Source organism: Paraburkholderia mimosarum LMG 23256 = NBRC 106338 (assembly GCF_000739815.1).
GTDB lineage: Bacteria > Pseudomonadota > Gammaproteobacteria > Burkholderiales > Burkholderiaceae > Paraburkholderia > Paraburkholderia mimosarum.
On sequence record NZ_BBJJ01000001.1, the window covers coordinates 340,720 to 453,492 of the forward strand.

A 112,773-nucleotide genomic window follows, 5' to 3' on the forward strand; every position below is an offset into this window, starting at 1 on the left:
CCTGATTCGGGTCGTGCATGTGGTGGACGGCAATGCGCTCGTCGGCGGCCAGCAGCGCTTCGACCACGCGCCGGCTCGCCGCGAAGCCGCGTTGCGCATCGTCGGGATCGCTGAACGGTGCACGCACGGGGCACAGAAACGTCTGCGGCAGCCAGGGCGCGCGCAGCGCGGCCGCGAGGTGGATCATCGCGCCGTTCGACGAGCCGACGAATGCACAGCGGTAGGGCACCTGCGGATAGAGACCCGCGAGCCATTGCGCGATACGTTCGATGTCGAGGTTGCGGGCGCGATGCGGATCGATGCCTTCGCTCATGCCGCCCAGGATATAGGCCCATTCGCGCTGGCGCTTCGGCATGGCGTTGATCGCGGGCATGAGGCGATCGAGCAGCGGCGACTGGCTCGGGCTCGAAAACCGTCTGCCGTGCAGCATGCTTGCGAGCGCCTGCGCCATGGCGGCGGCGGAATCGAATCGGGCGATGCCCGGAGGCGGCTTGCTCATCGATGCGGGCTCCTGAATAAATCGCTGCCTGCGGCCTTCAGGAACGGCGTGATCGCGAAGGCGAACGCATGCGGGGCGGCATAGTTGAGCGTGTGCGTGCCGCCTTCGATCGTCATCAGCGCACCGTGCGGCAGGCGTCGGGCTGCCTCGGCGGCCCATGCGAGCGGAACGACGGGATCGCGCGTGCCGGCGACGACGAGCGCCGGGGCCGCGACGCGCTTCAGGCGTTCGTCGATGGGATCGCGCACGAGCATGCGCATGGTGGCAATCGCGCGCCAGAGGCCCGCTTTGGCATAGTCGATGCGCCCGGGCGCGGCCGGCGTGCGCGGGCGTTCACGCCGGCCGTTGAGCCAGTCGCGCCAGGCCTGGCGGGGCAGCGAGCGAGCGGCCGGGTCCGGCGTGGGCGCCTGGAGAACGAGGCGATCGACGGCGTGCGGATAGCGGACCGCGAAATCGGTGAGCACCTGACAGCCAAACGAATTGCCGACGAACATCGCGCGTTCGAAACCGCATGCGTTGAGCCAGAGGCGCAGCGCATCGGCAAGCCGCGTGATGCTCAACACCTCGCGCGCACTGGCGAGCGGGCTTTCGCCGAAGCCTGGGAGGTCGGGCGCGAATACGTCGAAGTCGCGCGCCAGCGAGTGGGCGAGCGGCTCCATGTACCGGCTCGATATGACGAGGCCGTGCACGAGCACGACGGGCAGACGCGCGGGCGCAGGCGCGCGGCGCCGCGCGAAGCGAAAGAACATGCGGTAAGGCCCCGCCTGCACCGAGGCGCCTTCGATGCCGAGCCGGCGGCTGCCTTCGTCGAGCGCGCTGGCTTGCTTGAGCCTGCGCCATGTCAGCGATAGCCAGCCGAGCGCGATCGCAGCGATCGCGAGGCATAAAAGGGCAGGCACGAGGGACACGGACACGCTCCGGAGCGCAGAGGCTGTTGCTGCGATGACAGCAACGCGCGTGCCATCCGTTCCGATTGCCCCGGCAATCGCGGCTAGTTGCCGAGGACGTCAGCCAGGAAGCGCAGCACGTGGGCGTGGCCGCCGCGTTCCCATGCGTCGACGTGCGTGGCCCCGCCGACGATGGCAAGCCGCCGGGGCGCGCGAATTGCAGAAAAAAGCCGCGAAAATTGCGCGGGCGGGATCACGGAATCGGCGTCGCCGCCGTAGATGAGCGTCGGAGCGCGCACGGCGCCGATCTTGACGAGGTTGTCATAGCGGTCGCGCACGAGCCGCCGCAAAGGGAGCCCGCGCAGACGCACGGCGGCCACGTCAGCGATGCTCGTAAACGGCGCTTCGAGCAGCAACGCGGCTAGCGCGTGCTCGGTGGCCATTTGCACGGCAATGCCGGAGCCGAGCGAATAGCCATGGACGATGACATCGCGTGCATGTCGTGCTGCGAACGCGACCGCTGCGCGGCCATCGGCGTAGAGTCCCGCTTCGCTCGGCCGCCCCGGCGCGCCGCCGTATCCGCGATAACCCGCGAGCACGACGCCATAGCCCGCGTCGAGCAGCGCGTGCGCGATATGATAGCGCTGGCTCAGGTCTTCACCGTTGCCGTGGAAGAGAACGACCATCGCATGAGCCGGGTTCTCGGGCGCCGCGTATCCGCAGATCAATTCGTTGCCATCGGCGGAGCGCATGCGCACGTGATGGATGCGCCGTTGCGCGTCGTGGCGTAATGGGCCACGTCGCAGGCGTTCGCCGGGGTAGATGAGGCGGCCCTGCAACCAGTACAGCAACGCGAGAGCGGTGCCGTATGACAGCAGGAGCGCGGCCGCGACGGCCAGCGCGAGGCTGGAGAGCAGGGCGTGCATGATCTCGCTCGTGGGCGTCGCGCGCAGTGGTGCCACCGCGCGCCTGCTCGCAGTGTGAAAGCGATGCGGGCCGTACCCGCTACGCACGTACGCGATGGCTGTGCCGCAACGCCAGCGCGGCCAATGTACTTCGAATCGGGCAGTCGGTCGCGTAGCGCGCGCACGAGCCGCCATCGAAGCGCACCTCGCCCGCGATCTTTGCACGCAATGCGGAGGCGAGTTCGCGCGCGGCTTCGTCGTTCCTGCGCGAGCCGCTGGAAGCTGGCGCGCTGCGCGCGGCCAGGCGCTCACGCATATCGACGGTGGTCATCGTCTCACTCGTCGTGGTTCGGATGACGGCGCGCATCGCCTATGCCCGAAGACCGGGCGCAGCCGGTGCGCATGAGGGCTGGGCGCCGGTCGCGGCGCTTCTTGCGGCAGGACTGCAACGATGAGCGAAGCTGGGCGCACGAGGTCTGCCTTCACCGACGGGTATTGCTGGCTCTCCGGCGTGGCGAGGTTCGTCGACGGGCAGCCAGGCTGAACACAGCGACGACGCTCCATGAAATATCTTCCCCGGATTGCCGCGTTTGCGGGCCTGGCCGTCGCGGTCTGGCTCGTCTGGCACGCCGACGCGCGAGCGGTGCTCGGCTTGATGCGCGTGGCCGGCGCCGGGCTCGTCCTCGCGGGAATGGTCCATGTTCTGCCGATGCTCGCCAATGCAAGGAACTGGCAGATGCTGATGCGCGACCCGATCCGCCCGAACCTTTTTGGCGTGCTGCGCCTCGTCTGGATCCGCGAGTCCGTGAACGGCATGTTGCCCGTTGCGCGGATCGGCGGCGAAGTCGTGACGTTTCGCATGATGTGCAAGTGGGGCATGCAGCCGGCTCCCGCGATGGCCAGCCTCGTCGTCGACATTCAACTGACCCTCATCAGCCAGATGCTCTTTGCCATTGCGGCGATCGGCTATCTGATCGCTCTCGCGGGCTCGCGTGCGTGGCACCTCGCAGCAAGACTGGGCGGCGGCATTGCCATTTTCGTGGTCCTGCTCGCGGCGTTTTCACTCTTGCAGCGCGCGAGTCCGTTCGCTCGACTGACGAAACTGTTCAATCGCATGACGAGCGGCAAGTTCCGCTCACTCGTTGGGGAATCGGTGCAGATCGACGAGGCGATCAGCGGACTCTGGCAGCAACGCCGCATGATCCTTCGTTACCTGCTCATCTGGCAATCGCTCCAATGCATCGCGACGGCGCTCGAACTCTGGCTCGCGCTGCGTTTTCTCGGGGCGAAAAGCAATTTTTTGCAGGCACTCGCGCTCGAGTCGCTGACCCAGGCGCTCACCAGTATCGCGTTCTTTGTGCCCGGCGCGCTCGGCGTTCAGGAAGGCGGATTTTTGCTGATCGGCACGGCGCTAGGGCTCAATCCTCAGCTATGCCTCGCGCTCGCGGGCGCGCGCCGGATTCGCGACATCGTCGTCTTTCTGCCCGGACTCGTTGCATGGCAAGTCGTGGAATGGCGCGACAAGCGCCGGGCTCCGGCCCCCGGTAAAAGCGCTGCAGACGGTGAAGCGCGGTAGACACGCGCACCTGGTGTCAAGGGAAACGCAGAGACCGCCGCGTGCCCGAGCGATTTTCTCAACTCTCGTATTTGAACGACACCGACACCCGGGCCCGATATTCAACCACCTTGTCGTTCTCGATCTTGATGTCAAGCTTGCAGACCTCGGCGATACGCAGGTCACGCAGTGAACCCGCTGCCGTTTCCACCGCATTTCTTGCGGCTTCCTCCCATGAGGTCGGGCTCGTTCCGATGATTTCCGTAACCTTGTAGACACTGGATTCCGTGGTCATGTCTTTCTCCGCGTTGAAGTGGGCGAAGCCTACGTGGCGCATTTGGCGTGCCTTGCGCAGACGATGGCGGGAGCGAGGGCCTCGTGTACGTGACCGGAAGGTGGTCACGTTGGGGGGGTATCGTCAGCTTCGGTTCTTCGAAATAGTTTGCAAAACGAAATAAAAGTGTAATTTTATGGAAAGCACGGGTGCCAAGGAGGTTCTCCGAGCAACGGTTCCTACTTCGCAAATTTCGGAGACCAAATCGATGAGAGAACTGCGTATTGATGAATGGATGAATGGATGAATGGATGAATTGGAACGGGTTGCGGGGGCCACCATATCTGGCGATATCGTCGGAGCAGGTGTTCATCCTGGAATGGGTCCTTCGTTAACGGCATGGAGCAACGCCGTATCTGAGTTTCTACAGCCATGACAATCCCATTAATGCTTGTACTGACGACGCTCATCCCGGAAGTCAGGGGGCTTTCAAAAAACGAACTCGAATCCCTCGTGGAATCAGCGAGGCAATCGTCCATTCCGAGAATAAAGAAATATTCGGGGTACTCATTTGTCGTGTCATTCTTTCTTCCGCCCATCTTATTCGCGTCTGCATACATCAAATGGGGGGTGATTTCACATGAGATGCCATTCCTTTTTTGCGGAATGATAGGAATGTTAGGGTTGCTCTCACTTCTTTCAAACTCGCTTTTGACATCGATATTCAACACCATGATTCTCAAGCCAGCGATTCATGAGCAGCTGAACAAGAAACCGCGGCCCCTCAAGCCATCGGCTTGACGAACCCATCACTGCGATGTCTGTCTCGCGAATTCCCTCATCTGCGCGTATCGCTCAAAAATCCCTTGAGCATCTCTAGCGTATCCGCGTCCTCGACTGACTTGTCGGTGCGCCATCGCAGCATCCGTGGAAATCGGACCGCCACGCCCGACTTGTGCCGGGGGCTCGCCTGAATCCCTTCGAAGCCGATTTCGAACACCAGCGTCGGCGTGACGCTGCGCACGGGCCCGAACTTCTCGATAGTCGTCTTGCGCACGATTGCATCGACCCTGCGGATTTCTTCGTCGGTGAGTCCGGAGTAGGCCTTCGCGAACGGCACCAGCGTGCGCACGCCGTCGGCTTCGTCCCAGACCGCGAACGTGTAGTCGGTGAAGAGACTGGCGCGCCGGCCATGACCGGGTTGGGCGTATAGCAGCACGGCGTCGACCGAATACGGGTCGATCTTCCATTTCCACCAGGTGCCCGATGCCTTGGTGCGTCCGACACCGTACATCGAGATTCGCTGCTTCAACATCAGCCCTTCGACGCCGCGTGCGCGGCTTTCCTCGCGCAGCCGCGTGATTGCGGACCAGTCCGCGGCGACAACAACCGGCGATACGCGCAAGTCGACCGCAACCGTCCGCGGCAACGACTCGGCGAGCGTATCGAGCCGGGCACGCCGTATCGCGAGCGGTTCCATGCGCAGGTCGCGCGCGTCGGCTTCGAGCAGGTCGTATGCGACCATCGCAGCCGGCGATTCGCTGAGCACCTTTCTGGTCAGCGACTTGCGCGCGATGCGCGGCTGCAGACGCGCGAACGGTAGCGGCGCGCCGGCGCCGCGTTCCCACGCGAGAATTTCTCCGTCTATGACCGTGCCGTCCGGCAATGCAGCGCCGATTTCCGCGAGTTCCGGAAAACGCTCGGTCACGAGGTCTTCGCCGCGCGACCAGATCCAGACGCGTCCCGCGCGCTTGACGAGTTGCGCGCGAATGCCATCCCATTTCCATTCGATGATCCAGTCTGCGATCGGGCCCAGCGTCGCGGGATCGCTCTGCAAGGGATGGGCGAGAAAGAACGGATAGGGCAGGCCCACGTCGCTTGCTTGCGGTGTGTCGAGATCGTCGCCATCGGCTGCCGGGGCGATCAGCCGAAGATAGCCGGCCGCGCTCGGCGCCTTGTGAGAATGCGTCCAGCCGACGATGCGCTGCGCAATGCGCTTGTGGTCGATGCCGGCCACTTGCGCGAGCGCGCGCACGACGAGTTGACGCGACACGCCGACACGAAAACCCCCGCCGATGAGCTTGGTGAGCAAGAACCGCTCGCTCCAGTTCAATTCGTCCCAATAGGCAATGAGACGTTCGCGCACGTGGTCGGGCTCGCTGCCTCGCAAGATGAGCAGCCGCTGCTCGACCCATTGCGCGAGACCTAGCTCCGATTCGCGCGAAGCCGGCGGCAGCACATGAGCGATCGTCTCGGCCAGATCGCCGACGGCCTGATACGACTCGTCGAAGAGCCACTGCGGCAGGCCGGCGCGCTCGCGCGCGCATTCGGTCAGCACGCGAGTCGGCACCGACTGGCGAGGCTTGCCGCCCGCGAGGAAGTACGATGCCCAGGCCGCGTCTTCGGGTTCGGCGCCGGAAAAATAGGCGATCAAGGCGTCGAGCTTGTCGTTGGTGGAGGTCGTCGCGTCGAGCGCCGAGTAGAGCGCAGCGAACCGTCTCATGGCTGCGCGTTCTCCGTGGGGGCGGGCACGGCATCCGCCTCGATCGCGTCGCCGCCATATTCGGTCGTGAAGGTGCCGGCATCGAGTCCGCGTTCGGAAAGCCACCGCACCATGGGCTCGATATAGCCATGCGTGACGATCACGCGTTCCGCACCGGTTGCGTCGATGGCCTGCTGAAGGCCGGGCCAGTCCGCATGATCCGATAGCACGAATCCCCGGTCGACGCCGCGCCGGCGTCTCGCGCCGCGCAAGCGCATCCAGCCGGACGCCAATGCGTCGCGATAGTCGCCGAAGCGCCGCATCCAGGTGCTGCCTTGCGCCGAAGGCGGCGCGATGATCAGCGCATGGCTGAATGCGGCCTTCTCGCGCGCCGGGATTTCGGCCACGAGGCGCGTGACGGGCAAGTCGACGGCTGCCTCGCGGTAGATGCGATTCAGCGGCTCGACGGCGCCGTGGCAGAAGATCGGGCCGATGCCCCGGTCCACCCCGGCCAGCACGCGCTGCGCCTTGCCCAAGGAGTAGCAGAACAGCACCGAGGCCAGTCCCGCCGCCGCGTTGCGTCGCCACCATGCGTCGATGGCGTCGAATACGGCCTGCGAGGGCTCCCATCGGTAAACGGGCAAGCCGAATGTCGATTCCGTGATGAATGTATGGCACCGCACCGGTTCGAACGGTGCGCAGGTCGGGTCCGGTTCGATCTTGTAGTCGCCCGATGCGACCCATACGCGCCCGCCGTGCTCGACCCGCACCTGCGATGAACCGAGCACGTGCCCGGCCGGATGCAGCGACACGCGCACGCCGTTGATGTCGATCGGTTCGCCATACGCGAGCCCTTGCACCGGGATGCCGGGCAATCGTGCCAGCAACGCGCCCACTCCCGCCTGCGCGCAAAGGTAGTGGCGATGGCCGGGCCGCGCATGGTCGGCGTGCGCATGCGTCACGATCGCCCGCTCGACAGGCCGCCAGGGATCGATATGGAACGCCCCTGCCGGGCAGTACAGCCCCTCGGGATGCGCAACGATCAAATCGGAGGACGTCTCCATGTGTCTGCAGTCGCCGCTTTGACGACGGCCGGGGGCCGGGCGGGGATTGTGAAAGAGAACTGAGGGTTGACGAAGATTCGCGCAGACAGCAATGGGCGTGCCTGATCAAGGCAATCGCGGAAGCCACGTCGGCGGCACGGCGGTTGCGGGAGTGTGCGCTACGTGCAGCCCATTCTTTCCAACGTGATCCATCGTACGAGGAGCGACGCCATGCCGTCATCTCATCACTCGAATGCCAGGAACCCGCAAATCCGCAAGTTCATCGATGTCCAAAAGGCGCTCAAAGGCGCGGACTATCCCGCGCAGAAGCAAGACCTGCTGAAGACCGCGAAACAGAACCACGCGGACGAAGACGTCATGCAGGCGCTCGCCGGGCTTGGCGACGAGACCTTCGAAAGTCCCGCGGCCGTTTCGAAGGCGGTCGGTAACGAGCAATAGGCTGTTGCCCATTCGTGCAGGCATCGGCGTCGACGCGGCGAAACGCGTCGGCGGGTCTGTGCGCGTGCTAAAGGCTGGCCACCTTTACCCAAAGGCGCGAAACCATGTCCAGACATCCGATCGATCCTCACCTGCACCAACACGCGCATTGCCTGTCCTTCGGCGCGCAAATCGTCGAGGCGCAGCAAGGCAGTCCGCGTACGCGGTTTCGCTTGTGGGCCCCGTCACGCGAGCGGGTGCAACTCGAGATCGAGTGTTCGGGCAGCACGGCGCCGAAATCGATCGACATGGAGGCGACCGGCGACGGCTGGTTCGAAGCGCAAGCCGAAGCAGGCGCCGGTACGCTGTATCGCTATCGTCTCGACGAGCACCTCGCCGTGCCCGATCCTGCTTCGCGTTTTCAGCCCCGCGATGTGCACGGTCCCAGCGAAGTCGTCGATCCGTGCGCGTATCGCTGGATTCACACCGGCTGGCGTGGCAGGCCGTGGGAAGAGACGGTGCTCTACGAACTGCACGTAGGCGCGATGGGCGGTTACGCGGGCGTCGTGGCGCGCCTGCCCGAACTCGCGCAGCTGGGCATCACGGCAATCGAGCTCATGCCGATCAACGACTTCTCCGGCACGCGCAATTGGGGATATGACGGCGTGCTGCCCTACGCGCCCGATTCCGCGTATGGTCGTCCCGAAGCGTTGAAGCAGCTCATCGACACCGCCCACGGCCTTGGCTTGATGGTGTTTCTCGATGTCGTATACAACCACTTCGGCCCGGACGGAAATTATCTGCATACCTACGCAAAGCCGTTTTTCCGCGAAGCCGTGCACACGCCGTGGGGACCGGCGATCGATTTCGAACGCCCGCAGGTGCGCGACTTCTTCATTGAGAACGCGCTGTACTGGCTCAACGAATATCGTTTCGACGGCCTGCGTCTCGACGCAGTGCACGCGATCAACGACGACGAATGGCTGCGCGAGCTTGCCGATCGGGTGGGCAATGCGGTCGAAGCCGAACGCCATGTCCATCTCGTGCTGGAGAACGAGCACAACACGGCGAGCTTGCTCGACCACCACTTCGACGCGCAATGGAACGATGATGCGCACAACGCACTGCACGTCCTGCTAACCGGCGAAAGCGAGGGCTATTACGGCGCGTATTCCCAAGGGCCGATCGAAAAGCTCGCGCGCGTGCTTGCCGAAGGCTTCGCCTGGCAGGGCGATCCCTCGCCGATTCACGACGGTGCCCCGCGCGGCGAGCCAAGCGCGCATCTGCCGCCGACGGCGTTCGTGATGTTCCTGCAAAACCACGATCAGGTCGGCAATCGCGCAATGGGCGAGCGTCTGCGCTCGCTCACCGACGACCGCTCGCTTCGCGCCGCGACGGGCCTGCTACTGCTCTCGCCGCAGATTCCGCTGCTGTTCATGGAAGAGCAATACGGCTCGAAGCACCCGTTCCTGTTCTTCACCGATTATCACGACGAACTCGCCGATGCCGTCTGCGCGGGCCGTCGCCGCGAATTCGCGAAGTTTTCGGCCTTCGCCGATGAAAAGCGCCGTGCGCAAATTCCGGATCCCAACGACAAGCGAACGTTCGAGAGGTCATCGCCGAATATGGCCGACAAGGAAGATGAACTCGATCGCCTCGACTGGCTGCACTTCTATCGGTCGGCGCTGACCGTGCGAGCGAAGTTCGTCACGCCGCGGCTGAAGGGCGCGAAAGCGCTCGGTGCCGACATCCTCGCTGAGAAGGCCCTGTTCGCCCGCTGGAAACTGGGCGACGGCGAAACGCTCGCGATCGCGCTCAATCTCGCGGACACGCCAGTCGCGCTTGCCGACGCACCGCAAGGCAAGGTCATCTTCGAAACACCGGCGCGTGCACGGGACGCCACGAGCCACGGTGAGCTGGGCGCGCGAACGTTCGTGGCATGGCTCACCGGCGAGGTGAACGAATACGCCAGTGCGCACGACGCGCGGCATGTGCGCTGAGCGGTCCCGCTGCGCATTCGCTTTGCCATGCGCCTTGTTGCGCGCTTTGTTGCGCGCGATCGCCGCGCGGCATGCAATCTGCGCACCAGGAAGCAAGACGCGTGATGAATCGCTTTGTCAGCAGTCTCTTCTTTCGCGGAAGGCGTCTTTGAGCGCGCCGTCACACCTGGTGAAGCACATGCCGGTCGTCGGTGAACCGGAATCCTCCGGCCTCTCGCCGGCGGCCAGGCGAAAAAGGAGCTTTGCATGACCGGGACGTTCCCTGAGGATCCGGTTTCGGGATGGGAGAAGGCGCTGGTCGCGCGCGTGACCGGCTATGGGATCTTTCGTCTGAGCGAGTCCGGCGTGGTTTCGAGCTGGAATTCCGGGGCCGCGCTCATCAAGGGGTACAGCGCACCGGAGATCATCGGAAAGCATTTTTCGACGTTCTACCTCCCTGAGGACCGCGAGGCAGGCGTGCCCGACGCGGTATTGCAAACCGCCCGCGACTACGGCAGCTGCGAAACCGAAGGCTGGCGGTTGCGCAAGGACGGTTCGCGCTTCTGGGCGAGCGTGTCGATCACGCCGCTATGGGCCGCCGATGGCACGCTCAGCGGATTCGCGAAGATCGTCCGCGACATGACCGACAAGCGACTCGTCCACGAGGCCGTGCGCGACAGCGAGCGCCGGTTCAGATTGCTCGTGGAGGGCGTGATCGACTATTCGCTTTTCATGCTCTCGCCCGAAGGCATCGTGACGAACTGGAACATGGGCGCGGCCCGTATCAAGGGTTACGAGGCCAGTGAAATCGTCGGCATGCACTTCCGCAAGTTCTACACCCCCGAAGACGCCGCGCTCGGCCTGCCCGAGCGAGGGCTCGAAACCGCCGCGCGCGAGGGACGCTTCGAAACGGAGGGATGGCGCGTGAGAAAGGACGGAAGCCGTTTCTGGGCCAACGTCGTCATCGACGCGATTCGCGACGAAGACGGCAAGCTCATTGGCTTCGCAAAGATCACCCGCGACGTGACGGAGCGCAAGGTGGCGCAGGAGCAACTCGAGAGCGCACGGGCGGCGCTTTTGCAGGCGCAGAAGATGGAAGCCATCGGCAAGCTGACGGGCGGCGTGGCTCACGATTTCAACAACGTGCTGCAGGTGATGCGCGGCAATCTCGAACTGCTGGCGCGCCGGCACGGCCGCGATAAGTGGTCGCGCGAACGGCTCGACCGCGCGATCGAAGCGGTCGAGCAAGGCGCCAACCTCGCTTCGCAGCTTCTCGCGTTCGGCCGGCGGCAAGCGTTGCAGCCCGCCGTGATCAATCTGGCTTCGATGCTGCGCAATATGGAGGATCTGCTTCGGCGCGCGCTGGGCGAGCTGATCTCCGTGGAAATGGTGATCGACGGCGGGCTCTGGAATACGCTCGTCGACGTCAACCACCTCGAAAACGTCGTGTTGAATCTCGCGATCAATGCGCGCGACGCGATGCCTGGGGGCGGCAAGCTGACCATCGAACTCGCCAACGCGACGCTCGACAGCCACTACCACGCGCTGCCCGACGACGTCTCCGAGGGGCAGTACGTGATGCTCGCGATCACCGACACGGGAACGGGCATGCCGCCCGAAGTTCGCGATCGCGCGTTCGAGCCGTATTTCACGACCAAGCCCGAAGGCGAGGGAACGGGGCTCGGTTTGAGCATGGCGTACGGCTTCATCAAGCAAAGTGGCGGGCACATGCGCCTCTATAGCGAAGTCGGGCACGGCACCACCGTGAAAGCGTATTTGCCGAGATCGACGGAACCGGTGGCCGAAGTGGCGCCATCGACGCCGCAAGCGGTCATCGGCGGATCGGAAACGATACTCGTGGTCGAAGACGACAAGCGCGTCCAGTCCACGGTCGTCGAAATGCTCACCGAACTCGGATACGCCGTGCTCAGGGCGGACGATGCCGATAGCGCACTGGCGATCCTGCGCAGCGGCGTCAAGATCGATTTGCTGTTCTCCGACGTCGTGATGCCGGGAACGACGCGAAGCGTGGATATGGCGAGAATGGCCGCCCGTATCGTTCCGGGGCTCAAGGTGCTCTTTACCTCGGGCTATACGCACAACGCGATGGTCCATGGCGGCCGGCTGGACCCGGGCGTGCATTTGCTCAGCAAGCCCTATAGCCGCGAGCAGCTGGCGACCAAGGTTCGCCGCATGCTGCTCAAGCCGCACGCGGCGCAATCGCGGCGCGAGGCGTCGGCGGACCAGGCCAGCACAGCCGCGAGCCCGTTGTCGCTTCTCCTCGTCGACGACGAAACGCAAACGCGCGAAGCGGTGAGCGAACTGCTTGCTCAAACGGGCCACGAGGTTCTGCAGGCCGCCGACGCCAACGAGGCGCTCGACGTGCTGAACGCGAGGCCCGTGGCGATCCTGATTACGGATGTCCAACTGCCCGGGGACTCCGGCATCGAACTCGCGCGCGAGGCGCGGCGACGCAATCCCGATCTGCGTGTGGTGCTGGCTTCGGGCGGCGACCGGCCCGAGGCGCAAAGCGTGGGGTTCGACTTCGAGTATCTGCGCAAACCCTTCTCCGAGGAGCAATTGCGCGACGCCATTGAAGCCATCGTGCCCCGCCGTGCAACGAGCGATGACCCGGATCGGGTGTAGCAGATCGCGCTTCATGCCCGTCACGTTTCATCCCCCGCGTTTCATTTCCGGCGCGATGGACGCGTGATTGAGCAGTCCGACCAATGCCATTCCGCCAACGGTATTCCCGAGTAACGTCGGCGCGAAGAAACGGAGAAGGTAGTCGGAAAACGCTGCGCTGCCGCCGATGACGAGATACGCAGCCTCGACGGAGCCGGCAATGACATGCGCAAGCTGGCAGGCGCCCACGACATAGGTGATGATGCCGACGATCAGGACGGAGGCCGACCTCGAATTGGGCAAGAGCCACACCGTCAGTGCAATCAGCCAGCCGGCGAACACCGCCTTGAGCGTCGTCGCGGCGAAGGTGGCCTCGATCGTTGCGCCCGCGAGTTTCTGGAGACTGGCAGTCAGTTCGGCGGAGACCGGAAACGAGAGCAGTCCGGCAAAAATCCACGTGCCGGCGATGTTCGCCACGAGGACGATCAGCCAAAGCCGGAGCGCGGCCATCAGGGTCTTGAGATTGCGATGCGTCAGCACTGGGAGAACGACGGTCAAGGTGCTTTCCGTGAAGAGTTGCTGCCGGCCGAGCATGACAATGATGAAGCCAACACAGTAGCCCAGCGCGGCCAGCAGAGAGCCGGTGTCTTCGGGCAATGCGGAAAGCTTGCTCTTCAGCGTCGCTTGCGTATAGAACGAAAAGCCCATCGAGAGACCCGCGGCCAGCGCCGACCACAGCAGCGCAAGCGGACGGCGGGCCAGCGCCGCTTCTCCTTCCTCGCGAATGATCTCGTGAATGACGAGCGCGCGCGGGGAACTGTGCGCGGATGCCTGATCGCGCTCGCTGTCGTCCAGGTGCGGCGAAGCGGGGCCCGCAGCGTGCTCTTTCGTTTCGGCGCTTTGCGACATTGACGCTCCTGGCGGGTGAAAAGGGGCTTTCGGGTCGCCAGGATGTCCGTTCTCGCGCCCGCTTATGCAGCGTTCGTCGCGAGAGGCACGCGACGCCATACGCGCTGGAGCACGCGACGTGCCGGAGGCACGGCCCATGCGAAGTACGCGCACATGCGAGGGCACCGTGGAGAACGGCTGATGGTCGACGGTTGGCGATGTTCAGGCCCGCGCCATGCGCTGTCCAGCAATGGCATACGCCGAAGGCCAAGCCGGTTTGCATCAGGATTGGCGTCGATTAACTCAGGAGAACCGATGATGAAACCCAAAACGACGCAGAAGGACAATCACGAGGAAGCCAGGTATGACGAAGCAGTCAAGGAGTCCTTTCCCGCCAGCGACGCGCCGGCGGGCGGCGGCGCGACGAGGATCGAGGACGACGGCAAGGAAAAAGGCACACGACGCCATGACCCGAACGCGAGCTCCGATGACATGGACGAACCGACCGGCCGCGACGATTCCGATAAGTGACAAGGCGGGTGACGGGTATAGCAGATGCGCATCGTAATGGCATCGCGCAACGATGCCGCGAATGCATCTTCACGATGGCACATCACCCAGGGAAACCGACATGCGAAACGAGAACGGCATCTGCGCTGCAGGACATGGGCTCGAACACGACGACAGGACAGCGACGCCTCCGGCGGGTGCGGAGCCAGGCGAAAAGGACGAACGCGAAAAGCGCAAGCATCCTGCTTCGGAAAACGAACTGCCTTCGACGCAGGAGAAGAACCCGATACCGCCCGGCACGACACAGCGCTCCAGTCGCAGGGAGTCGTAGCCAGCGCTCGAAACGCCCGAAGTGCGCAAAGTCGCCTGACAATCAAACGGAGGATACTTCCATGAAACTCGCTCTCGCCATGCTGATTTGCGCAGGATTCGTCGCTGCGCCGCTGCCGTCCGTCGCGCAGCAAACGCAGGCCGCTGCCACCACGGCGGCCAATCCGCTGCCGGGCCCCGACCGTGATTTCGTGCAGGCGGCCTCGATGTCGTCGTCCACGGAAATCGACGCGGCCAAGCTCGCCATGCACAACACGAACAACAAGGACGTGCACAAGTTCGCCGAGCACATGATGGCCGATCACATGAAGCTCACCGCGCAGCTGAAAATGGCCGCGCCCCACGGCGTGACCGTGCCCAAGGACAACTCGGACACGTCCGTGCTCGATTCGCTGCGCTCGCTGAAGGGCGAGGCATTCGACAAGGCCTACGCGCAAAAGGTGGGACTCGAAGGTCATAAGGAAGCCGTGGCGGCGTTTCAGAAGGAAATCAGCGATGGCCAGAACGACGCGTTGAAGCGTGCCGCACAAAAGGCGCTGCCCACCATCGAAGAGCACTACCGCATGGCGCAGTCGCTTGCGCAGAATGTCGGCGCCCAGCAGTGAGTACCGCAAATTCCGCGTAGTTCGACGCGCCCGAATCTTGCGCGGCCGTGGCGGCAATCGTGCCCGGTCGCGCTTCATTCTCCTGCGTATCACGCTCCTCATTTCGCCTTGCATCGGGCGATCTGTTCTTTTGCCGCCTCGACGACGCGTTCCGGCATGAAGCCGAATTTCGTCATCAACGCCTTGAGCGGCGCCGAGGCGCCGAACGTATGCATCACGATTTGTGCGCCGAGCCCCCCGGCATAGCGGTCCCAGCCGAGTGTCGCGGCCTGCTCGACAGCCACGCGCGCATCGATGTCGGGCGGCAGCACCGCGTCCTTGTATGCCTGATCCTGAAGCTCGAATAAATCCCATGAAGGCATCGACACCACGCGCGCGTGGATGCCCTCGCGCTCGAGTGTTTCGTAGGCGTCGATGCATAGCGACACCTCGCTGCCCGTCGCCAGCAGCAGCACCTCGGGCCGCGTGCCGGCGGGCGCGTCGGCCAGCACGTAGGCCCCGCGCCGCACGCCTTCCGCGCTCGCGTAGCGCGTGCGATCGAGGGTCGGCAGCGGCTGGCGCGTAAGCACGAGGCAGACCGGCTTATGCGACTGCGGAGATTGCGCGAGCGCCACGCGCCACGCTTGCGCCACTTCGTTCGCGTCGGCGGGACGCAGCGTCATGAGGCCAGGCACACCGCGCAGCGAGGCGAGCTGCTCGATCGGCTGATGCGTGGGGCCGTCTTCGCCCACGCCGATCGAATCGTGCGTGAACACATAGACGACGTTCAGCTCCATGATCGCCGCGAGGCGTATCGGCGGCTTCATGTAGTCGCTGAAGATGAGGAAGGTCGATGCGAAGGGTCTCAGGCCCGAAAGCGCAAGGCCGTTCGAGACGGCGCCCATCGCGTGCTCGCGCACGCCGTAGTGCAGGTTGCGCCCCGCGTGGCTGTCGTGCTCGAAGCTGCGGGCGCCCTCGAATTTCAGCGCGGTCTTCGTCGAAGGCGAGAGATCGGCCGCGCCGCCCACGATCCACGGCACGCGAGCCGCGATGGCGTTGAGCACCTTGCCCGACGACTCGCGCGTCGCTATGCCTTTTTCGTCGGCCTCGAAAGCGGGGATGTCCGCGTCCCAGTCGTCGGGCAGGTGGCCCGCGAGCATGAGATCCAGTTCCTTCGCGAGGTCGGGGTAGTCCCTTGCATAGGCTTCGCGGCGTTCGCGCCACGCTTCGTGCAGGGCTTTGCCGCGCGCGCCCATGATCTGGGCGAAATGCTCGCGCACGCCGTCGGGCACGAGGAACTGCGCGTCCTCGGGCCAACCGTAGGCGCGCTTCGCGAGGCGGACTTCTTCCTCGCCGAGCGCTTCGCCGTGCGCCGCCGCCGTATCCTGCCGGTGCGGCGCGCCCCAGCCGATGATGCTCTTCACGACGATGAGCGTCGGCTTGTCGGTGACGCGCTTCGCTGCTTCGATCGCGCTTTCGAGCGCGTTCGCGTCGTTGACGTCGTCGACGCGCAGCGTATGCCAGTGGTAGCCGCGAAAGCGCGCTTCGACGTCGTCGCTGTACGCGAGATCGGTGTGCCCTTCGATCGTGACGCGATTGCTGTCGTAAATCCAGATCAGGTTGGAAAGCCGCAGATGCCCGGCCAGCGACGCCGCTTCGTGCGACACGCCTTCCATGAGATCGCCATCGCCGCAAAGCGCGTACACACGGTAGTCGAACAGTGCCGCGCCGGGGCGGTTGAAGCGGGTTTCGAGCCAGCGCTCGGCAATCGCCATGCCCACGCTGTTGCCGAGTCCCTGGCCCAGTGGCCCGGTGGTCGTCTCGACGCCGCTCGTCACGCGATATTCGGGGTGGCCCGGCGTCACGCTGCCGAGCTGGCGGAACTGTTTGATTGCGTCGAGCGGGACAGCGGGTTTGCCGGTCGGCTTGCCGTGCTCGTCTTCGGCTTTGACGTCCGCGAGATGCAGCAGCGAGTACAGCAGCATCGAGGCATGGCCGACCGAGAGCACGAAGCGATCACGGTTGGGCCACGACGGCGCGGCCGGATCGTAGCGCAGGTGGTATTGCCAGAGCCGGTAGCCAAGCGGCGCCAGCGCCATCGGTGTGCCGGGATGTCCCGAGTTGGCTTTTTGCACGGCGTCCATCGACAAGGTGCGAATCGTGTCGATGGCGAGGTGGTCGAGGTCGTGGGAGGATGGGGACGCGGCTTGGGCTTGTGACATTAGCGTGACTCCTGGCAGGGGCGCAACGCGTGCCCGGAAAGGCATGGCGGCGGAGCAACGGTTGATTGAGCAAACCCGGTGCCATGGCACGCCGATGCGGGCACTCACGGTGCCAGGCGAAATTCGGGAATCACTTCGGCGAATGAATTTACAAACGCCACGCACGAAATTGCAACCGTTCTGGCGCGGTGCCAAAGCGGATCATGCCCGCGCCGCCGTATCCCGCCGCTGATGTATTGAGCCCCTGCGCTTTGTCCTCCCTTGCGCAAAGATGCTCACTTCCGGCTAGCGGCCCACCACGCGCCAACCAGAACGCCGATTCCCGCAGCCACGCCCAGCATCGACAGTGGATTTTCCGAGACCGTATCGCGCGCGGCATCCGCCGCGTTGGCCGCGAGGCGCTGCGATTTTCCGCACAGCGCTTTTGCCTTGCCATAGAGGCGCATTTCCGGATCGTCAAGGACGTCGCCCGCCAGATCCTTCGCTTCGCCCGCGACTTCGCGCGCCATGCTCGTTGCCTTCGATTCCATGGTTGTCCTCCATATCGTTGCGTTTGCAGAAGAGCAGCCTTCGTGCCTGCGCGGCTACGTTCACTGCGAACGGTCATCGCGCGTGGCACGTGTTCTGCGCGCAAGCAAGGGCACCCGCGCGCCGCGGCGCGTAATGCACGCGGGCACGCGGCAGACGCGGTGCCTGAACCAAGGAGGCCTTTCATGAGCACGCTCGACCCCGACAACGAACCGGTTCAACCCGAGAATGCCCCAGGGCATGACAACGAGGCGCTGGGCCCCGGCGATTCGTCGGATACCGGCAGCGACACTGTAGGCGCGAAGCGCCACGATTTCGACCGCGACACGGAACTCGACGAACACGCACTGGAAGCTGGCGAAGAAGAAGCGCACAGCGACAGCGACCGCTCTGGCACGGGCGAGCGCGCCGCTGCGGATGGGGACGAAAACCTCCGTCCCGACGACGACATCTTGCCGGACTCGATCGACGATCCGGACAGCATGCAAGACACGGGCATCGGCCCGAAGGGGGATTGACGATGGGGAATTCCGATCGCAGCGCAGTCCATGCAGACCCGGCGACGGCCGACGGCGAATATCGCGTGCTGCGGCTGCCGCCCAACGCTTGGGTGCCGAACAATCAGGCCCTTGCCGTGATCCTGTACCGGCACGTGCTTCCGGCCGACGACCCGGACAGACTCTGCGACGCATTCGACCGGCGTTTCGAGCGCAATGGCTGGCCCATGCAGTGGCGAGACAGCGTGTTCGACTACCACCACTTTCATTCGACCGCGCACGAAGTGATGGGCGTCGTCGCGGGCACGGCGGAACTGATGCTCGGCGGGCCCGGAGGCCACACCGTGCGCGTGGCGGCCGGCGACGCACTGCTGTTGCCGGCGGGAACGGGCCACTGCCTGCTGGAAGGACGCGGCGGCTTCCAGGTGGTGGGCGGCTATCCGCGAGGCCAGCAATGGGACATCCGCCGCGACGCGCTGACACCGAAGGAACAGCGCGACATGCAGGCGCTGCCGTTCCCGCCGCGCGACCCGATCTATGGCGAGCACGGCCCGATGACCCAGTACTGGCACGCGCAGAGATGAGAGGTTACGCCGCGCCGACAGGCGCGCCGTTTGCGGCGTGACTCAACGTTGCGTTAAGGGGGCAAGTCATGGCGACTACAGTGAGCGATTTCATCGTCGAGCGTCTTTATCAGTGGGGCGTGCGCCGCATGTTCGGCTATCCGGGAGACGGCATCAACGGCATGTTCGGCGCCCTGCGGCGCAGCGGCGAAAAGATCGCGTTCGTGCAGGCGCGCCACGAGGAAATGGCGGCCTTCATGGCCAGCGCCCACGCGAAGTTCACGGGCGAACTGGGTGTGTGCATCGCCACGTCGGGGCCGGGGGCCGCCCATCTGCTCACGGGTCTCTACGACGCGCGGCTCGACCACATGCCGGTGCTCGCCATCGCCGGGCAGCAGGCGCGCGCGGCGCTGGGCGCGCACTACCAGCAGGAGGTCGATCTCGCCGCGATGTTCAAGGACGTGGCGGGCGCCTTCGTGCAGCAGGCGAGCGTGCCGGCGCAGGTGCGGCACATGGTGGACCGCGCGGTGCGCATCGCATTGTCGCGGCGTACCGTTACCGCGCTGATCCTGCCGAACGACCTGCAGGAGCTCGAGTACGAGCCGCCTCCGCGCAAGCATGGCACGGCGCATTCGGGCGTGGGGTATGTGGCTCCCGAGGTCGTGCCGCGCCACGAGGATCTCGCGCGCGCGGCGGAGGTGCTCAACGCGGGCCGCCGCGTGGCGATGCTCGTGGGCGCCGGCGCCATGAATGCGACCGATGAAGTCATCGCCGTGGCCGACCGGCTGGGCGCGGGTGTCGCGAAAGCGCTGCTCGGCAAGGCCGCGGTGCCCGACGATCTGCCATGGGTCACGGGCTCGATAGGTTTGCTCGGCACGAAGCCGACGGACGAGATGATGTCCGCATGCGACACGCTGCTCATGGTCGGCTCCGGCTTTCCGTACTCGGAATTTCTTCCGAAGGAGGGCGACGCGCGCGGCGTGCAGATCGACATCGACGCCGGAATGCTCAGCGTGCGCTACCCGATGGAGGTGAGCCTCGTGGGCGACAGCGCGGCCACGTTGCGCGCACTGCTGCCGCTGCTCGACCAGAAGGATGCGGCCAGCTGGCGCGACCGCATCGTCCACGCGAACGGCCGCTGGCAGCGCGTGCTCGATGAGCGCGCGCGCGCCGGCACGGGCGGCCGCGTGAATCCGCAGCGCGTGTTCACGGAGCTTTCGCCGCGCCTGCCCGACGACGTGATTCTCACGAGCGATTCGGGTTCCTGTGCAAACTGGTACGCGCGCGACCTGAAGATCCGGCGCGGCATGAAGTGCTCGCTCTCGGGCGGTCTCGCCTCGATGGGCGCGGCCGTGCCGTATGCGATCGGCGCGAAGTTCGCGTATCCGCACCGTCCCGTGATCGCGCTGGTGGGCGACGGCGCGATGCAGATGAACAACATGGCCGAGTTGATCACGGTCGCGAAGTACTGGAAAACGTGGAGCGATCACCGCTGGATCTGCATGGTGCTCAACAACGAGGATCTGAACCAGGTCACCTGGGAGCAGCGCGTGATGGAAGGCGATCCGAAGTTCGAGGCGTCGCAGCGCATTCCCGACGTGCCGTATCACCGTTTCGCCGAACTGCTCGGGCTCGCGGGCATCTACGTGGACGACGGCGAACGGCTCGGCGATGCGTGGGAGGACGCGCTCGCGGCGTCTCGCCCCGTGGTGCTGGAGGTGAAGACCGATCCGGAGGTGCCGCCGCTGCCGCCACACGTGACGCTCGATCAGGCGCGCCATTTCGCGCGCACGCTGATGGAGGGGGATCCGGAAGAGGGCGGCGTGATCGCGAATACGGCGCGCCAGGTGATGGCGACCGTATTGCCGGGGAAGAAGACGTAATCGCTTATGCAACGACAACTGCGGCGCGCTCACAACTCCCCGCGCGCCGCGAGCGCCTTGATCCGGTCGGCGGCGCGGCAGGCGATCGCCTGGATCGTCAGCGAAGGGTTGACGCCGCCCACGGTCGGAAACACGGACCCGTCACAGATCCACAGATTCGGAATGTCCCAGCTACGGCAGTCGGCGTTCACGACGCTCGTTTGCGCGTCGAATCCCATGCGCGCGGTGCCGTTCAGATGGCAGGTGTCGTCGTCCTGGGTCCAGATAGCGGTGGCGCCTGCCGCCTCCAGCGCCCGGCTCATATAGTCGAGCGAGTGGCGCACGAGCCGCTTGTCGTTCTCGCACATCGACCAGGTCACGCGCGCGATGGGCAGGCCGAGGGCGTCCTTCTCTTCGGCGAGCGTGACGCGGTTGCGCTCCTGCGGCAGCGTCTCGCCAACGATCTTCAGTCCTGCCTGGTGATTGTATTTCGCCATCTCGCGCGCGAGCGCCTCTCCCCAGAGCCCGCGGCCTGCCTGGATGCCCGCCCACACGACCGGAAGCGGCCCCTGGCTCATGTAGCAATAGCCGCCGAAGAAGTCTTTGCCGCGATCGGTGTAGTTCCAGTGCTCGGTCAGCGCGAGCGAGGGTGGTCCCTTGTACCAGCGGATCTCCTCTTTCATCGTGCCCCACGCGGCCTGGTTGGCCTGCACCATCAGATACTTGCCGACGAGGCCCGAGCGGTTGGCGAGCCCATCGGGAAAGCGGCCATTGGCCGACATCAGCAAGAGACGCGGCGTTTCGATCGCGTAGCCGGCCACGACCACGTTGCGAGCACGCTGAAAATGCCAGTGGCCTTCGCGATGGAAATGCACGCCGGCCGCACGGCCGCACGCGTTGGTTTCGATGCGTCCCACCATGGCGAGATCGCGAATCTCGGCGCCGGCGCGAACCGCGCGCGGGATCCACGTGACGAGCGCGCTCTGTTTCGCATTGGTCGCGCAGCCGACGACGCAGAAGCCGCGATAGACGCACTGGTGCGCGTCGCCGCGCGGAGCGGAGAGCGTGGCGAGCGGCGTGGGCGACCACGCGATGCCCAGCGCCTCGGCGCCGCGCGCGAGCACGAGCCCGGCCGCGTTGACTTCGTGTGCGCGGTACGGATAGCGGGGCCGCTTCGGTCCCCAGGGGTAGCGCACCGGTCCGGCGATGCCGAGCACGCGCTCGACCTCGGTGTAGTAGCGCCACATCTCGCGCCAGTCGAGCGGCCAATCCGCGCCATAGCCCAGCAGCGTGCGCGATTTGAACCACTCGGGCCGAAAGCGCAGCGACACCATGGCGAAGTGCACCATGCTGCCGCCCACCGCCTTGCCGCTGTTGTTGCTGCCGAGCTGCAAGGGGTTGTCGCCGTCGCAGATGCGCTCGTCGGTCCAGTAGAGCTTGGCCTGATGCGTCTCGTCGGAGGCGAATTCCTCCAGCGGACGCCACCACGCGCCCGCGTCGAACGCGACGACGCGAAAGCCGGCCTCGGCAAGGCGGCAGGCGAGCGTCGCGCCGCCCGCGCCGGTGCCCACGATCGCGAAGTCGACCGGGTCGTCTAGCGCGTATTCGCGCATCGGGACCCAGCCACCGGGCCGGAAGACGTCCGGCGCGCGGCCATGCTTGCCGCGCGGCGAGGCAAAGGCCGATTCCAACGAGGACGCATTAGCGGACATGGTCGTTCCCGCGCCGCGCCGCTGCTTGCGCGGCGTCGCTCTCGTCGATCGCTTCGATGCCTTCCCATGGATCGCGCCGGTCGGCGACGAGACGCACGTAGCCGCGCGGATTCGCCGGCCCGCCGAAGCCTATCGCGCTCCAGGCGGCGGGATGCGAGTAAAAGGCCGCGCAGATGTCGTGGAGCGCGCGCTTGGCGAAGAACACATCGCAGGGCATACCTTGCCATGCGCGCGAATGCAGTTCGCCGCGCTGCATCCGTTCGATGAGCGCATGCCGGCGGGCGGCGTCGAGGTCCGCGAACGGTGCGTGCGCTTCGCGCTGGCTTTCGACGTCGAGCGCAGCAAGGCCGATCGACCACGCTTCGCGCAGCGGGGGCAGGCGGCTGTCGCGATAGCCGTCGCCGCGATTGTCGAAGAGCTTGCCGTCGACGAGCGCGGCAACGCTCACCCGTGCGGGGCCGTGCGCGTCCTGCGCGGCGGGCGTGCCGTGCTGCGGCTGCGCGATCACGCACTCACAGAGCGCCACGAGCGTGCGCCATTGCGCGGGGCCGAGAAAGCGCGCGGCGTTGGGTGTCGACATGCGCGCATCGATGACACGGCGCGTGGCGTCGTCCCACGACGGCGTATCGCGTTTGGCGAGCACATCGTAGCCGGGGTACGGGGGGTAGTCGTGCGCGTTCACACTTCGGTCTCCCTCATGCGCAGCGCGGCGAGCCCCGCGATCGACAGCGCGCTGAATGCGGGCGGCGCGGGCAGCGGGGGACCGGCGAGCAGATTCTGCGACCAGTTGCGCCATCCGCCTTGCGAGCGCGCGATGCCGTTCGCGTGAAAGCCTGCGCCTGCAAAGCCGAGCAGCGTGGTGAGACGCAGCCACAGCCGCGCGAACGGGCTCACGCGCCGTGCCTGCCCGCGCGCGGCGAGCGCGGTGTGCATCAGCAGGGCCGCGCCGATGGGCGCCACCGTGACCGGCGCATACATCGCCGGATGCTGATACGCGCCGCGAAAATGCAGCAGCGCGGCTTCGGCAGCAGTGCCGATCAGTCCCGCGCCGGCCACGAGGGCGAGCGCCTTGCCGGCGGGCATGCCGAAGAGTCGCGGATCGTTCGCGGGCTCGTCGCGCAGATTTTCGGCGATAGCGCCTAGCACGCCGGAAAGCAGCAGCGCGAAGGGCGCCCCGACGGGCGCGCCATAAAAGAGGTTGTGCCAGCTCAGCCCGCCCGGCCGCTTGGTGACGTTGTAGACGTGAAACGCCGTGCCGGCCACGCCCGTTGCGGCCGCGCCCCACTGGATGCCATGGCGCAGCACCTGCGATGCGCCGCTGCGGTCCGCGCCGCCGTGCAGGCTTGCGCCGAGCGCCGCGAGCGCGCTCGCGAGCGGCAGGTACATCACCCGGTTCTCGAACGAGCCGCGATAGTGCTCCATCGCGCTGTCGGTGAGCGAGGAGAGCGCGAGGAGCGCCGCGCCGTGGTTGAACGTGCGCGCGGCGGCAATGTGCTTGTCCGTATCCGGCGCCTGCTTTGCCTCACGCAAGTTGCGTGTCGCGAATGCCGCGAGCGCGGCGCCCGCGGCCACGCTGGCAAGACCGGCCGCGATCCGGGTGGCCTGCGTCATAGCCAGACTGCTCCGGCGTGCTGATTGACAGTCATCGTTCAGGAAACCTCGTAACGTTTCGCATCCGCGTGGCGCAGTGCAAGCCCGCAACCGGGCCGCGAGAGATCGGGAGCGATCGCGCCGTCCTTGACTTGCGGCGCGCCATCGAACAGCATGGCCTCGATGCGTGCGTGGTCGTGGAACCACTCGATGTGCAGCAGCCGCCGTGCCGCGCACGCGGCATGCAGATGCAGCGCCGGTGCGCAGTGCGCCGAGAGCGGCGTATGCCAGGCGTCGCACAGCGCGTCGGCCGCGAGGAAACCGCTGATGCCGCCGCAACGCGTGGCGTCTGCCTGAAGCACATCGACGGCGTGCGCTTCGAGCAGCGCGCGGTTGTCGTCGGCGGTCCACGCGTATTCGCCGGCGGCGAGCGCCATGCCGTCGGGCAAGCGTGCGCGCAGCGCGGCGAGTCCGCGCCGGTCGTCGGAGGAGAGCGGCTCTTCGAACCACTCCACTCCCTGGCGCGCGAAGGAAGCGGCGAGACGCCCGGCCTGCGTCGCGTCGTAGGCGCCGTTGGCATCGACGAACAGGCCCGCCTCGCCGATGGCTTGCCGCGCGGCTTCCACGCGCGCGGGATCGTCGCGCGGCGAGGTACCGACCTTCATCTTGACCCAGGCGCAGCCGTCTTCCTCGACCCAGCCGCCCAGTTGCTGGGTGAGCCTCGCGAGGTCGTAGTTCGTGAACCCGCCGCTGCCGTAGACGTGCACGCGATCGCGCTGCTTGCCCAGCAGCGTGGCGAGCGGCAGGTCGAGCGCCTTCGCCTTGAGATCCCACAGCGCGCCATCGACTGCGGATATCGCGCATGCCGCGATGCCCGGCCGCCCGATATTGCGCACGGCGCGCTGCATGGCGAGCCCGATGCGGCCGATGTCGAAGATGTCGTGACGGCGCACTTCGTCGGCGAGCACGGACGCGATCAGCGAGCGCGCGCTCGCATGCGCGTAGGTGTAGCCCATGCCCGTTTTGCCGAGCGCGTCGATTTCGACGACGACGAGCGTGGTGGCGTCCCAGGCAATGGTCCCATCGGACTCGGGGCCATCGGTCGGAATCTTGAAGGCGCGTGCTTCGAGGCGCGTGACGGGAGACGGTTTCATGTTGACGTGCTCCCTCGAATCACAGCAGCTTTTCGAGCGTGACCGGCAGGTCGCGCACGCGTTTGCCCGTTGCGTGGTAGATCGCGTTCCCGATCGCCGCGGCCACGCCCACCACGCCGATCTCGCCCACGCCCTTCGCGCCGAGCGGGTTGACCACGTCGTCGTGCTCGTCGACGAACAGCACGTCGATCGCATCGACATCGCGGTTCACGGGCATGTAGTAGTCGGCCAGGTTGTGGTTCATCACGCGCCCGAGCGAGTGATCGAATTGCGCCTGCTCGTGCAGCGCCATGCCGATGCCCCAGACCACGCCGCCCGCGATCTGGTTGGCGGCCGTTTTCGGATTGATGATGCGGCCCGCCGCAATCGCGCTCACCACGCGCGCCACACGGATCTGGCCGAGCGATTCGTCAACCCGCACCTCGGCGAACACCGCCGAATGCGTGGCCGACGTGTAGTCCTTTTGCCGCTCATCTGGCTCGAGCGTGAGCTGTTCTTCGAGCGACTTCATGCCCGCGTGCGCGAGCAGGTCGGCGAGGGCCACGCGCGGCGCGCCCTCGTGCGCGCCGAGGCGCACCTCGCCGTCCCGGATGTCGAGCTGCTCGCCGAGCGCGGCGGGGTCGAGATTGGCGAAGGCCACGCCGCCGTGCGTGAGCAACAGTTGCGCGAGCCGCGAGCGCAGCCGCATGCACGCGACCCATGCGGCGCTGCCGACCGACGAAACGGTCCACGACCCGCCCTCGATGGGCGCGCGCGGCAAGGACGTATCGCCGAGCGTGAACTCGACGTCCTCGATCGGCAGATGCAGCGCATCGGCGGCGATCTGCGAGATCGCGGTGTAGGTGCCCGTGCCGATGTCGGCCGTGGCGCTCGCGAGCGCGAGGCGGCCATCGGCCCCGAGCACGGCGCGCACACTGGCTTCGGTCTGCATGGCGTCCCAGACGCCGGTTGCCATGCCGTAGCCCACGAGCTCGTGGCCCTCGCGCATGCTTCGCGGCAGTGGGGCGCGCCCGCCCCAGCCGAAGCGCTCCGCGCCCTGCGCGTAACATTCCAGCAGCGCCTTGCTCGACCAGGGGCGGCGCTTGTTGGCGTCTTCGTCCGAGAAGTTGCGCAGGCGCAGTTCGAGCGGGTCCATCTCCAGCGCGACGGCCAGCTCGTCCATCGCGCATTCGAGCGCGAAGATGCCTTGCGTCGCACCGGGTGCGCGCATGTCCGAGGGCGTGGGGACGTCGAGCCGCCCGAGCATGTAGCCAAGCTGAACGTGATTCGCCTGATAGAGCTGGCCGGCCCAGTTCACGACCACGTCGGTATAGTCCTCGAAGCGCGAAGTTTCGCTTACGGCTTCGTGGACGATCGCATCGAGACGGCCGTCACGCTGCGCACCGAGCGCCACGCGCTGGATCGTCCCGGGCCGGTGATAGTGCGTGAACATCTGCGCGCGCGTGAGCGCCACGCGAACGGGACGGCGCAGCGCGCGCGCCGCCATCATCGCGAGCGGTAAATCGTATACCGGGCGAAGCCCCGAGCCGAACGCGCCGCCGACGAACGGCGAGACCACCCGCACGCGTTCGCTGGGCAAGCCGAAGACCTGCGTCAGATAGCGCTGCGTATTCAGGACACCCTGGGTTTTTTCGTAGACGGTAAAGCGGCCATCCGCGGAAGGCACGATCGTGCAGCCGTGCATCTCCATCGGCTGATGAAACTCCACCGGCGTCATGTAGAAAGCGTCCGTGCGCACGGGGGCGCGCGCATGGGCCTTCCATGCCTCGCCGCGCGGCGCTGGCGGCGGCTCGAAGCCGCCTTTCTCGTTCGACGGCGTGACGGCGTCTTCGAGCGCGTGCGTGAGTTCGGTCCGGTGCGCGTCGCGGCGATAGTGCACGTGCACGAGCGTCGCCGCGTGGTGCGCCAGTTCGAGCGACTCCGCGAGCACGAGCGCGACCGGTTGGCCCGCGAAGAGAATGTGCGCGTCGGCGAGCGGGCGAAACGGCGCGCCGCCCGGCGCGATTTGATCCTTCCAGGCCTTGGGATCCTCGGCGCAAGCGGGGCGGTTCTCGTGCGTCAGCACGTGCACCACACCGGGCAGCGCGAGCGCGGCGCTCGCGTCGATGGCGACGATTTCGCCGCGTGCAATCGTCGCGTTGACGATGGCCCCGTAGACGAGGCCCGGTGCCGCGAATTCGGCGGCATAGCGCGCGGCGCCGGTCACCTTGCTGCGGCCATCCACGCGCGACAGCGGTGCGCCGATCCGCGCGCCGTGCGATCGAACTGGCGTGTTCATTCGCGATCCTCCTCATCCGGCGCGCCGGCGGCGTCGGCTTGCGGCGCCAGCGCCAGTTCGAACGCACGCATGATGGCGCGCCGCGCGAGGTCCACCTTGAACGCATTGCCGGGGCGCGCATCCGCGCGCGCGACGAGCGCATCGGCGAATCGTTCGACGGCGAGCGCGTCGTCCACGGAAGCTCCCGTGACCAGCGCTTCCGCTTGCCGGTCGCGCCACGGCTTGTGCGCGACCCCGCCCAGCGCGCAGCCGAATGCGCGCACCACCCCGTCCTCGATCCTGAGGCCGAGCCCGACCGAGACCACTGCGAACGCGTACGACTGGCGATCGCGCACCTTGAGGTAGACGCCATGGCGCGGGTAGCCCTCGCGCGGCAATTCGACGGCCGTGATGAGCTCGTCGGCGCCGAGCGTGGTTTCGCGATGCGGCGTGTGGCCCGGCAGGCGCAAGAGCTCGCCGAACGGCAGCGTGCGTGCGCCCGCCGGGCCGGCGACGTGCACGGTGGCGTCGAGCGCTTCGAGCGCCACGCACATATCGGAAGGGTGGGTGGCGATGCAATGCTCGCTCGCCCCGAAGATCGCGTGCATGCGGTTGACGCCGTCGAGCGCCGCGCAGCCGCTGCCGGGCGCGCGCTTGTTGCAACAGGTGGCCGGGTCGTAAAAGTAGACGCAGCGGGTGCGCTGAAGCAGATTGCCGCCCACCGTGGCCGCATTGCGGATCTGCGCGGACGCACCCGCGAGCACCGCCTGCGAAAGCAGCGGATAGCGCTCGCGCACGCGCGCATCCCATGCGAGCTGGCTGTTGGTGACGAGCGCGCCGATACGCAAGCCGCCTTGCTGCGTCGGCTCGATGTCGTGCAGCGGCAGCCGGTTGATGTCGATGACGGCGGCGGGACGCAAGACGTTTTCGCGCATCAGATCGACGAGATTCGTGCCGCCCGCGAGAAACTGCGCGGTGGGTGTGGCGCCATGCAGGCGGATGGCATCGGCGACGCTCGTCGCGCGGGCGTACGAGAAGCGGTTCATCGCGTGTGCTCCCGCGCGGCGTTAGTTGGCTGCCCGTTCGCCGCGCTGTCCGGTTGGCTGCAGGCCTGCTCGCGTCGGACGGCGTCGACGGCATTGGCGATGTTCACGTACGCGCCGCAGCGGCATAGATTGCCGCTCATCTGCTCGCGCACATCGTCGCGGCAGTGCGCGTGGCCCTCGGCGAGCAGGCCGAGCGCCGAGCAGATCTGGCCGGGCGTGCAATAGCCGCACTGGAGCGCGTCGTGATCGACGAAAGCCTGCTGCATGGGGTGAAGCTCGCCGTCCCGGGCGAGGCCCTCCACCGTGGTGATCTCCGCGCCGTCGAGCGCGACGGCCAGCGCGAGACAGGCGTTGATGCGCGTGCCGTTCACGAGCACCGTGCACGCGCCGCACTGGCCATGGTCGCAGCCCTTTTTCGTGCCCGTGAGCTGCAAGTGTTCGCGCAGCAGATCGAGCAGGCTGGTCCAGGGCTCGAGGCGCAGCGCGTGGCGCGCGCCGTTGATCGTCAGTTCGAGGGGCACGATCCCGGCGAGCGCGGCGGCCGTATCGGGGGGTTCCGTTCGTGTGACGGTATGCATGACGGCCTCTATCGGGAAGATAACGCTGACGGCTGCGCTGCCCCGGACGAGCGGACCGGGGCTTCACGGGCGGGTGCGCAACTGCCTTGCCCGCGGCGCGCGGACGCGCGGATCGGCAAGCGGCGCCGGCGCAATGCAAGGCTGCGACCAGGCCGCCGCCGGGCGAGGACGCACCTGCGGGATGGCGCACCTGCGTGCCCATGGCGACGGCGCGCATACGTGCGTTTGCTCGTGCTATTTCAACGCTTACCTGCACGCTTTTACAACGCTCCCCGCTGGGGATTGCGTTGCGAGCAAACGGCGGCGCGCCGCATAGAGCCCCTGTGCGTTGCTCACGATGACGCGCCCTGGGAGCGAGCGTCGATCATGCGCGATTCAAGCGGCTGTGCACGCGACGGCCCACTCAGTGATGTCCCTGGCGAGCCCGCGCCGCGCGCGTTTGCGCCGCCTTTTTGGCTGCCGCCGAGCGTCCCGCCGCCCCCTTCGTTTGCGCGGCTTTCTTCGCCGCCGCCGAACGGCTCGCGGCTGGCCTGCGCGCAGCCGCTTCCTTCGATTGCGCCGACATCGCCTCGCTCGATGCGCCTTGCCGGCTCTCGCGCTTCAGTACGGCAGTGGTGGTGCGCGAGCGCTTGCTCCTGGATTCCGTGCTGGCGCTCGCCTTTTGCTTGCCTTGTCCCTTCGCCGTGTCCTGCTGGGCCTTCTTGCGCGTGGCTTCGCTGGTCTTGCCCTTTGCCGGGGGCTTGAGGTCGACGCCGGCGCGCCGTGCTTTCGATAAACCGATGGCGATTGCCTGCTTCGCGGAGCGCACGCCATGTTTGCCGGCGCGTACACGATCGATTTCATCCTTGACGAATTCGCCTGCCTGCGTGCTCGGCGATTTTCCTGCGCGCTTGTCGGCGCGAGCGCGTTCGATGACTTTGCGTTCGGGCATGATGGCTCTCCTCGACCGCACCGGTTGCGGTCCCATGCTTCGCGTACTTTTTAGCAAGCAACGGCCGTGCCGCAGCAGCAGGGCCACGGCTCACGCGGGGCGCCAGGTATGGACCCTGCGTGAGTTCGTTACTGGAGCGGCGATGCCTTCGCCGCATCGCCCCGCGAAGCCTTCAGCGCGTTGCCGCTGCTGCGCTGGCAGGCGCGGAGCCCTCGCTATTGAGCGGATTCACCATCCGTGTCGGGTCGAAATCGGCCCATCGCCCGTCCTGCCACTTTCCGTCAGCTATTTCGATATCCTGAGCATTAGATTCGCGTAGCACGCGGATTGCGCGCGGCTGCATCGCGGAATTCACGTGCACGGCCAGCATCACGCCGGATTCGCGCTCGTGCGGCACGCTGTTGGGGACGGCTTCGGGTTCGTCGGCGCGTCTGCCGCCGCGCGCCAGCACCAGGGCGCCGATCAGGGTTCCGATGTACAGGCCGAGGAGCGTTGCGACCGCCGCTACCAGAACGGAGTGAAATACCAGGAAGGTGAGCACGGCTGCGACCGCCGCACCGACGACCGCGCCGAGCGCGCCTCCGCTGGTCGCCCCGATTCCCGCGGGCCGTGCCTGAGGGTCGGCGTACGCGTCTCCGCCGATCGGATAGCGCGCGTGTTGGCCACTCGGATTCACGAAGAACTCGGCCACGTCCTCCTCGACGAACTGGTTCGCCAGCAATCGCTTTCTGGCCGTATCGGCGGCATCGAACGTCGTAAACCGCGCTGCGATGATTTGTGACATGGATTCCTCCGCCTTGTGGTGGATACCTCCCGTTCGCACGGCGGCGACCCGCACGATATGACGCGCGATCCGAGCCTGCAAACGCTCTGCATGGAGGCTCGCAAGCCCCGTTCCGCGGCCGTTGCGAGGGCGGGTCGGCACAGGGTTTGCGCTTTCCATGTGCGAGCGCGACGTGCCGAAGGAGACGGCGCGCCGTACCTTGAACCTCAACCATTACGTAGGAGAACAGATCATGAAGAGATCGATGATGAGAACCGTGGCATACGCCCTTTCGCTGATGCTGTGCTCCGCCGCTTATGCGGCCGGCGGGGGAGGCGGGGGTGCGGGCGGCGGCGCAGGCGGAGGGGCCGGCGGGGCAGGTGCGGGCGCAGCGGGGGCGGGCGGTGGCACGGGCGGTGGCGGCGGCGATGGTGGCGGCGCGGCGGGTGTTTCGCCGGGCGGCAGCGGCGGTGCCGCGGGCACCGGTGGATATGGCGGCATGGGCAACAGCGGCGCCGCTGGCGCGACGGGCAACGGCACGGACATGGGAACCGGCAACGCCACGACCAGTCCCGCACCATCGACTTACCGCAACCAGGGCAACAGCAACGGCATGGGGACAACGACGCAGCCGCGCACCTCGCCGTAACGTATCGCCGGAGGCTTGCTGAAACAGGGACGCTGCGGTGGCGGGACAGACAGGGAATCGTTCTGCCTCGCGCGCCGCTGCGTCCCGCACCACCGATGAGGAGCAGATGCAATGACCAGCGAGATGAAGAAGTGCCGCGTCGCTATCCTGGCGGTCGACGGTTTCGAAGAGGCGGAGTTGACCGAGCCTCAGCGCGCGTTGAAAGAAGCAGGCATGGAAGTCGACGTGATTTCCGGGCAGACCGGTCAAATCCAGGGCTTCCGGCACGTCGACATCGGCGACAAAGTCAACGTCGACCGCACGTTCGCCGATGCGAGAGCCGACGAATACGACGCTGTCGTGCTTCCGGGCGGCGTGGTGAACTCCGACGCGATTCGCCTCATTCCCGAGGCGCAGTCTTTCGTGAAGCAGGCCAACGCGTCGAACAAGCTCATCGCGATCATTTGCCACGGTAGCTGGCTGCCCATTTCGGCGGGCATCGTTCGCGGACACACGATGACGAGTTGGCCGACGCTGCAGGACGATCTCCGCAACGCGGGCGCGACCTGGGTCGATCAGCGGGTCGTGCGCGACGGCAATTTCATTACCAGCCGGAAACCCGACGACCTGGCCGCTTTCAACGCCGAGCTGATCTCGGGACTGCGCGAAGAAGCGCGTCCGGCCGTGTAGCGGTCGTCGAAGGGCACTGATCCATTGATTGGGCGCGCGGGCGCTGTACGGGGATCGGCGCCCAGGCCTTCTTGTCTGACGTATTCGACGTCCTCCGTCTAGTTCCCGGGTGCGGGACTTGCGCAGCGCTATCCCTGCGGTCAGGGTTTCTTGCCGATTTCGGTGCACGGAGGCGACAGTGGGAGAAGGGCCATCGCGGGTCGGCTCCCTCGTTGCCGATCATCTTGCGCGACACCGTTCTGCAATCTTGCGCCGCTGGCTGCGCAAGGTCAGCCGGCATCTGCGTCTCAGGCAGCGCAACCGCAATGCGGCGGTGGGACTCATCAACCAGCTCCCGTTGCTATTCGACGAGCTGCGCGCGGTCCTGACCGGCAGCCCGGCAGCCGACTGCATCACCGGCGAAGCCTTGCACGACGCGCGCCTGCACGCTCGCGAACGCTGGCGTCAGGGTTTTGCACTCGATGAGCTCTATCTCGAACTCGATCTGTTGCAGCGTTGCATTCAGGCCAGCCTGCGCGCTTACTTTGCCAGTGGGCTTTCGCGTGAAGGGCAGACCGAGATCCACGAGTGCGTCGAGGAGTTCTTCAGCGCCGCGATCCGGGACGCCATCGCGCAGTTCCAGACCCAGCAGGACCGGCGGGTCAACGACGCCTTGCGCGATCGCGATCGCGCGCTCGCGGCGCAGCAAAGAAGCGAGGAACGCTTGCGCATGGCCGCCGATGCCGCGGGCCTGGGCATTTTCGAGTGGGATCCGACGACGGACACGGCCGTCTGGGAGAACGACCGGATGTACGAGATCACCGGTCAGCCGCGCGAGCACGGTCCCTTGTCCGCCGATGCATTTCTGTCCGCCGTCGAATCGCCGGAGGAGGCGGAGCACCTGAGAACGCTGCTGGCGGATCGGCCGTCGGCCGAGGTCCACGCTGCCGCCGGCTTCAAGAAGATACAGTCCGGCGAGCATTGCGTCGTCGAGATTTCAGGGCGGTTCATGCCGGATTCGAGCGGGCAGCGGCAAGTGCTCGTCGGCATCCTCTCGGACATCACGCGGCGCGCCGAGGCCGAGAATGCGCTGCGCGAAGCGGACCGGCGCAAGGACGCCTTTCTCGCGACGCTTGCGCACGAACTCCGAAATCCGCTCGCACCCATTCTGAACGCCGCCTACCTGATGCGCCACTCCGTGGGCTCGCCGAGCCAGCGCAGCTGGCTGCAGGGCTTGATCGAGCGCCATGCGAAACATCTGGCTCATCTGCTCGACGACCTGCTCGATCTCGCGCGCGTGGCGGCGGGCAAGGTCCGCCTGAAGAAGGAGGTGTTCGACGTGCGCCGTGCCGTCGAGAGCGCGATCGAAATGACGGCCCCCGCCGCGCTCGAGCGTGGACATCGGCTCGAGGTCCATGGCATGACGGGCGCGCCGCTGCTCGTGAGCGGCGACGCCACGCGCATCGCCCAGGTGGTCTCGAATCTCCTCGACAATGCCGTCAAATACACGCGCGAAGGCGGACATATTCAAGTGAGCGTGGAGCGCACGCCGCGACACGTTTCCATTGCGGTGCAGGACGACGGCATGGGTATGGATCCGGCCATCATTCCTTCGATGTTCGAAATGTTCGAGCAGGCGCCCGAGGCGAGCCAGGGCGAAAAGAAGGGGCTGGGTATCGGACTGTCCGTCGCACGCTCCCTGATTGCCATGCATGGCGGTACCATCACGGCGAGCAGCGAGGGTCCGGGGCGAGGCAGCCGCTTCACGATCGAATTGCCCCTTTGCAACGGCGCGAGCGACTTGCCACAGGAAGACGCGCTCCGCGAGGTGACGGCCCCGATATCGCGGCGGGTGCTCGTCGTGGACGACAATCATGATGCAGCGGCATCTCTTGCACTGATACTTCGCGGGAACGAAGTGCGGGTCGCCGGGACCGGCGCACAGGCCTTGCAGATTGCGGCGGAATTTCGTCCGGAGATCGTCTTCATGGACCTCGGCTTGCCCGACATGTCCGGCCTCGATGTCGCCGCCCAGATGGCCAATCAGGCGGGCGCGAACGCTCCGATTCTCGTTGCCTTGACCGGCTATGGTCAACCCGAGGACAGGGCGCGCACGCGCGCGGCGGGCTTCGACCATCACTTCGTCAAGCCGGCGCCCATCGAGGAACTGTTGCGCATCGTCGAGAATCCGCACGGCGAGTAGCGTGCGGTGCTCGCGCGTCGTCCAGGCGTCATCGAAGCGTGATCGCTCGCAGCCTTGGGCATGCACCGTGCTCGCGCGTGCCCAGGGAATCTCGTGAAGTGGCATCCGATGGCGGGCAGACTCGAATGCAAACGCAAACCCGGATTGTCGTGGTGACGGGCGCCGGTGCCGGTGTGGGCCGCGCTGTAGCCGAAGAATTCGCGCGTGCGGGTTATGACGTGGCGATGCTCTCGCGCGAGCCCGGTCGCCTCGCGCGCGCGGCCGCACAATTGAGCGGTTACGGCGTGCGCGTGCTCGCGATCCCGACCGACGTCGCCGACGCGCAGGCCGTCGAGGCCGCGGCGGCGCGCGTGGAAAGCGAACTCGGTGCGATCGGCGTCTGGGTGAATGTTGCGATGGCAACGGTATTCGCGCCCGTTTCCGCGCTCGACGCGCGCGACGTGGAGCGGGCCACGCAAGTCACGTATCTCGGCCAGGTCTATGGGACGATGGCGGCGCTACGACGCATGCGCGCACGCAACTGCGGCACGATCGTCAATGTGGGGTCCGCGCTGGCCTCCCGTGCGGTGCCGCTGCAATCGGCGTACTGCGGCGCGAAATTCGCCGTGCGAGGGTTCACCGATGCACTGCGCTCGGAGATCCTGCACGACGGTCTCGACATTCATCTTTCGCTCATCGATCTGCCTGCCATGAACACGCCGCAGTTCCAGTGGGCGGCCAACCGCACGGGAAAACGCGCGCGTCCCATCGCACCCGTTTTCCAGCCCGAAGTGGCCGCGCGCGCGATCCGCTTTGCCGCCGAGCATCGCCGGCGCACGCTGTGGCTCGGCTGGCCCACGGCGCGCGCGATTGTGGCGGACCTGCTCGCGCCGGGCCTGGTCGACCGCTATCTGGCGAAGGCCGGCTACCGCGGGCAGTTGAGCGACGAGCCGCGCGCCGACGATGCACCCGATAACCTCTACGCGCCGGTGCCGGGCGACTTCGGCGCGCACGGGCGCTTCGACGACGAAGCCCGTACCACGGGCGCGCCGCTTTTCACGGAGCGCCACGTGCAGGCGCTCAAGGGCGGAATGGCACTCGCCTTGATCGGTGCGGCCCTGATGTACGCGCGCCTCGTCAGACGGCTTGGTTCGTGAGAACGCGAGCCCTGCCGGGTTTGTAGCGATTACGCGTAATGCCTGGAACGCCTTTTTCGCGGCGCGGTTCACCTGAGTACGCGCCGCGCGTGGCCTGCGTGGGCGCGCGGGCCGCGCCGCAGGGCACGCTCTTTGCGTGACCCTGGTCATGCAAAGCGTGAGTCCACGCGATCTGGCGAGGAAGGTTTGCAGCCAGCCGTACTGTTCCACGAACTTTCGGGAGCCGATGATGCTTTATTATGCGATCGTCTTTTTCGTCATTGCCGTGATCGCGGCTATTTTCGGTTTTGGCGGTATTGCTGCTGGAGCCGCGAGCATAGCCAAGATTCTGTTCATTGTGTTCGTCATCCTCTTCATTGGTAGTTTGCTGTTCGGCGCGTTGCGGCGCTAAGCCAGTTTCCTCTGGCATGCATAGAAGAAAATGGCGCCGATGACGTTCGCAGACGGCGCCCAGGAAGCAGCGGTTGCGGAGGGTTCGCGCGCACCGGAGAACGGGCGCGCGAACGCCGCTGCGCCGCTGGGCTTCGTCAGCTGGAACATCCATGGTGCGGTGGGCACCGACCGCATGTGCGCGCCTGAGCGCATCGCCCGTGTGCTTCAGGAGATCGACGCCGACGTGGTCGCGCTCCAGGAGGTGCCGCTCGGCGGCACGTCGTCGGCCGCCTCGTCCAACGTGCTCGCCGCCCTGAGCGACGCCACCGGTTTGCAGGCCGTGGCTGGCCCGACGCTCGACACGCCCATGCGCCGTTTCGGCAACGCCGTGCTCACCCGCTGGCCGATCGCGGAGACGCGTACGCTCGATCTTTCGTTCGGCCGCCGCGAACCGCGCGGCGCGCTCGACGTGGACATCCTCCTGCCGGGCGAGACGCTGCGGGTGGTCGCAACGCATCTCGGGCTCGGCATGTCGGAGAGGCGCGCGCAGATCGCGCAACTCGTGGCGGCCTTCGACCGGCCCGGGCTGCCGGTGATACTCGCCGGCGACATCAACGAATGGCTGCTCTGGCGTCGCGCGCTGCGCATGCTCACGGCGCATTTTCGGGCCGCGCCCGCGCCCGCCACGTTCCCTTCCCGCTTGCCCCTCTTCGCGCTCGACCGCGTCTGGATGCACCCGGCGAGCAGACTCACGAGCGTGCGTGCCTGGCGCTATGGCGAAGCGCGCATCGCCTCCGATCATCTCCCGCTCGTGGCGCGCATCGAGCCTCGCGAGGCCGAGGGATAGCGGGAGTCGCACGCTATCGCGATCGGCGCCCCGCAGCGGCGCGAATGCCGCCCACGCGGTGGGCGATGGCGCTCAGTGGGAGGGCTTGCCGACCTGCAGCAGGTTCGTGACCGACGTCACGCCGTCGAGATGCTGAACGACGCTGCCCGCGCGATCGCGCTGTGCCGCGTCCGCCACCGTGCCGGTGAGCGTGACCGTTGCGCGATCCGTCGTGACGTGCACGTCATTCGATTCCAGACCGTCCGTGCTGGCCAGTGCGGCTTTCGCGCGTGCGGTGATGATGGTGTCGCTCGTATTGGTGCCGGCCGACGGGGCGGCGGAAGTGAGCCCGTGAGGAGGCGGCACGCCCGGACGGTTGGCGCCGGACGGGGCGCCGGTGCCGGATTGGGCCAGCGCGGCGCCGCAGGTTAGCGCGAGGGCGACGCCCAGTCCCGTGCTGCCCAGATTGCGTGAAGACCGCTTGCGCATCTGCGCCTCCTCGTCGAGTTGTCGAATGCCGGCCAGGCGAGCGTCAGTGGCCGATCACGCGTTCCCAGCCGTGACGCACGGCAGCCTTGAAGCGCTCCCACCCGCTTGCCGGATAGCGCGACTCCCAGTCCTCGCGCGCGCTCGGCTCGACCTGTTGCCAGTCGTAGCCGCGATAGCGTTCGTCCTGGCCGAGTTCCGCCCCGTGCGTGTAGGCCCGCCGATACTCGTCGTAGGACGCGCCCGTGTTCGCGTAGTGAGCGTTATAGTCCCTGCGGAACTCGCTTTCGTAAGGGTCGTCGTCCAACGGAGTCCCCATGAGGGGATCGCCCACGCGCTCCCTGCTCATGCTCTGATTCGGGCCGTTGTCCGGGCTGCGATTGAGGCTGCTGTTCAGGCCGCTATCCGAACTCGAGCCGCCATTTGGGCCGCTGCCTGGCGCGCTGCTTTGGCCGGCATTTCTGCCGGTATTCAGGCCGCTATTCGGGCCGGAATTCGAGCCGGAATTCGAGCCGGCCTTCGGCCCGCGATCTGTGCCGCGATTCGTGCCGTAATCCGGGCCCCTGCCGAGGCGGCTTTCGGCACCTTCCGCAGATCCGCGCTCTTGGGTTTGCTTCGTCGTGACCTGTTGCATTCCGCCGACCGTTCTTGGGCCGCCGGAGGCAAAGCGGGTACTGTGCATACCGCTTTCGCCGGTGGCGGAAGCGCCGCCCATAGATGCCCTGGACGCCGTGGACGGGGCTGACGGCGCTTCGTACTGGCTTGCGTCGTCGCGCTCTCCCGGGTGGCTGCGCTGCTGGCCGTGCTCAGGCATGCCGGTTCTCGTCGACGCATGCCGCCATGCGTTCGCGCGCTCATCGATGTCGGCTGCGCCTGCACGGCGCATCACCTCGACGGCCATATCGACTTCCGTCTCGGACACGTCCGCGCAGACCAGCGTTCCCCCGCGGCGAACGAATTCGCGGTAGTCCTCCGTCTCGGGCGGATACTCGCCGGTCGGGAAGAGCCGCCCGAACAACTGCTCCAACTGGTCGAATACCGGCTTGTGATGACGCGTGTCGCCACCGCCTGGCGTGTAGACACGCGGTCCCTTTCCGTTCGGGGTCTCAACCGACGCCGAATACACGGCAATATTTGCCTGCGCCATGCCAGCATCGCCCAATGCCCGTTGCGCCGAACGCGCATCCGCGTAGCTGTCGAATACGCCCAACACGCTCTGTCTCATGAGTGTCTCCTTCCGCAATTGCCGCGCCGCAGCGCCGCGGCGCCGTACCTGGCCGATGGCGCAACGAGCATGCCCAATCACGCCGTTCACGCGGGCACGCGCGTTGCGTAGCGATGCACGTGCTAACAAACTCTACGGAGGCATCATGCTCGGCACAGTGCTTCTCGTCGTCCTGATCTTGCTGCTGGTGGGGGCGTTCCCCGCATGGCCGCATAGCCGCTCATGGGGCTATGCGCCGTCCGGTGCGCTGGGTGTCGTTCTCATCATCGTGATCGTGCTGCTGGTGATGGGAACGATCTAGGTGCGCCTCGACCCTGACCGGCTGTCGTTGCGCAAGCAACGATATGGCGTTGCCGATGCGCGATAAAAATGAGTAACGCACATCACCAGGGGCCTGTCGACGCGAGGTCGCGGATTGAAAAACGGAGATCGCCCGGCGCATGCGTGGGCCGCGAATATCGGTCCGGGACTTGCGACAATGGGGGCCGACACCGACCCGAGCGGCATCGTCACTTATTCGCTGGCCGGTGCGATGTACGGGCTCGACCTGCTGTGGGTATGCTTCCTCTCTTATCCGTCGATGGTCGCGCTTCAGCTGATCGCGACCCGCGTGGCCGCCGTCACCGGAAACGGCCTCACGGAGAACATGCGGGAGCATTATTCACCGTGGCTGTTCGCGCTTGCCGTCGGACGATTTCTCATTGCGAACACGCTCAACATGGCCGCCGATCTGTTGGCGATGGGCGCAGCCGGGCAGCTGATCTTTCATGGGCCGATCGCGCTTTTCACCGTGGTGTTTGCCGGTGCGTCGCTTGCGCTCCAGTGGTGGATCCCGTACGCGCGGTATGCTCGCGTCGTGAAGTGGCTGTGCATCGCCTTGTTCTGCTACGGCGGCGCGCTGCTGCTCGGGGACTTTCAATGGCGCATGGCCGGTTGGCGCGCGTGGGTGCCGGACATTACGTGGTCCGAAAGTTTCTTTGCGATGTTGCTGGCGGTGCTCGGCACGACTACCAGTCCGTATCTGCTGTTCTCGCAGGCAGAGCAGGAGGTCGAGGAACGCAAGGGCGACGGCTCCGCGTCGCAGGCGGATGCGTCGCAAGCCGCCGACGACACGCGCCATCTGCGAAGATTGCGCCATGAGACGCTGATCCGCACGCTGCTGTCCAACGCAACGGGCGCACTGATCCTTTGCGCATCGGCCGCGACGCTGCATGCACAGCACGCGCCGCTCGATTCGCTGCAGGACGCCGCGAAGGCCATGGCGCCGCTGGCGCGAGGGCATGCCGCGCAGGTTCTCGGCATCGCCATTCTCGGCACCGCGTTTCTTGCGCTTCCGCCGCTGGCCGGCTCGGCGGCACATGCCGCGGCGAGTTCGTTCCATTGGACCCGGGGTGAGCAGCGAGACCGGCGGATCGCGGTCGTGCTCGTCGTGCTCACGGCGGTGAGCGCGGCCATTGCATTGTGCTTTGACGGGTTCGGGGTGACTGCGGTGAGAGCGTGCTACTGGAGCGCGCTCGTCAACGGCATGACGCTGGCGCCGGTATTAGTGCTGCTCGTGCTGCTGAGCCATCACCGCAAGGCCGTCGGCCAGTTGAAGACGCACTGGTTCGTGCGTGCGTTGAGCTGGCTCGCGGCCATTGCCACGGGAGCCGCATTGGCGGCCCACGGCGTCATGGAGTTCGTCTAGGTGTGCCTCGTTCGACGACGAAATTCCGAGGGTGGCGCCTGGCACGCACGACGCGTCGCATTGCGCAGCGCATGAGGCGAGGCGCCACGCCGCCCTGTTTTACTCCCGCGTTTCGTCGAGGTCGTCGTCGCTGGCCTTTCGTGCCGCATCCTTCACGTCACCCATTTTTTTTCGGGCCTCGCCAGCGCCCTGTTGAAGATCGCCCTTGAGTTCCTGGGACTTGTTCCCAGTCACCTTGCCGGCCACTTCGTTGGCTTTGCCTTTGACTTTCTCTGCTGTGCCCTTCACATGGTCCTTGTTCATGGTCCTTCTCCTTTTCGAGTGGGCGCAAATAGCGCCAGCGTCCATGCGCAACGACCGTTCCCGAAGTGCAGTTCGCGCTGAGTCAGCCCACCGGCGGCTCGCCTTCGCCCGGCTTCTTGCCGGGCCGGTCGGACGGCGCTTGCCTGCGGCCCTTGTCATCGCGCTCGGGCAGCGCGCTGCGGCTGTCATCGCTATGCGTCGGTGGCTTTTCAGAAGGTGTGCTGCCTTTGGAAGGCTTTTCAGTCGAGTTCATCGCGTCCTCCACGCTCCAGGTTTCGATTCGTCCATCAAGACCGCGGCTCGCCTGTCGCTCCGAGAAATCCCGGCAGACCCAGCGCCGCCCTGGTTCGTGCGAGCTTCGTGGCCGCTTCGACAACCTCGCGATAGGCATCGTCGGTGCGAGGCGCCGTGAAACTACGGCGAAAGAAATCGGCCCACAGAAATTCCTGCAACGGCTCCGATGACTTCGAGTAGCCGCCGGCGCCTCGCACCGCGGCCGCCACGCTGCGAAATTCGTCGTCGGAGGCTTCCCATACATGAACGGGCATGTCGAGAAACGAGATTCGCGCGCCGCTCGCATCGTACGGCCAGGTCCAGCGCTGGTTCTCCAGCGTGAGCCAGAAAACATGGAGCGACAGCGCCGAGAGATCGCGCACGAGCACGATGGGAACGCGGTGTATGTCGGCGCGCCACAGCGCGCTCGCCACGTGATGATGGTCGATCAGAAATGCCGCGCCTTCCGGGCCGAGCACGATCGGCACGGGCTTTTCCGCAATGGCCTTCTGCAACGCGGGGCCATCGAGCGAACGGTAGGTTCGCGTCTTCTCGTTCACCTCGCGTTCGCCGTGTGTCGCTTGAGTGGGGCGTAATGCCTCGATATGCACTGTTTCCATCGACCGCTCCCGGTTCGGCGGACTAACCGCCCCCAATGCCGCGCATGACCTTGCCCGTGCCGCCGCAAACGGCGCAGCGCTGCCCTTCGACGAGTCCGGTCCCGCGGCAGGCACCGCAAACATCTTCGCCGACGCCGGGCGCATCGGCGGGGCCTTCATCGCCGGGATTCAACGGGGCGTTTTGCTCATTCGATGCGTTGGCAGGTTGCATGACGATTCCTCCTTGCGCGGGCATTGGACGTTGAAGCCGTTCCACGGTCGGAGAGTTCCGCGCAGGTTGCATGCCCGTATGAAACGGTATGAAACGGGCATGCAACCTGCGGGCAAACAGAATGGTCAGCGAATCGAGGCGACGATGGACACCACGAACAGGCAATTCGAGACACGGCGCGAAGACGCGCGAACGCTTTTTCCCCGGCTTGCGAAGCCACTGGTCGACGAAGTGCTCGGTCATCGACTGCACGACGACGCTTCTGCCGAGGAATTCCACAAGCTGCGCGTGGCGCTGCGACGCATACGCACGCTTCTTTGGGCGTGGCGGCCGCTGCTCGATCGCGATGCCATCGAGCGTGAGCGCGCTTTTCTCAGGCGCGTGGCCGCGGCCGCGGGCGAAGCGCGCGACTGGGATATCGCGATGACACTGCTCGACGCCAACGCCGAGCTGGCAGACGGACGAATCGACGCTGCGCGCCGGAAAGCCCGCGAGAGCGCCAAAAACACGTTGTCCGCCGCAGATCTCAAGCACACGTTGCCGGAAATGCTTCACAACGTGAAGACTGGCCTGAACACCGGGCAAGCCTCCGTGCCGGCACGCCGCTTCGCGCGCAAGCGGGTGCTCGCCGCGCGCCAGGCACTGGGCAAGCGGATTCGCCGCGCACGCAAGGCAGGAAAGGGCGAGTACACCGCCTGGCACGACGTACGAAAGGGCGCGAAGAAGGTGCGCTATCTGCTGGAATTTTTCGCCCCAATGGCGCCGCACGGCTACAAGGGAAAGCTCAAGGGGTTGAAGAAGCTGCAGAAGAAGTTTGGAGACCTGAATGATGCCGTGGCGACAGAGCATCTGCTTTCTGAGCATCGCGAACTCTTCAAGGACGAAGCCACATCGCAGGCTGTGCTGTCGAGGTTGCACAAGGAAAGCAGGCGCCGCCTGCGTGCGGCTGCGAAGCTCGTCGGTTGAGCTGCCGGCGTCGGCAGCGGCCCCTGGAGGAACGCGACGTGCGGCACGGTTGGCGGGCGTCGAACGGGCGCAGTCTCCCGTTCGCCTTTCTGTTTACCCACACCATGAGGAAAACGAATCATGAAGCCACGTCTTTTGATCACTTCGGCTATTCTTGGCGCGGCGCTGGCCGCGCCGGGCTTCGTGCTCGCGCAGGGTACCGGCGGCGGCGGTAGCAGCGGCACGGGGCCCGACCAGGGCGCCGGCGCCAACAGCACCTATCCGGCCCCTACCCAGGGCGTCGAGCAGAATCCATCCGTCACGGGCTCCCCTAACGCGACTACCCATCGAACGCACGTGAAGAAACATACGAAGTACAACACGAAGAAGCCGATGAACGATACGACCAATATGCCCGGTGCCGACGCTAGCAGCGACACCAAGGGCCAATGATGCGGCGCTCCCACTGCCGCCCATGATCGGGCCCGCGCGGCGACTCGTCAGCGATGGATCGCCGCGCGCAGGCGCGTCACTTCGGCGGGTGCCACGGGCGCGGCATTGTTGCCCCACGCGCCGCGCACGAAGCTCACCACCTGGGCAATTTCGCTATCCGTGAACTGCCCGCGAAAGCCCGGCATTTTGCGCGGCGCACCGCCGCCTGCCGTCTGCGGGCTCGCGCTGCCCTCGATGACGAGGCGCAGCGCACTCGTCGGATCCTCTGAGAGCGCCAGCGCGCTGCCCGCGAGCGGGGGCGCCTTGCCTGGCGTGCCGCCGCCATCCGCGCCGTGACACTTCGCACAGAACGCAAGATAGACGCCCGCGCCCGGCCGCTCCGGCGTGCCGAGCTGCAAGGCGGCACGGGTGCTCGCGCGCGCGGCCGGTGAATCGTCGTAGCTGCCGCTCGGCGCATGGGCGGGCAGCGACTTCAGATAAACGGCGATGGACCGCAAATCGTCGTCGCTCAGATGCTGCGTGCTTTCGCCCACCACGGGCGCCATCGCGCCGAACGCATACGCGCGCGTATTGTGGCCGTCGCGCAGGAACGTGGCGATGTCGTCCACGCTCCAGCGCCCGAGGCCGCTGCCCGGATCGCCGGTGAGGTTCGGCGCGTACCAGTGGTCGATCACGCCGCCCGTGAGGTAGAGCGGGCTGTGCTGGTCGTAGCCCATCTCGTTGTAAGCGGGGCCGCGCGGGGTATGGCACGCCCCGCAGTGCCCGAGTCCCTGCACCAGCCATGCGCCGCGATTCCATTGCGCGGAGCGTGCGGGGTCCGGCTCGAAGCGCGCGTGGCGGGCGAACACCATCGTCCAGAAGCGCAGGACCCAGCGCTGATTGAACGGGAACGGCAGCCGCGTCTGCGGGACGACATTCGGCACGGGCGCCACGCCGTACATGAAGTACTGGTAGAGCGCATCCACGTCCTGTGGGCCGAGCGACGCGAACGACGGGTAGGGCATGGCCGGATAAAGCCGTTTCCCGCCCGGTGCCACCCCGCGTTGCAAGGCCGCCGCGAATTGTGCGGGGGTATAGCGCCCGATGCCGTGCACGGGGTCCGGCGTGAGATTGCTCGCATAGATCGAGCCGAACGGCGAATTGACGGGCTGGCCGCCGGCAAACGGCTGATGCTGGGCGGAATCGTGGCAGGAGGCGCAGTCGCCGGCTTTGGCGAGCTGCTCGCCGCGCGCGATCTGCGCGGCGTCGGGCGGGGGCCTCGGCGCGTCGGATGTCGCGCCGGTGCCGCCGTCGTCGCAGGCGGCGCACAGCACGCTGATGCACACGGCCGCCGCGAGCGTTGAGCGTCTGGAGCGCGCAATCTTCATCGCAAGGCCTCGCACACGCGCTGCAGCGGCAACGTCACGAGTACCGAAATCGTGAACGCGAGCCCAAGCGTGAAGGCCACCGAAACAGCCGCGCCGCACCAGGCGACGAAGCGGAATGTCTCGCGCCGTCCGCCTGCCAGCGCGCCGGACTCGCGCCATGCGCGCAGCGTCGCGAGCACGCCGGCGAGCGCGAGCGCGAGCGCGGCGGCGGAGGTGACCGCGAGCAGGATCTGCACCACGCTCCAGGGTAGCGCGTTGCGCTGCGTGACGCCGCCCGGGCAGGCAATCGCCACGAGGCTCATGCACAGGAGCACGTGTGCGATCCAGACGAGCGGCACGCCGACGAGGCCGTACCAGGCGGCGATGTGCTGGCCGCGCGTGGGCGAGGCGTGCGGCGCGGACCGTGGTGCGTGCGCGGGTTCCATCAGTGTCCTCGTATCCAGTAGGGCGACAGATACAGCACGCTGAAGATGAATAGCCATACGACATCGACGAAGTGCCAGTACAGGCCGCCGATGTTCAGGGCGGCGTCGCGGCGGCCATCGAAATAGCCGCGCGCGATCCAGATCGCGAGCCACACGAGCATGACGACGCCCACGATCACGTGGGCCATGTGAAAGCCCGTAATCGTGAAGTAGAGCGAACCATAGAGATTGGACGCGAGCCCATAGGGCCGTTCGTGCCACTCCGAGAACTGAATGCTCACGAACGCGATGCCAAGCACGACGGCCACGAACATCGACCAGAACGCGGGCCATGAGCGCGCGCGCCGCACGAACGCGCCGCTCGCCCAGACAAACACGCTGCTCGCGAGCAGAATGCCCGTGTTCAGGCCGCTCATGCCGAGCTTGGGCAGTCCCTCGGGCGGCCACGGCTGGGCGCTTTGCGAAGCCAGATAGAGGTACGAGAACAGCAGATAGCCGAACAGCGCCGCCTCCGTGGCGATGAGCGTGAGCACGCCCCACCAGCCGCCCGCATGCTCGCCTGCGCTGCCCACGGGCAGCGCGAGGCTTTCATCGTCGCTGCCGGGGGCATCGGCGTCTTCACCGGGGACCGCGGGCTGGAGTTCGAACGGCTCGCGTTGCAACAGTTCACGGCGCGGCCATAGCCAGGCGAGCAGTGCCGTGCCGCACGTGAGCGCGGCGAGCGCCGTGAGCCACACCGAATGCATCAGGAGTCCGACGAACACGAACGTCGCTGCGATCCCCAGCACGAAAGGCGCATAGGAATCCTCCGGCATCTTGAGGATGACGTCGGGTTCGCCGGTGAGCGGTGTGATCCCCAGCGCCTCGCGCCCGCGATGCAGGAGATAGCCGGGGCGCGCGAGGTGCGCATCCGGCGCCCAGAGCGGATCGCGGGAGCGCACGACAGGTAGGACTGCGAAGTTGTACGGCGGAGGAGGAGACGAAGTCGACCATTCGAGGCCTGCCGCGTGCCACGGATTCGCGCCGGCGTGCTGGCCGCGCCGCAGGCTCACGAGCGCGTTGCCGACGAACATCGCGATGCCGATCGCGAAGACGAACGAGCCGATGGTCGTGACGAGGTTGGCGGTGTCCCAGCCCATTCCCTCGGGATAGGTGTACACGCGGCGCGGCATGCCGAGCAGCCCCGAGATGTGCATCGGAAAGAAACCCAGGTTGAATCCCACGAACAGCACCCAGAAGGTCCATTTGCCGAAACGCTCGTTCATCAGCCGTCCCGTGAATTTCGGGAACCAGTAGACGAGCCCGCCCAGCACGGGAAATACGTTGATGCCCAGCAGCACGTAGTGCAGGTGCGCAACCACGAAGTAGGTGTCGGTGAGTTGCCAGTCGAGCGGCACGGCCGCGGTCATCACGCCGGACACGCCCCCCACCGTGAACATCAGCACGAAGCCCGCGAAGTAAAAAAACGGCGTCCTGAACACGGGCTTGCCGGTCCATATCGTCGCGATCCAGGCGAATACCGCGATCGCGCTCGGCACCGAAATGAGCATGCTCGCCGCGCCAAAGAACGCGAGCGCCAGCGGCGGCAGGCCTGTCGCGAACATGTGGTGCAGCCAGACTTCGAAGCCGAGGAGCATGGTCGCCACCGTCGAGAGCGCGACGGCGGAGTAGGCGGCGATCGGCCGCCGGCAGAACGTGGGCAGCGCTTCGGAAACGATGCCCATGGCCGGCAGCACCACCACATACACCCACGGGTGCGCGAAGATCCAGAACAGGTGCTGCCAGAGCAGCGGGCGGCCGTCGGCGCTCGTATCGAAGAAGTGCGTGCCCGCGTTGCGGTCGAGCCAGAGCATGAAGAACGCGAGGCTGACCGATGGCACCGCGAACAGGTTGGCGCACGAAGCCGTGAGCGTGCCCCAGATGAGAATCGGCAGCCGCGCGACCGACATGCCGCTCGCGCGCATGCGCAGGAACGTGATGACGAAATTGGCCGCACCCACCGTCGTGGAGATGCCGAGCAGCACCATGCCCAGCGCGTAGACGTCGATGTTCGGCCCCGGATCGTAGGCCGCCGTGGAAAGCGGCACGTAGTTGAACCACCCCGCGTCGGCGGCCTGACCGAACGGAAAGCTCGCATAGAGCAGGATGGCCGCGCCGAGAAAGATCCAGTACGAAAGCGCGTTCAGGCGCGGAAACGCCATGTCGCGCGAGCCGAGCACGAGCGGCCACAGATAGTTCGAGAAGCCGCTCAGCACGGGCAGCGCGTAGAGGAAGATCATCGTCACGCCGTGCATCGTGAAGAGCTGGTCGTACTGCTGCGGCGTGAGTAGCGTTTCATTGGGCCGCGTCAACTGTGCGCGCATGACGAGGGCCTCGACGCCGCCGAGGAGCAGGAACACGAACGCCGTGACGAGGTAGCGCATGCCGATGGTCTTGTGATCGACCGTGGACAACCAGCCCCGCCAGCCCGGGCGCGTCTCCCAGGTGGCCTCGAGACGGCGCTCGGTCTCTTCGTCGAGCGGCGCGATCCCGGTTTCCGGCACGCGCGACAGACGCGCCGAGCGAGGCCGCGCGGGAATGGCGGTGCGCGCCGCACGGGCAGATGGTGAGGATGTCGGACTATCGTTCATGTCACTGGAGCGTGTCGAGCCAGGCGCCGAGATCGCCGGCCTCGGCGGGCGTGAGGACGATGCCGGGCATCAGCGAGCCGGGCTTGATGCGTTGGGCGTGGGCGATCCAGTCGAGCCGGTTGGCGGACGTGTTGGCGAGCGCGCCAGCGGCGATCAGCCGGCGCGACGCGAGGTGCGTGAGGTCCGGCCCCTGCGCGCCGGTGGCGTCGGTGCCGCGCACGGTGTGACAGGCGGCGCAACGCGCCATGAAGACCTGCGCGCCGTGCTGCGCGGCGGCGTTGCCCGGTGCCGCGGCGGGCCGCGCCTCATTCCCGGTCCAGCGTGCGAACGCATCGGGCGGCTCGGCCACCACTTCGAGCGCCATGTGCGCGTGCTGCGGCCCGCAGAACTGCGTGCATTGGCCGCGCCAGACGCCGGGGTGGTCGGCTTCGATCCACTGACGGTTGACTTGCCCCGGAATCGCCTGGGTCTTGCCGGCGAGCGCGGGCACCCAGAACGCGTGTATCACATCGGCGCTTTCGAGTTCGATCTGGACCGGCTCGCCAGTGGGGATGTGGATTTCATTGGCCGTCGCGAAGCTTGCGCCGGAAGGCGTCGAGTAGCTGGCTTTCCACCACCAGTCATAGGCCGTGACATGCACGGTGAGCGTGCTCGCGCGCGGCGGGTCCGCCACGGCGGCGAGCACGCGCAGCATGGAGAGGAGGGCGCCGAACAGCAGCACAGTCGAAATCGCGGTGCCGATGCCGACGATCCGGTTCGCTCTGCGGTCGGTTGGGCTGGTGGCGCCGCTGTCGTTCCCTCTGTTGGCCCATCCTTCGGCCGCGGCGCCGCGTGCTTCGGCTTCCTTATCTTCTGGCGTTGCGTCGCTCTGCAGGGACGGGTCCGCCGCGTCGCGCGTGCCGCGAAAGGCCAGCGCGAGAAGCGTGGCGATGGCCACGCATACGCCCACGCACAATGCCGCGAGGCCCCAGCCGAGCAATCGCACCGGCGCCGACGCGGGGCCGGCGCTGTGCAGGAAGTACGCGAGTGGCGTCGGTGCCGTTGCCGCGTGGCATTCGCTGGCCGCAACGCAGCCGATCACCCATCCCTGGGCTACCAGCAGTCTGCGCGCCGCGCGGGTGTGAACCGGCCGTGGTCGGCTCATGGCCGTCCCTTTCGCGGGCGCGGGGGGGCCGCCCGTTGAGGCCGGGCGTGCCGCGGTACATGCAGCATAGGGGTTCTCCCACGCGGCATCGCGCCGCCCCGCGAGGGCAGCAGACAGCGTGCCCGTCCAGGCGGGCGAACGCGCGTCACTTCGAGTGCTTTTTAGGGATCTTCGCCCCGGATTTGCGGGCCTGGTTCAAGGCAATCGCGACCGACTGCTTTTGCGATTTTCCGTGCTTCATTTCGGTCTTGACGTTCTTCGATATGGCTTCGCGAGTTTTTCCCTTGCTAAGTGGCATGATCGTTCTCCTTGAGCTAAGTCGGTTTACTGCACGCCGCTTGGCCCCTGCGCCTCGGTGCCCGATGTCGGGAAGGATGTGTGAATCCCGGCGATCGCGGGCGCTGCGCTGCGCGGGAGCGTCGGACGATGCATCGATCTTTCAGCAACTCACGCGCCCGGCACGCCGGTTGAGAGGGCGTGCGCTCCGCGCGCTGCGGCACGTTGGTTGCTCGTTGGCCTGATGGGGCCGAGCATCGCGACGAATGGCCTCGCGCAAGATGCGAAGGAGCGCCAATGAAACGCAATCTGGAGACTTACGAGTCCAGGCGTCGCTTCGAGAAGACGCCGGAGCCCCCTGGCCGTGCGCCGCAAAACAGGCGCAGCAAGAACGATGGAGGCATGGCTTCATTCGTGATCCAGCGCCACGATGCGAGCCAGTTGCACTACGACTTTCGCCTCGAACTCGACGGCACGCTGAAGTCATGGGCCGTGCCGAAGGAGCCGAGCAACGATCCTTCGGTCAAGCGGCTCGCGGTGCACGTCGAGGATCATCCGCTCGAATACGGCAAATTCGAGGGAACGATTCCCGAGGGCAACTACGGCGCCGGCACCGTCGAAATCTGGGACCACGGTGTCTGGCGGCCCGAAGGCGGGCTGCGCGCGGCGCGCGAGGGGTACGAGCACGGCAAGCTGGTCTTCACCCTCGAAGGCGAGCGTATGCATGGCGGCTGGGCGCTCGTGCGCAGCCCCATGAAGGGGACGAAGCAGGATCGCTGGCTGCTCATCAAGCAGCGCGACGGGGCGGCCAGCGACAAAGACAGACGCACGAGGCCGGCCGACGGCAGCCGTAAGGGCGACGGCAGGCCTAAGGGCGACGCAAAGCGAGCCACGCAGCCCGCCGCAGACTTGCTGCAAGCGATACCTGACGTTGCTCGCGCTTCCTCTCCGCCACGCGCCGGTGATGCGCTGGAAGGCGCGGTGCGGGGCGCGTTGCCGGCGGAGCTGGCGCCGCAGCTGGCCACGCCCGCCAAAGCACCGCCGAGCGGCGAGGACTGGCTCTACGAGCTGAAATTCGACGGCTATCGCGTGCTCGCACGCATCGACAAGGGCGCCAGGGGCAAATCGCGTGTGCGCGTTTTCACGCGAGCGGGCCTTGACTGGAGCGCGAAATTCCCGAAGCAGATCGAGGCGCTCGGTGCCCTCGATGTCGAATCGGCGTGGCTCGACGGCGAGGCGGTGGTGCTCGACGAGCGGGGCGTGCCCGACTTTCAGGCGCTGCAGAACGCATTCGATGCGGGTCGCGCGGACGCCATCGCGTTCTGGCTGTTCGACCTTCCCTGGCTCAACGGAATGGATCTGCGCAAGGTGCCGCTCGAACAGCGCCGCGCACGGCTGGAAGCCCTGCTGCGCGACACGCCGCAAACGGCGTTGCGCTTCTCGGAGGCTGTCGAGGGCGACCCCGAGGCGCTCATGCGGGCCGCGTGCGGCGCGAACCTCGAAGGGCTCGTTGCGAAGCGGCGCGACAGTCATTACACCTCGACGCGCACCGCCGCGTGGCTCAAGCTGCGCTGCGCGCAGCGCCAGGAATTCGTGATCGGCGGCTATACGGAGCCAACGGGTAGCCGGGTGGGCTTTGGCGCGCTGCTCCTTGGCGTGTACGAAAATGGCGCGCTGCGTTACGCGGGGCGTGTGGGGACCGGCTTCGACGCGAAACTGCTCGAATCGATCACGCACGAATTGCAGGCGCGCACGACCGAAACGTCGCCGTTTGCCGCGCTTCCCGCCGCACAGCGGCGCGCGGCGGTGCACTGGGTTCGTCCGGAACTGGTCGCCGAAGTGCGCTTCAAGACGTGGACGAGCGCAGGGGTGGTGCGTCAGGCGTCGTTTGTCGGTCTGCGTCGCGACAAGCCGGCCGAAACCATCGTGCGCGAGCCGCAATCGCCGCCCGTCGAGGCGGCGCAGGGCGCACGCTCGCGCAACGCCAGGGCGGAAGAAACCGGGCGCCCAGCCGCTGCGCCCGCTCATCGCCATGCGCGTGCCGGGCGCGAAGAGACCGAAGTCGCGGGCGTGCGCATCACGCACCCGGAGCGCGTGATCGACGAGCAAAGCGGCTTGCGCAAAATCGATCTCGTTCACTACTTCGAGGCGATTGCGCCGCAGCTCTTGCCGCACCTGCGCAAACGACCGGTGTCGATCGTCCGTGCGCCGCGCGGGGTCTCCGGAGAACGGTTTTTCCAGCGGCACGCAAAGGTGCCGCAGATTCCGCAGGCCACGCGGCACCCCGATCTCGATCCCGGCCACGCGCCGCTGCTGACGCTGGAGACCGCGCAGGCGCTCGTCGGCGCGGCGCAGATGGATGCGATCGAACTGCACACCTGGAACGCGCTCGCCACGAGCATCGAGAAGCCCGATCGCATCGTGTTCGATCTCGACCCCGATCCTTCGCTCGACTGGAGCCGCATGATCGAGGCCGCGCGGTTGACCCATGAGCTACTCGACGCACTCGGCTTGCAGGCATGGTGCAAGACGAGCGGCGGCAAGGGGTTGCATGTGGTCGTGCCGCTTGGGCGACATGCGGGTTGGGACGAGGTCCGCGAGTTCGCACGCGCCGTTGCCGAGCACATGGCGGCGATGCTGCCCGAACGCTTCAGCGCGAAGATGGGGCCGCAGAACCGCAAGGGACGCATTTTCGTGGACTATCTGCGCAATTCACGCGGAGCCAGCACGATTGCGGCTTATGCGCCGCGTGCGCGGCCAGGGCTTGGCGTTTCGGTGCCGCTGCGCTGGGACGAAGTCGAAAACACGACCGCCGGCGACCAATGGACCGTCGCGAATGTGCACGAGCGGCTGGAAGCGCTCGAAGGCGACCCTTGGGAGGGGTATGGCCGCACGCGTCAGCGTATCGGCGCGGCCATGCTGCGGCGCTTGCGGGGCGGTTGAAGGCGGGAAACGGAAAGAAGCGCGCAGGGCGGCTACACGAGCCGCCTCGTGAAGGTTTGCGCTCAGCGCTTCGCTGTTTCCGCTGTGAGATCGACGGCGCGCTTTGCCGACTTCGACGCCGCCGCCGTCGCCATCTCGAGGCTGCTACGAGCGGCCTCGACAGCCTGTTGCCCGGTCTCCTGAAGCGACCCGTAAAGTGCGTGGGCGGCGCTGATCGCCGAGTCGAGTGCGGCCACGATCGGCTCGGAGCCGCGCGGTGCGCGCTGTGCGAAGTCGTTCAGCATGGCTCGCGTTCGCGTGCCGTATTCCGCCACCTGTGCCTGGGTACACCGTACGCAGGCCGCCTGGGCCGCGGCCGCAAGCTCGAGCACCCGGCGGTTGTAGTCCTGCACTTGCTGCGAGGCCGGCGCCATGAATTCGCTCTGCACCGCGAGCCACTCGGAAGGCCCCTGGGCGGACAGCGCCCGCTGCGAGAAGTTGCGTGTGGCGTCGAGAAAGTTTCGCGCGGCCTCGAGGTTGAGGTGCGCGAGTCTGTCCATGCTGTCGGTGAATGTGCTGCTTAGTTCAACGAATATTGCGACGCCGGATTTTTGCGAGGCGGAAACCAGCTCCTGGACTTGCATGATGCAACTCCTGTGGGAAGGCATGCTATCGAGTTGCTTAAAAGACCGGTGGTACGTGCGTGCGAAATCACGTACCCACGGCGCAATAAAGCTCAATATGCGGTGAGGAGGGGGAAAAGACGGCTAAAAGCGGGATGAAGGCGACAGCCTGTGCGCAAGAAACGCTCAGGGCGCGCGCTTGATGTTCCGAAGCAGCGCGTTTCCGTCGTTTGTCAGGCAGGGGCTGTGGGTGCCGGGCACTGATTGTTCCATGGTGATCAGATGGCGTTTGATCAGGACGTCCAGCTCTTCGCGTGTGAGATCGATTTGTTCGGGAGAGTCCTTGACGAGCATCAGGGTGGCGTATTCGTGAGGGCTGAGCATGTCTGTCTCCAACATTGATTTAATTATTCGGCATGGAATGCCGCAGACCGGGTATAGCGTTACATGCTTGCGTACAGCAGCGGACGACAGTTGGCGGAAAGTAATTAGCAAGAAACCTGAAATCTGCGCAATCACAATCACAGCGGAGAACGTTGAATCACAGCCAGGCAGGGCGGCGCATTTGCATGACCAACGGAGCGGAGCTTGGCGCTACGGTGTCGCGACGAACGGGCGATTCGACTTCGTTTCCTGAAGCAAGCTGCTTGGAAAAATCTGCGAACTCAGGTTACCAGATCATTATGCAACAAGGGAAACGACCATCGGCTGTTCGTAAGTCGACCTATATGGACAGCAACGGTTTGACCCGATGTGATACTTCGCGTTTCCTGGTAAAGCAAGCGGTTCATTCAATCCTGCAACGACGGATGGAAGCGCTTTCCATGCCCTGAGTGCTCCGGGGGCGCGCTTTTTTGTTCACTCGCTCGGGCGGGGACTGCGGCGGAGGGTCGCCCTCGGGCAGCGGGGGCGGAACGTCGTCGGGCAACGGAGACGGCGGCGGGGGCTTTGAGGGATCGTGTCCGCCGTCCGGATCTTCGACTGGAAGATGGGCGCGCACGTCGGTGCGCAAGGGCGAATGGGTCGGGCTGATCTGCATGGTGGTGGACTCTCTCTCGGTAGAGGAACGGGAAACGCCGGAAAGTCGACGATTTCCGCGCCGGGGCGGCCTCATTTCATCGCTGTTGGTCGGTCTTCGCGGCGTGTCTGCCGTATGCCGATGGCCATTGCGACTAACGCAAGCGTGACGCAGACCGCCGCGAAAGCCACGTTCGCCCGCAAATGGCCCACGTGGCGCGACAGCAGGGCGACGCCGACGGCCGGCAACGAGTTACCGCTGTAACAGCACAGCAAATAAGCGGAAAGCAGTTCGGCGCGTTGCTGCGGCGGCGCAATCCGGTTGACCTCCTGAAGGCTGCCACGGAACCCGAATGCGGATGCTATGCCGCACAGCGCGCTCGCCAGTATCAGCAACCCGATCGATCCCGCGGCTTGAGCCCACAGCAGCAGACCGAGACTGGGAGCAAGCAGCACGAGGCCGGTGAACATCGTGACGCGGGACGGCAGCAACGGTGTCAGCGCGACGGTGACAGCGCCCGCAGCGAAGAGTTCGGCGACTATCGCTCCGCTCGTGGCAGGGCTATGCATATGCATGCTGTTGGCAAGCAGATTAGGCAGGAGTGCGGCATAAAATCCGAGGAGGGCGAAAGTGGCGAATGCGGTGACGGCGGGGGCGACGAACGCGGCGCGCGACCCCGAAGGAACGCCGATGCGCGGCCTGAACGACAACTGCGCGTGCGCGCGTACCGAAAGGTCGACGGTCTCGCGGGTCCGGGCGGTGAACGCCGCCGTGACGACGAGCATCAACAGATAGACGAGGAACACCGTGCGAAGCGGCCATGGCACGAACTGCGCGAGCAGGCCGGCCACGAGAACGCCGCCGGCAAGGCCGGCAAGATTGACTGCCGCGGCGAGACGACTCGCGCGCGTCTTGTCCGCGCTGGCATACAGGTCGGCAATCCATGCCGTGGCTGTTGCCGCGCCGACGCCGATCGCAAGGCCGCTCGCCGCACGCGCCAGAAACAGCATCGCGGGGTGCACGGCGAGCAGAAACAGCAGCGCGCTCGCGCCTCCCACAGCGAGCATGAGCAGGCTGATATGCCGGCGCCCTGCCTGGTCCGACACGTGGCCGAATGCGGATAGTGCGCCGAGATTGCCGATCACGTAAGTGGCGTACACGAGCGTGATAGTGAGATCGGAAAGGCCGAAGCGGTGCTGGTAGAGCGCATAAAGCGGCGTGACGAGCGTGCTCCCGGCATAGAGCGCGCCGAGCAGCACGGCCGCCGCGAGCAGCGACGCCCGGCCGGGGAGCGGGGTCTTGCTCCATTGCAGTTCTTGCATCGGTATTCTCCGCATCAGGGATAGAACCATGCATCGAGCACCCAGGGCAGCGCGGCGAGACGCGTCACCATGTCGACCAGTGCGCTCTCCGGAATCCACATGAAAGTCACGGTGAATTCCTCGTAGGTTGCACCGGGGCTCGTCGCGGCGCGGAAGCGCTTCACGCGTGACGCATAGCGGCCGATCACCTGCCACAGGGTAATGACCTGTAGGTGTCCAGAACGACAGCGCACGGATAGCGACCACGCGAGACCGGGAACCAGGATCGGTTCTCCTCGCGAGAGCACGCATGTCTGCGCGGCCGATGACCGCGAATTCGACGATTGCCGCATTTTCGGTGAGACAACTGGGTGGCGACACCATGGATGAAAGATGGGTATCCCGCAGACGACATTCGCTGCGAGGCTACCCATGCGGCGCGCAACTCGCATACCGCATCGTCGTGGACGCCTCGGCGCACGCACGCTAAGCCGGATGTTCGCCATGCTCGCTCAGCTCGGGCTCGAAAAAGACCCAGCGCGCGGCCGGGAACGCCTTCTGCAGGCCAATTTCCAACCGCCCGATGGTGCGCACCAGGTCGTCGGGGCTTTGCTGTGCGGCGAGCCGCGCCTGCACGGCAACGACGAAGCTGTCGGACCAGCGCAGCACCACGAGGCTCACGATCTGCTCGATCTCGGGACGCGCCTCGAGCCACGCGCGTATCGCGCCGCGGTCCCGCGGGCGCGCCGCCTCGCCGACGATGAGCGACTTGATTTCACGCAGCGTCAGCACGGCCGTCGCCATCATCACGATGCCCACGCCGATGCTTCCCAGGGCATCGAACAGCGCCTTGCCGGTGATCGCGGCGAGGCCGAGGCCGGCGAGCGAGACGAGCACGCCGGCGAGCGCGGCGGCGTCCTCGCCGATCGAGAGCATGACTTCGAGCTGGCCCGTCTCGTGAAACCAGCGCCACAGGCCGCCTGCGCGCCGATTCTTATCGACCGAGCGGATCGATGCGCGCAAGGCGCAGCCCTCGACGATGGCCGATACCGCTAGCACGCCAATCGCCACTCCCGCATGTTCGAGGCCGGCATGCCGCCATAGGTGCCAGAGACCGATGCCCATGGAGCCGAGTCCGCCGACGATGAAGAACTGGAGCGCGACGAGCATCGCATAGAAGTGCGTTTCGCGGCCGAAGCCGAGCGGATGGAGCTCGTCCGCCTCGCTCGCGGCGGCGCGTCTGCCGCGGATGAGCAGGATCTGGTTTGCGCAATCCGCGCTGGAGTGCACGGCCTCGGCTAGCGTTGCGCCGGAGTTCGTCCAGGCCGCCGCCGCGAACTTGCTCAGCGCGACGATGACATTCGACGCTAGCGCATAGTAGACGGCGCGGGGAACGCTTCCGTGCGCACGGCGCGGGGTCGCCGCACGGCGTTCGCCGTTTTCCTCTCGCCCGGTCATCGCGTCTGTTCCTCGTTGGCTCCCGCTGAATCTCGATCACGCAAGCGCTGAACCCGCCAGGCGCGCTTCTGCGCGCACAGCGGCGCGAGCGCACAACGGGGCGGCTGCTCTCCAGGCACGCGCGATGCTTGCAACTGAACGCGAGGCCGGCGCGCGGCCAGCGGCCGCATGGATGCCCAGTTCGAACGAGCGAAGGAGGGCAGCGATGGATATTCACTTTCTTGACGACACTGTGACGTTCGACGGCTCCAGCCTGCGTATGCACTTCATGGTCGAGCGCGACGGCGAGCCGGTCAAATGCGCGATCACCGTCGAGGCGCTCGAAGATCACTTCGGGGCAGAATCCGCGCTCGAGGACTCACTGCGAAAAGCATTCGAACGTGGACGCTCGCGCATACTCGCCGCATGTGCCGATGCGATGAACGAAACAGAAGGTGGTGTGGTGTTGCATAGCGGCGCGTTTCGCGCCACCGGCGAATGACATCCGCTACCACTGCGAAATGACACGGGCAATCGGAAATCATGTGAAGCAGGCCACCATAGGTACGAGCCGTGCTCAACCTCGGGTGTTTGAGGGAGGGCACAATCATGAAACCCACGACGAACGCACTGCGCACCATTCTGGCGACACTCGTCGCTGGCACGGCACTGGCGGCGGGCGGCACGGTGCTCGCGGACAGCGATGTCACGCCGCGGCCAAGGTACGACGAGCCAGCCCGCGCTCCGGCACCCGGTCGCGAAACCACGCTCGGCTGGCACGGCGACCGCTATTGGGATGGCCACCGCTATTGGGAGCATGACGAATGGATGCACCGTCACCCCCATGATCGCGACACGCGGCGCGACCGTGATCACGAAGAACACTACGATTGACAGCACGCCTTGAGCGATGCGGGGCGCGCATCGACGTGAAGGACGATGGGTGAGGACCCGGGGATCCGATTCGCGCTCCGCGGAATATGACGAGAAAATGCGTGCTCCACGAACAATCAGACCGGGCGGCGGCAAGCGCCTGTCCCTGAGGAATGACCCGATGCAGAGCCTCAAGGCAGGCCTCATACGTTTCGCCATGCTTGCCATTCTGGCGGCATGCAGCCTGGTATGCCCGGGGCTGCAGGCGCAGACATCTGACGATGCCGCCCGCTTGCTCGCCACCTACCATGACCTGAAACCACGGCTCGAACAGAACGCGTTTCACCGGCGCTTGTATCTCGATTCACAGGAATCGCCATCGACGGTCACAGGCCAGATCTACGCCGTGATGGACTACCCGTTTGCGACGGTCCACCGCGCGCTCAGTGATGCGAACGGACTCAATAACTGGTGCGACGTACTGCTCCTGCATCCCAACATCAAGTACTGCCGTTCGTCGGGCAGTAGCGGCGGCAATATGCTGACCATCAACGTGAGCCAGGAAGAAGTGGCCGAAGAACTCCGGTCCACCTACCGCCTGCGTTTCAATTACGACGCCGCGGTCACCCGCCCGGGATACTTCCGCGTGAGGCTCCACGCCGACAGCGGACCTTTGAATACCCGCGATTATCAAATCGTCCTCGAAGCCGTGTCGCTCGGCAGTAGCCGCACGTTCCTGCATCTGACCTATGCGTACAGCTACGGCACGCTGGGGCGTCTCGCCATGAAAGGCTATCTGGCGACGTTCGGCCGCGGCAAGGTCGGCTTTACCGACATCGCCGATGGGTCCGCGGCGCAGCCGGAATACGTCAGCGGCGTGCGCGGTCTCGTCGAGCGCAACACCATGCGTTACTACCTGGCCATCGATGCCTGGCTGCGCGAACCGCCGGGGCAGCCCGATACGCGGCTGCAGCAGCGCCTGAGCAACTGGTTCAGCGCCAGCGAGCAATATTCGCGGCAATTGCACGAAATCGACCGGCAGCAGTACATGCAGATGAAGCAAGACGAATACAGGCGCCAGCAGGCGATGAACAGGAGCGGGTGAAATGACAGCGCAAGACGAAATACCTCATGGAGCCGGCCAGCCGCCGCGCGAAGATGGTCAGCACGAACAGGACGGGAATTTACGGGCCGGTCTTTCCGGGCCTTCCGACGAAGGCGCGACCGTTCCCGAGACGCAGGTGCGGGTAGACGACCTCTCGGAGATCGCGCACAAGCCGGATGATTGAAGCACCCGCGCGGAGAAGGACAAGAACAGCGGGATATCCAGGGTGTACGAAACGCTACCGGCATTCACGGACCGGCTTCCGTCTTTTGTCGTAGCGCGATTGCCGGCTGGGCATCACTGGCGGCCATGAGTCGCCGCATCGAAGACTCGCAGGCATCGACCGCCATGAAGTCGGTCAGACGCGCGTGGCCGCCATCGCATTCGAAATCGGTTCGCACTACTAGCGTATCGGTTTCGTAGCAACGGCTGACACTGCACGTCGGTCGAGCGGGTCCCACTTGCCAGTGGCCGTTTTCAGGCGGGACTAGCGGGACCAGCGGAACTAGCGGCACCGCCTAACCGATGCCCGGAAAGTAGTCGCCATCGGCGCGGGCGGCGAAGGTCGCATCGTCGAGCGTGATGTCGAACGCGCAAGCCTCGTTTCGGGGTGACGCACGGCGGCCGGCATCGTAACCCGATCGCACCCGGCGCCCTATGCGCTGCTGGATCGTGCGCCGCTGCGCGGTGTCGAGGCCCGCATAGCGTTCGATTTGTGCGCGTGTCGCGTGGATGGTGGCCGCGCAGCGTGAGTCGAGCGTGGTATCACGATGCGATTCCACCACCCAGCTCAGATGCAGGATGACCGCGTTGCCTTCGTAGAGCCTGCTGACAGCAGGGCTCTTCGGCGATGCGAAGAGCCGGGAGAGGGCAATCTGGATCTCTTCCAGCCGTTGCTCGAAATCGTATGTCTTCATGGTCGTTCCGGATTTGCGCTCACCGGTTCGCGCTTCGAACGCCCAGGGCGCACTCAGCAGCCTTCCATCAATCGGTGATGCGCACGCGTTTTGGCCGCAAACGGCGTGCCGCGCCAGGGAAATCTCGAATGCGTCAAGGCATTGTCCATGCGCACCTGGGAAGTAACAGGTTGCGGAGGAGGTGACACATGAGAGAGTCGTCCGTGATCGTCGTGGTTCGCCGGGAAGACCCTTGCACACTCGATGCGCGCATGCTGCTCGACGAACTGAGCGCCCTCGCTGCGCTCTATGGCGCATCCACTGCGTCATCCCGGTTTCATGACGGGGACGTGCAGACCGCACGCAGCGCGTTCGTCGTCGCGCGCACGACCGATGGCGAAGCGATCGGTTGCGGCGCCCTGAGCCGATACTCTTTCGAGGTCGCCGAATTCACGCGCATCTATCGGCGCCCGGAGTGGCCGGGAGCCGGTTCGGGAATTCTCCGGTTCCTCGAAAGCCAGGCAGCGGGCATGGGCTACCGGCGAATCGTACTGGAGACGCACGAAGAGAACCGGCGAGCCCTCGCCTTCTATCTTCGTCACGGGTATGAGTTGGTCCAGCGGAGAGGCGACGGCGGCACGAGCGATGTTCGCGGCCTTCGCAAGTCGCTGGAAAAGATCGTTTAGGACGGGGCGGGCGCCAGACGGTCTCCGTCGCCGCACGGTGAACGTGTGCCCTGATGACCCGAAGTGCGCGAGCGCGCGTTGCGGCCCGGTCGATCACCTGGACCCACGTCACAGCGTCGTCACAGCCGCGTCCATCTGCACCAGTCATGGTGGTCCAGGTTGCGCAGCAGTTCCGCGCGCCGCTTTTCGCGGCGATAGTGGGCTATCACCGACGTTGCCGCTACTGCCAACGCCATCGTGCCGAATGCAATGACCAGCAATGAGGCTTCCATGTCAGTCTCCTTGTCAAGTCGAGTATTTGCAGCGGATCCGAAACGAGAGTAATCGAAACGTACGGGAAATTGTACAGCGCTGCCATGTCCGAATAGTGGGATTTATGGACAATCGCGCCCGCGCGGCGGCCCGCGTGCCTCAACGCTGGCGGCACCCGCGCAGCGGGCGCCAGGCATGGAAATTGCGAAATCGATTTCATGGCCCGTGGCGCAGTCTGAGGGCGCGTGCATAGCATGCCGAATGAAATTGATTCCATTTCAGGAGCGAGCGTCCGATGCTCGACGCCGAGCGCGGCTCGCCGAAACGTGGAATTAATTTTTTGCGGTGCATTCTGCTTTCATTGTTCCGCCGTATATTTCGACGAGCGACGTTCCCCCTCTGGAGAGACAGTTGCAGCGGACCTACTTTTACCTCAACGGTGTGAGCGAGGGCTTTTTCCCCGAGCAGGAAGTCATCCGGCTCGACAAGGCCGGTTACACGGTCGCGCTCAACCGCGTCGCGGTCGAAAACGCGCCGCCGTATCTCGCCGCGGAAAATCGCGCCGTGCTGAGCGCCCTCATCAGGCGCCTCTCGCGCGGCGATTTACTGGTGGTCCTCGAACTTTCGTCCCTGGGCGGCAGCCCGAGCGACGTGCTGTCGACCTTGATGAAATGCCGCAAGGAGGGCATTTCCGTTCGTTGTGTGGAATTCGGCAACGTCGATCTGGCGAGCGCCAGCGAGCCCCAGGCGGTCAAGATGCTGAGGGCCATCGTGCGAATGGACACGAAGACCCGCAGCGAACGCAGCAGCCAGGGCCTCAAGCGCGCGCAATTGAGCGGGCGGCCCACAGGAAGGCCGATCTCGCTTTCACTGAAGGACCGGGAGCGCGTGATCGACTTGCTCGACCAGGGGCTCACGGTCAGCGAAATTGCCCGCCGGTTCGAAACTTCCCGGCAAACCATCATGCGCATACGCGCGTCTTCCGGCGCGTTCGTCGAGGCGGGATAGCTCCGCGGTGTGGGGCGTTTGCGGATCGCCGCCCAGGGCCGTCGTTGAAAACACCAGGCACAGCCCATGCGAAGGCACGAGCATCGGTCACACTGGAACCAAATTGATTTGTCGGGACTTCATCGCGATAGGCGCGTCGTGGGGCGGGGTCGATGCCTTGCGCACCCTGGTGGCCGGATTGCCGGAACATCTGCCCGCCACGATAGCGATTGTTCAACATGTGGGCGCGAACGCCAGCGTGCTGCCGTCGCTGCTCGGTATGGCCGGCCCGCTTGCGGTTGCCCATGCCAGAGACGGCGAAAAATACCAGCGCGGCAGAATCTATGTTGCGCCGCCCGATTTCCATCTGCTGGTGGATGGCGAGCGCCTGCGCCTCTCGCATGGCTCGAAGGAAAATCTCGCGCGGCCCGCGATCGATCCGCTCTTGCGCAGCGTGGCTGCCACGCTGGGCACCCGCGCAATCGGCGTGATCCTGACGGGCATGCTGGACGACGGCGCGGCGGGTCTTGCGCAGATCCGCGCCCATGGCGGCACAGCGATCGTTCAGGACCCGTACGACGCCTTCGCCGGCGACATGCCGAGACACGCGGCGCCTTACGCCGACTACGTTCTCCCGCTCGCGAAGCTCCCCGCAGCGTTGATTGCGCTGACGGACTGCGCAATCCACCCCCGATCGAACACACGGTGAGTTCGCGGGTTCGTTCCAGCGCGGCAATGTCCTATAAAACTATCGCAGCCTGCCTCGCGAGGGGGATAATATCTGACTGCGCGGGCGCTCCCTGCGCATGTCACATGTCTGGATTCCAGGCAGCGGCGGGCACAATATTTCTCTAAAAAGGACAGGCCAGCCATGGCGAAAAAACGTGGGCACATTCTTCCAGGTCAAGCGAAGCATCCGGTTGTCGGGATCGGCGCATCGGCCGGCGGACTGAGCGCGCTTCTCAGTTTCTTCGAGGCGTTGCCCGCACATACATCGATGGCTTTTGTCGTCGTGGTCCATCTTGCGCCCGACCACGTCAGCAATCTCCCCGGGCTGCTGCAGAAAGCGACCGCGATGCCCATCGTGGAAGTCACGAAACCGACTCCCATCGAGCCCGATCACGTCTACCTGATCGCGCCGTCGCTCGCGCTGACGATGGTCGACGACTACCTGCGGGTCGATCCGAACCCGCCCGAGCAGGGGCGCCGCGCCGCCATCGACGTGTTTTTCCGGACCCTCGCCGAGGCGCACCGTGAAAGGGCGATCGGCATCGTGCTGTCCGGCGCGGGTTCGGACGGCTCCGCCGGCCTTTCGCGCATCAAGGAAATGGGCGGCATCACGTTGGCCCAGGACCCGTCCGAAGCCGAATATGAAAGCATGCCGCGTAGCGCCATCGCCACCGGCACGGTCGATTTCGTGCTCACCGCGGCGGAGATGCCGCAGCGGCTGCTGGATTTGTGGTCGACCGCCAAGGATATTCATCTGCCCACGCTGGAAAACGAAAAGCGCGAGCAGGATCTGAGCAACGAGGCCGCCGAGCGCGCCCTGCGCGAAATCATGGTGATCCTGCGTACGCGTACCGCGCATGATTTCCGCCATTACAAGCGGGCGACCGTGATGCGCCGCATCGAACGCCGCTTGCAGGTCAACGGCATCACCGATCTCCAGGCCTATCGCGACTACCTCCATGTGCATCCGGAAGAAACGCAGGCGCTGCTCCAGGACATGCTGATCAGCGTGACCAACTTCTTCCGCGACAAGGAAGCGTTCGACGTACTCGAGCGCGACGTGCTTCCGGGCATATTCGAAGGCCGCGGCGACGGCGACAAGATCCGCGTATGGTCCGTCGGCTGCGCAACGGGCGAGGAGGCGTATTCGCTCGCGATGCTGATGCAGGAGCGTGCGCTCAAGTCGTCCGAGGGCGTTTCCTTCCAGGTATTTGCCACCGACATCGACGAACGGGCCATTGCCTTCGCGCGCGCCGGCCTCTATCCCGATTCCATTCTCGCCGACGTGGCGCCGGGCCGCGTGCGCCAGTTCTTTTCGAAGGATTCCGCGCATTACCGCGTCAAGAAGGAACTGCGCGAGCACATGCTGTTCGCGCATCACAACGTGCTCAGCGATCCGCCGTTCTCGCGGCTCGATCTCATCTGCTGCCGCAATCTGCTCATCTATCTCGACCGGGAAGCGCAGAACGACATTCTGAAGATGTTCCATTTCGCCCTGCGTCCGGGCGGTGTGCTGTTTCTCGGCAGCTCCGAATCGGCGGATAGCGTCAGCTCGATGTTCACCGTCATCGACAAGCGCAACCGCATCTATCGCGCGAACGTCGCAGTGCGCGGCGATGCGCCTGTCCCGGTGGCGATGTCCGGAACCGTCAACCTGCGCCCGGTCGTCGCGACGGCCCAGCCGCCGGGCGGCCGGCGCTTTTCGTTCGGCGATCTGCATCAGCGCCTCGTCGAACAATACGCGCCGCCCAGCGTCCTCGTCAGCCGCGATTCCGAAATCGTCCACTTGTCCGATCGCGCGGGGCGCTTTCTGCAGTATTCGGGCGGCGAGCCGTCCCACAATATCGTGGCGGCAGTGCGCCCCGAACTGCGGGTGGAACTGCGCACGGCGATCTACCAGGCGTTGCACACTAATCGAAGCGTCGAGGCCCGCAAGGTGCGCATCGAGCGCGACGGGCGCTCGTATTTCGTCAACATGACGACGCGCCCCGTGCACGATCCCGAAGCCAATGCGGACTTCGTGCTCGTGCTGTTCGACGAAGTCGAGGACAGCATGAGTGGCGCGGAGGAGGTCACAACCGGCGACACCCAGAAAGATCCCATCATCGGCCAGCTCGAACGCGAGCTGCAGCGCACGAAGGAGCAACTCCAGTCGACCGTCGAGCAATCGGAAACCTCGACGGAGGAATTGAAGGCCTCCAACGAGGAGCTTCAGGCCATCAACGAGGAACTGCGTTCGGCGACCGAGGAGCTGGAGACCAGCAAGGAAGAACTGCAGTCGATCAACGAAGAGCTCACCACCGTCAACGCCGAGCTGAAGTCGAAGGTCGAGGAAACGGGCAAGATCAACGACGACTTGCAGAACCTGATTGCCGCCAACGACATCGGCACGATCTTCGTCGACCGCAATATCTGCATCAAGCGCTATACGCCCCGCGCAACGGACGTCTTCAGCATCATTCCCTCGGACATCGGCCGCTCCTTGCTCGACATCACGCACCGGCTCGAGTACGACAAGCTTGCCGACGACGCCGCAGAGGCCTTCGATTCGCTGCGCCTCATCGAACGCGAGCTGCGGAGCAACGACGGGCGCTGGTATCTTGCGCGCTTCGTGCCCTACCGGACGACGGAAGACCGCATCGACGGCGCGGTGCTGTCCTTCATCGACATCACGGACCGGCGCCGCGCCGAAGACCGGTTGCGCGAAGGCGAGCGGCGCATGCGCATCGTGGCCGAGGGTACCAAGGATTACGCGATCATCACATTCGACGACGACGGCTTGATCACCAGCTGGAATGCGGGTGCGGCGCGCATATTCGGATACACCGAAGCGGAGATGATCGGGCAATCCGCCGAGATGCTTTCGACCGACGAAGACCGCGCCAATCATGTCGCGCAACGGGAATTCGCCGAGGCCCGCCTGAACGGCCGCATGGAGGAGGAACGGTGGCATGTTCGCAAGGACGGAAGCCGGTTCTTCGCGAGCGGGGTGCTCTCGCGTCTGGATGAACCGGGTATCAGCGGATTTGCGAAGATTGCCCGCGATCTCAGCGAATTCCACGCGACGCAGTCGAGCGTGCACGCCATTCAGACCGAACCGCCCCACGGCGTTGACCGCGATGCCCAGCGGCGCCGCGACGAATTTCTCGCAGTCGTGTCACACGAACTCAAGCATCCGCTCAATCTGATTTCCGCGAGCGCGGAATTGATTGCGCGCGCGCCAGAAACGAGGAATAACCTGAACGTTTCGCGGGCGACCGATACGATCCGGCGCACCGTGATCGGACAGGCGCAGATCATCGATGACCTGCTCGACGTGTCGCGTGTGCGCACCGGCAAGCTTTCGATGGTGCGCACGGTGATCGACATGCGCGAGATCGTGCAGCGCGTGACCGACGCCGTTCGCGAGGAAGCGAGCCAGCAAGGCATCGCACTCAACGTCTCGATGAGCGAGACGCCCGTCATCATTTATGCCGATCTGACTCGCATTGAGCAGGTCGTCTGGAATCTGGTCAGCAATGCGCTGAAGTTCACGTCGCGCGGTTCGGTGAAGGTCTCGCTGCAGGTCAACGAACACGGCGAGGCCGTCCTGCGGGTGGCGGACACGGGTAGCGGCATCGCGCCCGCGCTGTTGCCCCATGTCTTCGAGATGTACGAGCAGGGCCGCGATCCAGGCATGCGCCGTTCGGGGCTGGGTATCGGACTCGCGCTGGTGAAGGATCTCGTGACCTTGCATGGCGGCGCCGTGCGCGCGGAGTCGGACGGCGCCGACCGCGGCGCGACCTTTACCGTGACGCTGCCGGCGCACCGCACACTGAGCAGCGTGCACGTCGACGACAATGGCGAGGCCGCCGATGCCTTGAAGGGGCTGCGTATCCTGATGGTCGACGACGATTCGGCAACCGTCGAAACGTTCAAGCTCTTGCTCGAGGGAGAGGGCGCGACGGTGCAAACGGCGACGAGCGGCGCCGAAGCGTTGACGATGCTCGACGGCAACGCGCCGGACATCGTGCTGTCCGATCTCGGCATGCCGGACATGGACGGACTGGAGTTCGTCGCCAAATTGCGCAAAGAGCCCGCGATGAAATCGGTGATCTGCATCGCGCTCAGCGGATATGGCCTCGACGCCGACAGACGCGAGGCAGAACGTGCCGGCTTCAATGCGCACCTCAAGAAGCCTGTCATGCTCGACGACCTGCTGAGCGTCGTGTCCCGTCTGCGGCGTTCGAGGCGGCCCGAAATGGTGGAAGTTGGTCCTGGTGTAACGGAGTCCCGCGATGGAACGAAAGAAAGCTGAACACATCCTGCTCGAAGCCGACGAGATCGCCGGCCTGGTCCTCGACGGCTTCGACATGACGATGGAGACCGAGGCCGGGCGCGCGCTGTACGATCGCGCGTTTACCGCCTATATCCACAAGGAAATCGGCGATTTACCGGTTGCCGAGCTCTACGACGCCTTGAACGGTTCGCCCGACGCATTCGAAGTCCGGGCCCTCTAGCCGCCTTCCCGAAGGCCGATGCGGCAACGTCGCATGACGTTGCCGCATGGCCTCGTTTCATCGGCGCTCGCTCACTTCACGTTGAACGCGTAGTGCCCTTTCGTGCGATGACCATCGGCGGCCACCGCCACCCACACCACCGAATACTTCCCTGGCGTCAATGCATTGAGCGCCACCGACATGCGCTTGTCGTTGCTCTCATCGACCTTCGCTTTCTCGCGAATGACCGACTTGCCCTGCGCGTCCAGCACGTCGATGGAGCTGAAGGCGGGCTCGAGCGCGTCGTCGAAGTCGATCACGACCGTAGTGAGCGTGGCCGGCGCGGTGGACCCGGCTGGCGGCTCCTGATGCTTCGGATAAGCGTGCGCCCAGGCGAGGTGCGCGGCAACGAGCGCGATCGTGGCGACAGCCGTGCGCAATGTGGCGAGTTTCATGGTGAATCTCCTGTTTGATTCTGTGATTTACGGGAAGAGCGGTTTGCCGAGCGTGCGCGGCGCGACGTCGTCGAAAAAAATATGGACTTGCGCGAGGATCCCGACATGCGAGCCGCTTGCCCGGTTGATCGGTATCTGCGCCTCGATGCCGAGCTGGCCGTAACGGTTCATCCAGATGAAGCCGGGGTTGACGGTCCCGGTGGTTTGTCCCTGGCTGCGCGAAAGGGGCACTTCCACGATCGGGATCAGGTTCGAGAACGGTTGCGGCAGGCCGACGTCGTGAACGTGCTGTTGCAGGTAGGGCAGGCTGTACTGGAACGTGAAGCCGTAGTCGAACGCGTTCGGCTGGCCGCCGCCTGTCGTGAACGCCGGTCCTGCCTCGCCGGTGATGGCGATGGGACGCAGCCACGCGAGCGAGTCGGGCAGGTCACCCATGCCCTTGCCGGCGAAGACTTTCGGCGAGATCGTCGAGTAGTTGGCGGCAATGGCGCGGCTGCCCGTGCCGCCGAGTTCCGCGTTCACGCCCACCGACGTCATGAATTCATGCGCGTCGTTCACGTAGAGCAGGTACTTGAGCCCCACGCCGAAGTTGTCGAAGCCGCGGGCCGTGGGGTTGTTCTGCATGACGTAGCTGCCATCCAGGGAGAGCGCGAGCCTTGGGGTGATGAGCTTGTCGTACTCGAAGGAAAAGGTGTTGATGCTCTGATCGCCAGCGTCGCCCGGCACGCGTTGATGGCCGAATTCGAGGTTGGCCTCGTCGCCGACACCGGGGTCGTCTACGGCGAGGGTGGAGGGAAACACGCGGTCACCGGCAATGGCGTGCGCATGCGCCGCGTACGGCCCGAGCAGCAGTGCGCAACCGATAGCGCTGGAGGCGAGAACGCGTGCGAGCACGTTCAGCGACGCGCGGCTGAACGGCGATGGGTCAGACATGAGTTGTCCTGTCGATGAGCGAAGCACGCGCGCGAGCCACGGCGGCGCGCGTGCGAACCCGGCGACACGCGTGGCGCGCCGCCGGGGCAAGCGGTTTCGATCGGATCAGGACAGCGGAGGAGCGCGTGCGTGGATGGGGCTCGCTGGCGCGACGAGGCGAACGCTTTCGAAGCGCGCCGCGATGCGCGCCTGCACGAGCTCGCCAACGAGGAAAAGGGTGGCGGGCACGCCGGGCACGACGGGCAGGTGCGCGAAGAAGCTGCAGTAGCCGCAGTCCTGCATGTCGCCGGTTGCTGCGTGCGTGGTTGCATCGACGCTAGTGCCGCTTGTGCCGCTCGCGCCGTGCATGGGGTGCTGCATCGAAGGCATGCCGCAGGGCGCGCGTTCCACCCTGCCTTGCACCGTCTGCATCGCCTGTGCGGCAAGCAGGTGCGAAACCACGGGCGCGAGCGTCGCCATGAGGAGTGCAAACATCCCCAATAAACTGCCCAGCCTGAGATGGAATCGGCGCACGGCGCGTAGCGTGAAGTGGCGGAAATAACCGGCGAATTATGCCATGGAGCCGGGATCGCCATCACCGCCGCCAACGGCGCTGCGGCCTGTCAAAATGACGCGGCCTCGCAGGTGTCGCCAGGCGCGAGGCGTGCAAGGCCGTTTCAAGGTGCCGTTTAAAGGCCAGCAGGAAGCGAGCCGCTGCGCAGGCCGACCGTGTGACGCATCTCCTGATAACTGCGCAAGCCCGCCACCCCCAACTCGCGGCCTATGCCGCTGAGCCCGAGACCGCCCCAGCAAACTTGCGGAAAGATCAGTTGCGGCGTGTTCACCCAGACGAGGCCGGCGCGCAGCTGCGCCTTGTAGCGTCGCGCCGCGCTTTCATTGTTTGTGACAACCGTGGCGACGAGTCCATAACGCGTATCGTTGGCAAGCGAGATTGCTTCGTCATCCGAACGGAACGATCTCACGCAGGCTACGGGCCCAAAGACTTCGTCGGTCCACAGCACGTTGTCCGCCGCGGGCTCGGCTACCACCATCGGCGCCATGAAGAACCCGTCCGCGCACGCGGGGTCGAGCTGGCCGGCGAACGCGACCTGCGCGCCCGCCTCCACGCCTTGCGCAACGAGCGCCGCCACGCGTGCGCGCTGCGCGGCGCTGATGAGCGGTCCCATCGCCGCGTCGGCAACCTGGGGCGGCCCGACGACGATGGCTCGCACCGCAGCCTCGAACGCGGCCATGAACTTGCGGTACAGGTTGTCGTGCACGAGTATGCGCGACGTTGCCGAGCACATCTGCCCGGCGTTGGTGAACGCGCCACCAACAGCCAGCGAAACGGCGTGCGTCACGTCGGCGTCTTCGCGCACGATCAGCGCGGATTTGCCGCCGAGTTCGAGCGTGATGCGCTTCATGTCCTCGGCGGCGGCCTGCATGACCTTGCGTCCCGACGCCGTGCTGCCGGTGAACGAAATCTTGTCGACGAGCGGATGCGTCGTGAGCCACGCGCCCACCTCGCCCCCGCCGTTGACCACGTTCACCACGCCATCGGGCACACCGCTTTCCGACACGATTCCGGCCAGCATATGCTCGACGGGCGAAGTGAGTTCCGAAGGCTTGATGACCACCGTGCAGCCTGCGGCCAGGGCGGGCGCGAGCTTCCACGCCGTGGTGACCATCGGAAAGTTCCATGGCACGATCAGCGCGCAGACGCCCACCGGTTCGTGCATACGTTCGGCCAGCAGCGTGGCGTCCGGCACGGCCACGGACTCGGCCGCGAACAACGACGCGTCCTCGCACAGGCCCGCATAGTAGATGAATGTGGCGATGGCATCGCTCACGTCGAGGTCCGCTTCGAACGGCGGCTTGCCGCTGACCTGCATCTGCATGGCACACAGGCGCGCGCGATCGGCTTCCAGCAGTTCGGCGATCTTGCGCAGCAGCTTGCCGCGCGCGGCGGGCGTCGTATGGCGCCACGCAATGAGCGCATCGTGCGCGGCGTGCACGGCGCGATCGACGAGTTCGGCGCTCGCGTGCTCCTGCCAGCCGATCGTTTCGCCCGTCGATGCATTGCAGACGGGCGAACGCACTTCGCTCCCGGCGGAGAACGTTGTGCCCGCAATCAATGCGGCGGGAAGAACGAGAGCCTGGTTTTCGACGCAGCGCCCGGCATTCGCGACCATATTGGTTCTCCTCGCGCCTTAGCGGTAAGCGACGCCCGGCATGATGCAGAGCATTTCGAAGGCGAGATTCGCGCCCACGAGCGCGGTCGTACCGGCCTGGTCATACGGCGGCGAGACCTCCACGAGATCGGCACCAACCACGTTGAGCCCCTTCATGCCGCGCACGATCTCGAGGCCCTGATGGATGGTGAGCCCACCGATCTCGGGTGTGCCGGTGCCGGGCGCGAAGGCAGGATCGAGCCCGTCGATGTCGAAGCTCAGGTACACGGGCGTGTCGCCCACGCGTGCGCGCACCTCTTCCATGAGCGGCGCGAGCGAGCGGTTCCAGCAGGCCTCGGCCTGGACGACCGTGAAGCCCTGCTTGCGGCACCAGTCGAAGTCGTCCGCGTGGTAGCCGGTGCCGCGCAGGCCGATTTGCGTGACCTTGTCGCATTGCAGGAGACCGTCTTCCACGGCGCGGCGAAACGGCGTGCCGTGTGCGATCTTCTCGCCGAACATGGTGTCGTTCACGTCGGCATGCGCATCGATGTGAACGACGGCAACCTTGCCGTACTTCTTGTGCAGCGCGCGCAGAATCGGCCAGGCAATCGTGTGATCGCCGCCGAGCGTGATGGGGCGGCAGCCCGTCGCGACGATGCGGTCGTAGGCGGCTTCGATCAGGCGGATCGAGTCCTTGAGGTCATAGGGATTCGTTGCGACGTCGCCGATATCGGCGACCTGCAGCGAATCGAAAGGCGCCGCGCGCGTCGCCATGTTGTAGGGGCGCAGCAGCACCGATTCCGAGCGGATCTGGCGCGGCCCGAAACGCGTGCCGGACCGGTTCGAGGTGCCGATGTCGAGCGGCACGCCCACGAAGCAGACGTCGAGCCCTTCGGTGGTCTCGGCCTGCGGCAGGCGCATCATGGTGGCGATGCCGCCGAACCGCGGCATCTCGTTACCGCCCATCGGCTGGTTGAATTGGCGCTCCATCTGACGAATCTCCGATCGTTAGAGTCAAATCGATCGGGCGATGGTAGGGGAGATCGAGCGCGGCCAAATATCGAAGTTGAGATGTTTACATCGATGCGGCTCGATGTATGTGCGTCCTTAATTCGGCAGGCGGCGCCGGAAACCGGCCGGCGTTCAAGCCGCTGCGTGGCCCCACGCGACCAGCTCGCGCTTGGTACGCACGCCCAGCTTCGCAAAGGCGCGCTTCACGTACGACTCGGCCGTTGCGACCTGCACGCCCAGGATCTGCGCGGCCTCGGGCACGGTCTTGCCCGTGATGAGGTGCGCACAGGTCTCGTATTCGCGTTTGGAGAGCCGCACGGCGTCTCGCGCGATGCGCGCGTCGAACTGCGCGAGCGGATGCAAGAAGGGCGCCGCATGGGCGATGCGCCGGGCGGCGCTAGTCGAGGCATGCAATTCGAGCAGCGGAAACAGAAACTCGCTCACGCCGCGAAAACGGTTCATTTCCGCGAGCGTAAAAGGCGGCTCGCGCAGCGCGCGTTCGAGCGCGATGGAGTGCTGGGCATGCCGCGTGCCGCGCGCGAGCACGCATTCGTGGGCGATGCGCGCCTCGTCGAAGAGGCGGCGGCGGAACTCGCCCGGCTCGATGGCGCCGATATCGCGCACCACGAGCATCGTGCCGGTCTTGCCGCGAAGGCCGGCGAAGAGCGGATCGCTTTCGTAGAACCGGTCGTAATAGAGCGTCATCACGTCCGAGATCGCGCCCGAATCCATGCCCACGCCGCCGCTGCCGATCCATTCGCAGCGAAAGCCCGTGGGCATCGTGCTGTCCACGCGCGAGCGCTCGATGTGGACCACGTTGACGGGCAGGACTTCGTTCATCAACAGCGTGAGGCGCGGCACGAAATCGGGCGTGCCGACGGCCTCGATCACGTTGCCGAGGGTCTTGAACGAGAGCGGGAAATCGGGTTGATCGCGGTTGATCGGGGGTACGTTGAGCCGCATGGCGCGCCCCTTTCGTGTAGGCCGGGCCATTATAGCCGAAGCGTTTTGGCCGCCGAAAAGGGGGCATGGCTCGGGAAAAACGGCCGAAAAATGCAGCTTGCCCCCCTCGCGGGGGGGCATACCGCGGCCGCGCCAGTCGGTAACGTTGGCCTTACCCCATCAACTCGAAACGACGCAAATGAGCAAACTGATACACGACATCGTGCCGCTCGGCGCTGGCATCGGCGAATTCACGAAGCTGGAGTTCGGCATGGACGAGCGCGACTGGCGCGCCGCCGCGGGCAAGAACAGCAGCTATGTGATCGGCTGGTGGGAAGGCAAGGTCGGCGCGGTGGACTTTCCGGCCACGACCGCCGACGAGGCGGTGTGGCTCGTCGAAGGCAGGATCGCGCTGACCGACGCCGCCGGCGGCCGCAAGGAGTTCACGGCGGGCCAGGGCTATCTGCTGCCCGCCGGCTTCGCCGGCCGTTGGGAAACGATCGAGGACGCGAAGAAGTTCTACGTCGTGCTCGAACCGGCCTGAAGCGATCCGCCTCCCACGGCGGCGGCTCCGTTTGTCTCATTCAATGCTGTGAAAACGATGATGAGCACCCCTGCACAATTTGAAGTGGAATCGCCAGCACCCGCTGCAATCGGCGTGCAAGAGGCGCTTTCGCGCACGCGCTTCTTTCCGTACTGGCTCGACAATCGCGCCGAGCCGCCGGCCGAGCCGAAGCTCACGGCCAACGTAAAGGCCGATTTGCTGATCGTCGGCGGCGGCTTCACGGGGCTCTGGGCGGCTGTGCAGGCGAAAGAGCTGATGCCGCATCTGAACGTCGTGCTGATCGAGGCGGGCAAGGTCGCGCATGGCGCCTCGGGCCGCGCAGGCGGCATCATCTCGACTTCGGTGATGCACGGCCTGCCCAATGCCGTGCGCGTGTTTCCCGACGACATCGCGCAGCTCGAAGCATTCGGCCATCGCAATCTGGACGGCTTCGAGGAAACGCTCGAGCGCTACGGCATCGACGCGGACATCGAATGGAACGGCGAAATGACGGTGGCGGTCGATCCGGCGCATGTCGAGCATTTGCGCGCCGACTATGAGCTGCACAGGCGCTACGGGCACGACGTCGTCATGCTCGAGCGCGAAGCGACACGCGAGCAACTGGATTCGCCGCTGTTCGCCGGAGCCCTGTGGTCGCGCAATCGCAGCGGCACCGTGCATCCGGCGAAGCTCGCGTGGGGCCTCAAGCGCGCGGCGCTTTCGCTCGGCGTGAAGCTTTACGAGCACACGCCGCTCGTGGAGGTCGTCGACGAAGGCGAGACGGTTTTTGTCAAAACGCCTGAAGGCAGCGTGCGCGCGCCCCGCGTGGTGTTCGGCAGCGGCACCGCCAGGATTGGCATTGCGGACATCAATCGCCGCGTGCTGCAGGTGCGCGACCATGTGCTCGCCACCGAGCCGCTCACCGACGAGCAACTCTCGCGCATCGGCTGGAAAAATCGCCAGGGCATTTACGATACCCGCACGCAGCTTAATTACTTCCGGCTCACGAAGCACAACAACATCATCTTCGGCGGCCTCGTCAGCTATCATTTCGACGGCGATCCGAATCCGCCGCAGGACCAGAAAGCGCAGACCTACTATCGGCTCGCGCAGGCATTTTATCGCACGTTCCCGCAGCTTTGCGATGTGCGCTTCTCGCATGCGTGGGGCGGCCCGATCGACTACTGTTCGCGCGGGTCCGTGTTCGCCAAGCGCTATCTGAACGGCAAGGCCGTGTTCGTGGCGGGCTACACGGGCTTTGGCGTGGCGGCCAGCCGTTTCGGCGCGTTCATGGGGCTGAACATCCTCTTCGATCGCGAGAGCCCCGAGCGCGCGCTCGATATCGCCAACCAGAGCCCGTCGTATATCCCGCCGGAGCCGGTGCGCTGGCTCGCCGCGAAAGTCACGTTCCATGCGTTCGACGGCGCCGACGCCGAAGGCGGATGGAAGCGCGCGTGGATCAAGGGCATCAAGGCGATGGGCTTTCCAATGTGAGCAGCATGTTTTCCAATACCTCAGACCTCGACTTGCGGCTCATCCGCGTCTTCCTCGCCGTGGTGGACGCGCGCGGCATCACGGCGGCCGAAGCCACGCTCGGCGTGCGGCAGTCCACCATCAGCACGCAGCTTTCGGCGCTCGAGGCCCGCGTGGGCTTCAAGCTTTGCGAGCGCGGGCGCGGCGGCTTTCGCCTGACGTCGAAGGGCGAACGTTTCGTGCCCTCGGCGCGCGCGCTGGTCGCGGCAACCAATGAATTCGTCGCGCGCGTGCGCGACATCGACCGCAAGCTGGTGGGCACGCTCGGCATTGGCCTGATCGGGCAGGCTTCGCACGTCGAAAACGCGCGACTCGCCGAAGCGATCGGCGTGTTTCGCAAGCGCGACCAGGCCGTGCGCTTCACGATGAAGGTGGCCGCTCCGCAGGAGCTGGAGGAAAGCCTCGTCAACAATCAGCTCGACATTGCGATCGGCTACTTCTGGCACCGCGTGGCGGGCCTCGACTACACCGAGCTGTTCGGCGAGCGCCAGGTGCTGTGCTGCGGGCGCGGGCATGCGCTGTTTCACGAAGCGGCGCACGTCAACGTCGACGATCTGCGCGAGCACGACTGGGTGTGGCGCAGCTATCCGATCCCCGAGGAGCTCGCGGGCATCGGCGACCGCCAGGTGACGGCGATCGCAGACAGCATCGACGCGGCCACGGTCCTGATTCTTTCGGGCAGCCACATCGGCTATCTGCCGGCGCATCATGCCGAACCGTTCGAGCAGCGCGGCCTCATCCGGGTGCTCGGGCGCGCCACGTTCGGCTTCGACGTGCCGATGCATCTGGCCGTCAAGCGCAGCGCAGCAGAGAAGCCCATCGTGCGCGCGTTCTGCGAGGATCTCCTCAACGTGTACGGGCACCATGCTGTTGCGCCCGAATCGCCGTCGGCGTAATGGCGAGTGACCCGTCAGGCGCTGTTATCGGCGTGCGCGGGCCTCATGCCGAATCGCTCGTGGCTCTGGCGGTTTTGCCGGGAGCCGGGCTGGCCTCTGCGGCTTCGCATGCGTGAAGCCCGGTGACCGCGGCGGTGAGCCCGCGCCCGCCCGGGTTGTTGCGCAGCGTGAATGTCAGGCCCTGCCGCTGCGCGATGCGCGCGACGATCGAAAGACCGAGCCCGCTGCCCGCGCCTTGTGCATGATCGCCGCGGAAAAAGCGGTCGAGCACGCGTTCGAGATCGCTTTCGGGGATGCCGGGCCCGTTGTCCACGACTTCGAAGCCGAGCGTGCCCTGCACGCGCGTGAGCACGAGATCGATCTTGCCGCCTGCCGGCGTGTAGCGGATCGCGTTGTCGAGCAGGTTGTTGAGCAAGGTGTTGAGGCCGTGAGCGTCGGCGCTCACGTTGCAGATGTCCTCGGGCGTCACGGGCGGACGCGACTCCAGCCCGAGATCGATGCCTTTCTCCTCCGCGAGCAGCGAGAAGTCGCCGATGGCCTGTTCGCCCAGCCGCCGCAAGCTCACTACGGCCGCTGGCGCGGGCGCCTGCGCGTCTTCGCGGGCGAGCGTGAGCAGCTGCTGCACGAGGCGGATGGTCCGGTTCAGCCGGGTTTGCATGCGCTCGAGCGTGCGCGGCTCGCCGTTCAGCGTGCCGTCGTGCAGCGCCGCCTGCCATTGCAGCTTGAGCGCGGCGAGCGGCGAGCGCAGTTCGTGCGCCGCGTCGGCAATGAACGTGCGCTGCGCCTGCGAGGCGGCGTTCAGGCGATCGAGCAGATCGTTGAGCGCGACGACGAGCGGGCGCAGTTCGACGGGCACCGAGCCGTCGAGGCTCAACGGTTCGAGCGCGTGGGCCGAACGCGAAGCGAGCAGGGCCGACAGCGCGCGCACCGGCGCGAGCCCGCGCGTCACGACGAACAGCACGAGCAGGAGGGCCACCGGCACGAGCAGCGCGAGCGGCCAAAGCGTGTGGAGCGCGAGGCGCAGCGCGAGCGTGTCGCGCACCGAGATGGGCTGGGCGACCTGGACGAAGCGCTCGGCTTGGGCGAGGACGAACACGCGCCAATGCACCTCGTCGTGCTCGATGGTGCGAAAGCCCGCGGGCTGGCGCGGCAGGACGGGCGTTTCCTGCGAGCGGTAGACGAGTTCGCCGTCGCGGTCCCAGACCTCGATGAGAATGCGGTCGTCGGCGATCTCCTCGAAGCCTGGGCTCGTCTGCTCGGTCTCGCGTGCGGTCGCGACGTTCGCGGGCATGGAGCGCGCGACGGCGTGCAGCTCGTAATCGAAGAGTTCGCCGGCTTCCTCGCGCGCAGTGTGGAAAATGCCGAAGCCCGCCACCACGGAGGTGGCCGCGAAGCCGCAGATGAGCCAGCCCAGCAGGCGGCCGCGGATGGATTTCATTCCGGTCTCTTGAGCCGGTAGCCCACGCCGCGCACGGTCACGATCTGCTCGGTGCCGATCTTGCGGCGCAAGCTGTGCACATGAACCTCGATGGCGTTGCTACCCACTTCCTCGCCCCAGCCGTACATGCGTTCTTCGAGTTCGGCCTTCGTGAACACGCGTGCGGGTTGCTCGATCAGCACGCGCAGCAACGCGAATTCGCGCGGCACGAGCGCGATGCTCTCGCCGTCTTTCGTCACTTCGTGCGCGGCGGGGTCGAGCGCGAGGCTGCCATGCGTGTAGACGGGCTGCTTCTGGCCCGTGCGGCGGCGCAGCATGGCGCGCGTGCGGGCGGCCAGTTCGTCGAGATCGAAGGGCTTGATGAGGTAGTCGTCGGCGCCTGCGTCGAGCCCGGCGATGCGGTCCGTCACCGAATCGCGCGCGGTCAGGATCAGCACGGCCGCTTCGCCGCCCTTGCGCCGATAGTCGTTGAGCACCTCGATGCCGTCTTTCTTCGGCAGCCCGAGATCGAGCAGTACGAGGTCGTACACGTCGTTGTCGAGCGAGAGTTCCGCCTCCCGCCCGTCGCGCGCCCAATCGACGGCATGGCCCTCGCGGCGCATCGAATCGAGCACCGTTTCGGCAATCATCTCGTCGTCTTCCACTACCAGCAGGCGCATCGCTCGCTCCCCGGATCTGAACCCCTCATTGTCGCTCATGCCGGCTTAACCGGGGCTTAAGCGTGGGGTTTGTCCGGGTCGTGCGAGTGTATCAGGACATCGGTTGCGGTTCGTTCGATCAGCTCCAGTGCGCCCGGCGTCGCACCTGTTTGGCCCAAGGTGAAGAGCGGCCGGCGGTTCTTGTTATTCATGATTAAGCTGTCCGAAATATTTTACGCGAGCGTCATCCCCGGCTTGCTTCCTTCCAGCGGCTTTTCCCGGCTCCGGCAATGGTGTGGCACGGGTATCGCCACGCGACGGTCCTATGGCCCGGATCTCGCGGACGTAATATTTGTAATATATGCTGCGGCGCAGCAACCGGTTGCTGATCACCGGGTTGGGTCTCAAAAATCCCCCATTTGGCTCAAAAATTGAGCAAGTCAGGCGTTTAGAGGCGCTTTCAGGCGTTCGATTTGATCGAAGGCAGGCAAATAGTTATGCGTAACGAATCATATGACAAATTCTGACACTCGAAAGATTCTGTAAGTGCTAAATTCCGCGCCAGATGACTTGCTGCAGTCGTACAAGAAAGATGGCAAAAAAAGCACGCTACGCACAACAACTGGCCGCACATGAAGCGGCGCTCGCAAACCGACGTTTCATTCGTTTGCCCGGGGAACAGCAGGTTGCTGGCCGTCCGCTATGGATGCGCATGACTGCCGCCGTCATGACGGTGGTGATGTACTTTGCGCCTGCCGTACTGCTTGCCGATCAGACTGCGCACGCCGCGCCGATCGTCGACCCTCGCGCGCCGGTCACCTTCCAGCCAACGATTACGCAGACCACCTCCGGGGTGGCAGCAGTGAACATTGCCGCTCCCAATGCTGCGGGGATCAGCACAAACCAGTACACATCGTTCAATGTCGATTCCGCAGGTTTGGTGCTGAACAACAGCCTGGTTTCGGGTACGCCGCTGCTTGGTGGCACGCTCGGCGCGAATCCGAATCTCAACGGCCGCGCGGCGACCACGATTCTCAATCAGGTCACGTCGACCACGCCTTCGACCCTCGCTGGCCCACTGGAGGTGTTTGGAAGTTCGGCGAATGTGATCGTAAGCAATCCGAATGGTATCTCGGTCAATGGACTTGCGCTGACGAACGCGCCGGGACTGGTGCTGACCACGGGCGTGCCGCAGTTCATTACCGGCCCGGGCGGCACGCCGACCACTTTCGCGAACGCGGGGGCGCTCGCCTATCAGGTCTCATCGGGCAACATCACAATCAACGGCCCGGCAGGCGTGAACGGTCCGGGTGCCGGCATCGAAGGGACCGTCGGAAATATTGACCTCATCGGTCAGTCGGTGAACCTCAATGCACCGCTGTACGCCGACCAGACCGTCAACGTCATCACGGGCAACCAGACGGTGACGCCCACTGCGACGGGCAGTTCCGGCACGAGCTACGGCACCTCGAATGTCGTTGCGGGCACGCCCGGCGCGGTCGCAGTCGATGCAAGCCAATATGGCTCGGTCACGTCGGGGCAGATTTTCATCGTGTCGACGGCCGCGGGCCAGGGGGTCAACCTTCAGGGCACGCTCGCGGGCACCGCTGGCAATGTATCCGTCAACTCCAACGGCGACATCGTGGTCGGTCAGACCTTCGCGAACCAGAACGTCAATCTGACCAGCGCGGGCAGCACGTCGATCACGGCCGCAGGCCTTGCCAACCAGAACTACACCGTCAACGCAGCGGGCGACGTCAATGCGACGGGGAGCGTGTCGGCGGGGCAGGACGTGTCGTTCACGGCGGGCAACAACCTGAATGCGGCTTCGGTTGCGGCCAACGGCAAGGCGAGTCTCATCGCGGGCAACTCGATGACGCTCGGTTCGCTCTCGGCGAACACAGTCAACATGCGGACGGGCACTGGCGACCTGACCGTCAATTCGGGGCTCACCGCGCCGGGGACGATCACGGCCGCCGCGGGTCGCGACCTCACGATCAACGGGGCGGTGCAGGGGGGCAGCACGGTCGCGCTGACTGGTGCGCGCAATGCGACGGTCACCGGCTCGGTGGCGTCGGTCGGCGACACCACGCTCACCGCGCAAACCGGCTCGGCATCCGTGTCTGGCAACCTGCAGAGCAACGGGGCACTCACGACAACGGCCGCGCAGGACATGTCGCTCGGCGGTACCGTGCAGGCACAGGGACCTGTCTCGATCACCGCCAGGAACGGCTCGATCACCGGGCAGGGCAACGTTGCCTCGTCGAACGATGCGGTGTCGCTGACTGCCGGCCAGAACGTGCAGACGGGCGGAAGCCTCCAGGCCGGTACGAACCTGGCCGTGACCGCGGGCGCAAACGCAACGTTGGGCGGCACGGTCACCGCCCCGGGAACTGTCACGGTGACCGCAGGGCAGAACGCGACGCTCGCAGGCGCGGCGACCGCCGGCTCGACGCTCACGGTTGCAGCGGGCAAGAACGCCTCGATCAACGGCGCGGTGTCGTCGATCGGCAGCATGGCGCTGTCGGGAGCCGCCGGCACGTTGACTACGACCGGCGACGTGGTGAGCCTCGGCACCCTAAGTGCCAGCGGCCAGCAGGGCGTGAATCTGGGCGGTACGGTCGTCAGCCAGGGCAATGCCTCGATCACCTCGGGGGCGGGCGGGGTGTCGGTCGGCGGGACGCTCACGAGTCCCGGCACGGTCACGGTGAACTCGGCTCAGGACACCACCATTGCGGGCGCAGTCCATAGCGGCAGCAATACGAGCATCAACGCGGGCGGCAACGTGGCCCTGAACGGCGGCCTCGAGGCGGACGGCACCGGCAACGCGACTGTCACGGCAGGAGGGACTATCACTGGCGGCGGCGCAATCAATGTCGCGAACAACACAACGCTGAATGCGGGCAGCAGCATCGCGCTCACAGGCGCGGTGCAGACCGGCAATGACCTGACTGCGACCGCTGCGCAGAACGTCTCGACGGGCGCGGTGACGGCGGTGGGCAACGCGGCGATCAAGGCCACGAATGGCAACGCGACGCTCGGCGGAAATGTGCTCACCGGCGGCAACCTTTCTGTCACGGCGGGCAAGGATGTGAATGCACCCGGCAGCGTGCAGTCGCTGGGCGACCTGAATCTGAACGCGCAGGGCGGGAGCCTCACGGCGAGCGGCCCGGTCTTGGCAGCGGGCAACGCGACGCTGGGCGCGGGGCAGACGCTTGCGCTGAATGGCGCGACAACCGTACAGGGCAACGCCGCGCTTACCGGCACGAACATCGCGACGCAGGCGCTCTCGGTCGGCGGCAAGCTGCAGGCGAACGCCGCGCAGAATCTCGACACCTCTGCGGGCACGCTCGCTGTGAATGGTACGGCGACGCTTGCCGGCGCAACCGTGACGACCGGCAACGCTATCGTGGCCGGCACGTACAACGCGACCGGTACGCAAAGCCTGACGACAACCGGCACGGGCGCTTACCTCGGCGACGCGACGCTCTCAGGCGGGTCAAGCGGCACGGTGGCGAATACCGGCACGCAGATGGCACGCGGCGCGCTCAACGTGTCGGGTTTCGCCGTGACGAATACGGGCGCGCTCTCGGGCCTGACCACCGCGAACATCAACGCCACGAATCTCGTGAACAGCGGGACAGTCTACGGGCCGACCACGAATGTGACGGTGGCGAACAGCACGACCAACAGCGGCGCGCTGATGGCGACCCATGCGCTCACGCTGACCACCTCGACGCTCAATGACAGCAACGGGATGATCTTCGCGGGCGACGTGAACAACCCGACGGCGGCGACCGGCGATGTGACGGTCAACGTGAACGGTCCGGCTGGCAGCTATAACAATACGAACGGGCAGATTCTCGGTTTCAACAGCGTGACGCTGAACCTGCCGAATCAGACGCTCGATCCATCGTCGGCTGCATTCGGCACGGCCAACGGTGGCAATGCCTTGAACCTGTCGGTAGCCGCCATCACGAATAGTGGCACGTGGACGCTGCCGGGTTCGAAAGCGAATGTCACGGCGAGTCAGGGTATCAGCAACACCGGCACCATCGACCAGGCGTCGGGTACGCTCGCGCTGAACGGCGCGGTGACCAACAGTGGCATGATCACGGCGCAGGACCTCACGGTCAATGGCTCGCTGGCGAACGCGGCAGGCGCGACCGTGCACGGCAACGGCGCCTTCACACTGAACGGTTCCGGTACGAACGCGGGTACCGTGGAGGCGCTGAACCAGCTCTCCATAAACGGTTCGAGCTACGACAATTCGAGTGGTATCACGAAAGCCGGTGCGTCGACGGGTGCCGGCAACATGAGCGTCAACCTGTCGGGCGACCTGACCAATTCTGGCGGCACGCTGACGGCGAAAAACGACCTCACGATCCACGCGAATAACGTCATCAATTCGGGTGCATCGGGCTCGGGCACTACGACGACCACGACGACCGTCGCCAATCCGGCGCTTGCGCTGGGCATGACGGTGGGCACGGACATCATCGCCTGGTCGTCCACGTATTCCGGCGGCGATCAACACTTCTGCTGTAACACCTTCGCCTACAACAACACCCAGGTTACGCTGGCCGACGCGCTTTCGCCGACGGGCGTCGCCGACCCCACCTCGATCGACGCGTTGATGGCGGGCGTGCATCTGTCGTGGACACAAGTCTCGCAGCCGGCCATCAGCGGCAATACGGTCACGCTCGTCCAAATTCCCACGGATGACGGCAGCGGCACGATCCAGAACCTGTGGTTCGTGCAAACTGCGGCCAACGCCGGCTTCGGTATCGCGACCAAGACGATCACGCTGCCCTCGGTCACTGAAACGACGACCACGACTGGCGGCACGCCGGGTGCCAGTTCGGTCATTGCAGCTGGACACAATCTCGGTATCACGGCAACGAGCCTCAATAACCAGGCCGGCACTGTGAGCGCTGGCAATGACGCGAACATCAATGTGCAGTCGCTCAACAACGGTGGCTCGACGTACACCTCCACCGTAACCGACACGGTGAACCTGGCTTCGCTCAATACCTTCCTTGCACAGATGCCCTCGACGATCTCGGTCTGGGGCAGTTTTTACAACCCCTACGACGGCAGACCGGACCCGTGCACAAGCAATCCCGGTATCTGCATCATCACGGCAGGCATCGCCCTAGACGCGCCGGGCACGGTTACGCCTACCTCGACCTCGTCATCAGTGACGGTGCAGGGCCAGGTGGGGCAGATCGCGGCGGGTCACAACGTGAATCTGGCCGGCGGTGATCTCACGAACGCTGGCACCATCGCGGCAACCAACGACGTCAATATCAACGCGAACAGCTTTACGAACAAGGGTACCAACACCGGAACGATGACGACCGCGGTGGGATGCGCGGCAGGCTACTCAGGCTGCAATGCCGGGTCCACAACCAACAACAATTCGCAGACCTACAGTTACCAGCAGACCAACGCGAACGTCACGGCGGGCAATGACGTCGTCATTGCCGCGAATGCGGTCAGCAATACCTATGGCAACCTGGTCGCGGGTCGCAACGTCGTGATCGGTGGAGCAGGCACAACTGCCAGCGACAGCACGGTCACGCCCACGAACCTCACGCAGACCGCGAGTGTGACGAACACCTCGGGCGCGATCGCCGCGGCCAACGACGTCAATATCAGCGCGGCGAGCGTTGTCAACACCATTGCCGCGCCGGTGCAGGTTCACCAGAACTACGGCAGCGCATCGCCGTTTTCCGGTTGCTCGCAGAACTGCGAGGCGTATGTCGATGTGCAGTCGGCCAACCCGGCGACGATCACGGCGAACCACGACGTTAACATCAGTACCAGTACCTTCGCCAACACGGGCAGCCTCGTGACGGGCCTGAACAACGTCACGATCAACGCCGCGAGCAGCGCATCGAGCAACAACCAGTACCTGAACGCGTACTGGCATTCGCCCACGCCCGGGGGAGTCGTCTGGGGCTGCGCGAACAATCCGTCGCTGTGTGCGAGCCTTTACGGCAGCGCATACAACGCGAGTCAGGCGCAGGACCCCGCCGGACTGCCGAGTGCGGTGGGCCTGCCGGATTTCGTGCCGGGCACGATCCAGGCGGGTAGTCACCTCGCGGTGACTTCGCCCACGCTGACCAACACCGGCAATGTGGTCGGACAGACCGTGACCCTCACGGGCTCGACGCTCGTGAACGGCCTGACGAACCCGAACGTCTACACGCCGCCGCCTGCCGTGGCGGGTCAGGTGATCACGCTCGGCCCGCCTGCGGTGCCGTCGACGGCGACGACCACGGTCAATGCCGCGGGGCAGGTAACGAATCTGAGCGGCCAGCTGGTGTCGGTGACGGGAGCTGCGAACGTACCGCAGCAATCGCTTATCGGCGTGACGACGGTGGGCAAGCCGGTGGCGCCTGCGGTGGCCAGCACGAGCGCGCCGGCAGGCACGACCGTGACGACCGTCGGCGGCCAGACGATCAATGTCACATACCTGGTCAACAGCCCGGCGTCGGCGGTGACGGGCGACCTGTCGCCCGCTTCGCTGCTGGCTGCGCTGCCCGCGAGCCTGCAGCCGGCTACGGCACAGTTCTACTACGATCCGTACACGCAGGCGCAGCAGGTTGAGCAGGCCGCCCTGCAGGCAACCGGCAAGTCGAGCTTCTACGCGCTGCCGTCGCAGACGGATAGCGCCAGCCAGCAGACGATCAATAACCTGGACACGGCGGCGCTTTACGGCGCGGCACTCCAGTATGCCAAGCAGAACAACATCGCGCTTGGCACACAACTGAGCCAGGCGCAGCTCGCGCAGATCAACGCCCCGATGTTGTGGTACGTCGAGCAGACGGTGCCCGAGCCGGGTTGCACGGCAACCGGCAACGGCACGTGCCCGACAGTGCAGGCGCTCATGCCCGAGGTGCTGCTGCCGCAGAACTATGCGGTGGTGAGCGCGGACGGCGAAATTACCGGTACGAACGTCGCGCTCAACTACGCGAACAGCATCCTCAACACAGGCACGGTGACCGCGCAGTACCTGACGGTCAACACGGGCACGCTGACGAACGAGCAACGTTCGACCAATGTCGGCACGATTTTCCAGTTGGTGCAGGACGGCGTACTGGCAAAGACGACTGGCACGGTTGTGGATCAGGGCGGTGTGATGACCGCTGCGAACTACCAGCTCAATGTCGACACGCTGAACCAGATCGGCGGGGCGCTACAGCAGGTCAACGCGGATGGCAGTGCAAACGCAGCGGCAACCTCGCAGCTACTTGCGAACCTGAAGAGCCAGCTTGGTGGCAACTTCACGCAGACCACGGTCAGCGACCACCTGCACACGGACCTGATCGGCGTACCGTCGACCTTCGACACCGTCTTCGAGATGGCGGTACTCGTCTTCATCGCGGTGGTGTCGGCGGGCGCAGCATCAGCGGGCATCGGCGCAGCGGCGGGAGCGACCGCCGGTTCCGGGACGACATTTGCCGCTGCGGGTGCAGGTTCGGCTGCGGGTGTCGGTAATGCGGCTATTTCGGCTGCGATCGGCGGCATGGTCAGCAATTCGCTGGAGCAGGTGGCGTTCGGCAACGGCAGCTTCAATGTCGGTCAACTGTTCGAGGCGGGTGCGACAGCGTTCGTAACGGCGGGCCTGACAAACGGCATCACCTATGCGAACGGTGCGCTGGGCTTCACGACGAACGCCTCGACAAACAGCCTTGCCGCGTTGGCCGGTGTGCAGGCCGTAGGAGGCGTGATGGTGCCGACGGCGACTTCGGCGACTGGCAATCCGGTTGAGGCTGCACTCGCGCTCGCAGCGGTCGCGAGTATCCAGGCAGGAACGCAGACGGCGATCGAGGGCGGCAGCTTATTGACGAACCTTCGCGATAGCGCGGTGAATGACGTGGCGGCGTCGGCGAACTATGCGATCGGAAACCTGTTCGGAGCGACCGGTGCCAATCCGAACGTGCTGGCCAGCATCCTGAGTCATGCTGCGCTCGGCTGTGCAGCGGGTGCAGCTACGGGCGATGGGTGCGGCGGAGGTGCTGTCGGCGCGGCTGTGAGTGCGGCGCTTTCGCCGAGCTTCGTTAGCGCAATTGACCCGAGCGGTGCAGACCTCAACCAGGGCCAGCAGGCCGTGCTGGCGGCGTTTGCAACACTTACCGGCGGCAGCGCGGCGGCGCTGGCCGGTTTGAACGTGCAGGGCGCGATCAGTGCGGCGCAGAGCGAGGCGCTGAACAACTCGGGCGGTCCGGGGCATACCAAGCCGCTCGGGAGCATCGGAACAAACGGCGGCGAGCCGGGCATGCAGGTCGACGTCGAAAAGGATACGGTCCCGGTTCTGCCATCGACCCAGGTTGCTGTTCAGGGCGCCGCTGGGGCAACTGCTGAAGCGCAAACAACCGGGAACGGTGTGCCGCTTACTGGGGGCGCGGCTGGAGCCACAAACACGATTGCGCCCCCTCCGAACACGTACGCGGTTTATCCAATGGGCTCAGGAGCCGCAAGCGGGCCGCTTCCACCAGGATATGTTACGGTCTCACGCTGGGTGTCTCCCGCAGAAGCGTCTCTTTGGGTTCAAAACCAAGGGACGGCAATTCCCTCTGGGATACCGCAAAATGGCACGCCCCAAGTCTATGTGACTACCGCAGGCGCGCCATACCCGCCTGGTGCCAACGGAACCGTACGAATCGATTTCGCTGTGCCGAGTGCTATGCTGCAACCTGGAAATGCGTCCAATAATTTCCAGATATTGCAACCATCAACGAGTCGGCCGATCTACAACGTCACGATCAATGTGCCGAATGGTGTGACCCTGCCCAAGGCTAAGTAGGAGCGAAGCATGCGCGTTTCATCAGATTTCGGAATTGTCGTCCGCCGTAAGGCTTTGGAGGACAAGCAAGTGGATCTATCCCCCGCCCTTAGCGAATTTCATTTCGAAGGATACTTTGATCAATCTAACGAGTTCGTATCGCTGGGGCCGTTCTTTGGAGGTGATGCGGCAGATGACTGTATGAGAAGCCTCGAAAAGCTGGGACTTAGCTACATAGATGACTTCTTCATCTTTACGGGCGATTTTCCGAGGTGGTGCCGTTTCGAAGTATTTTCGCCAGCGGAATGACAGGTAGATGCGACGGCGCTTTGTGATGAGGTGTTGCCACAAACAGCGGCATCAAGCTCGTAGAGCAAGACGGGAACATTTATCAGTTCAGTATTCCGGGGGCGAACGGAGACCTTTCTGTTGTTACTGAAATGACTCAAAATGGCAATCAGCTTGTATTGAATGGCATGCATATTGATGGCCCCGGGGCTGGATCGAGCAGCCTCAGCCAGCTACGTAACATTGCGCGCGCTTTAGGACAGCAGTACGGCGTGGACGAAGTTGTGATCAACGGCGGAACACGAACATCTGGTGCGAGCCCAGGAAAGGTACCGCGTAGCATAACGATCAAGGTAAACTAATGACTATGATTCGCGTGACCGGGTGGCGGCCCGGGTTCAATAAAGTTCAGTTTGGCTCATTGCTTCGCGAGTGCTGTGGCTTCACCCTGTCGGAAGGGAAAAGTTGCGTAGATTCGGTACTCGCAGGGGAGCCGATTAGCGTGAGGGTTGCTCAAGATCGCAGCGCATATTTCTTGGAACGAGCCTCAGCATTGGGTGTGGTCTGCGACCTGAAGGATGAGTGATGTCACTCTCGATGAAGCGTGGTAGCAACTGGACCGATGAGTTGCCACAAACAGCGAGGCCACGAGTCCAGTCGGCGTAAGCGGCAGTCCAATGACGGTGCCGCGAGGAACAAACGTTCCTACGACCATTAATGGGGTTGACTACACTGCCCACGCGATTGATCAAATGCAAGGGCGTGGCATCCCACCTTCGGTAGTTCAAAACACGATTCAGAATGGGGTTGTGTATCCCACCGGGGCGGGGACGACGGGGTATTACGATTCCGTGAATAATGTTCGTGTTATTACGAACTCGACCACCGGTCGTGTAGTTACCGTCATTCCAGGAGCGCCAGGCAAATGAGTGATTCAATGAATACCCTTGAAGCCAAGGTGCAGAAGGTCCTGATTCAAGAGTGGGACCCAATCGGAGTCAAGGATATACCCGAGGCGCAGGACGAATACGACATGTACGTTCCTGGTATATGCCGAATGCTCCGCGCTGGGCAGTCGAATATGGAGGTCTACAGTCATCTGCGTTGGATCGAGATGGAGCGCATCGGGCTTGAAGGTGATGAGCAACATACGCAGCGGATTGCAGCAAAACTGGTTGGTCTGTTGCCGTGATGCTTGAGCTGGGAGCAGCCCGTCGCCTCTCGCCATTGCTGGCTCTGCTTATGGGGTGGCTCGTCCTGGCGGAGCACGTCGGGGGCGTGACGGTCTGGAAAGCCTTACCGCGTCTTGCGTGGTGCCTAGTTGTGGCGTCCAGATGAAGTCGTTTGGTACGCAGGGCTCACATTGAACATCCGACGATGAACGAGCCATATCAAGAAACCCGGACTGTAGCTGATTTGCTCGATGCAGCAGGCCTGAATGACTACGCCGACCAACTTCGGAGCGCGCTTGTGGAAGGTGCTACCGGGACGGAAATTTACATGATTTTGCATTGGCGTTTAGCAAACATGGCGGCAGATGCCGCGGTTGCTCCTGGCTTGAAGGCGCGATTGCTCACGTTGCACGGTTATCTTGATCGCGCGTTAGGACCGTAGTTGTGGCGAGATCGCGACTCCATCCCCTCTCATACGACAGCTGTCGGAAGGAGTGTTGCAGGTGCGTTGGAATACACCGTACAAGGTGCCGTTACTGTCGCAGCAGCGTGCGCAAATTGTCGCCCGGACAGCAGCAGAGAGACGAATCCAGTCATGCGCCGGGACAGCGCCCGATTGAAATTCCCCAGCTTCGATTGGGACGTGTTACGGAAAACAAACAATGGCGAACTTGAAATCCACGCTTTTTGCTGCCGGCTTCTGTGCTGGCTGCACGGCCCTGTCCGCGTACATCAACCTTGCCCATCGCAGTACGTCTTCTGCGCTAGTTCAGCTCGATTGGCTCATCAAATTGCATATTGGCACTGCAGCGCTTGGCGCGATGTTGTTTGCGTTTTTCGTCGTTGGTACGCCAGCCGCTCTGCGCGGGCCGGTGTCGGCATCGAGTTACGGAGTTGGCATGGTGCCGCGCGTTGGCGCAGTTCGTTTTTTTATCCCAGGAAATGGCGCCTTTTTCTCGGCCACGCGAATCGTTCAAATATTAGGCGTCATCGTCTGCCTGATGATTCAGTTCATTTACGTCGCGCCGTTGGGTGACGATGCACGGGGAGACACGGCGCGCCCCGTCAAGATGCTGGGGAAGCCGCTCACCGCGTGAGATAGTGACCGGGTCGTTAAAGGGGGGCGCCGCGTAGCGGGTGAGGTTGGCACGGCTCTCAGTTTCTTACTTCGTGAGAGCAATCGACCCAGCTGGTGCGCCGCTCCATCAGGGGTAGCAAGTGGTACCCGTGGCGTTTGCGACAGCGATGGGTGCAGCGCGGTTGGAACAACTGCTGAAGCGCAGACAACCGGGAACGGCGCGCTGCTTGCTGGGACCTCACGTCTTCAGCGGCGGCAGTCGGGGTAGGGCATTGCTCCGAAGTTGGTTGGTCTGTTGCTGAGATGATCGGTGATGATGTCCGCGCTCTCGTCTTTGCTGTTCGATGGACGCGGATTGTTTGGCTGCGATGGCTTCACGACCAACGAAGCCGGGTTCAGCGGGTGTGATTGGGAAAAGCGGCGCTGGTGAAATAAAGAATGAGCATAACTAAAAGCATGGATACGACGTATGCCGGGGATGGGCCAGTTCTGTTGCGAGCGCTATGTATCGGGATTGCACTCGCGTCACCAATTCCAGGCGCTTATGCCGCCGGGATCGTCGCCGATGGCAGCACCGCGACGAGCGTTTCGACGACCGCGAATGGCCATCAGACCGTCGCCATCGCGCCTGCCGTCGGCGGTGTGTCGAACAACACCTACCGCTCGTTCAACGTCACGACTGCGGGCGCGGATTTGAACAATGCGGGCATCAACGCGCGCACCATCGTCAACCAGGTCACCAGCACGAATCCCTCGCTGATCCAGGGGGCCATCAACGTCCTTGGCCCTCGCGCGAACGTGATCCTTGCGAACCCGAACGGCGTCACCGTCGACGGTGGCTCCTTCGTGAACGCGGGGCATGTCGTCCTGTCGACGGGCCAGGTGAGCTTCAACGATATTACGCTCGCGCCGGGCCAGATTCAGCGCAACGTCGTGCTAACCACGAGCGGCGGCGCGATCACTATCGGCCCGGGTGGTCTCACGGGCAACCTCATCAACCTCGATCTCGTCTCGAAGCAACTCGCCGTAAGCGGCCCGGTTACAAACGGCTATTCGAGTTCGACTGGCGGCATCCGCGCGATCACGGGTAGCAGCACGACGACGTGGGATACGGGCCTCTCGCCGTCTGATAACGGCCACGACTGGCTGATCAGCCAGACCTCGCCGGGCGCGCAACAATCCGGCTACGCGATCGATATCACGGAGGCAGGCGGACTGACTGCGGGACGCGTGCAGCTTATCGTCACCGATCAGGGCGCGGGTGTGCGCAGTGCCGGCACGCTCTACGCCACGGCGGGTGATGCGGTCGTGCAGGCCAATGGCGATATCACGGTCGCGGGCGGCAAGGTGACCGCCGCCAATGACGTGACGATGACTACGCCCGGCGCTGTGTCGGTCCACGGCGCAGCGGTTTCGGCGAGTCATGACGTAGACGTCAGTGCAGGCAGCATTGCCGTGTCTGACGCGTCTGCCGGGCCTTCGACCGTCGCAGCAGGCAACGCCGTGACGCTCGCCGCGACGGGCGACATCACCAACACCGGCAGCCTCATCCAGTCGGGTTATGTGCAGCCGGACGGATCGCTCACAGGCGGCGACCTGACACTCAACGCGGGCGGCAGCATCACGAACCGCTCGGACGCAGCGAACCTTGGCATCCTGTTCGCCGTGAATGGTGCAGCGGCGCTAACCGCTCCAGGCGACATTACCAACGAGAACGCGCGAATCCTCGCGAACGGCGCGATGACGCTCGCCGCACAGGGCGACGTAGACAACATCATCGACCATTCCGTCGGTGTCAACAGCGGCACGCCGGTAGCGTACTCATACGAGGGCGGACGCTTCCTGTTCTTCCAGCACAGGTCGAGTGGCTTCAACGTCGACTACGGCACCATCAATGAGCCGGACCAGCTTGCGCTGATCGCGTCGACCACCGGGCCGATGTCGATCAGCGGACGCAACGTCACGAATTCGGGTGGCATCATCCAATCGAATGACGGCGACATCAAGATCAATGCAACGGGTGTGTTCACCAATGCCGCGGTGTTCGCCGGACAGGCGAGCTACTCGCGGAGCTGCTTCGTCTTCTGCCACGGCAGCGCGTCGAGCAACGTGACGCCCTACGGCGGCTCGATCCTCTCGGGTGGCGACATGACCATCAAGGCGGGTACGAGCGCGTCGGATATCGGCGGCAACGTCTATGCGCACGGGAACCTCACGGTCGACGCGCCGCTTTCCTATGCCACAGGCGTGACGGGTTACTCGTCCATCAACCAGAGCCGCGGCTTCAAGGCATTCTTCGGCTCGACCTGGGCACAGCTCATCGCGATGGATATCGGAGGGGGCTTTACGGCGGACGGCCTCGTGACGCTCACGGGCGACGCCATCATCAACGGCGGTTATATCTCGGGTGGGCAGGGAGTCAACGGTAACGTGACGACGCTGCGCGCGCCGTCGAGGACGCCGGTGCAGATCGGCCAGCACCTCGGGCTGACGACATGGTTGTGGTTCTGACGATGCAGACGAAGATTAGCCTGAGGCTCGCCGCCCTCCCTGCGGCGATCGCCGTCGTAACGAACGTCTGCGCACAGACTCCGCCTCCTCCACCTCCTGTTGCACCACCTGCCGCGCCGCGTCCGGTACAGGACCCCGGGCAGCAACTGATCGACCAGCAGCGCGAGGCCACACGCCAGCGGCAGCTTGCCGAGCCGCCCGCACAGATCAGCGTCGCCCCGCAGGGCGGCGGCACGGCGCTGAACATCCCGCTGGACACGCCGGTCGACCAGATTCCCGAACCCGGGCCGACCTTCCGCGTCCGCCAGATCGTGCTGACAGGACCCGGTGGCCAGCCCCTCGTGCGCACGGTCGTTTCCCAGTCGACGCTCGACGCGATCACGGCAGCGTTTACCGGTCACGATATCGGCTCGCACCGCCTTAACGTGCTGCTGCAGCGACTCACGAATGCCTACGTATCCGTAGGGTACGTCACGACGCGCGCGGTGCTGGGACCGCAGAACATCGGCGCGGGCGTGCTGACGGTTGTGATCCAGATGGGGCGTATCGAAGACTTCATGGTCAATGGCAAACCCATCCATCGCCTCGCGACGAACGAGCCATCCTCCGGGGGCGGGTGGCTTACCGACGCGGGCTACCAGAACGCGTTCCCGTCCGGCCCGGGCGATCCGTTGCGGCTGTCCGACATCGATCAGGGCGTGGCGCAGATCAACCGCCTGCGACGCAACCAGGCCAGCGTTCAGGTCCTGCCGGGGCAGACGGTGGGCGATTCTGTGGTCGCGATCAGCAATCAACCCGGCGACCGCACGTACTACACGCTGGGCGTGGATAACTATGGCGCTCAATCGACAGGCGTGACGCGATACCGTGCTGGCGTCGAGGCCGACAACCTGATCGGCCTGCAGGAGTCGCTGAGCCTGAACTATATCGACAGTATCGAGAGCAACGCACTCGTCGGCTCGTTCGCGATTCCGTGGGGCCGTCATACCTTCAGCTACACGCTCTCGGACTCCGAGTACCAGCAGGTGATCGGCACGACCGCCCTCGAGTACGGACGCACGCTGAGCCACATCTTCGGGTGGAACTACCAGCTTGGGCGCACGCAGTCGGACCTGACCGCGCTCGACGCGACGCTCACGTGGAGACGCACGGACCGTGAGATCAACAACATCGATCTCAATCCACAGCGCGAGGCGGTGCTGCGCGTGGGCGGCAACTGGCTGCACCGCTTCATGCTCAACGAGGCGCCCGGCAACTTCACCCTCGACGCAGGTCTCTCGCAGGGTCTGCCGTGGTTCGGCGCGGACCACGATGGGCCGGATTTCCCGCGTGACTCTGCGCATGCGCAGTTCACGAAGTTCGACGCGACGGCGACGTGGACCGTACCGCTGCCCAAGCTCGGGCGCGTGGCGATCGCCTATCGTGGTGCGCTGGGCGGCCAGTACACGAATGTGGCGCTTTACGGCAACGACCAGCTTTATCTCGGCGGCATGGACACGATCCGGGGCTTCCGTTCGGGCGACATCGCGGGCGACCGGGGCTTTTACTCGCGCAACGAACTCGCATGGGTGAACGTGCCGGTGTGGCACGACGGGCGCATTGAGCCCTACGTGTTTCTCGACGCGGGCAAGGCAGACCTCATCGCGGTGCCGGGCTTTTCGACGCTAGCGGGCGTGGGAGCGGGCCTGCGTGCGCAATGGCAGTGGCGCCACCAGCAGTTCTCGGGCGAGGCGATGGTGGGGCGGCAACTGGCCAGGCCTGCGGCCATTGGCCCGAAGTCGACGCTCGCGCTCGGCACCATCAACTGGTCTTTCTAGGCGGACTTTTTTCCCAAAGGTGTACCAAATGTTCCAGATCAATACCCTGATTCGCGCTGCGTGCGTAACGGCTTTTGCTTCGGTGGCGCTCGGTGCGCTCGCACCGTCGTTTGTGTATGCAGCCGACGCACCCGCTTTGAGCCTGCCAGCGGGTGCGGTGGCCATCGTCAATGGCGTAACGGTGGCGCAGAGCCAGCTCGACGCCGCTGTGCGTGAGGTGACGGCGAAGACCGGACAGCCCGACACGGCGCAACTACGCCAGACGCTCACAAACGGACTCGTGGCGCGCGAAGTTCTGCGCCAGAGCGCGGAGAAGGCGCACTACGACCAGAAGCCGGAAGTGCAGCAGGCAGCAGTGGACGCGAAAATCGGGACCGAAATCCAGCTGTATCTGAAGGACAACATTCATCCCGAGCCGGTGACGGACGACCAGGTGAAGGCACGCTATGACGCCATTGTCGCGTCGCTCGGCAAGGATGAGTTCAAGACGCGCATCATCTCCGTGACGGATGAAGCGACGGCGAAAGCGGTCCTTGGCAAGGTCAAGTCGGGCGGTGCGTTCGATGCGCTGGCGAGGCAGTACAGCATTGCACCGACCAAGGCGAACGGCGGTGAGATGCCATGGGTGAGCTATCCCGTCCCGGCGACCGAGGGCAAGACACAGGGGCTGCCGCTCGTGCTGGCGCAGACGATCGCCAAACTGCCAGTGGGCGGGATGACGCCGCAGCCAGTTCAGGTCGGCAACGTGTGGGTGATCGTGAAGCTCGATGCGAAGCGCGCGATGCAACTGCCGGCGTTCGATCAGGCGAAGGGGGCCATGCGCCAGCAGCTTGAAGCGCTCGCGCTGCAGAAGGCTGCGGCGCAGTTCACCGCGAACCAGCTCAAGACCGCGAACATTCAGCAGTAACGTCGAAGCTGCCACCAACGCTGGGTCTGCGTACTGCGTGTGCGCGCCTGTCCGATGACAAACGGGCGCTGCTCGCACGGCTCGTGAGTCTTGGCGTCTCGGATCGCGCGTTCATCGCGGCACTGGCGATCGTGCAGATCATGCGCTTCGATACGGACTCCCGGCTGCGGGTCCGGCCAATCGCCTACGGGCACGCTGAAGTGCGGACCAACCATAGAGCTGGAGGGAAAACTTCGGTGGTCGGGGAAATGTTGTGTAATGAACTCGACGCGGTAGTTTCACTGTATGACAGCTTCGTTCAACGCTCTGCGGGCGGAGATGAGAGCGAGCGTCTGATCCTGATAGAACGGAAGGTATGTAAGGTAGTCCGTTTCAGCCGCTTCGATCAACGCCGTTAGCTCGGTTCGCAATGCACCAACGTCAGCCTCTTTCCTGGACTCGTTGAGAATCTTTCGTGTCCCATCCGGCGTATCAAGTTGCCGCGCGTAGAGAGGGCTCATTTCGAGTCTCGCCAAGAAATTCTCGACACGATTCCGGCGCGCTCCGGTCCTCAGCTCGCACGCGAGCGCCAAGCCGGATCGCGATCCGGCTTCAGTCGAGCAGTTTCAGCACATCGTCGTATAGCGCGCGCGGCACCTTCACGCCTTCGCGTTCGCTGCGCTCGCGCGCCTCGAACCGGCGCTGCGACGGCAGGCGCGCGCCCTGCGCGGTAATCGCGGCGAACAGCCGCTCCGCGCGCGCCTGGCCGGCTTCGTAGCCGTCGCCTCCGAAGCGGCGCGGATCGATGGCGATGACGAGTTCGCCGTGACAGGGGCTCGCGCCCGCGCCCTCGTCGAAGGCTTGCGACTCCATGCTCGTGAGGTCGCCGATCAGCGCGCCCGCGAGCAGTTCGATCATCGCCGCGAGCGCCGAGCCCTTGTGGCCTCCGAACGTCTGCATCGCGCCGTCCAGCGCGGCGCGCGCATCGGTGGTCGGCTGGCCGTCGCTGTCGAGCGCCCAATGCGGCGGAATGGGCTTGCCCTCGCGCGCGTGCAGTTCGATGTCGCCGCGCGCGATCGCGCTCGTCGCGAAGTCGAATACGAAGGGCAGGCGCCCCTCGCGCGGCCACGCGAACGCAAGCGGATTCGTGCCGAACACGCCGCGCGTGCCGCCCGCCGGCGCGACCCAGCTATGGCTCGGGTTCATCGCGATGCCCACGAGCCCTTGCGCCGCGATGGCTTCGACCTCGGGCCACAGCGCCGAAAAATGAAAGCAGCGGTTGATGGCCATCGCCGCGATGCCCTGGCTGCGCGCTTTCTGCGCGAGCACGGGAAGCCCGGTTTCGAAGGCGAGGAGGGAGAAGCCGTAATGCGCGTCCACGGTGAGCACGCCGGGCGCGATATCGCGCAGCGTGGGCTCTACGCGCGCCTCGACCTTGCCGCTCTTGAGCGAGCGCGCGCAGACGAGCAGGCGATAGATGCCGTGCGAATGACATTCGTCGCGCTGGCCCTGGGTGATGACGCGCGCGATCGCATCGGCATGCGCCTCGGACATGCCGTGCCGCAACAGAACGTTGCGCGAGAGCGCGAAGACTTCGTCGAGCGTGAGGACGACCTGTGCCGGTGCGTCGTTCGTGGCGGTAGTGGACATGGCATCCGTGTGAAAAGACAAACCGGGCCTGTGCGGCCCGGTTTCGATGAAGCGAAGAAGGATCGGGAGAACGGTGCGGTCAGAGTCCGACGTCCGGCAGGGCGGGGCGCGTGGCCAGCGCCTTCTCGACGACGGCCTTCACATGTGCGAGCGCCTCGCCTTCGAGCGCCAGGCGCGGGGGGCGCGTGACGGCGCTGCCGCGGCCCACCAGTTCCTCGCACAGCTTGATGCACTGCACGAGGTCGGGGCGCGCGTCGAGATGCAGCAGCGGCATGAACCAGCGATAGAGCGCGAGCGCTTCGTCGAAGCGCTTTTGCTTCGCGAGACGGAAGAGCGTTTCGCCCTCCCTGGGGAACACGTTCGACATGCCCGAGACCCAGCCTTGCGCGCCCACGGCCACGCTTTCGACCACCACGTCGTCGAGGCCCGCGAACAGCACGAAGCGGTCGCCCACGGCGTTGCGCAGATCGATGAAGCGGCTCGTGTCGCCCGAAGAATCCTTGAAGCAGACGATATTTTCGCAATCCTGAAGAGCGATAAGGATGTCGGGCGTGACATCGTTCTTGTAGATCGGCGGATTGTTGTAGACCATCACGGGCACGTCGGTGCTCGAAGCCACGGCGCGAAAATGCGCGGCCGTCTCGTGCGGCTTCGCGGAATAGACGAGCGCTGGCATGACCATCACGCCGTCCACGCCCACGCGCGCCGCTTCCTTCACGGTCTGGCGCGCGAATTCGGTGGTGAATTCGGCGATACCCGCGATCACCGGCACCTTGCCGCCGGCGGCGTCGCGCGCGGCTTCGATCACCGCGATCTTTTCGTGCGTCGCGAGCGAAGTGTTCTCGCCGACGGTGCCGCACACCACGAGCCCCGACACGCCGTCCTTCACGAGGTTGCTCACCACCCGGTGCGTCGCGTCGATGTCGACCGAGAAGTCCGCCTTGAACTGCGTGCTGACGGCGGGGAACACCCCGCTCCACTGGATAGCGCTCACTGTGACTCACTCCTTGAATGCGTAGCGGCTCGCGCCGGTACCTGTTGAATATGAGTGGAGTATCGCTGTCCAGATCGTTTGACGCTTGGGGCCTTTCGCTTCTCAGGAAGACGAAATCTGCATAGTCCGCTGCTTGACTTCTTCCACGGCGGGAAAACCCTGGGTGCGCCGCCGCGACGCTTAGGCGCCGGACGTTTCCGGGTTTTCGTGCGCCTGCAGCAACGCGCGATACTGGCTCGGCGTGATGCCCACCGTGGCCTTGAATTGCCGCGTGAACGCGCTGTGATCGTTATAGCCGCATTGCGTGGCGATGTCGGTGATGCTCAGGTCGCTCGCCAGCAGCATGGAGGCCGCGTCGAGACGCGCTTTGAGCAGCATCTGGCGCGGCGTGAGGTGAAAGATCTTGTGGAAGTAACGCTCGATCTGCGCCACCGACATGTCGATGAGCTTCGCGAGCTGCGCGAGCTTGACGGGTTGCGCATAGTTGTCCTGGATGTACTTCGCCGCGACCGCGAGCCGCTGATAGGCGGGATGCGTGCCTTCGGCGGCCTGCAGGTCGCGCGAAATGCCCGCCACGCCCAGCACGCGGCCGCGCGCGTCGTGCAGCGGGACTTTCGACGTGAGGCACCAGCCCGGCTGCCGCCCGGGATACAGATGCAGTTCGAGCTGATCGACGAGACTGCTGTCGAGCCGCACGACGGCCTGATCCTGCGCGGTGTAGCTGTGCCCGAAGCGCGAGGGAAAGACCTGCTCGGCCGTCTTGCCGAGCAGCGCGCGCTTGTCCTTGAAGCCGCAGCGCGCGGCGAGCGTGGTGTTCGCGATCACATAGCGCGCCTCGTGATCCTTCACGAAGAACACCACGTCGGGCATGGCGTCGAACAGCGGTTCGAGCATGGCGAAATGCGCGACCATCTGCGCGAACGTGGCGTTTTCGAGGGCGGCGGGCAGGACCAGTTCGGGCATCGCTTGAGCACAAGGCGGGATCGAGGAAGACCGCTATTGTGCCGTTTCGCTCGCCCTCGCGCATGCAGTAATCAAAAAGCGCGTGCGGCGCTATTCGGCGGATTCCGCCTGCAGCAAGGTGCCGATGCGAGCGGGCGAGAACGGCGGCCGCTGGCCGTTTTGCGGCCAGCCGAAGCAGAACGCCGCAGCCTCGCCGCAGATCTTGCCCTGGCAGGGGCCCATGCCGCAGCGCGTCTGCAGTTTGGCATCGCGCCACGATGCGTGGCCGGCAACATCGCGCCAGGCGACGTCCTCGCAACGGCAGAACACGGTGTCCGGTTGCGAAAGCGTGCGCAGGGCGGGATTGAGGTCGAAGGCTTCGTGGAGGCGTTCGGCGAACCGGCGGTAGCGTTTGCGTTCGGTGAACAGGCGCTGTGCGCCGGCGTTGTCGCCGAGCGCGGCGTGGGCCGCAATGCGCCCTTCCACTGCGGCGAGTTCCATGCCGCCCACGCCCGCGCATTCGCCGGCCGCGTAGATCGATTCAACCGAGGTTTGCTGGAATTCGTTCACGGCGATTGCCGCAGAGCCCGCGCGCGGTTCCAGACCGCAGCCTAGTGCCGCGCCGAGGCCCATATTTGGCACTAGGCCATAGGCACAGGCGAGGCGGTCGCAGTCGACGAGCGTCTCGTCGCTGCCCCGCCGCACGCGCACCTGCGTCACGCGCGATGCGCCGATGGCCTCGGTGACGTACGCATCGCACCAGTAAGGCGTGGCGCGCAGATCGAAGCGCATGCGCAGCGCCTGGGCGAGCTTCGCGGGGGTATGGACGAGGCCCGCAGCGAAGCGACGCACGGCCGGCGGCGGCGCTTGCTCGACGAGCGCGGCGATCGTCGCGCCGTGCTCGCGCGCGGTCGCGGCGGCAGCCCAGAGCAGCGGCCCGCTGCCCGCGACGACGATGCGCTCGCCACGCACGGGCATGCCGCCCTTGATGAGCGCCTGCAAGCCACCCGCGCCCGTGACGCCCGGCAAGGTCCAGCCGGGATAGGGCAGGAAGCGCTCGCGCGCGCCCGAGGCGACGATGAGCTTGCCGTAAGCGAGCATGAGCGCGCCGTCGGCGCCTTCCGCGAGCAGTTGCTGTCCGGGCAGCGCCTGCACGATGCGCTTGCCGCTCAGCAGCGTGACGTTGGCGCGCGCGGGGAGGGCATCGAGCAACGCGCGCGCGGGGCCGGCGGCGCGATGTTCGGGGCCCTGACGCCAGATCTGGCCGCCGGGCAGCGCATTGTCATCGACGATACCTATGCTTGCGCCGGCCTGTGCGGCGGTGCGTGCCGCATTCAATCCGGCCGGGCCTGCACCGATGATCAGGATATCGAACTTCATGACGCCGCGTTCCCGGTGATGACATTCATGCCCGTGACGCAGACGGTCTGGCAAGCGAGCCGGTGCGGCACGCCGTCGATGGTGACCCGGCACTCCTGGCAAATACCCATGCCGCACAACGGCCCGCGCAGCGCGCCGCTCACCGAACGCCGCGTGACGAGCGCCGCCTGCCCCGCATTCGCCGCGATGGCAATGGCCGCGGCCACCGAACTGCCTGGCGCGACGCCCACGTTGCGCCCATCGACCGTCAACGTCGTCGTGGCTTCAGACATGCACGGTCCCCTCGACAGCAAAGCGGGCGGGAAGATACGGCGTCGCGTCGATGTCGGCGCCGCGGCCGAGCATTTGCGCCGCGATCAGCTTTGCCGTGCCGAGCGCCGTGGTCACGCCCAGGCCTTCGTGCCCGGTGGCGAGCCACGTGGACGGATGGCCGTCGTCGGCGGCGAACGGTTCGGCAGGGCCGATCAGTGGCATGCCGTCGCTCGACGCGGGACGAAAGCCCGTCCATGCGCGAATCGCATTGAGCGCCGGCAATTGCGGCAGGTAGTCGGCGGCGCGCCGCAGCATGCGCGCGAGAATCGCGGGCTCGACAGCGGGGTCCGCGCTGTCGAACTGGCGCGACGAGCCGATCAGCAACTGGCCCGTCGGCCGCGGCTGCACGTTGAACGCGACCGAAGTGCCGCACGCGTTGTGCGCGCTCTTGATGTAGCCGAGTTCGAGAATCTGATGGCGGATCGTGCCGGGGTAGCGGTCGGTGATGAGCAGATGCCCCTTCTTGGCCCGCAGCGGCAGACGCGGCATCAGGTCGAGCGCCTGCAGGCCGTTGGCGACCAGCACCGCGCCCGCGCCGAGCACTTCGCCGTTGGCGAGATGCACGCCAGCGCGGTCGATGCGTGCGACCTGCGTTTGCGTCCGGCACGTAATGCGGCCGCTAACCGGTTGTTCGAGCAGCCATGCCGATACGGCGGGCGCATAGACCACGGCGTCGTCGTCGACGATCATGCCGCCCACGAGGCCGTTGCGCAGGCCGGGTTCCGCTTCGCGCAACTGGCGCGCGTCCAGCATGGAGCACGCCACGCCCTGACGTTGGAGCGCTTGCTGGCGCGTTTGCGCGAGCGCCAGTTCCTCTTCGTCCGCGGCAACCCACAGCGTGCCGCAACGCACGAACGCGTGGCGCGCGTCGAGCCGCGGTGCGAGCGCGTGCCACAGCGCGAGCGACCACGCGCTCAGCGCGAATTCGGCGGGCGTGTCGTCCATGACGACGAGGTGGCCCATGCCGGCAGCCGTCACGCCGCCGCCGACGCCCGCGCGCTCGATGACGAGCACGTTCAGCCCTTGCGCCGCGAGTTCGTGCGCGCATGCCGCGCCCACGATGCCCGCGCCGATCACGATCACATCGGGACGATCGTTCGAACCTTGCGTCACGTGCGAATGCCCCAGGCGAACGGATCGTCGTCGGAGAAAATCAGTTTGGACTCCGCGCTGATATGCGCGCTGCCGCGTATGCTCGGGCGCACGTATCCGGCGGGCAGCTCGGGCGCGGTCTCGTAGCTCGCCTCGAACACGCTGCCGATGATGCTTTCCTGGCGCCATAGGGCGCCGGGCGCGAGCATGCCGTCCGCGGCGAGGCACGCTACCTTCGCGCTCGTGCCGGTGCCGCACGGCGAACGGTCGTAGGCCTTGCCGGGGCACAGCACGAAATTGCGGCTGTCCACGCCCGCTTTGCCCGAATGCGCGAAGAGTTCGATATGGTCGATCAGCGCGCCATCGGCACCGGTAATGCCGTTCGCCTCGATTGCCTGGCGCATGGCCCAGGTCGCCTCGGTGAGCGCTTCGACGTTGTTCGCCTCGAGCGTCAGGTTGTGATCGGCGACGAGAAAGAACCAGTTGCCGCCCCAGGCGATGTCGCCATGCACGCGGCCGTAGCCGGGCACGTCGAGCGGCACCGCCTGGCGGTAGCGGTATGCGGGGACGTTGCGCACGGTGACCGTGCCGTCGCCGTGCAGCTCGGCTTCGACGTTGCCCACCGGCGTTTCGATGCGATGCACGCCCGGCGCGATGCGCCCGAGATACGCGAGCGAAGCGACGAGACCGATGGTGCCGTGCCCGCACATGCCGAGCAAGCCGACGTTGTTGAAGAAGATCACGCCGGCGGAGCAGGACGGATCGTGGGGCTCGCAGAGCAGCGCGCCGACCATGACGTCCGAGCCGCGCGGCTCGTTGACGATGCCCGCGCGCATGTTGTCGAAGTCGCGCCGGAAAACGGCCGCGCGCTGGGCGAGCGGGCCGTGGCCCAGTTCGGGGCCGCCTGCGATCACGAGGCGGGTGGGTTCGCCGCCCGTATGGGAATCGATGACAGTCAGGGTTTTCATGCGGACAATCGTAGGCCGCGCGATTTTGGCCGTCTTGCTCGAACGGCCCGTATGCGGTGACGATTTCTGCATAGTGCGCCGCGCGCGAAGGCGCAGCGGTGAGGGTGGACCCTGGCGCGCTGGGCGTTCAGTTCTCAGCGAGCGCCAATTGCTCCAGTTGACGCACCACTTCGGCGCGCAGTCGCGGCGGCATGTTCTGGTAGCCGAGCAGGTCGGAGATCCACAGGCCGTCTGCCGCGAGACGGCAGATCATCAGGCGTGCTGCGGCTTCTAGCGGCAGGGGATCGGGGCGCGTCCACTTGCGCATGGGGGTGGCGTAGCGCTCGCGGATCGCTGTGTCGGTCATCATCGCGGCGACCAGCACCCGCAGCACGTTGGTGCTGGCGGCCGGGTTCGCCTCGTCGATGGTCGTGTGCAGGTAGGCGCGCGCGGCGGCGCCATGCTTCGCCATGCCTTGCGCCACGCCTTCTTCGATGCGCGCGTGCATCTGCTGCTCGAAGCGCTCCATCGTCTGCTCGAACAGCGCATCGAGCAGGCCCTGCTTGTTGGCGAAGTGATATTGCAGCGCGCCCTTGGTGACGCCCGCGCGTTCGGCCACGGCGTCCAGCGTCACGGCGGGCACGCCTTGATCGGTCGCGATATCGGAGGCCGCCTGCAGCAACTGCGCACGCACCTGGATTGGGGCTTTCTTGCGGCGCGTTCCGGCGGCGGGTGCGCCGTTATCGCGTGGGGAAGGGGGCTGCGAGGTCGAAGACGCCGAACTGGCAAGCGCGGCCACCGCGTCAGCCGCCTTGGCGCCGCGCCTTGTCGCGCGCGCCGGCGCCTTGACGGAGGAGTCTTTCATGTCGGGAATCATACCATTGCGAGGCTCTGCGGCTAAACATTCCGTACGGATGGTATGATTCGCCGATGAAAAAATTCGCCCCGCCTTTTTCCGCTTCCCCGGCCGCCATGGCGGCGCTCGACGCCTCGATCATCCGCGGCCGCGAAGCGCTCGTCCGGCTCCAGGACGCCGATGGAAGCTGGTGCTTCGAGCTCGAATCGGACGCCACGATCACCGCCGAATACATCCTCATGATGCATTTCATGGGCAAGATCGACACCGTGCGCCAGGAGAAGATGGCGCGTTATCTGCGCGCCATTCAGCGTTTGCAGACGCACGGCGCGTGGGACCTGTACGTGGACGGCGCGCCCGATGTCTCGTGCAGCGTGAAGGCCTATTTCGCGCTGAAGGCGGCGGGCGACGCAGCCGACGCGCCGCACATGGTGCGCGCACGCGAGACCATCCTGAAGCTCGGCGGGGCGGCGAAGTCGAACGTGTTCACGCGCATCCTGCTCGCCACCTTCGGCCAGGTGCCGTGGCGCGCCACGCCGTTCATGCCGATCGAATTCGTGCTGTTCCCGAAGTGGGTGCCCATTTCGATGTACAAGGTCGCTTACTGGGCGCGCACGACGATGGTGCCGCTGCTCTCGCTTTGCTCGCTGAAGGCGCGTGCGGCCAACCCGCATGACGTATCCATCGCCGAACTGTTCGTCACCCCAGCGGAAGAGGAACGGGAATACTTCCCGCGCGGCAAGGGCATTCGCCGGTTGTTTCTCGCGCTGGACCGCGCGGTGCGCCATATCGAGCCGCTGCTGCCGCGCGCGCTGCGCCAGCGCGCCATGAAGCGCGCGGAAGCCTGGTGTGCGGAGCGCATGAATGGCGAGGACGGCATGGGCGGCATTTTCCCGCCCATCGTCTACAGCTACCAGATGATGCAGGTGCTTGGGTATCCTGAGGATCATCCGCTGCGCCGCGATTGCGAGAATGCGCTGGAGAAGCTGCTCGTCGAACGCGCGGACGGCAGTGTTTACTGCCAGCCGTGTCTCTCGCCGGTTTGGGACACCGCATGGAGCACCATGGCGCTCGAACAGGCGCGCACGGTCGCGCCCGCCGATCCGGCGGCGGTTGCCATCACCGATCGGGAACTGCAGCAGCGCATCGCGCGCGCGTACGACTGGCTCGCCGAGCGCCAGGTGGACGACGTGCGCGGCGACTGGATCGAGAATGCGCAGCCCGACACCCCGGTGGGCGGCTGGGCGTTTCAGTACGAGAACCCCTACTATCCCGACATCGATGACACGGCGGTCGTGGCGGCCATGCTGCATCGGCGCGGGCGCGGACAAGCGCGCACGACGGGCGTGGATCCTTACGCCGCTCGCGTGGCGCGGGCGCTCGACTGGATGCGCGGCCTGCAATCGCGCAACGGCGGCTTCGCCGCCTTCGATGCCGACTGCGATCGCCTCTATCTGAACGCGATTCCCTTCGCCGATCACGGCGCGCTGCTCGACCCGCCGACCGAGGACGTAACGGGCCGCGTGCTGCTGTGCTTCGGCGTGACGGGCCGTGCCGAGGACAAGGCGGCGCTCGCGCGCGCCATCGAGTACGTGAAGGCGACGCAGCAACCCGACGGCAGCTGGTGGGGCCGCTGGGGCACCAACTACATTTACGGCACGTGGAGCGTATTGGCGGGTCTCGCGCTCGCGGGCGAGGATCCGCGCCAACCGTATATCGCCCGTGCGCTCGCGTGGCTGCGCGGACGCCAGCATGCGGATGGTGGCTGGGGCGAGACCAACGACAGCTATATCGATGAGCGCCTTGCCGGCACCAATGGCGGCGAGAGTGCCTCCAATTTCACCGCGTGGGCGCTGCTCGCGCAGATGGCGTTCGGTGACTGGGAATCCGAATCCGTGCGGCGCGGCGTGGCGTATCTGCTATCCGTGCAGCAGGACGATGGCTTCTGGTGGCATCGCTCGCACAATGCGCCGGGCTTCCCGCGTATCTACTACCTCAAGTATCACGGCTATACGGCGTATTTTCCGCTGTGGGCATTGGCACGCTATCGGCGGCTTGCGTCCGGTGCGGTCGCGGTGCGGGAGCGGCAGGAGGCGGCTCTCGCAGTCTGAACGCGACGCGGGGCGCAAGCGCCCCGCATTTTTTCTTAGCGCGCCTTCGACAGCGTAATCGTTTCGAACAACTCATAATTCCCGGTCGGCGTATGATCGGCGCCGGGTGCGTGATAGTAGTTCAAGGTGATCGTGGTGTTGCCGCCGTGCGCGCCTGGGTCGACGTCGAACACCGCGATGCCATAGCCCGTGCCCGTATCGCGCTGCGCCGACCAGATCGCGTCTTCGCGCGCATCCGCCGTCGGCCGCGCGTACGTGCCCGGCGTTGCGCCCGCCACCGGGTGATTGGGCTTCGTGAACACCTGCGCTTGCGGATTGCCGTTGCCGACATTCACGCCGTAAACGTCGAGCGGTGCGCTCGTGCCGCCGCCGCCGAGGATCAGGTGGATCGTGCCGTGGCTCGTGTCGAACGTGTTGCCCGGACCTTGCGCGTGCGAAACAGGGCGCGGCTGGAGCGTATCCACCGTTGCACCGGTCTTCGCGTCGACGCCCGCATGATGATTGCAGCCGCGCACGGGGTAGCTGCGCTCGTAATCGTGATCGTGGCCGCACACCACGAGATCCACGCCGTAACGGTCGAACAGAGGCAGCCATGCCTCGCGTATGCCCTTGTCCGATCCATTGCCCGTCTTCGACGAACTGAGCGCGTCCTGGTGCATCTGCACCACGATCCAGTCGATGTCGTCGTCGTGCCTCGCCCGCTTGAGCGTCGTTTCGAGCCAGCGGGTCTGCTCGCCGTTGCTGTACCCGCGCACGTAGAACGACGTGCCCGGCGGGATCGGCGCATTGCCCGTGCTGGCCGCGGGCGTGAGCGGTTTGGGGCCAGCCACGAAGGCGGCGGCGTCCTGGTAGACCACGTCGTCGGCGTCGAGCGAGACGAACAGCACGTTGCTCACGCGGAAGCTGTACCAGCGCCCTGGAAACGGCGTGCCGTTGTCGGGCAGCGTGTAGCGCGTGAGATACGAGTTCAGGCCTTGTGCGCCGTTGTAGAACTCGATCTCGTGATTGCCGGGGCACGGCATCCAGGGACGGTTCGCCGCCGAACTCTGATTGTTGTTGCCGAAGTCGCGCCACACGTCGGTCTGGTGCGCGGGATTCAGGTTCGCGTAGCAGAGGTCGCCATTCAACAGATGAAAGAGCGGCTGGAAGCGCTCGACGGCTTCCACGGCAAAGCGGCTTTGCGGCGACGAAAGCACCCAGCCCGTATTCGGAGTGGCGAGGTCGCCGTAGCTCGTGAAGCGGAACGGCGCACGAGCGCGCGGCGCCGTGGAGAAACTCGAACTAAAGGGGCTGCCGGCGCGGCTGTCGTTATCGGCGGTGACTTCGTAGCGGTAGGTCGTGGCCGGGTCCAGCCCGCGCAACCGCGCGTGATACGTGAAAACGACGGCGCCCGTGAGCCCGTCCGTATAGGTGCGCTGAACGGCGTGCACGGTCTCGCGCTTGCCGCGATCGGCGCTCCAGGTCACGCGGGGGTTCGTGGAAGACCCGAGCGAGGCCCAGGACACGACGACTTCGCGAGTCGGGTCTTCGCCCCATGTGAGGTGGATCTGCTCGGGCGTGCCGTCGGGTGCGGCGGCATCGGCCTTCGCGCTGCCCGCAAAGGCGCTGGCCGCGCTCGCGAAGCCCGACGCGCCGGCAAGCTTGAGGAAGCCGCGACGCGAGACGCCGGCGCCGCTTTCGGTGGGTGCATTCTCGGGGATGTCTTTTTGGGTCATGTCGTCTCGCCTCGCGGGCAGAGGAACGAAGCCAGCGCTCGCGTACTCCATGACTGACGCGCGCGAACGCAGGCATCGCAGGGTGGGTGTAGACCCAACGATGGCGCGCTCGCATGACCTGAAGATGACATTCCGGCGTTTGCTGTGCAGCGGCGTGTGAAGCATGGGCCTGGAAGGCGCACGGCCCGCATGTCGCATACTCGCTTCCCGCTTCGGCGGTTAAGTTGAAAAGGCAACTATATAGAGCCCCCCGGCGCGCAACCCCATGACCTGCGTGGCGCGTCAAGCCGCCGCGAGTTTGACGTCCGATGACTTGACGGTTGCGACGACCGCGGACCCCGCTTTCAAGCCGATCAAGTCCAGTAGTTCCGTTTCGACGACGGATGTGAAGAGGCCTGCCGCAGTGACGACATCGACTTCGGAATGGACCGCGCCTCTGATGATCGAGACGATTCGCCCTTGCAACTGATTGCGAATGCGAGTTGTTCGGATATCCATGCTTTGCAAACGTGTGGGATTGGGAGTTGCAAAGGGCTGGACCATACCGCGCGGGATGGCGTTCGGGGAATCGGGGTTTCCCGCAGCAGGGGAGGGTCGAAGGAAAACTATCGGAATCCGTGATGGCTGATATCCGGAATGCAAAGTTGATTGGTCAATCATGTGGGAATACCATTTCTGCCTCATGAATGGCGAGCGCCGGCCCTTACCGGGCGCCTGTCGGACGTAATGGAGGCCTGCTCGTGGAACACGGCGCCCGAACACAAGACGAAAAGCTGGAAACCAAGACCACGACCTGCTACATGTGCGCGTGCCGCTGCGGCATTCGCGTCCATCTGCGCGACGGGGAAGTCCGCTATATCGACGGCAACCCGGAACACCCGCTGAACCAGGGGGTGATCTGCGCGAAGGGTTCGTCGGGGATCATGAAGCAGTATTCCCCGGCGCGGCTCACGCAGCCGCTCATGCGCAAGCGGAGTGCGGAACGTGGCGAAGCGCAGTTCGAGCCCGTTTCGTGGGAGGTAGCGCTCGAAACCATCGAAAAGCGCCTCGCGCACCTGCGGGCCACCGATCCAAAAAAATTCGCGCTGTTCACGGGCCGCGACCAGATGCAGGCGTTGACCGGCCTCTTCGCGAGGCAGTTCGGCACACCGAACTACGCGGCACACGGCGGCTTTTGCTCCGCGAACATGGCGGCGGGCATGATCTATACGATCGGCGGCTCGTTCTGGGAGTTCGGCGGCCCGGACCTCGACCGCGCGAAGCTCTTCATCATGATCGGCACGGCGGAGGACCATCACTCCAATCCGCTCAAGATCGCCATTTCGAAGTTCAAGCGCGCGGGCGGACGTTTCATCGCGATCAACCCGATCCGCACCGGCTATGCGGCCATCGCCGACGAATGGGTGCCCATTCGGCCCGGCACGGACGGCGCGCTGTTCATGGCGCTGATCCACGAGCTGATCGAGGCGAACGCGTACGATCACGAGTTCGTCAAGCGCTACACAAACGCGGGCGAACTGCTGGACATGCGAACGGAGAGCGACACGTTCGGCCTCTTCGTGAAGGATCCCGCGCTTGCCGCGGGCAATCCGCTCTTCCCGCAAAATCATCTGTGGTGGGACGAAAAGACCGGCAAGGCGGTGCAGCATCACACGCCCGGCGCCGAGCCCGCGCTCGACGGACGCTATGTGCTTCCCGACGGCACGCCCGTCGCCCCTTCCTTCGCGCTGTTGCGCGAGCGCTTCAAGGAGACGACGCCCGAGTGGGCGCAGGAGATCACCGGGATCGCGGCGGATACGATCCGCCGTCTCGCGCGCGAGATGGCGCAGACGGCGCGCGACCACAAGATCACATTGCCGATTGCATGGACGGACGCGTGGGGCGTAAAGCACGAAAGCGTGACGGGCAACCCAATCGCTTTTCACGCCATGCGGGGACTCGCCGCGCACTCCAACGGCTTTCAGTCGATTCGAGCGCTGGCCGTGCTGATGTCGCTGCTCGGCACGATCGATCGGCCCGGCGGTTTCCGTCACAAGTCGCCGTATCCGCGCGCAGTGCCGCCGTCGGCGAAGCCGCCATCCAGTCCGAACGACGTCAAGCCGAATACGCCGTTGCCGTCGGGGCCGCTCGGCTGGCCAGCGGCGCCCGGCGATCTCTTCATCGACGAAGCGGGCGAGCCCGTGCGAATCGACAAGGCGTTCTCGTGGGAATACCCGCTTGCCGTGCACGGCCTCATGCACAACGTCATCACGAACGCGTGGCGAGGCGATCCTTACCCCATCGACACGCTGCTGATCTTCATGGCGAACATGGCGTGGAACTCGTCGATGAACACGGGCGAGGTCCGCAAGATGCTGACCGACCGCGGGCCGGACGGCGAGTACAAGATCCCGTTCCTCGTGGTGTGCGATGCGTTCCAGTCGGAGATGACGGCATTCGCCGATCTGATCCTCCCCGATACGACCTATCTGGAGCGGCACGACGCGATGTCGATGCTGGACCGCCCGATTTCCGAATTCGACGGACCGGTGGACTCCGTGCGTGTGCCGGTGCTGGAGCGAACCGGCGAGTGCCGTCCTTTCCAGGAGGTGCTCGTCGAACTGGCGAGCCGCCTGAAACTGCCCGCGTTCATGACGGCGGAAGGCAAACGCAAATTCAAGGACTATCCGGACTTCATCGTCAATTTTCAGACCGCGCCGGATTCCGGTGTCGGCTTCCTGATCGGCTGGCGCGGCAAGGACGGCGACAAGGCGCTCGTGGGCGAGCCCAATCCCCGCCAATGGGAGGAGTACGCGAAGAACAACTGCGTGTTCCATTACACGCTGCCGGAGGAAATGCAGTACATGCGCGGCGTGAACGGGCCTTACCTGCAGTTCGCGGTCGAGAAGGGATTCCGGAAATTCGGAGAACCGATTCTTATCCAGCTGTATTCCGATGTGATGCAGAAGTTCCGTCTCGCCGCGCAAGGCAAGACTGACGCGCGCCAGCCGCCAGAGCATTTGCGCGCGCGCGTTGAGCAGTATTTCGATCCGCTGCCGTTCTGGTACGCGCCGCTGGAACTCGCGGCAACCGATCTCGAACGCTTTCCGCTGGCGGCGGTCACGCAGCGCCCCATGGCCATGTATCACTCGTGGGATTCGCAGAATGCGTGGCTGCGGCAAATTCACGGCGAGAACTACCTTTACCTGAATCCGCGCATGGCGAAAGCAAACGGCATCGAGGACGGCGGCTGGATCTATGTCGAGTCGCAGTGGGGCAAGGTGCGCTGCATGGCCCGCTACAGCGAGGCAGTTGAGCCCGGCACCGTATGGACCTGGAACGCGATCGGCAAGGCGGCCGGTGCGTGGAATCTCGGTCCGGACGCCAATGAGTCGCAACGCGGCTTCCTGCTCAACCATCTGATTACCGAAGAACTGCCCTTCGACGAAGGCCGGCGCGTCTCCAACTCGGATCCGGTTACGGGGCAGGCGGCGTGGTACGACGTGCGCGTGCGCGTCTATCCGGCCGAGGCCGATGCCGACCACACGTTGCCCCAGTTCGAGCCGATGCGGCCTTTGCCGGGTTCCACCGGCCCGGTCGGGCGGGTGCAGGCGTATTTCGCGGGCGGCGGCAAGTTCGCTGCGCGCCTGCGCAATGTCGTAACGCGCAAGTAAGGAGGACACCGAAATGACACAAATGGCGTTGGTGATCGACCTGAACGTCTGCGTGGGGTGTCACGCGTGCGTGACGAGCTGCAAGGAATGGAATACCTCGGGGCAGGCGGGCAGCCTTTCCGATGTGCGCCCCTACGACGCCGATCCGTCCGGCACCTTCTTCAACCGCGTGCAGACCTATGAGGCGGGCGAGTTTCCGGACTCGGACACCATTCACTTCCCGAAATCGTGCCTGCACTGCGAAGACCCGCCGTGCGTGCCGGTCTGCCCGACCGGCGCGAGCTTCAAGCGCAAGGAAGACGGGCTCGTGCTCGTCGACTACGACAAGTGCATCGGCTGCAAGTATTGCTCGTGGGCCTGCCCTTATGGCGCGCGCGAACTCGATGAAGCGCGCAAGGAAATGACCAAGTGCACGCTGTGCGCGGACCGCATTGATAACGAAGCGCTGCCCGAGCGCGACCGCAAACCGGCTTGCGTGCTCGCGTGCCCCACGTCGGCGCGCATTTTCGGGGACATTCACGACCCCGAGTCGGAGGTGTCGAAGGCGATAGAGGCGCGCGGCGGCTATCAATTGATGCCGGAGTGGGGGACCAGGCCTTCGAATCATTATTTGCCCCGGCAGAAGACAGGCAGCAGTTGCGGCAGCGGTTCGTGCGGCTGTGGCAGCGGCGCGTCGACAGGCGCGCCCATCGACATGCCCGATCTCGGCGAGCCCATCGACCTGGTGGGCCTCGCGATCCGGCGCGGCACGCCTGCGATGCCTGTCGCCGGGCGGCACGATGTGCAACGGGACGCCGGCAAGCTCAATCTGGCCGCATTTGCTACACGAGTGAAGTCGCTATTCGCGCGCCCGCGACCGGAAGCGACCACGGAGATTTGAATGAGACCTGCATTTTCCGTCGTTTTCCTGACCACGCTTTGCGGCGCGGGGCAAGGCTTGCTGATTGCGCTGTTCGGCGTCGAGTGGCTCATGCGGCTGCATCCGGAATGGTCGGCATCGCTGCACGTTCCGCAGCCGTTCTATGTGTTCGGGGCCGGGCTCGCGCTGACGCTGGGCGTGCTGGGACTCGTCGCCTCGGTCTTCCATCTCGGGCACCCGGAACGCGCGTGGCGCGCCATCGCCATGTGGCGCACTTCGTGGCTTTCGCGCGAATGTCTGGCGCTTCCCGTGTTTCTCGCTGCGACGTTCCTGTACGGCGTGGCTCACTGGATGAATGCGCCCTGGTCGCTCGCCGCCGGTGGGATAGCCGCGCTGGCGAGCATCAGCCTCTTCGTTTGCACGGCAATGATTTATGCCTGCCTGCGCTTCCTTCAGGAATGGGCAACGCCGCTCACGCTCGCGAATTTCGTGCTGCTCGGTTGCGCATCGGGCTTCACGATGGCGACGGCGTGCGCAGCTTGGTTCGCGCCCGGCATCGTGCCTGCGCTCGGGCTCGCCGCGAGCGTGCTGACGGTGGCGGGTTGCGTAAGTCGTGTCGCCACGCTCGCGCGCAATGAGCGCCTGCACCCGCGCTCGACGCTGCAAACCGCCACCGGTATCCAGGCCAGCAAGGTGAGGCAGATTTCGCGCGGCTTTACGGCAAGCGCCTTCAATTTGCGCGAGTTCTTTCACGGGCAGTCCGATGCGGTGATGCGGCGGGTCAAGTGGGGGTTTATTGCGGGTGTCTTCGTAGTGCCGCTCGCGCTGCTCGTGGTCGTGCTCCAGGGGCTGCAACCGCTGTCAGCAACGCTGCTGATCGCGGCTTGCGTCGTACAGTACGCGGGCCTCGTCGCCGAGCGCTGGTTTTTCTTTGCGCAGGCGCGTCACCCGCAGAACCTGTACTACCAGCGCGCGGCTTGATGCGGCAACGGGCCCACGAGGGCAATCCCGGGAAAGCTGGAAACGAAAAACGGCCCGGCGTGCGGAGGCACACGCCGGGCCAAAGCGGCGCCGTACAGGGGAGCACGGCGCCGTTCGAGTGTCGATAACGAACGGAACGTTCGAAAGGATGCGCGCGTGGCGCTTACAGGTAGCAGGTCCCGTCGACGTAGGCCTTGCGCCAGCGCACGATCTTCACGCTCTCGAACAGCCCGACGAGCGTGAACGGGTCCTGCGCGATGAAGCGCTCAGCTTCCTCACGGGTTTCGACGTCGACGATATAGATGCCGCCGCCTGCGCTGCTGCCGTCGTCGTTGAGCTTCGCGCCGCACGCGAGCAAAAGCGTCTTGTTGCGCGCGAGAAATTCCAGATGTGCGTCGCGCTCGCGTGCTCGCACCTTGGCGTGACCGGGCTTGTCGAATGTTTCGATGAGAAAGGGCATGGCGCGCTCCCGTCAGTTCGGCGCGATGGCCGAAGGATGCTGGGCGAGCGGCGTCACGCTGATCTTCATGAACGGGAAGAGCGGCAGCGCGCAAAGCAGCGTGTGCAACTCATCGTTCGATTCGACGTCGAATACGCTGTAATTCGCGTACTCGCCGGCCACGCGCCACAGGTGGCGCCATTTGCCTTCTCGTTGCAGCTTCTGCGAAAACGCCTTTTCTTCGGCCTTCAGCGCGTCGGCGAAGGCTGCGTCGGTGCCGTGCGGAATTTGCACCTGCATGTGCACGAGATACAGCATGAATGGTCTCCGGTAAGGATGCGGGTTCGGAAAAGCGCGCGTGTGAGATCCAGTCAGCCCCAGGCGAGAATCGCAACCGAATAGACGATGCCGATCCAGAACATCATGATGACCGTGTAGCCCATGATGTCCTTGAGCTTGAGCTTCGAGAGCGCAAGGGCGGGCAGGATCCAGAACGGCTGCACGAGGTCGTTCCAGGCGTTGCCGAGCATCACGGCCGTCGAAGTGTGGCCCACCGAGGCGCCGATCGTCTTCGCCGCCTCGATCATGAACGGGCCTTGAATGACCCAGTGGCCGCCGCCCGAAGGCGCGAAGAAGTTGATGACGAACGAGCTGATCAAGCCCCAGAACGGCAGCGTGCCCGGTGTAGCGACCTTCACGAACGCTTCGGAAAACGTATTGACGAGACCCGAAGACGCCATGATCGCCATGATGCCCGCATAGAACGGGTACTGCAGAATGATGCCGCTGATCGTGCGAATGCCTTCGTTGAGCTTCTCCACATAACGGATCGGCGTGCCGAGCAGCAGAATGCCGAGAAACAGAATGAAGAAGTTGATGAGGTTGAGGTCGATCGAGCCGCCTTGCACGAAGTGCAGCGCGACGTAGCCCATGCCGATCAGGCCGATCAAGTAGCTCAGAAGGCGGCTGTTGTTCAGGCGGTTGGCGAGCGTGTTGCCTTCGTCGAGATCCACGCCGGGCGCAGCGTCCTTCTGCTGCTTTTCTTCGAGGGCGCGGTCGATCTCCTTGATCGGCTGGCCGGCCTTCGGATGCAGCCAGGCATTCAGGAGCGGCAGCGTGATGATGGTCACGAGACTCGTGATGAGCATGGCGGGCGAGAAAATCGTATCGGAGAGCGGAATGACGCCCATCTGCGCCTCGAGCGGATGCCCCTTCGTCGAGATCAGCACGGGAATGCTCGCCGAAAGTCCGAGGCCGTAGAGCGTAAAGCCGCTATAGGCCGATGCGATGATGAGCGGGTAGTGCACGCCTTTCACGCGCAGCGCGAGCTTGCGCGCGACGATGCCGCCCACCACGAGGCCGAAGCCCCAGTTCAGATAGCTGCCGATGCCGCCCACCAGCGTCGCGACGATCACGGCCATGCGCGGATCGTTGACGCGCGCCACCAGGCGGTTGAGGAAGCGGTCGGTGAGCGGTGCCGTCGCGAGCACGTAGCCCATCGCGAGAATCACCGCCATTTGCGTGGTGAATGCGAGCAGCGCCCAGAAGCCCTTGCCCCAGCTCGTGGTGAGGGCCGTGACGGCTTGCCCTTGCACGATCACGGCGAGCGCCATCGTCAGCAGGGTGAGGCCGATCGCGAAGACGAACGGATCGGGCAAATACCGGCGCATCAGCTCGGTAAAGAATGCGGTGACTTTCTGCATGGAAGTGTCTCTATCGGAATCGTAGTCGTTGTAGGGTCTCTTCGGGTCTCGCTGCGCGCGCGTGACGGGCACTGGCGAGCGCTTATGAGTCGTCGTGGCTTTGGGTCTTGCGATGGCGGGTGAGCCGCATGAGCTGGCGGTCGCGCCAGCCCACGCGCGCGTCCC

General features: G+C 65.4%; 106 protein-coding genes (2 of these 106 cut by a window edge). 45 read left to right on the plus strand and 61 right to left on the minus strand.

Annotated features, from left to right (window positions below; genetic code table 11):
* The 4 genes from BMI01S_RS01485 to BMI01S_RS01500 form a co-directional block, all read right to left on the minus strand.
* On the minus strand, positions 1-499 hold the beginning of the coding sequence (locus BMI01S_RS01485) for a hypothetical protein (RefSeq protein ID WP_028210633.1). It extends 920 nt beyond the left edge of the window; the window shows 499 of its 1,419 coding nt (coding positions 1-499); it begins with the start codon at positions 497-499; its stop codon lies off the left edge, out of view.
* The gene (locus BMI01S_RS01490) at positions 496-1,407 is read right to left on the minus strand and encodes an alpha/beta fold hydrolase (protein ID WP_244145261.1); all 912 of its coding nucleotides are present in this window, start codon (positions 1,405-1,407) and stop codon (positions 496-498) included. The genes BMI01S_RS01485 and BMI01S_RS01490 overlap by 4 nt, the downstream gene beginning before the upstream one ends.
* 83 nt (positions 1,408-1,490) lie before the next feature.
* Positions 1,491-2,348, minus strand: a complete 858-nt coding sequence (locus tag BMI01S_RS01495; protein ID WP_244145260.1) for an alpha/beta hydrolase — start codon at positions 2,346-2,348, stop codon at positions 1,491-1,493.
* A gap of 43 nt (positions 2,349-2,391) precedes the next feature.
* Positions 2,392-2,622 carry a hypothetical protein gene (locus BMI01S_RS01500; RefSeq protein ID WP_028229888.1) on the minus strand — a complete coding sequence of 77 codons (231 nt, stop codon included), beginning with the start codon at positions 2,620-2,622 and terminating at the stop codon, positions 2,392-2,394.
* A 231-nt stretch (positions 2,623-2,853) separates the two neighbouring features.
* Here BMI01S_RS01500 and BMI01S_RS01505 point away from each other — a divergent pair, with 231 nt between their 5' ends.
* On the plus strand, positions 2,854-3,867 hold the full coding sequence (locus BMI01S_RS01505; RefSeq protein WP_036044071.1) for a lysylphosphatidylglycerol synthase domain-containing protein: 1,014 nt from the start codon (positions 2,854-2,856) through the stop codon (positions 3,865-3,867).
* 58 nt (positions 3,868-3,925) lie between these two features.
* Here BMI01S_RS01505 and BMI01S_RS01510 read toward each other — a convergent pair whose 3' ends face one another.
* The 3 genes from BMI01S_RS01510 to BMI01S_RS01525 all read right to left on the minus strand — a co-directional run bounded on the left by BMI01S_RS01510 (position 3,926) and on the right by BMI01S_RS01525 (position 7,666).
* Positions 3,926-4,141: a dodecin family protein gene (locus tag BMI01S_RS01510; protein WP_028210637.1), complete on the minus strand. Its 216-nt coding sequence runs from the start codon at positions 4,139-4,141 to the stop codon at positions 3,926-3,928.
* 817 nt (positions 4,142-4,958) lie between these two features.
* Positions 4,959-6,623, minus strand: a complete 1,665-nt coding sequence (locus tag BMI01S_RS01520) for an ATP-dependent DNA ligase (RefSeq protein ID WP_028229890.1) — start codon at positions 6,621-6,623, stop codon at positions 4,959-4,961.
* Positions 6,620-7,666, minus strand: coding sequence for a ligase-associated DNA damage response exonuclease (locus BMI01S_RS01525; protein ID WP_028229891.1), 1,047 nt, complete (start codon positions 7,664-7,666; stop codon positions 6,620-6,622). Before BMI01S_RS01525 ends, BMI01S_RS01520 begins: the two co-directional genes overlap by 4 nt.
* A gap of 210 nt (positions 7,667-7,876) precedes the next feature.
* On the opposite strand from BMI01S_RS01525, the gene BMI01S_RS01530 reads away from it, so the two are divergent.
* The 3 genes from BMI01S_RS01530 (at position 7,877) to BMI01S_RS01540 (ending at position 12,708) form a co-directional block, all read left to right on the plus strand.
* The gene (locus BMI01S_RS01530) at positions 7,877-8,104 is read left to right on the plus strand and encodes a DUF2795 domain-containing protein (RefSeq protein WP_028210640.1); all 228 of its coding nucleotides are present in this window, start codon (positions 7,877-7,879) and stop codon (positions 8,102-8,104) included.
* Between the two features lie 104 nt (positions 8,105-8,208).
* Positions 8,209-10,083, plus strand: coding sequence for a malto-oligosyltrehalose trehalohydrolase (gene treZ, locus BMI01S_RS01535; protein WP_028229892.1), 1,875 nt, complete (start codon positions 8,209-8,211; stop codon positions 10,081-10,083).
* 246 nt (positions 10,084-10,329) lie between these two features.
* Complete coding sequence (locus tag BMI01S_RS01540) at positions 10,330-12,708, plus strand: hybrid sensor histidine kinase/response regulator (RefSeq protein ID WP_042288013.1); 2,379 nt, start codon at positions 10,330-10,332, stop codon at positions 12,706-12,708.
* A gap of 27 nt (positions 12,709-12,735) precedes the next feature.
* Here BMI01S_RS01540 and BMI01S_RS01545 read toward each other — a convergent pair whose 3' ends face one another.
* On the minus strand, positions 12,736-13,596 hold the full coding sequence (locus tag BMI01S_RS01545; RefSeq protein WP_028229893.1) for a formate/nitrite transporter family protein: 861 nt from the start codon (positions 13,594-13,596) through the stop codon (positions 12,736-12,738).
* 294 nt (positions 13,597-13,890) lie between these two features.
* Between BMI01S_RS01545 and BMI01S_RS01550 the strand changes: the two genes are divergently transcribed.
* The 3 genes from BMI01S_RS01550 (at position 13,891) to BMI01S_RS01560 (ending at position 15,020) form a co-directional block, all read left to right on the plus strand.
* Positions 13,891-14,106 (plus strand): hypothetical protein, encoded by a 216-nt coding sequence (locus BMI01S_RS01550; RefSeq protein ID WP_036044073.1) that lies wholly within the window; start codon positions 13,891-13,893, stop codon positions 14,104-14,106.
* A gap of 100 nt (positions 14,107-14,206) precedes the next feature.
* A complete protein-coding gene (locus BMI01S_RS01555) occupies positions 14,207-14,416 on the plus strand; it encodes a hypothetical protein (protein WP_028210643.1) in 210 nt (69 codons plus the stop codon).
* A 79-nt stretch (positions 14,417-14,495) separates the two neighbouring features.
* Positions 14,496-15,020, plus strand: a complete 525-nt coding sequence (locus BMI01S_RS01560; protein ID WP_407668921.1) for a DUF4142 domain-containing protein — start codon at positions 14,496-14,498, stop codon at positions 15,018-15,020.
* A gap of 98 nt (positions 15,021-15,118) precedes the next feature.
* On the opposite strand, the gene tkt is transcribed toward BMI01S_RS01560, so the two are convergent.
* Both tkt and BMI01S_RS01570 read right to left on the minus strand, forming a co-directional pair.
* Complete coding sequence (tkt, locus tag BMI01S_RS01565; RefSeq protein ID WP_036044075.1) at positions 15,119-17,221, minus strand: transketolase; 2,103 nt, start codon at positions 17,219-17,221, stop codon at positions 15,119-15,121.
* A 275-nt stretch (positions 17,222-17,496) separates the two neighbouring features.
* Complete coding sequence (locus BMI01S_RS01570; protein ID WP_028229896.1) at positions 17,497-17,751, minus strand: CsbD family protein; 255 nt, start codon at positions 17,749-17,751, stop codon at positions 17,497-17,499.
* 183 nt (positions 17,752-17,934) lie between these two features.
* On the opposite strand from BMI01S_RS01570, the gene BMI01S_RS01575 reads away from it, so the two are divergent.
* The 3 genes from BMI01S_RS01575 (at position 17,935) to BMI01S_RS01585 (ending at position 20,692) form a co-directional block, all read left to right on the plus strand.
* Positions 17,935-18,267 (plus strand): hypothetical protein, encoded by a 333-nt coding sequence (locus tag BMI01S_RS01575; RefSeq protein WP_028210647.1) that lies wholly within the window; start codon positions 17,935-17,937, stop codon positions 18,265-18,267.
* A gap of 2 nt (positions 18,268-18,269) precedes the next feature.
* Positions 18,270-18,830, plus strand: a complete 561-nt coding sequence (locus BMI01S_RS01580) for a cupin domain-containing protein (RefSeq protein WP_028229897.1) — start codon at positions 18,270-18,272, stop codon at positions 18,828-18,830.
* A 68-nt stretch (positions 18,831-18,898) separates the two neighbouring features.
* Positions 18,899-20,692 carry a thiamine pyrophosphate-requiring protein gene (locus BMI01S_RS01585; protein WP_036044077.1) on the plus strand — a complete coding sequence of 598 codons (1,794 nt, stop codon included), beginning with the start codon at positions 18,899-18,901 and terminating at the stop codon, positions 20,690-20,692.
* Between the two features lie 29 nt (positions 20,693-20,721).
* Here the strand turns inward: BMI01S_RS01585 and BMI01S_RS01590 are convergent, their stop codons facing one another.
* The 9 genes from BMI01S_RS01590 to BMI01S_RS01630 all read right to left on the minus strand — a co-directional run bounded on the left by BMI01S_RS01590 (position 20,722) and on the right by BMI01S_RS01630 (position 30,882).
* Positions 20,722-22,383, minus strand: coding sequence for a GMC family oxidoreductase (locus BMI01S_RS01590; protein ID WP_042288018.1), 1,662 nt, complete (start codon positions 22,381-22,383; stop codon positions 20,722-20,724).
* The gene (locus BMI01S_RS01595) at positions 22,373-23,065 is read right to left on the minus strand and encodes a gluconate 2-dehydrogenase subunit 3 family protein (protein WP_028229900.1); all 693 of its coding nucleotides are present in this window, start codon (positions 23,063-23,065) and stop codon (positions 22,373-22,375) included. Before BMI01S_RS01595 ends, BMI01S_RS01590 begins: the two co-directional genes overlap by 11 nt.
* Positions 23,062-23,994, minus strand: a complete 933-nt coding sequence (locus BMI01S_RS01600) for a hypothetical protein (protein WP_028229901.1) — start codon at positions 23,992-23,994, stop codon at positions 23,062-23,064. Before BMI01S_RS01600 ends, BMI01S_RS01595 begins: the two co-directional genes overlap by 4 nt.
* Before the next feature lie 38 nt (positions 23,995-24,032).
* On the minus strand, positions 24,033-25,127 hold the full coding sequence (locus tag BMI01S_RS01605; RefSeq protein WP_028229902.1) for an enolase C-terminal domain-like protein: 1,095 nt from the start codon (positions 25,125-25,127) through the stop codon (positions 24,033-24,035).
* 19 nt (positions 25,128-25,146) lie between these two features.
* Positions 25,147-27,405, minus strand: coding sequence for a xanthine dehydrogenase family protein molybdopterin-binding subunit (locus BMI01S_RS01610; RefSeq protein ID WP_028229903.1), 2,259 nt, complete (start codon positions 27,403-27,405; stop codon positions 25,147-25,149).
* Positions 27,402-28,430: an FAD binding domain-containing protein gene (locus BMI01S_RS01615; RefSeq protein ID WP_028229904.1), complete on the minus strand. Its 1,029-nt coding sequence runs from the start codon at positions 28,428-28,430 to the stop codon at positions 27,402-27,404. Before BMI01S_RS01615 ends, BMI01S_RS01610 begins: the two co-directional genes overlap by 4 nt.
* Entirely contained in the window at positions 28,427-29,008 is a 582-nt protein-coding gene (locus BMI01S_RS01620; protein ID WP_042288022.1) for a (2Fe-2S)-binding protein, read from the minus strand. The genes BMI01S_RS01615 and BMI01S_RS01620 overlap by 4 nt, the downstream gene beginning before the upstream one ends.
* Positions 29,009-29,411: 403 nt before the next feature.
* The gene (locus BMI01S_RS01625; RefSeq protein WP_028229905.1) at positions 29,412-29,939 is read right to left on the minus strand and encodes a DUF6496 domain-containing protein; all 528 of its coding nucleotides are present in this window, start codon (positions 29,937-29,939) and stop codon (positions 29,412-29,414) included.
* A gap of 172 nt (positions 29,940-30,111) precedes the next feature.
* Positions 30,112-30,882, minus strand: a complete 771-nt coding sequence (locus BMI01S_RS01630; protein ID WP_306303676.1) for a hypothetical protein — start codon at positions 30,880-30,882, stop codon at positions 30,112-30,114.
* 73 nt (positions 30,883-30,955) lie between these two features.
* Between BMI01S_RS01630 and BMI01S_RS01635 the strand changes: the two genes are divergently transcribed.
* The 6 genes from BMI01S_RS01635 (at position 30,956) to BMI01S_RS01660 (ending at position 36,557) form a co-directional block, all read left to right on the plus strand.
* Positions 30,956-31,351 carry a hypothetical protein gene (locus tag BMI01S_RS01635; RefSeq protein WP_042288111.1) on the plus strand — a complete coding sequence of 132 codons (396 nt, stop codon included), beginning with the start codon at positions 30,956-30,958 and terminating at the stop codon, positions 31,349-31,351.
* 111 nt (positions 31,352-31,462) lie between these two features.
* Entirely contained in the window at positions 31,463-32,020 is a 558-nt protein-coding gene (locus BMI01S_RS01640; RefSeq protein ID WP_028210654.1) for a type 1 glutamine amidotransferase domain-containing protein, read from the plus strand.
* 178 nt (positions 32,021-32,198) lie between these two features.
* Positions 32,199-34,202, plus strand: a complete 2,004-nt coding sequence (locus BMI01S_RS01645; RefSeq protein ID WP_028229907.1) for a hybrid sensor histidine kinase/response regulator — start codon at positions 32,199-32,201, stop codon at positions 34,200-34,202.
* A gap of 125 nt (positions 34,203-34,327) precedes the next feature.
* The gene (locus BMI01S_RS01650) at positions 34,328-35,338 is read left to right on the plus strand and encodes an SDR family oxidoreductase (protein WP_028210656.1); all 1,011 of its coding nucleotides are present in this window, start codon (positions 34,328-34,330) and stop codon (positions 35,336-35,338) included.
* 229 nt (positions 35,339-35,567) lie between these two features.
* Positions 35,568-35,729, plus strand: a complete 162-nt coding sequence (locus tag BMI01S_RS38665; protein WP_028210657.1) for a DUF1328 family protein — start codon at positions 35,568-35,570, stop codon at positions 35,727-35,729.
* A 39-nt stretch (positions 35,730-35,768) separates the two neighbouring features.
* A complete protein-coding gene (locus BMI01S_RS01660; RefSeq protein ID WP_238327677.1) occupies positions 35,769-36,557 on the plus strand; it encodes an endonuclease/exonuclease/phosphatase family protein in 789 nt (262 codons plus the stop codon).
* Between the two features lie 72 nt (positions 36,558-36,629).
* Here the strand turns inward: BMI01S_RS01660 and BMI01S_RS01665 are convergent, their stop codons facing one another.
* Positions 36,630-37,025 (minus strand): BON domain-containing protein, encoded by a 396-nt coding sequence (locus BMI01S_RS01665; RefSeq protein ID WP_036018233.1) that lies wholly within the window; start codon positions 37,023-37,025, stop codon positions 36,630-36,632.
* Between the two features lie 43 nt (positions 37,026-37,068).
* The gene (locus BMI01S_RS01670; protein ID WP_028229908.1) at positions 37,069-38,247 is read right to left on the minus strand and encodes a hypothetical protein; all 1,179 of its coding nucleotides are present in this window, start codon (positions 38,245-38,247) and stop codon (positions 37,069-37,071) included.
* Between the two features lie 145 nt (positions 38,248-38,392).
* On the opposite strand from BMI01S_RS01670, the gene BMI01S_RS38670 reads away from it, so the two are divergent.
* On the plus strand, positions 38,393-38,548 hold the full coding sequence (locus tag BMI01S_RS38670) for a DUF3309 family protein (RefSeq protein ID WP_036018236.1): 156 nt from the start codon (positions 38,393-38,395) through the stop codon (positions 38,546-38,548).
* Positions 38,549-38,725: 177 nt separating this feature from the next.
* Positions 38,726-39,934 carry an NRAMP family divalent metal transporter gene (locus BMI01S_RS01680; protein WP_081715887.1) on the plus strand — a complete coding sequence of 403 codons (1,209 nt, stop codon included), beginning with the start codon at positions 38,726-38,728 and terminating at the stop codon, positions 39,932-39,934.
* Positions 39,935-40,033: 99 nt separating this feature from the next.
* Here BMI01S_RS01680 and BMI01S_RS01685 read toward each other — a convergent pair whose 3' ends face one another.
* The 4 genes from BMI01S_RS01685 to BMI01S_RS01700 form a co-directional block, all read right to left on the minus strand.
* Complete coding sequence (locus tag BMI01S_RS01685) at positions 40,034-40,237, minus strand: CsbD family protein (protein ID WP_028210660.1); 204 nt, start codon at positions 40,235-40,237, stop codon at positions 40,034-40,036.
* An 82-nt stretch (positions 40,238-40,319) separates the two neighbouring features.
* Positions 40,320-40,490, minus strand: coding sequence for a hypothetical protein (locus BMI01S_RS41820; protein WP_167334402.1), 171 nt, complete (start codon positions 40,488-40,490; stop codon positions 40,320-40,322).
* Positions 40,491-40,524: 34 nt separating this feature from the next.
* On the minus strand, positions 40,525-41,130 hold the full coding sequence (locus BMI01S_RS01695) for a ParB/Srx family N-terminal domain-containing protein (RefSeq protein ID WP_028210661.1): 606 nt from the start codon (positions 41,128-41,130) through the stop codon (positions 40,525-40,527).
* A gap of 22 nt (positions 41,131-41,152) precedes the next feature.
* A complete protein-coding gene (locus BMI01S_RS01700; protein ID WP_028210662.1) occupies positions 41,153-41,341 on the minus strand; it encodes a hypothetical protein in 189 nt (62 codons plus the stop codon).
* A 144-nt stretch (positions 41,342-41,485) separates the two neighbouring features.
* On the opposite strand from BMI01S_RS01700, the gene BMI01S_RS01705 reads away from it, so the two are divergent.
* Together BMI01S_RS01705 and BMI01S_RS01710 are read left to right on the plus strand one after the other, a co-directional pair.
* Positions 41,486-42,307: a CHAD domain-containing protein gene (locus tag BMI01S_RS01705; RefSeq protein ID WP_042288118.1), complete on the plus strand. Its 822-nt coding sequence runs from the start codon at positions 41,486-41,488 to the stop codon at positions 42,305-42,307.
* A 120-nt stretch (positions 42,308-42,427) separates the two neighbouring features.
* The gene (locus tag BMI01S_RS01710) at positions 42,428-42,739 is read left to right on the plus strand and encodes a hypothetical protein (protein ID WP_036044081.1); all 312 of its coding nucleotides are present in this window, start codon (positions 42,428-42,430) and stop codon (positions 42,737-42,739) included.
* Positions 42,740-42,786: 47 nt separating this feature from the next.
* Here the strand turns inward: BMI01S_RS01710 and BMI01S_RS01715 are convergent, their stop codons facing one another.
* From BMI01S_RS01715 to BMI01S_RS41825, 5 genes are all read right to left on the minus strand, one after another.
* Entirely contained in the window at positions 42,787-44,106 is a 1,320-nt protein-coding gene (locus tag BMI01S_RS01715; RefSeq protein WP_028210664.1) for a cytochrome c, read from the minus strand.
* The gene (locus BMI01S_RS42380; RefSeq protein WP_042288033.1) at positions 44,103-44,531 is read right to left on the minus strand and encodes a hypothetical protein; all 429 of its coding nucleotides are present in this window, start codon (positions 44,529-44,531) and stop codon (positions 44,103-44,105) included. The genes BMI01S_RS01715 and BMI01S_RS42380 overlap by 4 nt, the downstream gene beginning before the upstream one ends.
* Positions 44,531-47,161: a cytochrome c oxidase subunit I gene (gene ctaD, locus BMI01S_RS01725; protein WP_081723290.1), complete on the minus strand. Its 2,631-nt coding sequence runs from the start codon at positions 47,159-47,161 to the stop codon at positions 44,531-44,533. The genes BMI01S_RS42380 and ctaD overlap by 1 nt, the downstream gene beginning before the upstream one ends.
* A gap of 1 nt (position 47,162) precedes the next feature.
* Positions 47,163-48,305 (minus strand): cytochrome c oxidase subunit II, encoded by a 1,143-nt coding sequence (locus tag BMI01S_RS01730; protein WP_036044083.1) that lies wholly within the window; start codon positions 48,303-48,305, stop codon positions 47,163-47,165.
* 145 nt (positions 48,306-48,450) lie between these two features.
* Positions 48,451-48,603, minus strand: a complete 153-nt coding sequence (locus tag BMI01S_RS41825) for a DUF6496 domain-containing protein (RefSeq protein WP_167334403.1) — start codon at positions 48,601-48,603, stop codon at positions 48,451-48,453.
* Positions 48,604-48,878: 275 nt separating this feature from the next.
* On the opposite strand from BMI01S_RS41825, the gene ligD reads away from it, so the two are divergent.
* On the plus strand, positions 48,879-51,524 hold the full coding sequence (ligD, locus tag BMI01S_RS01735; RefSeq protein ID WP_028229912.1) for a DNA ligase D: 2,646 nt from the start codon (positions 48,879-48,881) through the stop codon (positions 51,522-51,524).
* A gap of 62 nt (positions 51,525-51,586) precedes the next feature.
* Here the strand turns inward: ligD and BMI01S_RS01740 are convergent, their stop codons facing one another.
* The 5 genes from BMI01S_RS01740 to BMI01S_RS01760 form a co-directional block, all read right to left on the minus strand.
* Complete coding sequence (locus BMI01S_RS01740) at positions 51,587-52,147, minus strand: phasin family protein (RefSeq protein WP_028229913.1); 561 nt, start codon at positions 52,145-52,147, stop codon at positions 51,587-51,589.
* Between the two features lie 165 nt (positions 52,148-52,312).
* A complete protein-coding gene (locus BMI01S_RS01745; protein ID WP_028210668.1) occupies positions 52,313-52,510 on the minus strand; it encodes a hypothetical protein in 198 nt (65 codons plus the stop codon).
* Positions 52,511-53,236: 726 nt separating this feature from the next.
* Positions 53,237-54,466, minus strand: coding sequence for an MFS transporter (locus BMI01S_RS01750; protein ID WP_042288038.1), 1,230 nt, complete (start codon positions 54,464-54,466; stop codon positions 53,237-53,239).
* Positions 54,467-54,480: 14 nt separating this feature from the next.
* A complete protein-coding gene (locus BMI01S_RS40590; protein ID WP_154671119.1) occupies positions 54,481-54,753 on the minus strand; it encodes a hypothetical protein in 273 nt (90 codons plus the stop codon).
* A 178-nt stretch (positions 54,754-54,931) separates the two neighbouring features.
* On the minus strand, positions 54,932-55,903 hold the full coding sequence (locus BMI01S_RS01760) for a cation diffusion facilitator family transporter (protein ID WP_028229916.1): 972 nt from the start codon (positions 55,901-55,903) through the stop codon (positions 54,932-54,934).
* A 205-nt stretch (positions 55,904-56,108) separates the two neighbouring features.
* Between BMI01S_RS01760 and BMI01S_RS01765 the strand changes: the two genes are divergently transcribed.
* The 4 genes from BMI01S_RS01765 (at position 56,109) to BMI01S_RS01780 (ending at position 58,044) form a co-directional block, all read left to right on the plus strand.
* Positions 56,109-56,384: a DUF1488 family protein gene (locus BMI01S_RS01765; RefSeq protein WP_028210671.1), complete on the plus strand. Its 276-nt coding sequence runs from the start codon at positions 56,109-56,111 to the stop codon at positions 56,382-56,384.
* A gap of 107 nt (positions 56,385-56,491) precedes the next feature.
* Positions 56,492-56,776 (plus strand): hypothetical protein, encoded by a 285-nt coding sequence (locus tag BMI01S_RS01770; RefSeq protein ID WP_028229918.1) that lies wholly within the window; start codon positions 56,492-56,494, stop codon positions 56,774-56,776.
* Between the two features lie 196 nt (positions 56,777-56,972).
* Positions 56,973-57,860 carry a hypothetical protein gene (locus BMI01S_RS01775; protein ID WP_028229919.1) on the plus strand — a complete coding sequence of 296 codons (888 nt, stop codon included), beginning with the start codon at positions 56,973-56,975 and terminating at the stop codon, positions 57,858-57,860.
* A gap of 1 nt (position 57,861) precedes the next feature.
* Entirely contained in the window at positions 57,862-58,044 is a 183-nt protein-coding gene (locus tag BMI01S_RS01780) for a hypothetical protein (protein ID WP_028229920.1), read from the plus strand.
* A gap of 334 nt (positions 58,045-58,378) precedes the next feature.
* On the opposite strand, the gene BMI01S_RS01785 is transcribed toward BMI01S_RS01780, so the two are convergent.
* Entirely contained in the window at positions 58,379-58,777 is a 399-nt protein-coding gene (locus BMI01S_RS01785; RefSeq protein ID WP_042288042.1) for a hypothetical protein, read from the minus strand.
* 251 nt (positions 58,778-59,028) lie between these two features.
* Here BMI01S_RS01785 and BMI01S_RS01790 point away from each other — a divergent pair, with 251 nt between their 5' ends.
* Positions 59,029-59,442, plus strand: coding sequence for a GNAT family N-acetyltransferase (locus BMI01S_RS01790; RefSeq protein WP_161635512.1), 414 nt, complete (start codon positions 59,029-59,031; stop codon positions 59,440-59,442).
* 119 nt (positions 59,443-59,561) lie between these two features.
* On the opposite strand, the gene BMI01S_RS41830 is transcribed toward BMI01S_RS01790, so the two are convergent.
* A complete protein-coding gene (locus BMI01S_RS41830; protein ID WP_167334404.1) occupies positions 59,562-59,714 on the minus strand; it encodes a hypothetical protein in 153 nt (50 codons plus the stop codon).
* Positions 59,715-60,105: 391 nt separating this feature from the next.
* On the opposite strand from BMI01S_RS41830, the gene BMI01S_RS01795 reads away from it, so the two are divergent.
* The 4 genes from BMI01S_RS01795 to BMI01S_RS01810 all read left to right on the plus strand — a co-directional run bounded on the left by BMI01S_RS01795 (position 60,106) and on the right by BMI01S_RS01810 (position 65,909).
* Positions 60,106-60,702, plus strand: a complete 597-nt coding sequence (locus BMI01S_RS01795; protein WP_028210675.1) for a recombinase family protein — start codon at positions 60,106-60,108, stop codon at positions 60,700-60,702.
* Positions 60,703-60,805: 103 nt separating this feature from the next.
* Positions 60,806-61,390 carry a chemotaxis protein CheB gene (locus BMI01S_RS01800; protein WP_051381274.1) on the plus strand — a complete coding sequence of 195 codons (585 nt, stop codon included), beginning with the start codon at positions 60,806-60,808 and terminating at the stop codon, positions 61,388-61,390.
* A 162-nt stretch (positions 61,391-61,552) separates the two neighbouring features.
* A complete protein-coding gene (locus tag BMI01S_RS01805; RefSeq protein ID WP_081723292.1) occupies positions 61,553-65,707 on the plus strand; it encodes a CheR family methyltransferase in 4,155 nt (1,384 codons plus the stop codon).
* Positions 65,688-65,909, plus strand: a complete 222-nt coding sequence (locus BMI01S_RS01810) for a hypothetical protein (RefSeq protein ID WP_028210676.1) — start codon at positions 65,688-65,690, stop codon at positions 65,907-65,909. Before BMI01S_RS01805 ends, BMI01S_RS01810 begins: the two co-directional genes overlap by 20 nt.
* Positions 65,910-65,980: 71 nt before the next feature.
* Here the strand turns inward: BMI01S_RS01810 and BMI01S_RS01815 are convergent, their stop codons facing one another.
* From BMI01S_RS01815 to BMI01S_RS01840, 6 genes are all read right to left on the minus strand, one after another.
* Complete coding sequence (locus tag BMI01S_RS01815; protein WP_028210677.1) at positions 65,981-66,343, minus strand: copper resistance CopC family protein; 363 nt, start codon at positions 66,341-66,343, stop codon at positions 65,981-65,983.
* 27 nt (positions 66,344-66,370) lie between these two features.
* Entirely contained in the window at positions 66,371-67,276 is a 906-nt protein-coding gene (locus BMI01S_RS01820) for a hypothetical protein (protein WP_028229921.1), read from the minus strand.
* Between the two features lie 105 nt (positions 67,277-67,381).
* On the minus strand, positions 67,382-67,750 hold the full coding sequence (locus BMI01S_RS01825) for a DUF2946 domain-containing protein (RefSeq protein ID WP_051381275.1): 369 nt from the start codon (positions 67,748-67,750) through the stop codon (positions 67,382-67,384).
* 194 nt (positions 67,751-67,944) lie between these two features.
* The gene (locus BMI01S_RS01830) at positions 67,945-69,447 is read right to left on the minus strand and encodes an aldehyde dehydrogenase family protein (protein ID WP_042288047.1); all 1,503 of its coding nucleotides are present in this window, start codon (positions 69,445-69,447) and stop codon (positions 67,945-67,947) included.
* An 18-nt stretch (positions 69,448-69,465) separates the two neighbouring features.
* Complete coding sequence (gene speB, locus BMI01S_RS01835; protein ID WP_028210680.1) at positions 69,466-70,416, minus strand: agmatinase; 951 nt, start codon at positions 70,414-70,416, stop codon at positions 69,466-69,468.
* A gap of 153 nt (positions 70,417-70,569) precedes the next feature.
* Entirely contained in the window at positions 70,570-71,400 is an 831-nt protein-coding gene (locus tag BMI01S_RS01840; RefSeq protein WP_028210681.1) for a helix-turn-helix transcriptional regulator, read from the minus strand.
* 178 nt (positions 71,401-71,578) lie between these two features.
* On the opposite strand from BMI01S_RS01840, the gene BMI01S_RS01845 reads away from it, so the two are divergent.
* Genes BMI01S_RS01845 through BMI01S_RS01855 form a run of 3 tightly spaced genes read left to right on the plus strand, consistent with a single transcriptional unit; the run spans position 71,579 to position 74,352 of the window.
* The gene (locus BMI01S_RS01845) at positions 71,579-71,923 is read left to right on the plus strand and encodes a cupin domain-containing protein (protein ID WP_028210682.1); all 345 of its coding nucleotides are present in this window, start codon (positions 71,579-71,581) and stop codon (positions 71,921-71,923) included.
* A gap of 60 nt (positions 71,924-71,983) precedes the next feature.
* Positions 71,984-73,417 carry an NAD(P)/FAD-dependent oxidoreductase gene (locus tag BMI01S_RS01850; RefSeq protein WP_042288133.1) on the plus strand — a complete coding sequence of 478 codons (1,434 nt, stop codon included), beginning with the start codon at positions 71,984-71,986 and terminating at the stop codon, positions 73,415-73,417.
* 5 nt (positions 73,418-73,422) lie between these two features.
* A complete protein-coding gene (locus tag BMI01S_RS01855) occupies positions 73,423-74,352 on the plus strand; it encodes a LysR family transcriptional regulator (protein WP_028229924.1) in 930 nt (309 codons plus the stop codon).
* 43 nt (positions 74,353-74,395) lie between these two features.
* Here the strand turns inward: BMI01S_RS01855 and BMI01S_RS01860 are convergent, their stop codons facing one another.
* The 3 genes from BMI01S_RS01860 to BMI01S_RS42850 are packed head-to-tail and all read right to left on the minus strand — an operon-like array spanning position 74,396 to position 76,640.
* Positions 74,396-75,790: an ATP-binding protein gene (locus BMI01S_RS01860; RefSeq protein WP_028229925.1), complete on the minus strand. Its 1,395-nt coding sequence runs from the start codon at positions 75,788-75,790 to the stop codon at positions 74,396-74,398.
* Complete coding sequence (locus tag BMI01S_RS01865) at positions 75,787-76,449, minus strand: response regulator (protein WP_028210686.1); 663 nt, start codon at positions 76,447-76,449, stop codon at positions 75,787-75,789. The genes BMI01S_RS01860 and BMI01S_RS01865 overlap by 4 nt, the downstream gene beginning before the upstream one ends.
* A 56-nt stretch (positions 76,450-76,505) precedes the next feature.
* Positions 76,506-76,640 carry a hypothetical protein gene (locus BMI01S_RS42850; protein WP_255217787.1) on the minus strand — a complete coding sequence of 45 codons (135 nt, stop codon included), beginning with the start codon at positions 76,638-76,640 and terminating at the stop codon, positions 76,506-76,508.
* 500 nt (positions 76,641-77,140) lie between these two features.
* Here BMI01S_RS42850 and BMI01S_RS01870 point away from each other — a divergent pair, with 500 nt between their 5' ends.
* The 8 genes from BMI01S_RS01870 to BMI01S_RS01900 all read left to right on the plus strand — a co-directional run bounded on the left by BMI01S_RS01870 (position 77,141) and on the right by BMI01S_RS01900 (position 92,995).
* Positions 77,141-85,243 (plus strand): beta strand repeat-containing protein, encoded by an 8,103-nt coding sequence (locus BMI01S_RS01870; protein ID WP_051381277.1) that lies wholly within the window; start codon positions 77,141-77,143, stop codon positions 85,241-85,243.
* Positions 85,244-85,252: 9 nt separating this feature from the next.
* Positions 85,253-85,531, plus strand: a complete 279-nt coding sequence (locus tag BMI01S_RS01875; protein ID WP_028229926.1) for a hypothetical protein — start codon at positions 85,253-85,255, stop codon at positions 85,529-85,531.
* A 916-nt stretch (positions 85,532-86,447) separates the two neighbouring features.
* Positions 86,448-86,702, plus strand: a complete 255-nt coding sequence (locus BMI01S_RS01880; protein ID WP_051381279.1) for a hypothetical protein — start codon at positions 86,448-86,450, stop codon at positions 86,700-86,702.
* A gap of 185 nt (positions 86,703-86,887) precedes the next feature.
* Positions 86,888-87,124: a hypothetical protein gene (locus BMI01S_RS40600; protein WP_154671121.1), complete on the plus strand. Its 237-nt coding sequence runs from the start codon at positions 86,888-86,890 to the stop codon at positions 87,122-87,124.
* Positions 87,125-87,344: 220 nt separating this feature from the next.
* Positions 87,345-87,779, plus strand: coding sequence for a hypothetical protein (locus BMI01S_RS01885; protein WP_051381281.1), 435 nt, complete (start codon positions 87,345-87,347; stop codon positions 87,777-87,779).
* A 419-nt stretch (positions 87,780-88,198) separates the two neighbouring features.
* Positions 88,199-90,271, plus strand: a complete 2,073-nt coding sequence (locus BMI01S_RS01890) for a two-partner secretion domain-containing protein (RefSeq protein ID WP_244884633.1) — start codon at positions 88,199-88,201, stop codon at positions 90,269-90,271.
* Between the two features lie 2 nt (positions 90,272-90,273).
* The gene (locus BMI01S_RS01895) at positions 90,274-92,088 is read left to right on the plus strand and encodes a ShlB/FhaC/HecB family hemolysin secretion/activation protein (protein ID WP_042288139.1); all 1,815 of its coding nucleotides are present in this window, start codon (positions 90,274-90,276) and stop codon (positions 92,086-92,088) included.
* Positions 92,089-92,116: 28 nt separating this feature from the next.
* Positions 92,117-92,995, plus strand: a complete 879-nt coding sequence (locus BMI01S_RS01900; protein WP_051381282.1) for a peptidylprolyl isomerase — start codon at positions 92,117-92,119, stop codon at positions 92,993-92,995.
* A gap of 278 nt (positions 92,996-93,273) precedes the next feature.
* Here BMI01S_RS01900 and BMI01S_RS01905 read toward each other — a convergent pair whose 3' ends face one another.
* From BMI01S_RS01905 to BMI01S_RS01945, 9 genes are all read right to left on the minus strand, one after another.
* Positions 93,274-93,495, minus strand: a complete 222-nt coding sequence (locus tag BMI01S_RS01905) for a hypothetical protein (protein WP_154671122.1) — start codon at positions 93,493-93,495, stop codon at positions 93,274-93,276.
* A gap of 91 nt (positions 93,496-93,586) precedes the next feature.
* On the minus strand, positions 93,587-94,624 hold the full coding sequence (locus tag BMI01S_RS01910) for an Ldh family oxidoreductase (protein ID WP_028229932.1): 1,038 nt from the start codon (positions 94,622-94,624) through the stop codon (positions 93,587-93,589).
* 79 nt (positions 94,625-94,703) lie between these two features.
* Positions 94,704-95,618 (minus strand): dihydrodipicolinate synthase family protein, encoded by a 915-nt coding sequence (locus BMI01S_RS01915; RefSeq protein ID WP_154671123.1) that lies wholly within the window; start codon positions 95,616-95,618, stop codon positions 94,704-94,706.
* Between the two features lie 180 nt (positions 95,619-95,798).
* Complete coding sequence (locus BMI01S_RS01920) at positions 95,799-96,581, minus strand: AraC family transcriptional regulator (RefSeq protein WP_028210689.1); 783 nt, start codon at positions 96,579-96,581, stop codon at positions 95,799-95,801.
* A gap of 90 nt (positions 96,582-96,671) precedes the next feature.
* On the minus strand, positions 96,672-97,940 hold the full coding sequence (locus tag BMI01S_RS01925) for an NAD(P)/FAD-dependent oxidoreductase (RefSeq protein ID WP_028229934.1): 1,269 nt from the start codon (positions 97,938-97,940) through the stop codon (positions 96,672-96,674).
* Positions 97,937-98,212, minus strand: a complete 276-nt coding sequence (locus tag BMI01S_RS01930; RefSeq protein WP_028229935.1) for a 2Fe-2S iron-sulfur cluster-binding protein — start codon at positions 98,210-98,212, stop codon at positions 97,937-97,939. The genes BMI01S_RS01925 and BMI01S_RS01930 overlap by 4 nt, the downstream gene beginning before the upstream one ends.
* Positions 98,205-99,365 carry an NAD(P)/FAD-dependent oxidoreductase gene (locus tag BMI01S_RS01935; RefSeq protein ID WP_028229936.1) on the minus strand — a complete coding sequence of 387 codons (1,161 nt, stop codon included), beginning with the start codon at positions 99,363-99,365 and terminating at the stop codon, positions 98,205-98,207. The genes BMI01S_RS01930 and BMI01S_RS01935 overlap by 8 nt, the downstream gene beginning before the upstream one ends.
* A complete protein-coding gene (locus BMI01S_RS01940; RefSeq protein WP_028229937.1) occupies positions 99,362-100,312 on the minus strand; it encodes a 4-hydroxyproline epimerase in 951 nt (316 codons plus the stop codon). Before BMI01S_RS01940 ends, BMI01S_RS01935 begins: the two co-directional genes overlap by 4 nt.
* A gap of 127 nt (positions 100,313-100,439) precedes the next feature.
* On the minus strand, positions 100,440-101,156 hold the full coding sequence (locus tag BMI01S_RS01945; protein ID WP_051381291.1) for a TetR/AcrR family transcriptional regulator: 717 nt from the start codon (positions 101,154-101,156) through the stop codon (positions 100,440-100,442).
* Between the two features lie 65 nt (positions 101,157-101,221).
* Here BMI01S_RS01945 and shc point away from each other — a divergent pair, with 65 nt between their 5' ends.
* Complete coding sequence (gene shc / locus BMI01S_RS01950) at positions 101,222-103,258, plus strand: squalene--hopene cyclase (protein WP_028229938.1); 2,037 nt, start codon at positions 101,222-101,224, stop codon at positions 103,256-103,258.
* Between the two features lie 35 nt (positions 103,259-103,293).
* Here shc and BMI01S_RS01955 read toward each other — a convergent pair whose 3' ends face one another.
* Positions 103,294-104,973 carry a purple acid phosphatase family protein gene (locus BMI01S_RS01955; protein WP_028229939.1) on the minus strand — a complete coding sequence of 560 codons (1,680 nt, stop codon included), beginning with the start codon at positions 104,971-104,973 and terminating at the stop codon, positions 103,294-103,296.
* Between the two features lie 282 nt (positions 104,974-105,255).
* The gene (locus BMI01S_RS42855) at positions 105,256-105,633 is read right to left on the minus strand and encodes a TOBE domain-containing protein (protein WP_244145259.1); all 378 of its coding nucleotides are present in this window, start codon (positions 105,631-105,633) and stop codon (positions 105,256-105,258) included.
* Positions 105,634-105,713: 80 nt separating this feature from the next.
* Between BMI01S_RS42855 and BMI01S_RS01965 the strand changes: the two genes are divergently transcribed.
* Genes BMI01S_RS01965 through BMI01S_RS01975 form a run of 3 tightly spaced genes read left to right on the plus strand, consistent with a single transcriptional unit; the run spans position 105,714 to position 110,466 of the window.
* A complete protein-coding gene (locus BMI01S_RS01965; RefSeq protein WP_028229940.1) occupies positions 105,714-108,626 on the plus strand; it encodes a molybdopterin oxidoreductase family protein in 2,913 nt (970 codons plus the stop codon).
* A gap of 13 nt (positions 108,627-108,639) precedes the next feature.
* Positions 108,640-109,506: a 4Fe-4S dicluster domain-containing protein gene (locus BMI01S_RS01970; protein ID WP_407668917.1), complete on the plus strand. Its 867-nt coding sequence runs from the start codon at positions 108,640-108,642 to the stop codon at positions 109,504-109,506.
* Positions 109,507-110,466, plus strand: a complete 960-nt coding sequence (locus tag BMI01S_RS01975) for a dimethyl sulfoxide reductase anchor subunit family protein (RefSeq protein WP_028229941.1) — start codon at positions 109,507-109,509, stop codon at positions 110,464-110,466. It begins immediately after the preceding gene.
* Between the two features lie 163 nt (positions 110,467-110,629).
* On the opposite strand, the gene BMI01S_RS01980 is transcribed toward BMI01S_RS01975, so the two are convergent.
* The 4 genes from BMI01S_RS01980 to BMI01S_RS01995 all read right to left on the minus strand — a co-directional run.
* Positions 110,630-110,926, minus strand: coding sequence for a YciI family protein (locus BMI01S_RS01980; protein WP_028210699.1), 297 nt, complete (start codon positions 110,924-110,926; stop codon positions 110,630-110,632).
* Positions 110,927-110,938: 12 nt separating this feature from the next.
* The gene (gene catC, locus BMI01S_RS01985) at positions 110,939-111,223 is read right to left on the minus strand and encodes a muconolactone Delta-isomerase (RefSeq protein WP_028210700.1); all 285 of its coding nucleotides are present in this window, start codon (positions 111,221-111,223) and stop codon (positions 110,939-110,941) included.
* Between the two features lie 53 nt (positions 111,224-111,276).
* Positions 111,277-112,608, minus strand: a complete 1,332-nt coding sequence (locus BMI01S_RS01990) for a short-chain fatty acid transporter (RefSeq protein ID WP_028210701.1) — start codon at positions 112,606-112,608, stop codon at positions 111,277-111,279.
* 82 nt (positions 112,609-112,690) lie between these two features.
* A protein-coding gene (locus BMI01S_RS01995) for a 3-hydroxyacyl-CoA dehydrogenase (protein ID WP_036044088.1) crosses the window boundary here: on the minus strand, positions 112,691-112,773 show its 3' end. The gene runs 886 nt beyond the window's last position; 83 of the gene's 969 nt are visible here — the last part of the coding sequence; its start codon lies off the right edge, out of view; it ends in the stop codon at positions 112,691-112,693.

What these genes read in the sequence shown, in the direction of transcription:
- BMI01S_RS01500 (WP_028229888.1), bottom strand. Translation starts at nt 2,622, where the DNA reads ATGACCACCGTCGATATGCGTGAGCGCCTGGCCGCGCGCAGCGCGCCA.
- BMI01S_RS01505 (WP_036044071.1), top strand. Translation starts at nt 2,854, where the DNA reads ATGAAATATCTTCCCCGGATTGCCGCGTTTGCGGGCCTGGCCGTCGCG.
- BMI01S_RS01510 (WP_028210637.1), bottom strand. Translation starts at nt 4,141, where the DNA reads ATGACCACGGAATCCAGTGTCTACAAGGTTACGGAAATCATCGGAACG.
- BMI01S_RS01520 (WP_028229890.1), bottom strand. Translation starts at nt 6,623, where the DNA reads ATGAGACGGTTCGCTGCGCTCTACTCGGCGCTCGACGCGACGACCTCC.
- BMI01S_RS01525 (WP_028229891.1), bottom strand. Translation starts at nt 7,666, where the DNA reads ATGGAGACGTCCTCCGATTTGATCGTTGCGCATCCCGAGGGGCTGTAC.
- BMI01S_RS01530 (WP_028210640.1), top strand. Translation starts at nt 7,877, where the DNA reads ATGCCGTCATCTCATCACTCGAATGCCAGGAACCCGCAAATCCGCAAG.
- treZ (WP_028229892.1), top strand. Translation starts at nt 8,209, where the DNA reads ATGTCCAGACATCCGATCGATCCTCACCTGCACCAACACGCGCATTGC.
- BMI01S_RS01540 (WP_042288013.1), top strand. Translation starts at nt 10,330, where the DNA reads ATGACCGGGACGTTCCCTGAGGATCCGGTTTCGGGATGGGAGAAGGCG.
- BMI01S_RS01545 (WP_028229893.1), bottom strand. Translation starts at nt 13,596, where the DNA reads ATGTCGCAAAGCGCCGAAACGAAAGAGCACGCTGCGGGCCCCGCTTCG.
- BMI01S_RS01550 (WP_036044073.1), top strand. Translation starts at nt 13,891, where the DNA reads ATGATGAAACCCAAAACGACGCAGAAGGACAATCACGAGGAAGCCAGG.
- BMI01S_RS01555 (WP_028210643.1), top strand. Translation starts at nt 14,207, where the DNA reads ATGCGAAACGAGAACGGCATCTGCGCTGCAGGACATGGGCTCGAACAC.
- BMI01S_RS01560 (WP_407668921.1), top strand. Translation starts at nt 14,496, where the DNA reads ATGCTGATTTGCGCAGGATTCGTCGCTGCGCCGCTGCCGTCCGTCGCG.
- tkt (WP_036044075.1), bottom strand. Translation starts at nt 17,221, where the DNA reads ATGTCACAAGCCCAAGCCGCGTCCCCATCCTCCCACGACCTCGACCAC.
- BMI01S_RS01570 (WP_028229896.1), bottom strand. Translation starts at nt 17,751, where the DNA reads ATGGAATCGAAGGCAACGAGCATGGCGCGCGAAGTCGCGGGCGAAGCG.
- BMI01S_RS01575 (WP_028210647.1), top strand. Translation starts at nt 17,935, where the DNA reads ATGAGCACGCTCGACCCCGACAACGAACCGGTTCAACCCGAGAATGCC.
- BMI01S_RS01580 (WP_028229897.1), top strand. Translation starts at nt 18,270, where the DNA reads ATGGGGAATTCCGATCGCAGCGCAGTCCATGCAGACCCGGCGACGGCC.
- BMI01S_RS01585 (WP_036044077.1), top strand. Translation starts at nt 18,899, where the DNA reads ATGGCGACTACAGTGAGCGATTTCATCGTCGAGCGTCTTTATCAGTGG.
- BMI01S_RS01590 (WP_042288018.1), bottom strand. Translation starts at nt 22,383, where the DNA reads ATGTCCGCTAATGCGTCCTCGTTGGAATCGGCCTTTGCCTCGCCGCGC.
- BMI01S_RS01600 (WP_028229901.1), bottom strand. Translation starts at nt 23,994, where the DNA reads ATGACGCAGGCCACCCGGATCGCGGCCGGTCTTGCCAGCGTGGCCGCG.
- BMI01S_RS01605 (WP_028229902.1), bottom strand. Translation starts at nt 25,127, where the DNA reads ATGAAACCGTCTCCCGTCACGCGCCTCGAAGCACGCGCCTTCAAGATT.
- BMI01S_RS01610 (WP_028229903.1), bottom strand. Translation starts at nt 27,405, where the DNA reads ATGAACACGCCAGTTCGATCGCACGGCGCGCGGATCGGCGCACCGCTG.
- BMI01S_RS01615 (WP_028229904.1), bottom strand. Translation starts at nt 28,430, where the DNA reads ATGAACCGCTTCTCGTACGCCCGCGCGACGAGCGTCGCCGATGCCATC.
- BMI01S_RS01620 (WP_042288022.1), bottom strand. Translation starts at nt 29,008, where the DNA reads ATGCATACCGTCACACGAACGGAACCCCCCGATACGGCCGCCGCGCTC.
- BMI01S_RS01625 (WP_028229905.1), bottom strand. Translation starts at nt 29,939, where the DNA reads ATGCCCGAACGCAAAGTCATCGAACGCGCTCGCGCCGACAAGCGCGCA.
- BMI01S_RS01630 (WP_306303676.1), bottom strand. Translation starts at nt 30,882, where the DNA reads ATGGAAAGCGCAAACCCTGTGCCGACCCGCCCTCGCAACGGCCGCGGA.
- BMI01S_RS01635 (WP_042288111.1), top strand. Translation starts at nt 30,956, where the DNA reads ATGAAGAGATCGATGATGAGAACCGTGGCATACGCCCTTTCGCTGATG.
- BMI01S_RS01640 (WP_028210654.1), top strand. Translation starts at nt 31,463, where the DNA reads ATGACCAGCGAGATGAAGAAGTGCCGCGTCGCTATCCTGGCGGTCGAC.
- BMI01S_RS01650 (WP_028210656.1), top strand. Translation starts at nt 34,328, where the DNA reads ATGCAAACGCAAACCCGGATTGTCGTGGTGACGGGCGCCGGTGCCGGT.
- BMI01S_RS38665 (WP_028210657.1), top strand. Translation starts at nt 35,568, where the DNA reads ATGCTTTATTATGCGATCGTCTTTTTCGTCATTGCCGTGATCGCGGCT.
- BMI01S_RS01660 (WP_238327677.1), top strand. Translation starts at nt 35,769, where the DNA reads ATGACGTTCGCAGACGGCGCCCAGGAAGCAGCGGTTGCGGAGGGTTCG.
- BMI01S_RS01665 (WP_036018233.1), bottom strand. Translation starts at nt 37,025, where the DNA reads ATGCGCAAGCGGTCTTCACGCAATCTGGGCAGCACGGGACTGGGCGTC.
- BMI01S_RS01670 (WP_028229908.1), bottom strand. Translation starts at nt 38,247, where the DNA reads ATGAGACAGAGCGTGTTGGGCGTATTCGACAGCTACGCGGATGCGCGT.
- BMI01S_RS38670 (WP_036018236.1), top strand. Translation starts at nt 38,393, where the DNA reads ATGCTCGGCACAGTGCTTCTCGTCGTCCTGATCTTGCTGCTGGTGGGG.
- BMI01S_RS01680 (WP_081715887.1), top strand. Translation starts at nt 38,726, where the DNA reads ATGGGGGCCGACACCGACCCGAGCGGCATCGTCACTTATTCGCTGGCC.
- BMI01S_RS01685 (WP_028210660.1), bottom strand. Translation starts at nt 40,237, where the DNA reads ATGAACAAGGACCATGTGAAGGGCACAGCAGAGAAAGTCAAAGGCAAA.
- BMI01S_RS41820 (WP_167334402.1), bottom strand. Translation starts at nt 40,490, where the DNA reads ATGAACTCGACTGAAAAGCCTTCCAAAGGCAGCACACCTTCTGAAAAG.
- BMI01S_RS01695 (WP_028210661.1), bottom strand. Translation starts at nt 41,130, where the DNA reads ATGGAAACAGTGCATATCGAGGCATTACGCCCCACTCAAGCGACACAC.
- BMI01S_RS01700 (WP_028210662.1), bottom strand. Translation starts at nt 41,341, where the DNA reads ATGCAACCTGCCAACGCATCGAATGAGCAAAACGCCCCGTTGAATCCC.
- BMI01S_RS01705 (WP_042288118.1), top strand. Translation starts at nt 41,486, where the DNA reads ATGGACACCACGAACAGGCAATTCGAGACACGGCGCGAAGACGCGCGA.
- BMI01S_RS01710 (WP_036044081.1), top strand. Translation starts at nt 42,428, where the DNA reads ATGAAGCCACGTCTTTTGATCACTTCGGCTATTCTTGGCGCGGCGCTG.
- BMI01S_RS01715 (WP_028210664.1), bottom strand. Translation starts at nt 44,106, where the DNA reads ATGAAGATTGCGCGCTCCAGACGCTCAACGCTCGCGGCGGCCGTGTGC.
- BMI01S_RS42380 (WP_042288033.1), bottom strand. Translation starts at nt 44,531, where the DNA reads ATGGAACCCGCGCACGCACCACGGTCCGCGCCGCACGCCTCGCCCACG.
- ctaD (WP_081723290.1), bottom strand. Translation starts at nt 47,161, where the DNA reads ATGAACGATAGTCCGACATCCTCACCATCTGCCCGTGCGGCGCGCACC.
- BMI01S_RS01730 (WP_036044083.1), bottom strand. Translation starts at nt 48,305, where the DNA reads ATGAGCCGACCACGGCCGGTTCACACCCGCGCGGCGCGCAGACTGCTG.
- BMI01S_RS41825 (WP_167334403.1), bottom strand. Translation starts at nt 48,603, where the DNA reads ATGCCACTTAGCAAGGGAAAAACTCGCGAAGCCATATCGAAGAACGTC.
- ligD (WP_028229912.1), top strand. Translation starts at nt 48,879, where the DNA reads ATGAAACGCAATCTGGAGACTTACGAGTCCAGGCGTCGCTTCGAGAAG.
- BMI01S_RS01740 (WP_028229913.1), bottom strand. Translation starts at nt 52,147, where the DNA reads ATGCAAGTCCAGGAGCTGGTTTCCGCCTCGCAAAAATCCGGCGTCGCA.
- BMI01S_RS01745 (WP_028210668.1), bottom strand. Translation starts at nt 52,510, where the DNA reads ATGCTCAGCCCTCACGAATACGCCACCCTGATGCTCGTCAAGGACTCT.
- BMI01S_RS01750 (WP_042288038.1), bottom strand. Translation starts at nt 54,466, where the DNA reads ATGCAAGAACTGCAATGGAGCAAGACCCCGCTCCCCGGCCGGGCGTCG.
- BMI01S_RS01760 (WP_028229916.1), bottom strand. Translation starts at nt 55,903, where the DNA reads ATGACCGGGCGAGAGGAAAACGGCGAACGCCGTGCGGCGACCCCGCGC.
- BMI01S_RS01765 (WP_028210671.1), top strand. Translation starts at nt 56,109, where the DNA reads ATGGATATTCACTTTCTTGACGACACTGTGACGTTCGACGGCTCCAGC.
- BMI01S_RS01770 (WP_028229918.1), top strand. Translation starts at nt 56,492, where the DNA reads ATGAAACCCACGACGAACGCACTGCGCACCATTCTGGCGACACTCGTC.
- BMI01S_RS01775 (WP_028229919.1), top strand. Translation starts at nt 56,973, where the DNA reads ATGCTTGCCATTCTGGCGGCATGCAGCCTGGTATGCCCGGGGCTGCAG.
- BMI01S_RS01780 (WP_028229920.1), top strand. Translation starts at nt 57,862, where the DNA reads ATGACAGCGCAAGACGAAATACCTCATGGAGCCGGCCAGCCGCCGCGC.
- BMI01S_RS01785 (WP_042288042.1), bottom strand. Translation starts at nt 58,777, where the DNA reads ATGAAGACATACGATTTCGAGCAACGGCTGGAAGAGATCCAGATTGCC.
- BMI01S_RS01790 (WP_161635512.1), top strand. Translation starts at nt 59,029, where the DNA reads ATGCTGCTCGACGAACTGAGCGCCCTCGCTGCGCTCTATGGCGCATCC.
- BMI01S_RS41830 (WP_167334404.1), bottom strand. Translation starts at nt 59,714, where the DNA reads ATGGAAGCCTCATTGCTGGTCATTGCATTCGGCACGATGGCGTTGGCA.
- BMI01S_RS01805 (WP_081723292.1), top strand. Translation starts at nt 61,553, where the DNA reads ATGGCGAAAAAACGTGGGCACATTCTTCCAGGTCAAGCGAAGCATCCG.
- BMI01S_RS01810 (WP_028210676.1), top strand. Translation starts at nt 65,688, where the DNA reads ATGGAACGAAAGAAAGCTGAACACATCCTGCTCGAAGCCGACGAGATC.
- BMI01S_RS01815 (WP_028210677.1), bottom strand. Translation starts at nt 66,343, where the DNA reads ATGAAACTCGCCACATTGCGCACGGCTGTCGCCACGATCGCGCTCGTT.
- BMI01S_RS01820 (WP_028229921.1), bottom strand. Translation starts at nt 67,276, where the DNA reads ATGTCTGACCCATCGCCGTTCAGCCGCGCGTCGCTGAACGTGCTCGCA.
- BMI01S_RS01825 (WP_051381275.1), bottom strand. Translation starts at nt 67,750, where the DNA reads ATGTTTGCACTCCTCATGGCGACGCTCGCGCCCGTGGTTTCGCACCTG.
- BMI01S_RS01830 (WP_042288047.1), bottom strand. Translation starts at nt 69,447, where the DNA reads ATGGTCGCGAATGCCGGGCGCTGCGTCGAAAACCAGGCTCTCGTTCTT.
- speB (WP_028210680.1), bottom strand. Translation starts at nt 70,416, where the DNA reads ATGGAGCGCCAATTCAACCAGCCGATGGGCGGTAACGAGATGCCGCGG.
- BMI01S_RS01840 (WP_028210681.1), bottom strand. Translation starts at nt 71,400, where the DNA reads ATGCGGCTCAACGTACCCCCGATCAACCGCGATCAACCCGATTTCCCG.
- BMI01S_RS01845 (WP_028210682.1), top strand. Translation starts at nt 71,579, where the DNA reads ATGAGCAAACTGATACACGACATCGTGCCGCTCGGCGCTGGCATCGGC.
- BMI01S_RS01850 (WP_042288133.1), top strand. Translation starts at nt 71,984, where the DNA reads ATGAGCACCCCTGCACAATTTGAAGTGGAATCGCCAGCACCCGCTGCA.
- BMI01S_RS01855 (WP_028229924.1), top strand. Translation starts at nt 73,423, where the DNA reads ATGTTTTCCAATACCTCAGACCTCGACTTGCGGCTCATCCGCGTCTTC.
- BMI01S_RS01860 (WP_028229925.1), bottom strand. Translation starts at nt 75,790, where the DNA reads ATGAAATCCATCCGCGGCCGCCTGCTGGGCTGGCTCATCTGCGGCTTC.
- BMI01S_RS01865 (WP_028210686.1), bottom strand. Translation starts at nt 76,449, where the DNA reads ATGCGCCTGCTGGTAGTGGAAGACGACGAGATGATTGCCGAAACGGTG.
- BMI01S_RS42850 (WP_255217787.1), bottom strand. Translation starts at nt 76,640, where the DNA reads ATGAATAACAAGAACCGCCGGCCGCTCTTCACCTTGGGCCAAACAGGT.
- BMI01S_RS01870 (WP_051381277.1), top strand. Translation starts at nt 77,141, where the DNA reads ATGACTGCCGCCGTCATGACGGTGGTGATGTACTTTGCGCCTGCCGTA.
- BMI01S_RS01875 (WP_028229926.1), top strand. Translation starts at nt 85,253, where the DNA reads ATGCGCGTTTCATCAGATTTCGGAATTGTCGTCCGCCGTAAGGCTTTG.
- BMI01S_RS01880 (WP_051381279.1), top strand. Translation starts at nt 86,448, where the DNA reads ATGAATACCCTTGAAGCCAAGGTGCAGAAGGTCCTGATTCAAGAGTGG.
- BMI01S_RS40600 (WP_154671121.1), top strand. Translation starts at nt 86,888, where the DNA reads ATGAACGAGCCATATCAAGAAACCCGGACTGTAGCTGATTTGCTCGAT.
- BMI01S_RS01885 (WP_051381281.1), top strand. Translation starts at nt 87,345, where the DNA reads ATGGCGAACTTGAAATCCACGCTTTTTGCTGCCGGCTTCTGTGCTGGC.
- BMI01S_RS01890 (WP_244884633.1), top strand. Translation starts at nt 88,199, where the DNA reads ATGAGCATAACTAAAAGCATGGATACGACGTATGCCGGGGATGGGCCA.
- BMI01S_RS01895 (WP_042288139.1), top strand. Translation starts at nt 90,274, where the DNA reads ATGCAGACGAAGATTAGCCTGAGGCTCGCCGCCCTCCCTGCGGCGATC.
- BMI01S_RS01900 (WP_051381282.1), top strand. Translation starts at nt 92,117, where the DNA reads ATGTTCCAGATCAATACCCTGATTCGCGCTGCGTGCGTAACGGCTTTT.
- BMI01S_RS01905 (WP_154671122.1), bottom strand. Translation starts at nt 93,495, where the DNA reads ATGAGCCCTCTCTACGCGCGGCAACTTGATACGCCGGATGGGACACGA.
- BMI01S_RS01910 (WP_028229932.1), bottom strand. Translation starts at nt 94,624, where the DNA reads ATGTCCACTACCGCCACGAACGACGCACCGGCACAGGTCGTCCTCACG.
- BMI01S_RS01920 (WP_028210689.1), bottom strand. Translation starts at nt 96,581, where the DNA reads ATGCCCGAACTGGTCCTGCCCGCCGCCCTCGAAAACGCCACGTTCGCG.
- BMI01S_RS01925 (WP_028229934.1), bottom strand. Translation starts at nt 97,940, where the DNA reads ATGAAGTTCGATATCCTGATCATCGGTGCAGGCCCGGCCGGATTGAAT.
- BMI01S_RS01930 (WP_028229935.1), bottom strand. Translation starts at nt 98,212, where the DNA reads ATGTCTGAAGCCACGACGACGTTGACGGTCGATGGGCGCAACGTGGGC.
- BMI01S_RS01940 (WP_028229937.1), bottom strand. Translation starts at nt 100,312, where the DNA reads ATGAAAACCCTGACTGTCATCGATTCCCATACGGGCGGCGAACCCACC.
- BMI01S_RS01945 (WP_051381291.1), bottom strand. Translation starts at nt 101,156, where the DNA reads ATGAAAGACTCCTCCGTCAAGGCGCCGGCGCGCGCGACAAGGCGCGGC.
- shc (WP_028229938.1), top strand. Translation starts at nt 101,222, where the DNA reads ATGAAAAAATTCGCCCCGCCTTTTTCCGCTTCCCCGGCCGCCATGGCG.
- BMI01S_RS01955 (WP_028229939.1), bottom strand. Translation starts at nt 104,973, where the DNA reads ATGACCCAAAAAGACATCCCCGAGAATGCACCCACCGAAAGCGGCGCC.
- BMI01S_RS42855 (WP_244145259.1), bottom strand. Translation starts at nt 105,633, where the DNA reads ATGATTGACCAATCAACTTTGCATTCCGGATATCAGCCATCACGGATT.
- BMI01S_RS01970 (WP_407668917.1), top strand. Translation starts at nt 108,640, where the DNA reads ATGACACAAATGGCGTTGGTGATCGACCTGAACGTCTGCGTGGGGTGT.
- BMI01S_RS01975 (WP_028229941.1), top strand. Translation starts at nt 109,507, where the DNA reads ATGAGACCTGCATTTTCCGTCGTTTTCCTGACCACGCTTTGCGGCGCG.
- BMI01S_RS01980 (WP_028210699.1), bottom strand. Translation starts at nt 110,926, where the DNA reads ATGCCCTTTCTCATCGAAACATTCGACAAGCCCGGTCACGCCAAGGTG.
- catC (WP_028210700.1), bottom strand. Translation starts at nt 111,223, where the DNA reads ATGCTGTATCTCGTGCACATGCAGGTGCAAATTCCGCACGGCACCGAC.
- BMI01S_RS01990 (WP_028210701.1), bottom strand. Translation starts at nt 112,608, where the DNA reads ATGCAGAAAGTCACCGCATTCTTTACCGAGCTGATGCGCCGGTATTTG.